The 115343-nt window shown below is 70.5% G+C and carries 98 protein-coding genes, 1 tRNA gene and 5 pseudogenes (2 of these 104 running past the window's edge); 59 read left to right on the top strand and 45 right to left on the bottom strand.

Annotated elements, in window-relative coordinates:
* A protein-coding gene (locus tag QM809_RS00970) for an MFS transporter (protein ID WP_415043980.1) crosses the window boundary here: on the bottom strand, window positions 1–1470 show its 5' portion. Its footprint begins 456 nt before the window's first position; the window shows 1470 of its 1926 coding nt (coding positions 1–1470); it begins with the start codon at window positions 1468–1470; its stop codon lies beyond the left edge, outside the window.
* 153 nt (window positions 1471–1623) lie between these two features.
* Between QM809_RS00970 and QM809_RS00965 the strand changes: the two genes are divergently transcribed.
* The 4 genes from QM809_RS00965 to QM809_RS00950 are packed head-to-tail and all read left to right on the top strand — an operon-like array spanning window position 1624 to window position 6982.
* The gene (locus QM809_RS00965) at window positions 1624–2400 is read left to right on the top strand and encodes a DUF3027 domain-containing protein (RefSeq protein WP_415043979.1); all 777 of its coding nucleotides are present in this window, start codon (window positions 1624–1626) and stop codon (window positions 2398–2400) included.
* A gap of 16 nt (window positions 2401–2416) precedes the next feature.
* Window positions 2417–5275: a sacsin N-terminal ATP-binding-like domain-containing protein gene (locus QM809_RS00960; RefSeq protein ID WP_415046979.1), complete on the top strand. Its 2859-nt coding sequence runs from the start codon at window positions 2417–2419 to the stop codon at window positions 5273–5275.
* Window positions 5265–6407 carry an acyl-CoA dehydrogenase family protein gene (locus QM809_RS00955; protein ID WP_415043978.1) on the top strand — a complete coding sequence of 381 codons (1143 nt, stop codon included), beginning with the start codon at window positions 5265–5267 and terminating at the stop codon, window positions 6405–6407. The genes QM809_RS00960 and QM809_RS00955 overlap by 11 nt, the downstream gene beginning before the upstream one ends.
* Before the next feature lie 11 nt (window positions 6408–6418).
* A complete protein-coding gene (locus QM809_RS00950; RefSeq protein WP_415043977.1) occupies window positions 6419–6982 on the top strand; it encodes a phosphatase PAP2 family protein in 564 nt (187 codons plus the stop codon).
* Window positions 6983–7121: 139 nt separating this feature from the next.
* Here QM809_RS00950 and QM809_RS00945 read toward each other — a convergent pair whose 3' ends face one another.
* Together QM809_RS00945 and QM809_RS00940 are read right to left on the bottom strand one after the other, a co-directional pair.
* Complete coding sequence (locus tag QM809_RS00945; RefSeq protein ID WP_415043976.1) at window positions 7122–7262, bottom strand: hypothetical protein; 141 nt, start codon at window positions 7260–7262, stop codon at window positions 7122–7124.
* Window positions 7259–7537, bottom strand: coding sequence for a DUF2530 domain-containing protein (locus tag QM809_RS00940; protein WP_415043975.1), 279 nt, complete (start codon window positions 7535–7537; stop codon window positions 7259–7261). Before QM809_RS00940 ends, QM809_RS00945 begins: the two co-directional genes overlap by 4 nt.
* Before the next feature lie 53 nt (window positions 7538–7590).
* On the opposite strand from QM809_RS00940, the gene QM809_RS00935 reads away from it, so the two are divergent.
* Complete coding sequence (locus QM809_RS00935; protein WP_415043974.1) at window positions 7591–9072, top strand: NCS2 family permease; 1482 nt, start codon at window positions 7591–7593, stop codon at window positions 9070–9072.
* 400 nt (window positions 9073–9472) lie between these two features.
* On the opposite strand, the gene QM809_RS00930 is transcribed toward QM809_RS00935, so the two are convergent.
* Window positions 9473–10684 (bottom strand): GNAT family N-acetyltransferase, encoded by a 1212-nt coding sequence (locus QM809_RS00930; RefSeq protein ID WP_415043973.1) that lies wholly within the window; start codon window positions 10682–10684, stop codon window positions 9473–9475.
* 67 nt (window positions 10685–10751) lie between these two features.
* Between QM809_RS00930 and QM809_RS00925 the strand changes: the two genes are divergently transcribed.
* A complete protein-coding gene (locus QM809_RS00925) occupies window positions 10752–11588 on the top strand; it encodes a TrmH family RNA methyltransferase (RefSeq protein ID WP_415046978.1) in 837 nt (278 codons plus the stop codon).
* A 344-nt stretch (window positions 11589–11932) separates the two neighbouring features.
* Here QM809_RS00925 and sepH read toward each other — a convergent pair whose 3' ends face one another.
* A complete protein-coding gene (sepH, locus tag QM809_RS00920; RefSeq protein WP_415043972.1) occupies window positions 11933–12916 on the bottom strand; it encodes a septation protein SepH in 984 nt (327 codons plus the stop codon).
* A 141-nt stretch (window positions 12917–13057) separates the two neighbouring features.
* Window positions 13058–14191: a phosphoserine transaminase gene (gene serC, locus QM809_RS00915; protein WP_415043971.1), complete on the bottom strand. Its 1134-nt coding sequence runs from the start codon at window positions 14189–14191 to the stop codon at window positions 13058–13060.
* Between the two features lie 117 nt (window positions 14192–14308).
* Between serC and QM809_RS00910 the strand changes: the two genes are divergently transcribed.
* From QM809_RS00910 to QM809_RS00900, 3 genes are read left to right on the top strand one after another with little or no spacing between them, the layout of a single operon-like run.
* Window positions 14309–14986, top strand: coding sequence for a TetR family transcriptional regulator (locus tag QM809_RS00910; RefSeq protein ID WP_415043970.1), 678 nt, complete (start codon window positions 14309–14311; stop codon window positions 14984–14986).
* Window positions 14983–15891, top strand: coding sequence for an ATP-binding cassette domain-containing protein (locus QM809_RS00905; protein WP_415043969.1), 909 nt, complete (start codon window positions 14983–14985; stop codon window positions 15889–15891). The genes QM809_RS00910 and QM809_RS00905 overlap by 4 nt, the downstream gene beginning before the upstream one ends.
* Window positions 15888–17516 (top strand): ABC transporter permease, encoded by a 1629-nt coding sequence (locus QM809_RS00900; RefSeq protein WP_415043968.1) that lies wholly within the window; start codon window positions 15888–15890, stop codon window positions 17514–17516. Before QM809_RS00905 ends, QM809_RS00900 begins: the two co-directional genes overlap by 4 nt.
* A 158-nt stretch (window positions 17517–17674) precedes the next feature.
* Here the strand turns inward: QM809_RS00900 and nhaA are convergent, their stop codons facing one another.
* The gene (nhaA, locus tag QM809_RS00895) at window positions 17675–18988 is read right to left on the bottom strand and encodes a Na+/H+ antiporter NhaA (RefSeq protein ID WP_415043967.1); all 1314 of its coding nucleotides are present in this window, start codon (window positions 18986–18988) and stop codon (window positions 17675–17677) included.
* 249 nt (window positions 18989–19237) lie between these two features.
* Entirely contained in the window at window positions 19238–20365 is a 1128-nt protein-coding gene (locus tag QM809_RS00890; protein WP_415043966.1) for a citrate synthase 2, read from the bottom strand.
* 170 nt (window positions 20366–20535) lie between these two features.
* On the opposite strand from QM809_RS00890, the gene pdxH reads away from it, so the two are divergent.
* Together pdxH and QM809_RS00880 are read left to right on the top strand one after the other, a co-directional pair.
* Window positions 20536–21204 carry a pyridoxamine 5'-phosphate oxidase gene (gene pdxH, locus QM809_RS00885; protein ID WP_415046977.1) on the top strand — a complete coding sequence of 223 codons (669 nt, stop codon included), beginning with the start codon at window positions 20536–20538 and terminating at the stop codon, window positions 21202–21204.
* Window positions 21205–21261: 57 nt separating this feature from the next.
* Window positions 21262–22548 carry an MFS transporter gene (locus QM809_RS00880; RefSeq protein ID WP_415043965.1) on the top strand — a complete coding sequence of 429 codons (1287 nt, stop codon included), beginning with the start codon at window positions 21262–21264 and terminating at the stop codon, window positions 22546–22548.
* Between the two features lie 207 nt (window positions 22549–22755).
* On the opposite strand, the gene QM809_RS00875 is transcribed toward QM809_RS00880, so the two are convergent.
* The 3 genes from QM809_RS00875 to QM809_RS00865 are packed head-to-tail and all read right to left on the bottom strand — an operon-like array spanning window position 22756 to window position 25355.
* Window positions 22756–23766 carry an oxygenase MpaB family protein gene (locus QM809_RS00875; RefSeq protein WP_415043964.1) on the bottom strand — a complete coding sequence of 337 codons (1011 nt, stop codon included), beginning with the start codon at window positions 23764–23766 and terminating at the stop codon, window positions 22756–22758.
* Between the two features lie 54 nt (window positions 23767–23820).
* Window positions 23821–24702, bottom strand: coding sequence for a biotin-dependent carboxyltransferase family protein (locus QM809_RS00870; RefSeq protein ID WP_415043963.1), 882 nt, complete (start codon window positions 24700–24702; stop codon window positions 23821–23823).
* Window positions 24690–25355 carry a 5-oxoprolinase subunit B family protein gene (locus QM809_RS00865; protein WP_415043962.1) on the bottom strand — a complete coding sequence of 222 codons (666 nt, stop codon included), beginning with the start codon at window positions 25353–25355 and terminating at the stop codon, window positions 24690–24692. The genes QM809_RS00870 and QM809_RS00865 overlap by 13 nt, the downstream gene beginning before the upstream one ends.
* Before the next feature lie 150 nt (window positions 25356–25505).
* Here QM809_RS00865 and QM809_RS00860 point away from each other — a divergent pair, with 150 nt between their 5' ends.
* On the top strand, window positions 25506–26804 hold the full coding sequence (locus tag QM809_RS00860) for a citrate synthase (protein WP_415043961.1): 1299 nt from the start codon (window positions 25506–25508) through the stop codon (window positions 26802–26804).
* A 4-nt stretch (window positions 26805–26808) separates the two neighbouring features.
* Window positions 26809–27165, top strand: a complete 357-nt coding sequence (locus tag QM809_RS00855; RefSeq protein WP_415043960.1) for an FKBP-type peptidyl-prolyl cis-trans isomerase — start codon at window positions 26809–26811, stop codon at window positions 27163–27165.
* A gap of 315 nt (window positions 27166–27480) precedes the next feature.
* Here the strand turns inward: QM809_RS00855 and QM809_RS00850 are convergent, their stop codons facing one another.
* From QM809_RS00850 to QM809_RS00835, 4 genes are read right to left on the bottom strand one after another with little or no spacing between them, the layout of a single operon-like run.
* A complete protein-coding gene (locus QM809_RS00850; protein WP_415043959.1) occupies window positions 27481–28668 on the bottom strand; it encodes an ABC transporter permease in 1188 nt (395 codons plus the stop codon).
* A gap of 1 nt (window position 28669) precedes the next feature.
* A complete protein-coding gene (locus QM809_RS00845) occupies window positions 28670–29581 on the bottom strand; it encodes an ABC transporter ATP-binding protein (RefSeq protein ID WP_415043958.1) in 912 nt (303 codons plus the stop codon).
* Window position 29582: 1 nt separating this feature from the next.
* Window positions 29583–30167: a hypothetical protein gene (locus tag QM809_RS00840; RefSeq protein WP_415043957.1), complete on the bottom strand. Its 585-nt coding sequence runs from the start codon at window positions 30165–30167 to the stop codon at window positions 29583–29585.
* Window positions 30160–30432, bottom strand: coding sequence for a helix-turn-helix transcriptional regulator (locus tag QM809_RS00835; protein WP_415043956.1), 273 nt, complete (start codon window positions 30430–30432; stop codon window positions 30160–30162). The genes QM809_RS00840 and QM809_RS00835 overlap by 8 nt, the downstream gene beginning before the upstream one ends.
* Window positions 30433–30586: 154 nt before the next feature.
* On the opposite strand from QM809_RS00835, the gene QM809_RS00830 reads away from it, so the two are divergent.
* Window positions 30587–31318, top strand: a complete 732-nt coding sequence (locus QM809_RS00830; protein ID WP_415043955.1) for an enoyl-CoA hydratase — start codon at window positions 30587–30589, stop codon at window positions 31316–31318.
* A 363-nt stretch (window positions 31319–31681) separates the two neighbouring features.
* Here the strand turns inward: QM809_RS00830 and QM809_RS00825 are convergent, their stop codons facing one another.
* Genes QM809_RS00825 through QM809_RS00815 form a run of 3 tightly spaced genes read right to left on the bottom strand, consistent with a single transcriptional unit; the run spans window position 31682 to window position 34954 of the window.
* Window positions 31682–32929: an arginine deiminase gene (locus QM809_RS00825; RefSeq protein WP_415043954.1), complete on the bottom strand. Its 1248-nt coding sequence runs from the start codon at window positions 32927–32929 to the stop codon at window positions 31682–31684.
* Window positions 32930–32956: 27 nt separating this feature from the next.
* Window positions 32957–33910 carry a citrulline utilization hydrolase CtlX gene (ctlX, locus tag QM809_RS00820; protein ID WP_415043953.1) on the bottom strand — a complete coding sequence of 318 codons (954 nt, stop codon included), beginning with the start codon at window positions 33908–33910 and terminating at the stop codon, window positions 32957–32959.
* Window positions 33911–33913: 3 nt separating this feature from the next.
* Window positions 33914–34954, bottom strand: a complete 1041-nt coding sequence (locus tag QM809_RS00815) for an ornithine cyclodeaminase (RefSeq protein ID WP_415043952.1) — start codon at window positions 34952–34954, stop codon at window positions 33914–33916.
* 130 nt (window positions 34955–35084) lie between these two features.
* On the opposite strand from QM809_RS00815, the gene QM809_RS00810 reads away from it, so the two are divergent.
* Complete coding sequence (locus QM809_RS00810) at window positions 35085–35519, top strand: Lrp/AsnC family transcriptional regulator (RefSeq protein ID WP_415043951.1); 435 nt, start codon at window positions 35085–35087, stop codon at window positions 35517–35519.
* A 246-nt stretch (window positions 35520–35765) separates the two neighbouring features.
* Here QM809_RS00810 and QM809_RS00805 read toward each other — a convergent pair whose 3' ends face one another.
* On the bottom strand, window positions 35766–36644 hold the full coding sequence (locus QM809_RS00805) for a universal stress protein (RefSeq protein WP_415043950.1): 879 nt from the start codon (window positions 36642–36644) through the stop codon (window positions 35766–35768).
* Window positions 36641–38161, bottom strand: a complete 1521-nt coding sequence (locus tag QM809_RS00800) for an APC family permease (protein WP_415043949.1) — start codon at window positions 38159–38161, stop codon at window positions 36641–36643. The genes QM809_RS00805 and QM809_RS00800 overlap by 4 nt, the downstream gene beginning before the upstream one ends.
* Before the next feature lie 293 nt (window positions 38162–38454).
* Here QM809_RS00800 and QM809_RS00795 point away from each other — a divergent pair, with 293 nt between their 5' ends.
* Complete coding sequence (locus QM809_RS00795; RefSeq protein ID WP_415043948.1) at window positions 38455–39327, top strand: EamA family transporter; 873 nt, start codon at window positions 38455–38457, stop codon at window positions 39325–39327.
* A 159-nt stretch (window positions 39328–39486) separates the two neighbouring features.
* Here QM809_RS00795 and QM809_RS00790 read toward each other — a convergent pair.
* Together QM809_RS00790 and QM809_RS00785 are read right to left on the bottom strand one after the other, a co-directional pair.
* Window positions 39487–40808: pseudogene (locus QM809_RS00790) on the bottom strand (D-arabinono-1,4-lactone oxidase).
* Window positions 40796–42040 (bottom strand): alanine racemase, encoded by a 1245-nt coding sequence (locus tag QM809_RS00785; protein WP_415043947.1) that lies wholly within the window; start codon window positions 42038–42040, stop codon window positions 40796–40798. Before QM809_RS00785 ends, QM809_RS00790 begins: the two are co-directional and overlap by 13 nt.
* Before the next feature lie 66 nt (window positions 42041–42106).
* Here QM809_RS00785 and QM809_RS00780 point away from each other — a divergent pair, with 66 nt between their 5' ends.
* The 3 genes and pseudogenes from QM809_RS00780 to QM809_RS00770 form a co-directional block, all read left to right on the top strand.
* Complete coding sequence (locus QM809_RS00780) at window positions 42107–43330, top strand: MBL fold metallo-hydrolase (protein ID WP_415043946.1); 1224 nt, start codon at window positions 42107–42109, stop codon at window positions 43328–43330.
* Complete coding sequence (locus tag QM809_RS00775; protein WP_415043945.1) at window positions 43327–45906, top strand: HAD-IC family P-type ATPase; 2580 nt, start codon at window positions 43327–43329, stop codon at window positions 45904–45906. Before QM809_RS00780 ends, QM809_RS00775 begins: the two co-directional genes overlap by 4 nt.
* Before the next feature lie 9 nt (window positions 45907–45915).
* Window positions 45916–46068 (top strand): annotated as a pseudogene (locus QM809_RS00770) (antitoxin); the annotation flags it as partial.
* A 74-nt stretch (window positions 46069–46142) separates the two neighbouring features.
* Here QM809_RS00770 and QM809_RS00765 read toward each other — a convergent pair.
* From QM809_RS00765 to QM809_RS00750, 4 genes are read right to left on the bottom strand one after another with little or no spacing between them, the layout of a single operon-like run.
* Window positions 46143–47654, bottom strand: a complete 1512-nt coding sequence (locus QM809_RS00765) for a sugar ABC transporter ATP-binding protein (protein WP_415043944.1) — start codon at window positions 47652–47654, stop codon at window positions 46143–46145.
* 1 nt (window position 47655) lies between these two features.
* Window positions 47656–50922, bottom strand: coding sequence for an ABC transporter permease subunit (locus QM809_RS00760; protein WP_415043943.1), 3267 nt, complete (start codon window positions 50920–50922; stop codon window positions 47656–47658).
* Window positions 50923–50949: 27 nt separating this feature from the next.
* Window positions 50950–52023 (bottom strand): sugar ABC transporter substrate-binding protein, encoded by a 1074-nt coding sequence (locus tag QM809_RS00755; RefSeq protein WP_415043942.1) that lies wholly within the window; start codon window positions 52021–52023, stop codon window positions 50950–50952.
* A gap of 38 nt (window positions 52024–52061) precedes the next feature.
* Window positions 52062–53072: an ABC transporter permease gene (locus QM809_RS00750; protein WP_415043941.1), complete on the bottom strand. Its 1011-nt coding sequence runs from the start codon at window positions 53070–53072 to the stop codon at window positions 52062–52064.
* Window positions 53073–53292: 220 nt separating this feature from the next.
* On the opposite strand from QM809_RS00750, the gene QM809_RS00745 reads away from it, so the two are divergent.
* Window positions 53293–54492, top strand: coding sequence for a LuxR C-terminal-related transcriptional regulator (locus tag QM809_RS00745; protein WP_415043940.1), 1200 nt, complete (start codon window positions 53293–53295; stop codon window positions 54490–54492).
* On the opposite strand, the gene QM809_RS00740 is transcribed toward QM809_RS00745, so the two are convergent.
* Window positions 54432–55055 (bottom strand): DNA-3-methyladenine glycosylase, encoded by a 624-nt coding sequence (locus tag QM809_RS00740; RefSeq protein WP_415043939.1) that lies wholly within the window; start codon window positions 55053–55055, stop codon window positions 54432–54434. The two genes, QM809_RS00745 and QM809_RS00740, sit on opposite strands and share 61 nt — an antisense overlap.
* Here QM809_RS00740 and QM809_RS00735 point away from each other — a divergent pair.
* The gene (locus tag QM809_RS00735) at window positions 55033–55467 is read left to right on the top strand and encodes an SRPBCC family protein (RefSeq protein WP_415043938.1); all 435 of its coding nucleotides are present in this window, start codon (window positions 55033–55035) and stop codon (window positions 55465–55467) included. The genes QM809_RS00740 and QM809_RS00735 overlap by 23 nt on opposite strands.
* A gap of 296 nt (window positions 55468–55763) precedes the next feature.
* A complete protein-coding gene (locus QM809_RS00730; RefSeq protein WP_415043937.1) occupies window positions 55764–56105 on the top strand; it encodes an HNH endonuclease in 342 nt (113 codons plus the stop codon).
* 212 nt (window positions 56106–56317) lie between these two features.
* Here QM809_RS00730 and aztC read toward each other — a convergent pair whose 3' ends face one another.
* Genes aztC through aztB form a run of 3 tightly spaced genes read right to left on the bottom strand, consistent with a single transcriptional unit; the run spans window position 56318 to window position 59263 of the window.
* A complete protein-coding gene (gene aztC, locus QM809_RS00725) occupies window positions 56318–57241 on the bottom strand; it encodes a zinc ABC transporter substrate-binding protein AztC (RefSeq protein ID WP_415043936.1) in 924 nt (307 codons plus the stop codon).
* Window positions 57238–58404, bottom strand: a complete 1167-nt coding sequence (locus tag QM809_RS00720; RefSeq protein ID WP_415043935.1) for a hypothetical protein — start codon at window positions 58402–58404, stop codon at window positions 57238–57240. The genes aztC and QM809_RS00720 overlap by 4 nt, the downstream gene beginning before the upstream one ends.
* The gene (gene aztB / locus QM809_RS00715; RefSeq protein WP_415043934.1) at window positions 58388–59263 is read right to left on the bottom strand and encodes a zinc ABC transporter permease AztB; all 876 of its coding nucleotides are present in this window, start codon (window positions 59261–59263) and stop codon (window positions 58388–58390) included. Before aztB ends, QM809_RS00720 begins: the two co-directional genes overlap by 17 nt.
* Window positions 59264–59315: 52 nt before the next feature.
* Between aztB and QM809_RS00710 the strand changes: the two genes are divergently transcribed.
* A complete protein-coding gene (locus QM809_RS00710; RefSeq protein ID WP_415043933.1) occupies window positions 59316–59972 on the top strand; it encodes a metal ABC transporter ATP-binding protein in 657 nt (218 codons plus the stop codon).
* 580 nt (window positions 59973–60552) lie between these two features.
* Here the strand turns inward: QM809_RS00710 and QM809_RS00705 are convergent.
* The 5 genes from QM809_RS00705 to QM809_RS00685 all read right to left on the bottom strand — a co-directional run bounded on the left by QM809_RS00705 (window position 60553) and on the right by QM809_RS00685 (window position 65393).
* The gene (locus tag QM809_RS00705; protein WP_415043932.1) at window positions 60553–60870 is read right to left on the bottom strand and encodes a hypothetical protein; all 318 of its coding nucleotides are present in this window, start codon (window positions 60868–60870) and stop codon (window positions 60553–60555) included.
* 115 nt (window positions 60871–60985) lie between these two features.
* Window positions 60986–62785 carry an RNA-binding domain-containing protein gene (locus QM809_RS00700; RefSeq protein WP_415043931.1) on the bottom strand — a complete coding sequence of 600 codons (1800 nt, stop codon included), beginning with the start codon at window positions 62783–62785 and terminating at the stop codon, window positions 60986–60988.
* A 616-nt stretch (window positions 62786–63401) separates the two neighbouring features.
* On the bottom strand, window positions 63402–63845 hold the full coding sequence (locus QM809_RS00695) for a hypothetical protein (RefSeq protein ID WP_415043930.1): 444 nt from the start codon (window positions 63843–63845) through the stop codon (window positions 63402–63404).
* Window positions 63842–65098: a nuclease-related domain-containing protein gene (locus QM809_RS00690; protein WP_415046976.1), complete on the bottom strand. Its 1257-nt coding sequence runs from the start codon at window positions 65096–65098 to the stop codon at window positions 63842–63844. Before QM809_RS00690 ends, QM809_RS00695 begins: the two co-directional genes overlap by 4 nt.
* Window positions 65099–65168: 70 nt before the next feature.
* Complete coding sequence (locus QM809_RS00685) at window positions 65169–65393, bottom strand: hypothetical protein (RefSeq protein ID WP_415043929.1); 225 nt, start codon at window positions 65391–65393, stop codon at window positions 65169–65171.
* 128 nt (window positions 65394–65521) lie between these two features.
* Here QM809_RS00685 and QM809_RS00680 point away from each other — a divergent pair, with 128 nt between their 5' ends.
* Entirely contained in the window at window positions 65522–65824 is a 303-nt protein-coding gene (locus tag QM809_RS00680) for a helix-turn-helix domain-containing protein (protein ID WP_415043928.1), read from the top strand.
* On the opposite strand, the gene QM809_RS00675 is transcribed toward QM809_RS00680, so the two are convergent.
* Window positions 65825–66214 (bottom strand): hypothetical protein, encoded by a 390-nt coding sequence (locus QM809_RS00675; RefSeq protein WP_415043927.1) that lies wholly within the window; start codon window positions 66212–66214, stop codon window positions 65825–65827.
* Between the two features lie 380 nt (window positions 66215–66594).
* On the bottom strand, window positions 66595–66927 hold the full coding sequence (locus QM809_RS00670; protein WP_415043926.1) for a helix-turn-helix domain-containing protein: 333 nt from the start codon (window positions 66925–66927) through the stop codon (window positions 66595–66597).
* Between the two features lie 101 nt (window positions 66928–67028).
* Here QM809_RS00670 and QM809_RS00665 point away from each other — a divergent pair, with 101 nt between their 5' ends.
* From QM809_RS00665 to cobF, 6 genes are all read left to right on the top strand, one after another.
* The gene (locus QM809_RS00665; protein WP_415043925.1) at window positions 67029–67949 is read left to right on the top strand and encodes a tyrosine-type recombinase/integrase; all 921 of its coding nucleotides are present in this window, start codon (window positions 67029–67031) and stop codon (window positions 67947–67949) included.
* A complete protein-coding gene (locus QM809_RS00660; RefSeq protein WP_415043924.1) occupies window positions 67946–69310 on the top strand; it encodes a hypothetical protein in 1365 nt (454 codons plus the stop codon). The genes QM809_RS00665 and QM809_RS00660 overlap by 4 nt, the downstream gene beginning before the upstream one ends.
* Before the next feature lie 222 nt (window positions 69311–69532).
* Window positions 69533–69605 (top strand) — tRNA-Arg (locus tag QM809_RS00655).
* Between the two features lie 115 nt (window positions 69606–69720).
* Window positions 69721–70311: a hypothetical protein gene (locus tag QM809_RS00650; protein ID WP_415043923.1), complete on the top strand. Its 591-nt coding sequence runs from the start codon at window positions 69721–69723 to the stop codon at window positions 70309–70311.
* A complete protein-coding gene (locus QM809_RS00645; protein WP_415043922.1) occupies window positions 70308–71129 on the top strand; it encodes an SDR family oxidoreductase in 822 nt (273 codons plus the stop codon). Before QM809_RS00650 ends, QM809_RS00645 begins: the two co-directional genes overlap by 4 nt.
* Window positions 71129–71908, top strand: a complete 780-nt coding sequence (gene cobF / locus QM809_RS00640; RefSeq protein WP_415043921.1) for a precorrin-6A synthase (deacetylating) — start codon at window positions 71129–71131, stop codon at window positions 71906–71908. The genes QM809_RS00645 and cobF overlap by 1 nt, the downstream gene beginning before the upstream one ends.
* Before the next feature lie 258 nt (window positions 71909–72166).
* Here cobF and QM809_RS00635 read toward each other — a convergent pair whose 3' ends face one another.
* Window positions 72167–72910, bottom strand: coding sequence for a 3'(2'),5'-bisphosphate nucleotidase CysQ (locus QM809_RS00635; RefSeq protein WP_415043920.1), 744 nt, complete (start codon window positions 72908–72910; stop codon window positions 72167–72169).
* 44 nt (window positions 72911–72954) lie between these two features.
* Between QM809_RS00635 and QM809_RS00630 the strand changes: the two genes are divergently transcribed.
* From QM809_RS00630 to QM809_RS00620, 3 genes are all read left to right on the top strand, one after another.
* Window positions 72955–73695 carry an SDR family oxidoreductase gene (locus tag QM809_RS00630; RefSeq protein WP_415043919.1) on the top strand — a complete coding sequence of 247 codons (741 nt, stop codon included), beginning with the start codon at window positions 72955–72957 and terminating at the stop codon, window positions 73693–73695.
* A 90-nt stretch (window positions 73696–73785) separates the two neighbouring features.
* Entirely contained in the window at window positions 73786–75465 is a 1680-nt protein-coding gene (gene pgi, locus QM809_RS00625; protein WP_415043918.1) for a glucose-6-phosphate isomerase, read from the top strand.
* A 61-nt stretch (window positions 75466–75526) separates the two neighbouring features.
* The gene (locus tag QM809_RS00620; RefSeq protein WP_415043917.1) at window positions 75527–75841 is read left to right on the top strand and encodes a DUF2853 family protein; all 315 of its coding nucleotides are present in this window, start codon (window positions 75527–75529) and stop codon (window positions 75839–75841) included.
* A 257-nt stretch (window positions 75842–76098) separates the two neighbouring features.
* Here QM809_RS00620 and QM809_RS00615 read toward each other — a convergent pair whose 3' ends face one another.
* The gene (locus tag QM809_RS00615) at window positions 76099–76428 is read right to left on the bottom strand and encodes a chorismate mutase (RefSeq protein ID WP_415043916.1); all 330 of its coding nucleotides are present in this window, start codon (window positions 76426–76428) and stop codon (window positions 76099–76101) included.
* Between the two features lie 112 nt (window positions 76429–76540).
* On the opposite strand from QM809_RS00615, the gene QM809_RS00610 reads away from it, so the two are divergent.
* Window positions 76541–79093 carry a UvrD-helicase domain-containing protein gene (locus tag QM809_RS00610; protein ID WP_415043915.1) on the top strand — a complete coding sequence of 851 codons (2553 nt, stop codon included), beginning with the start codon at window positions 76541–76543 and terminating at the stop codon, window positions 79091–79093.
* A gap of 247 nt (window positions 79094–79340) precedes the next feature.
* Here QM809_RS00610 and QM809_RS00605 read toward each other — a convergent pair whose 3' ends face one another.
* Window positions 79341–80441 (bottom strand): peptidoglycan DD-metalloendopeptidase family protein, encoded by a 1101-nt coding sequence (locus QM809_RS00605; RefSeq protein ID WP_415043914.1) that lies wholly within the window; start codon window positions 80439–80441, stop codon window positions 79341–79343.
* Window positions 80442–80761: 320 nt separating this feature from the next.
* On the opposite strand from QM809_RS00605, the gene sucC reads away from it, so the two are divergent.
* The 16 genes and pseudogenes from sucC to QM809_RS00525 all read left to right on the top strand — a co-directional run bounded on the left by sucC (window position 80762) and on the right by QM809_RS00525 (window position 100937).
* Window positions 80762–81925, top strand: coding sequence for an ADP-forming succinate--CoA ligase subunit beta (gene sucC, locus QM809_RS00600; protein ID WP_415043913.1), 1164 nt, complete (start codon window positions 80762–80764; stop codon window positions 81923–81925).
* A 15-nt stretch (window positions 81926–81940) separates the two neighbouring features.
* The gene (sucD, locus tag QM809_RS00595) at window positions 81941–82843 is read left to right on the top strand and encodes a succinate--CoA ligase subunit alpha (RefSeq protein WP_415043912.1); all 903 of its coding nucleotides are present in this window, start codon (window positions 81941–81943) and stop codon (window positions 82841–82843) included.
* A 176-nt stretch (window positions 82844–83019) separates the two neighbouring features.
* The gene (locus QM809_RS00590; RefSeq protein WP_415043911.1) at window positions 83020–83700 is read left to right on the top strand and encodes a DUF5336 domain-containing protein; all 681 of its coding nucleotides are present in this window, start codon (window positions 83020–83022) and stop codon (window positions 83698–83700) included.
* Window positions 83697–84305 carry a TetR/AcrR family transcriptional regulator gene (locus QM809_RS00585; RefSeq protein WP_415043910.1) on the top strand — a complete coding sequence of 203 codons (609 nt, stop codon included), beginning with the start codon at window positions 83697–83699 and terminating at the stop codon, window positions 84303–84305. The genes QM809_RS00590 and QM809_RS00585 overlap by 4 nt, the downstream gene beginning before the upstream one ends.
* A 91-nt stretch (window positions 84306–84396) precedes the next feature.
* The gene (locus QM809_RS00580; protein ID WP_415043909.1) at window positions 84397–85974 is read left to right on the top strand and encodes a carboxyl transferase domain-containing protein; all 1578 of its coding nucleotides are present in this window, start codon (window positions 84397–84399) and stop codon (window positions 85972–85974) included.
* 35 nt (window positions 85975–86009) lie between these two features.
* Complete coding sequence (locus QM809_RS00575; protein ID WP_415043908.1) at window positions 86010–88055, top strand: acetyl/propionyl/methylcrotonyl-CoA carboxylase subunit alpha; 2046 nt, start codon at window positions 86010–86012, stop codon at window positions 88053–88055.
* Window positions 88056–88072: 17 nt separating this feature from the next.
* Window positions 88073–89221, top strand: coding sequence for an acyl-CoA dehydrogenase family protein (locus QM809_RS00570; protein WP_415043907.1), 1149 nt, complete (start codon window positions 88073–88075; stop codon window positions 89219–89221).
* The gene (locus QM809_RS00565; protein WP_415043906.1) at window positions 89218–89742 is read left to right on the top strand and encodes a MaoC family dehydratase; all 525 of its coding nucleotides are present in this window, start codon (window positions 89218–89220) and stop codon (window positions 89740–89742) included. Before QM809_RS00570 ends, QM809_RS00565 begins: the two co-directional genes overlap by 4 nt.
* Entirely contained in the window at window positions 89739–90635 is an 897-nt protein-coding gene (locus tag QM809_RS00560; protein WP_415043905.1) for an HpcH/HpaI aldolase/citrate lyase family protein, read from the top strand. Before QM809_RS00565 ends, QM809_RS00560 begins: the two co-directional genes overlap by 4 nt.
* A 99-nt stretch (window positions 90636–90734) precedes the next feature.
* Window positions 90735–92366, top strand: coding sequence for an AMP-binding protein (locus tag QM809_RS00555; RefSeq protein ID WP_415043904.1), 1632 nt, complete (start codon window positions 90735–90737; stop codon window positions 92364–92366).
* A gap of 48 nt (window positions 92367–92414) precedes the next feature.
* Window positions 92415–94493 (top strand): acetoacetate--CoA ligase, encoded by a 2079-nt coding sequence (locus QM809_RS00550; RefSeq protein WP_415043903.1) that lies wholly within the window; start codon window positions 92415–92417, stop codon window positions 94491–94493.
* Window positions 94494–94580: 87 nt separating this feature from the next.
* On the top strand, window positions 94581–95945 hold the full coding sequence (locus tag QM809_RS00545; RefSeq protein ID WP_415043902.1) for a DUF5336 domain-containing protein: 1365 nt from the start codon (window positions 94581–94583) through the stop codon (window positions 95943–95945).
* A gap of 181 nt (window positions 95946–96126) precedes the next feature.
* On the top strand, window positions 96127–97647 hold the full coding sequence (locus QM809_RS00540; protein ID WP_415043901.1) for a DUF6350 family protein: 1521 nt from the start codon (window positions 96127–96129) through the stop codon (window positions 97645–97647).
* Between the two features lie 9 nt (window positions 97648–97656).
* On the top strand, window positions 97657–98277 hold the full coding sequence (gene purN, locus QM809_RS00535) for a phosphoribosylglycinamide formyltransferase (RefSeq protein WP_415043900.1): 621 nt from the start codon (window positions 97657–97659) through the stop codon (window positions 98275–98277).
* Window positions 98274–99836: a bifunctional phosphoribosylaminoimidazolecarboxamide formyltransferase/IMP cyclohydrolase gene (gene purH, locus QM809_RS00530; protein WP_415043899.1), complete on the top strand. Its 1563-nt coding sequence runs from the start codon at window positions 98274–98276 to the stop codon at window positions 99834–99836. Before purN ends, purH begins: the two co-directional genes overlap by 4 nt.
* A gap of 355 nt (window positions 99837–100191) precedes the next feature.
* Window positions 100192–100937: pseudogene (locus tag QM809_RS00525) on the top strand (sulfite exporter TauE/SafE family protein).
* A gap of 319 nt (window positions 100938–101256) precedes the next feature.
* Here QM809_RS00525 and QM809_RS00520 read toward each other — a convergent pair.
* From QM809_RS00520 to QM809_RS00510, 3 genes are read right to left on the bottom strand one after another with little or no spacing between them, the layout of a single operon-like run.
* Window positions 101257–101961, bottom strand: coding sequence for a hypothetical protein (locus QM809_RS00520; protein WP_415043898.1), 705 nt, complete (start codon window positions 101959–101961; stop codon window positions 101257–101259).
* The gene (locus tag QM809_RS00515; RefSeq protein ID WP_415043897.1) at window positions 101958–102890 is read right to left on the bottom strand and encodes an ATP-binding cassette domain-containing protein; all 933 of its coding nucleotides are present in this window, start codon (window positions 102888–102890) and stop codon (window positions 101958–101960) included. Before QM809_RS00515 ends, QM809_RS00520 begins: the two co-directional genes overlap by 4 nt.
* Window positions 102887–103273: a GntR family transcriptional regulator gene (locus QM809_RS00510; RefSeq protein ID WP_415043896.1), complete on the bottom strand. Its 387-nt coding sequence runs from the start codon at window positions 103271–103273 to the stop codon at window positions 102887–102889. Before QM809_RS00510 ends, QM809_RS00515 begins: the two co-directional genes overlap by 4 nt.
* Before the next feature lie 90 nt (window positions 103274–103363).
* Between QM809_RS00510 and QM809_RS00505 the strand changes: the two genes are divergently transcribed.
* Window positions 103364–103747, top strand: coding sequence for a YchJ family protein (locus tag QM809_RS00505; RefSeq protein WP_415043895.1), 384 nt, complete (start codon window positions 103364–103366; stop codon window positions 103745–103747).
* 16 nt (window positions 103748–103763) lie between these two features.
* Here QM809_RS00505 and QM809_RS00500 read toward each other — a convergent pair whose 3' ends face one another.
* Entirely contained in the window at window positions 103764–104285 is a 522-nt protein-coding gene (locus QM809_RS00500) for an NUDIX hydrolase (RefSeq protein ID WP_415043894.1), read from the bottom strand.
* Window positions 104286–104432: 147 nt separating this feature from the next.
* Between QM809_RS00500 and QM809_RS00495 the strand changes: the two genes are divergently transcribed.
* The 8 genes and pseudogenes from QM809_RS00495 (at window position 104433) to QM809_RS00460 (ending at window position 114516) form a co-directional block, all read left to right on the top strand.
* Window positions 104433–105314, top strand: a complete 882-nt coding sequence (locus QM809_RS00495) for an ABC transporter permease (RefSeq protein WP_415046975.1) — start codon at window positions 104433–104435, stop codon at window positions 105312–105314.
* Between the two features lie 5 nt (window positions 105315–105319).
* Window positions 105320–106408, top strand: a complete 1089-nt coding sequence (locus tag QM809_RS00490; RefSeq protein WP_415043893.1) for an ABC transporter substrate-binding protein — start codon at window positions 105320–105322, stop codon at window positions 106406–106408.
* Window positions 106386–106861: pseudogene (locus QM809_RS00485) on the top strand (ATP-binding cassette domain-containing protein); the annotation flags it as partial. The gene QM809_RS00490 and the pseudogene QM809_RS00485, both read left to right, overlap by 23 nt.
* 21 nt (window positions 106862–106882) lie before the next feature.
* Complete coding sequence (locus QM809_RS00480) at window positions 106883–107230, top strand: hypothetical protein (protein WP_415047138.1); 348 nt, start codon at window positions 106883–106885, stop codon at window positions 107228–107230.
* Window positions 107231–107432: 202 nt separating this feature from the next.
* On the top strand, window positions 107433–109829 hold the full coding sequence (locus tag QM809_RS00475) for a protein kinase domain-containing protein (RefSeq protein ID WP_415043892.1): 2397 nt from the start codon (window positions 107433–107435) through the stop codon (window positions 109827–109829).
* Window positions 109830–109982: 153 nt separating this feature from the next.
* Entirely contained in the window at window positions 109983–111422 is a 1440-nt protein-coding gene (locus tag QM809_RS00470) for a sigma 54-interacting transcriptional regulator (RefSeq protein WP_415043891.1), read from the top strand.
* Window positions 111422–113411 (top strand): annotated as a pseudogene (locus QM809_RS00465) (VWA domain-containing protein). The gene QM809_RS00470 and the pseudogene QM809_RS00465 overlap by 1 nt, the downstream one beginning before the upstream one ends.
* A 436-nt stretch (window positions 113412–113847) precedes the next feature.
* Window positions 113848–114516: a DUF1707 SHOCT-like domain-containing protein gene (locus QM809_RS00460; protein ID WP_415043890.1), complete on the top strand. Its 669-nt coding sequence runs from the start codon at window positions 113848–113850 to the stop codon at window positions 114514–114516.
* 571 nt (window positions 114517–115087) lie between these two features.
* On the opposite strand, the gene QM809_RS00455 is transcribed toward QM809_RS00460, so the two are convergent.
* A protein-coding gene (locus QM809_RS00455; RefSeq protein WP_415043889.1) for an AEC family transporter crosses the window boundary here: on the bottom strand, window positions 115088–115343 show its 3' portion. Its footprint extends 677 nt past the window's final position; the window shows 256 of its 933 coding nt (coding positions 678–933); the start codon falls outside the window, past its right edge — the gene reads right to left on this strand; the stop codon is at window positions 115088–115090.

The raw sequence follows: 115343 nt of genomic DNA, 5'->3' as shown, positions 1-115343 counted from the left end.
GCTGACCCCGGAGGCCACCACGGCGGCGACGATCACCATCGCCAGGCTGCCGAAGATCGCCGCGAGCGCGGCCGCGACGGTCGCCGCGATCGCACACATGACGATGATGCGCGGGGGCCGGGAGAGCTCGAGTCGGGTGCCGACGGCGTTGCCCGCGGCGTTCCCGACCCCGGCGCCGGCACCGACCGCACCGAGCATCAGCAGCTGGTCCATGGCGTCGCCGGTGCCCTGCTCGCGGGCGTAGAACGCCACGTAGATGGTGAGGAAACCGGTGAGGATGCGGATGGTGCCGTTGCCCCAGAGCCCGGTCACCACGGCGCGGCCGAGCGGCTGCCGGATGGACGAGGCGAGCTTGGCCGAGAGGGCGCGGGCGCCTCGTCGTCGATCGGCGGCCGCGGCCTGGGCGATGTCGTCGCGGTAGGTGATGGTGGTGGGGACCTCGCCCTCGGTCACCTCCACCCACGACGGGATCTTCATGCAGAAGTACGCGCCGGCGATCGCCAGCAGACACAGGAACGCCATGGCGCCGGGGAGGTGGAACGGCAGCAGACTGCCGAAGACCAGTTCGACCAGCGCCGCCAGGCCGCCGGCCACGACGGTGCCGAAGATCAGGCCGAACATGGTCAGCCGGGAATTGACCCGGACCAGGTCGATCGACGGCGGCAGCACCCGCGGCGCCACCGCCGACTTGAGCACGCCGAACGACTTGGACAGCACCAGCAGTCCGAGCGCGCACGGATACAGGATCCACGGTTTGTACTGCAGCTGATGGCTCACCGGATCCCACGACGAGTTCACGATGATCAGCAGCGCCAGCACGGCGCGCAGTCCGAAGGTGACGGCCATCGAGATCCGGCGGCCGTGCTGGAGCCTGTCCAGCAGCGGGCCGATCAGCGGCGCGATCACGGCGAACGGAGCGATGGTGAGCAGCAGATAGAGGCCGACGTTCACCTTGGAGTCGCCGGTCGCCGCCGCGAAGAAGAGGGTGTTCGCCAGGGCGACGGCCATGGCGGCGTCGACGGCGCTGTTGAGCACCACCGGCATGGTGAGCGCGGTGAGACCCGAGCGATCGGCGCCGTCGGCGGTGGCCGCGCGGTGCACCATGCTGACGCCGCGTCCGGCCAGATACTTCGAGCGGGTGGCCATCACCCGGACGACGGTCACCTTCTCCGGCGGCACGAATCCGTCGTCGCGGTCGTCGTCGCCGGCGGGGCGGGTCTCGGCGTCGGCGTCGAACACCTCGGTCTCGGCGGCCTCCAGCGGCGGCAGATGCGGATTGTGCGTCCGCGGCGGGAGGTAGGCGCCGCTGGCGGCGTCGCGCCTGCGGAGGCGGCCGGGCGGATCGGGGGGATAGTTGTCCTGCCCCGGGTGGGCCGGCCTGCGCGGGGCAGGCGGTGGCGGCGTCCGCGGAGGGCGCGCGGAACCGCTCGGCGGAACGCCGGAGTCGTCGCGGGGAGGTCGGGGAGCCACGACGACGATTCTTCCCTATCGGCCGGGCCGAACGGTGGATGGGCACGCGGGCGCGCGCGGAGGAGGAGCGGAGAGAGCCGAGGCGGGTTCCCGACGGAGTCGAGGGTGAAGGTGCAATCGGGCAGTGCACTGTTGCACACTAGGAGGGTGAGTGTGGAAGCCCAGACGGACCTGACGGCGGAGCCGTCGCTCTTGGTGCAGGCCGAGCAGATCGCGCGCGATGCTCTGGTGGCCGAGGGCGAGGACCCGGGAGCTCATCTGGGTTCGCAGGCCGAGGGCGACTGGGCGGTGGCCCACTACTTCGCCGCGCAGGTGCCCGGCTACGTCGGCTGGCACTGGTGCGTGGTGCTCGCCGGCGCCCCCGGGTCGGACGTGCCGACGGTCTCCGAGGTGGCGCTGCTGCCCGGCGACGACGCGCTGCTGGCACCCGCGTGGGTGCCGTGGTCGGATCGGATCGCCAAGGGCGACCTGGGCCCCGGCGACCTGCTCGCCACCCCGCCCGACGATCCGCGCCTGGTCCCCGGGCACGTCGACACGCTCGACGTCGACCCGATCGACCGCGATCAGGTGGGTCAGGTGTTCGGCGAGATCGGGCTGGGCCGGGACCGGTTGCTGTCGTACGAGGGGCGCGCCGAGGCCGCCCAGCGCTGGAACGACGGCGAGTACGGCCCCGACTCGGCGATGGCCCGGGGCGCCCGGCACACCTGCGGCAGCTGTGGCTACTACCTTCCGCTCGCCGGGGCGCTACACGGGTCGTTCGGCGTCTGCGCCAACGAGTTCGCCGCCGACGGCCACGTGGTCGCGGCCGGTCACGGCTGCGGTGCCCACGCCGACACCCCGATGCCGCCCGGCGGTGCGGGCAGCCCGGCCTTCGACGCCTACGACGACGGCGCGGTGGAGATCGTGAAGATCGACGCCCCGGTGTCTTGACGGTGAAGAGCCGCTTCTGACCTCCCCGGCCGCGGCGGATCCCCGCGATCCCGCCGACCCGTTCGGCACCGCCGCGCTGCGGGCCGCGACGCTCGCGGCCTGGCGCGACTCGCCGACGCGACTGGCCGAAGACCTCGCGGCCGAGTCGGATCTGCTGGCCGTCGGCTACCGCGCGCGATGGTTCACCGAACTCGCCGCCAACGCCGCCGATGCGGCCGCCGCAGCGGGTCTGCCGGGCGAGATCCGGGTGTGGGCCGAGGGGGACCGGGTCCACGTCGCCAACACCGGCGCCCCGCTCACCGTCGACGGCGTCCGCGCGCTCACCGCGCTGCGGGTCTCGCCCAAGGCGTCCACGTCCCCCTCCGCCTGCGCCGCCGACGATGCGGTCGGCCGGTTCGGCGTCGGGTTCCGGGCGACGTCGTTCGCCGGGCGCGTCGATCTGCTGTCCGAGTCGGGGTCGATCACCTTCGACCGGGCTCGGGCGGCCGCCGCGGCCGGTGCCGACGACGTCCCCGCGCAGCGTCTGGCCTGGCCGCTCGCCGCCCGCCCGACCGCGGGTTTCCACACCGAGGCGGTGCTCTGGTGCGGCTCTCCGGAATCGTCCGACGACGGCGCGGAGACCGCATCGCGCCTGGTGGCCGAGGCCCTCGCCGAGGCTCCGGATCTGCTGCTGGAACTGCCCGCGCTGCACCGGATCGGCGGCGTCGGGCAGACGCTGACCCGCATCGACCGGCCCGATCGGGTGGTGATCGCCGACGCGGACGGTCGCCCGGCGGCGACGTGGCTGCAGGCCGCGCGCGGCGTGCATCGCTGGCTGGTGCCGACGGACGGAGCACGGATCCGGCCGCTCGAGGCCGACGTGCTCCGCAGCCCCACCCCGACGCAGATCCCGCTGTCGCTGCCCGCCCGCCTGATCAGCCGGCTGCCGCTGACCCCGGACCGTCGGGAACTGCACCCCGACGCCGATCCGGCCGCCGCCGCGACCGCCTATCCCGCGCTGATGCTCCTGGCCCCCGACGACGAACGGCATCTCCTGGTCCCCGCACCGGCGTTCGCGGCCGGACCGGAGGACGCGGTCCTGCGGGCGGCGATCCTCGCCGAACTCGCCGCCGCGCCGTGGGTGCCCGCCGCGGACGGGAACCTGCTGACCCCGGCCCGCGGACGGGTGCTGCGCGGCCTGAACGACGCCCTCGCGGCGCTGCTGGGCGAGGTGATCGCGCCGCTCGTCGCCCCGGTGATGAGCGACGGCGCCCCCGCGCGCACCCTGCTCCGGCTCGGCGCGCAGGAACTGGGCCTCGCCGAACTGGCCGACCTCCTCGGCGGCATCGAGCGGGAACCGTCCTGGTGGGCGCGGCTCTACGCCGAACTCGACGCGCTCGCCCTCGGTCGGGACCTGCTCGGCGAGCTCGGCGCGGTGCCCGTGCCCCGGTCGGACGGGCGTCTGCACCGCGGGGCGCGGGGGCTCTTCGTCGTCGACGGTGCGGTGGAGCCGGACTCCGCTCCGGACGGGACGATCCGGACGGACTGGATCCCGGTGATCGATCCCGCGGCGTACCACCCGCTGCTCGATCGGCTGGGGCTGGAACACCTCGCGATCGAGCAGGTGCTGAATCATCCGGCGCTGGAGGCGGAACTGGCGCAGGCCCTCGACGACGGCGACTGCGAGGAGCTCGCCGACTCCGTGCTGCGCCTGCTCGCCGTCGCCCCGGACGCCTCCGCGCTGCCGAGCGGGCTCGGCGCCCTCGAGATCCCCGCGGTGGATCCGGTGACCGGAGAGAGCGACGGCGTCCGGCCGGTGGACGAGCTGCTGCTCCCGAGCGGCCCGCTGCGCGGCGTCCTGTACGACGACGCCCCGTTCGGCGTCGTGGACCCCGCCGTCGTCGAGGCGTACGGCGCCGAACCGCTGCGCCGACTCGGCGCGGGCTGGGGCTTCACCCTGGTGCACGACGACCTCCCGACCGCCCCCGAACACGACCTCGACCGCGAGCGGCAGTGGTGGGACTCGCTGGAGGTCCCGCCCGAACGGCTGGTCGCGGTCCGCGACCTGGACCTGGTGGATCCGGCGCGCTGGCCGGAGGCCCTCACCCTGCTGGTCGGCGACCCGGAGACCGCCGCCGCCCTGGCCGATCCGCTCGGCTACACCCGCTGGTGGCTGCGCCGGTTCGCCGCCCTCGACGACACCGCGCTGCGTCACCGGCGCGACCCCGACTCCGCCGACTGGCGCGGCCTCTTCGACCCGCTCGACCACCCCGCCGCCCCCGAACTGGCCGCCGCCGGGCTGCTCGCCGACACCCACCCCGACGACGCCGCCGACGCCGAACACTGGCTCACCGCGCTCGCCGACCCGGACCGGGAGATCGCGCCCGGCGTGGCCGTCCGCGCCCACGCCGCGCTGACGGAGGCGTATCGGACCGGACGGTTCACCCTCGACGAGGTGGCTCCGCCGGACCGGCTGCGCACGCTCGACGGCGGTGTCGCGGCGGAGGGCGTCGTCGTCGAACATCCGTGGTGGCTGGAGGTGCTGCCCGCGGAGACGATAGTCGCGGCCGCCCTGCCTCCGGAACCGCGGTCCGCCGCCGAACTGGCCGCGCTCCTCGACGTGCCGTCCGCATCGGAGCGGTACTCGGTGCGCGTGGTGTTGGAGGGGCGGACGGTGGATCCGGACTCGGCCGAGGCCGTCGCCTTCACGGGACGGACCGGATGGGCGCCGTCCGGGCCGCTGATCCTGCACGACGAACTGGTCGTCGCCCGATTCGACGGCACCGGGGAACGACGATTCCCGGTGACGCGATGGCAGGACGGATCGGGCGCCCTGCACGCGTCGGTACGGTGGATCCAGACCCCGAGGAGAAAGGCTGCCACGGATGACGGTTGACCGGCTGCTGCCGACCACCGAAGCGATGGACCTGATCGAGCTGACCCGCGAGGTGGGCGACCGTCTCCTGACACCGATCGTCGACGCGCACGAGAAGGCCGAGAGCTACCCGGAGGGGGTCTTCGCCGAGCTGGGCCGCGCCGGGCTGCTCGGCCTGCCGTATCCCGAGGAGTACGACGGCGGCGGCCAGCCGTACGAGGTGTACCTGCAGGTCCTCGAAGAACTGGCGGCGCGCTGGGCGTCGGTGGCGGTCGCGGTGAGCGTGCACGGACTCTCGTGTTTCCCGCTGCACGCCTACGGGACCGCCGCGCAGAAGGAGCGGTGGCTGCCGTCGCTGCTGCGCGGGGAGCTGATCGGCGCGTACAGCCTGTCGGAGGCCCAGGCCGGTTCGGACGCCGCGGCGCTGACGTGTCGTGCGGTTCCGTCGGCGGACGACGGCTATCGGATCACCGGGTCCAAGGCGTGGATCACTCACGGCGGCATCGCCGACGTCTACAACGTCTTCGCCCGCACCGGCGAGGGCTCCAAGGGCGTCTCGTGCTTCCTGGTGGACCGCGAGACGCCCGGCCTCGCCTTCGGCGCGCCGGAGGAGAAGATGGGACTGCACGCGGTGCCGACCGCGGCGGCGTCGTACGACGATGCGCCCGTCGACGCCGAGCGCCGTCTCGGCGACGAGGGCCAGGGACTGCAGATCGCCTTCTCCGCACTGGACTCGGGCCGCCTGGGCATCGCGGCGTGCGCCACCGGGCTGGCGCAGGCGGCGCTGGACGCCGCCGTCGAATACGCGAACGAGCGCACCGCGTTCGGCCGCACGATCATCGAACACCAGGGACTGGGATTCCTGCTCGCCGACATGTCCGCGGCCGTCGACACGGCCCGCGCCGCCTACCTCGACGCGGCCCGCCGCCGCGACGCCGGACGCGACTACTCGCGGGCCGCCGCCACCGCGAAGCTGGTGGCCACCGACGCCGCCATGAAGGTCACCACCGATGCCGTCCAGGTCTTCGGCGGCAACGGTTACACGCGCGACTTCCGAGTCGAGCGGTACATGCGCGAAGCCAAGATCATGCAGATCTTCGAGGGCACCAACCAGATCCAGCGGCTCGTGATCGCGCGCGGGCTGGTCCGCTGACGGGGACGACGATGAGCCTCGCACCGTTCGCCTTCGATCACGCGGTCACCGACTGGGTGGTGTCGATCCGCGCGGAACCGTGGAACTCGCTGTGGCAGCTGATCACGGTGCTCGGCGACAGCCTCACCCTGACGCTCGTGGTGATCGCGGTGTTCGTGCTCGCCTGGCTGGGCGACCGGATCGATCTCGCCGTGCTGATCGCGCTCGGCGGCGCCTCCGGGTACCTCGTGATGTTCCTGCTGAAGCAGATCTTCGGCCGCGGCAGACCGCCGATCGCCGACCGGCTGATCGACGTCGACTCCCTCTCGTTCCCCTCCGGGCACGCGATGATGTCGGCGGCGATCTACGGGCTCACCGCGGTGATCTGCTATCAGCTGTACCCGTGGGTGCGGGAGAACCCGCTGAGTCTGCTGATCCCGCCCGGACTGGCCGTCGTGATCGGTCTGTCCCGGGTGTATCTGGGCGTGCACTGGTCGTCGGACGTCATCGCCGGCTGGATCGCCGGGGTGATCTGGCTGGCGGTCTGCCTGGTGGCGCACCGGCAGATCGAGCACTGGGTCCAGGCCCGCACCTGAGCGGCCCGAGACGCCGGTTCCGATCCCCGGGGTGTCGGCGGGACCCTTCGACGCGCCGGCTCGCTGCGCTCGCAGGCGGCTCAGGGTTCGTCGTGGTGGCTCGTCGTGCTTCGGTTCGGGGACCGTCGTGGCGGTGTGGTCAGTCGTCGAACTCGAAGCCGGCCTCGTCCGCGGCGGCGGCGACGGCCTCGTCGGACGCCAGTCCGCCGGTCACCAGGATCAGCTGGGTGCCGGATTCGGCGTCGTCGAGCAGCTGGAACGGGTCGACGGGTGCGGTCACGAGTCCAACCCCTCCTGGGCGCCCTTGCTGCCACGGCGGACGCCCGCCCGCTGCACCAGCACGATCACCGTGCCGAGGACGCCGATGCCCAGGCCGACCAGGCAGACCGTCAGCGCCCGGTCCGGGCCGAGGTCGCCGAGCCACACCGCGAGGGTGGCGATCAGCCAGATCACCATGCCGACCACGATCACCGGCTCCGGGGCGCGCAGCCGCTCGGGGAGCGGCGGGATCTGCGCCTCCGGCGATGTGTCGGGGATTCCGCTCTGCTGGGCCATGGGCTCTACGGTAGCTTTCTCCGAGTAGACACGAGCAGCGAGGATCATCGTCGATGAGTGACAGCAATGAGCCGACCACGGCCGTCGAGACACCGGAGAAACCCGATGCGGGCCCGCTCGACCGGTTCTTCCAGATCGGCGCGCGCGGGTCGTCGTACGGCCGGGAGATCCGCGGCGGTCTGGTCACCTTCTTCACGATGGCCTACATCGTGGTGCTCAACCCGATCATCATCGGCGGCATCCCGGGCGTGGACCACAACGCCGACATCAACGGCGACGTACTGCCGACCGAACAGGTCGCCGCCGTCACCGCGCTGGTCGCCGGTGTGATGACCCTGCTGATGGGCCTGGTGGCGAACTTCCCGTTCGCGATCGCCGCCGGACTGGGCATCAACAGCCTGCTCGCGGTCACCATCGCGCCGCACATGAGCTGGCCCGCCGCGATGGGCCTGGTGGTGATCGACGGCATCATCATCGTGCTCCTCGGTGTGACCGGGTTCCGCACGGCGGTGTTCAACGCCGTGCCGCCGGAACTGAAATCGGCGATCTCCGCAGGTATCGGCGCGTTCATCGCGTTCATCGGTCTGGTCGACTCCGGATTCGTCAGCCGCACCGAGGGCGGTCCGCCCGTCCAGCTGGGCGTGGACGGTTCGATCGCCACCGTGCCGACGCTGATCTTCGCGCTCGGCGTGCTGCTGATGGGCGTGCTCACCATCCGGAAGGTGCCCGGTGCGCTGCTCATCGGCATCGTCGTGATGACGATCGTCGCGCTGATCGTGGAGAGCATCCTGCACCTGGGCAGCGCCCACGAGAAGCCCGGCGGCTGGGCGATGAACGTTCCCGGCGCACCGGACAGCTTCGGCAGCCTGCCCGATCTGAGTCTGGTCGGCGACGTCGACCTCTTCGGGGCGTTCACGTTCGCCGACGTCGGCGTGCTGATGGCCTCGGTGTTCGTCTTCACCCTGGTGCTCTCGAACTTCTTCGACGCCATGGGCACCATGACCGGTGTCGGCAAGGAGGCCGGTCTGCTCGACGAGGACGGCTCGCTGCCGGGCATTGGCAAGGGCCTGGTGGTGGAGGGCGCCGGCGCCATCGTCGGCGGCGGGGCCTCGGCATCGTCGAACACGGTGTTCGTGGAGTCGGCCGCCGGTGTGGCCGAGGGCGCGCGGACCGGTCTGGCGAACGTGGTGACCGGTCTGCTGTTCGTGGCGGCCATGTTCTTCACGCCGCTGTACCAGATCGTGCCGATGGAGGCGGTGACCCCGGCGCTGGTGGTGGTCGGTGCGCTGATGATGGCGCAGGTGCGCGACATCGACTTCAGCCGCTTCGAGTACGCGCTCCCGGCGTTCCTCACCATCATGGTGATGCCGTTCACCTACTCCATCGCCAACGGCATCGGCGTCGGCTTCGTCAGCTGGGTGGTGCTGGCCACGGCCCGCGGCAAGGGTCGCGCCGTGCACCCGCTGCTGTGGGTGGTGGCGCTGCTGTTCGTGCTGTACTTCGCGCGCGGTCCGATCTCGACGCTGATCAGCTGACCGCGGGCTCGCCGCCGCGGGTGCCGCTCCGCTCCCTGAGCCGCCTGCGAGTCGAAGGGGTTCGGCGGCCGCGGACCGGGGATCTCGACTCCGCTCGATCATCGAAGAGGTCTCCCTCGATCATCGGAGGGATCTCCCTCGGGTGTCGGAGGGGTCTTCCTCAAACATCGGAGGGGTCTCCCTCGGACGTCGTAGGGGTCTCCCTCGGTCGTCGATGGGAGTTCTCTCGGTGATCGAAGCGGTTTCGGGCGTCGGCGGGAGTCCCCTCGCTGGTCGAGCGGAGTCGAGACCACGACCGTCGGGCACGCTCCGCCGGACCGCCGACGGAGTCCTCTCGTCGGTCGAGTGGAGTTCCCTCGCTGGTCGAGCGGAGTCGAGACCTCGTCCGACGAGGCGGCTTCTAGAAGAAGGTCCCCGAGAACGGGGCCCGGCGGGTGGTGAAGAGCGCGTCCAGCAGGTCGAGGGTGCCCGGCGCGTCGACCGCGATCCGGCCCGCCGCGGCCAGCATCCGCGCGCGCACCCCGCCGCAGTACAGCGACGACAGCTCGGAGATCCCCAGGCCCACCGCCGGGACGCCGTCCGCGTCCGCCTCGGTGCGGCGCACCTCGGCGAGGCCGTCGGTCACGGTGAGCAGGTAGGTCCCGGCGCGGTCGGACCAGTCGTCGGTCACCGACAACGCCAGGACGCCGTCGACGTCGTAGGTCCGGCGGGCCAGCGCCTCGGGCACGTCCAGGATCGAGATCCAGAGTTCGTCGGTGCGCCCGGTGACCGTCACCGCGCGGGCGTTGCGGAGTCCGGCGGGCAGCGGATCGTCGGTCGGGAGCACGGCGGTGATCGAGCGGACCAGGTCCAGGCCGGTGAGCACCCGCCAGAGATCGGTGTGCGCCCGATCGGTCACCGCGACCAGTTCCTCCACCGTGGCGCTCATCGCATGGGCGTCGAGACGGTAGGCGGCGTACCCGTCGTCGTGCAGCAGATGGTGCAGGCCGGAGATCTGGGAGTCGCGGCGGAAATCGCGGTCGGCCAGGATCGACGGCCACCAGCTGTCGGGTCGGCCGAGCGCTCCGGGCCGGGTGCGGGCCCAGCGGTCGTGCAGGTCCGGCACCCGGGCGGCGATCTGCTCGGGCGTGCCGTAGCGGACCGCCGAGTCGGCGGGCGCCTCGGTGCGCCAGATCACCGCGCCGGGATCGATGGTCACCCGGTCGGCGAAGCAGGCCGGACCGAACCCGAAACGCTCGTAGATCCCGCCCTCGGAGGCGGTGAGCGCGGCCAGCGGGAGTCCGCGCCAGTCGGCGAACTGCTGCGCCATCATGCGCCGCAGCACCCCGCGACGACGATGCGTCGCGGCCACCGACACCCACGACAGCCCCGCCGCGGGCAGCACCGCGCCGCCCGGCACGGTCAGCGGCAGCAGATGGTGGAGCGAGGTGGCGACCAGGGCGTCGCGGTCGTGCACCACGTAGGCGCGTTCCACCTTGGCCTGGAACTCGGCGCGTTCGGCCTCCGGGAGCGTCGACGGGAGTGCGAAACTGCGGGCGTCGAGCGAGAAGATCCCCGGCCAGTCCTCCTCCCGGGCGCGACGCAGGGACAGGGACGACGGCGGGGTGCTCACCGCCTCGAGTCTGCCAAACCGTGTTGGCGCCGGTGCGCCGGATGTGCCACGGTGGTTGATCGTGGACATGGCCCTGCGCGTCGACGTGGTCGACATCACCGATCCCGGCGACCCCCGCGTCGACGACTTCCGCGACCTCAACTCGGTGGATCGCCGCCCGGATCTGCCCGCCCTGCCCGGCGGACGCAAGGGCAAGGGGCTGGTGATCGCCGAGGGCGTCACGGTGGCCCAGCGGATGATCGCGTCGCGGTTCGCGCCGCACGCCTTCCTGGGGGTGGACAAGCGCCTGCAGGAACTGGCCGGCGACCTCGTCGCGCCCGCGCTGGACGGCGTCCCGTTCTTCCGGGCCACCGCCGAGGTGATGGCCGAGATCGTCGGCTTCCACCTCAATCGCGGGGTGCTGGCGGCCGCACGACGCCCCGAACCGCTCACCGTGGCACAGGTGATCGAGCGGGCCTCGACGGTGGCGATCCTCGAAGGCGTCAACGACCACGAGAACATCGGCAGCATCTTCCGCAACGCCGCCGGGCTGGGAGTGGACGCGGTGGTCTTCGGCGCCGGATGCGCCGACCCGCTGTACCGCCGGAGCGTGCGGGTCTCGATGGGGCATGCGCTGCTGGTGCCCTTCGCGAAGTACGACGGCCGGTGGCCCGCCGACCTCGACCTGCTGAAGGACGCGGGTTTCTCCCTCGTCGCGCTGACCCCGGGGGAGGGTTCGGTGCCGCTGTCGGAGGCGGTCGCCGCGGAGAAGGTCGGCTTCCTGGTCGGGGCCGAGGGGCCGGGCCTGACCGAGCACACCATGCGGCAGTGCGATGTGCGCGCCCGCATCCCGATGAGCCGCGGCACCGACTCGCTCAACGTGGCCACGGCCGCCGCGATCGCCTTCTACGAGCGGGCGCGCTGACCTCTCCGCACACCGGAGCGGAGATCTCCTCCGATCCCTGAGCCGACTTCTCCGCATGTCGGAGAGGAGACCTCGTCCGATCCCTGAGTCGACTTCTTCGCGTGTCGGAGTGGAACTCTCCTCCGATCCCTGAGCCGACCGCGAGCGCAGCGAGCCGTCGTGTCGAAGGGGCTCCGGCGAGTAGTTCTCGGAGGCCCTTCGACACGCGGCCTCGTTCCTCGGCTGCGGCTCAGGGATCAGTGGCGGAGCAGGGATCGGTGGTGGGACAGGGTCGTCGCACTCGAGCGCAGGGATCGGTGGTGGGGCAGGGGCGCCGTACGGTGGGACGGCTCGTTCCCGGGGAGCTAATCGTCGTGCGCGCGGACGCCGAGCAGGACGTCCTCCCACGCCGGCACCACGGGCTTGCCGCGCTTGGCGCGATGCCGCGATCCGTTGCGGCCGTTCTTGCCGCCCTTCCCGCGTTTGGCCAGGTCGCCGGGGGTGGGGATGGGGCGCTTGGCCGGTGCGGCGGGTTCCGCGACGTCGTCGTCCTCGTCGGCCGGAAGCGGGTCCGGCTCGTCGATCTCGTCCTCGTCGTCTCCGGTGTCCTCGGGCCGGGAGTCGTCGCTCTCCTCGTCCGGGTCCGGGGCGGACTGCAGGTCGACCACCGCGGCCAGCGGGCTCGGACGGCCGTTCGGGCCGGAGTCGTCGTCCTCGTCGGCGCGGTCCGTGCGGGCGGTGGGCAGCGTGGAGATCCGGTTCCGTCGACTGGCGCGCGCGAGTTCCGGATCGGTCAGTTCGACGGCGAGCTCGTCGATCGGTTCGGTGGTGCCGCCGTGGCTGCCCGGGGTGTAGCGCCAGTGCGCGGTGTGCGGGGTGCAGCTCTCGTCGACCGACACCTGGACCACCCACTGGCCGTCCGGCGCCTTCCACGCATCCCATCTCGCGTCGGCGGGCGTCTCGCCGCGCAGCACCAGGCATTCGGCCACCAACTCGCCGAGGGTGGCCACCACGGGGCCGCCCATCTCCACCGGATGCGAGGCGCGGGCGAGTTCCGCGGCCCGGGCCCGTTCGAGCAGCACGGGGTGCGCGTATCGGTCGACCTTCGAATAGCTCACGCCGGCGATCTCGGCGAGCTCCTCCACCGAGGCGCCGGCCCGGATCCGAGCCTGGATCTCACGGGGGCGGAGCGCCGGGCCGTCGGCCGCCGGGGGCGGCTCGGGGGTCTCCCCGCGGACGACCCGGAGGGTGTCGGTGGTGCGGATCCGGAAGTGCTCGTCGGTGTCGCGGTCGATACAGATCACATACTGGCCGTCGGATTCGACGCGCAGCACTTCGAGGTCGCGCATTCGATCCTCCTAGCTCCGCCCGAAAGGCTCATCGACCACCCTAACCCAGACACCGAGTCGCTCCGGCCGGACACGCGACAAAAGCGCTGATCAGCCGCCCCGCGGGGCGGCTGATCAGCTGTGCGCTCGCTCGGCCGGACGTCAGAGACGTTCGACGATGTAGTCGATCGCCCGCGTCAGCGTGGTGACGTCCTCCGGCTCGATGGCCGGGAACATCCCGATCCGGAGCTGGTTGCGGCCGAGCTTTCGGTACGGCTCGGTGTCGACGACGCCGTTGGCCCGCAGGGTCTTCGCGATCGCGGCGGCGTCGACGTCGTCGTCGAAGTCGATGGTACCGACCACCTGGCTGCGGTGCGCCTCATCGGCGAACGGGCGGGCGAACGTGCTGGCCTCGGCCCAGCTGTACAGCCGCGAGCTGGAGTCCCCGGTCCGCTCGACGCACCAGTCCAGGCCGCCGTTGGCGTTCATCCAGTCGATCTGGTTCTTGAACAGCAGCAGCGAACCGACGGCCGGGGTGTTGTAGGTCTGGTTCTTCGGGCTGTTCTCCACCGCGGTCTTCAGCGACAGGAACTCCGGGATGTAACGGTCGGTCGCGGCGATCTCGGCGACGCGCTCGAGGGCGGCGGGGCTCATGATGGCGACCCGAATGCCGCCGTCGGCGGCGAAGCACTTCTGCGGCGCGAAGTAGTAGACGTCGGTGGCCGAGATGTCGACGGGCAGTCCGCCGGCGCCCGAGGTGGCGTCGATGGCGACCAGGGCGTCACCGGCGGCCTCCGGGCGCAGCACCGGCACGGCGACGCCGGTCGAGGTCTCGTTGTGCGCCCAGCCGATCAGGTCGGCGCCGGCGACGTCGTCGGCGGTGATCGCCGCGGGGTCGGGGGCGGTGCCCGGGTCGGTGGAGATCACGGTCGGGTCGGCCAGCCACGGGGCCTTCTTGGTGACGTTGGCGAACTTCGACGAGAACTCGCCGTAGGTCAGGTTCAGGGTCTTCTCGCGCACCAGGCCGAAGGCCGCGGCATCCCAGAAGGCGGTGGTGCCGCCGTTGGAGAGGACCACCTCGTAGCCGTCGGGCAGCGAGAAGAGCTCGGTGAGTCCGGCGCGGATGTCGCCGACGACGTTCTTCACCGGGGCCTGCCGGTGGCTGGTGCCGAAGACCGAAGCGCCGGTGTCGACCAGGAACTGCAGCTGTTCGGGGCGGACCTTGGACGGTCCGCAGCCGAAACGGCCGTCGGTGGGCAGGAGTTCGGCGGGCAGGGTGATCTGCGAATCGGTCATGGCGTCCAGTTTAAGGCGTGACGAAGACCGCGAGGGCTCCGGTCTGGCACCGGCCGGTGCGACGGCGACGGACTCGGCCTTGATCACCGCATTGAACTCGTGTTCAATTAATTGAACATGAGTTCAACACAGGGTCGTCACGACGACCGGTCCACCCGCGCACGGATCCGCGATGAAGCGATCCGGGTGTTCGCAACCCAGGGCTTCGGCGCCACCGTTCGCGGCATCGCGGAGGCCGCGGGGGTCAGTCCGGGCCTCGTCATCCACCACTTCGGTTCGAAGGCCGCACTGCGCGAGGAGTGCGACGGCGCAGTCCTCCGCGCCATCGCCGACGACAAGCAGGTCATCGTCGGACACGGCGCCGACTTCGAGGCCTACCTCGTCGCGCTGCAGGAGGATCCGCGCGCCCGAACGCAGATCGTCTACCTGCTCCGAGCCGTCGCCGAAGGCGGAGAGACCGCCCGGACCGTGATGGAACGCTCCATAGCCCTGGCCCGGGAGGGCCTTCGCGCCGGAGTCGAGGACGGCCGGTACCGCCCTTCCGTCGACGAGGACGCGCGCGCCCGCTACCTCGGGTACGTCTCGATCGGCACGCTGCTCGTCGACACCATGCTCCACCCGCCTGCCGACTGGTCCGATCCGGTCGAGATCTTGCGCGGATACATCGATCGGACGGCGCTGCCGGCGCTCGAGTACGCCGCCCACGGTCTCGGCGTGGGCCCGGCCGCGGTCGAATCCTTCATGAAACAGCGTGGCACCCGGCCACGCGACCCCACCCGAGGAGAATCCGCATGACACCCGTCATCGATGCGCACGGCCTGGTGAAACGGTACGGCAGGTTCACGGCCCTCGACGGACTCGACCTCACGGTCCACGCCGGCGAGACCGTCGGTTTCCTCGGCCCCAACGGAGCGGGCAAGTCGACCACCATCCGGGTCCTGCTCGGTCTGCTCCGCTACGACGGCGGATCGGTCACCGTGTTCGGCGCCGACCCGCACCGCGATGCCGTCGCCGTCCACCGTCGTCTCGCCTACGTCCCCGGTGACGTCACGCTGTGGCCGAATCTGACCGGCGGCGAATGCATCGACCTGCTGCTGTCGGCGCGCGGCGTCGCCGATCCGGCGGCCACCCGGCGGGACGAACTCGTCGAACGCTTCGATCTCGATCCCCGGAAGAAGTCCGACGCGTATTCGAAAGGCAACCGGCAGAAGGTCGCGATCATCGCGGCACTCGCGGCGCCCGCCGACCTGCTCATCCTCGACGAGCCGACCTCCGGACTGGACCCGCTGATGAACCGCGCCTTCATCGACTCGGTCCGCGAGCACGCCGAGCAGGGCGCGGCCGTCCTGATGTCGTCGCATTCGCTCGCCGACGTCGAACAGCTCTGCAGCACCGTCACCATCGTCAAGGCGGGCCGGACCGTCCGGTCCGGGAGCCTGTCGGATCTGCGGCATCTCCGCCGGTCGCGGGTGACCGCGACGGTGCCGAGCGACGCCGCCCCGACCCTCGAACGGCTCGCCGGCATCCACGACCTGACCGTGGAGGACGCCGGCGGTGCCGACGAGGTCTCGTTCACCGTGGAGGCCGAGCACCTCGGAGAACTCACCGCGGCGCTGGCCGCCGTCTCGCCGACCGCTCTGTCGATCGAGCCGCCCAGCCTGGAAGAACTGTTCCTGCACACCTACTCGGACGCGTCATGACGACGGTCCCGAGCCGCGCACCGCAGCGGACGCGGACCGTCGGCGGATCGATCACCGGCCACCGGAGGCTGCTGCGTCTCGGCCTGCGTCGAGACCGGTTCATCGCCCCGGTCACCCTGCTGTCCTTCTTCACGGTGGCCTTCGTCGGCGCCTACTCGGGAGAGGAGATGTTCGCGACCGGAGAGAACGGCCTGGTCCGGGGGCTGAGCGACAACGCGGTCTACCTGTTCTTCTGCGGCGCACCCCGCGACATCACCTCCGGCGCGGCCTTCGCGAACTGGGAGGCCATGCCCTTCATGGTGACCGCGGCGGCCGTCTGCCTGGCGATGACGGTGGTGCGGCTGACCCGGCGAGAAGAAGAGGCCGGACGCACCGAACTGCTCCTCGCCGCCGAGACCGGTGCGCACGCACCGATCTTCGCGACCGTGCTGCAAGGCGTCCTCGCCGCCGCCGGGATCGGCCTGGTGAGCGCGCTGCCACTGCTGACCGCGGGAGCCACCGGCGCCGAGGTGGCGATCGTCTTCGTCCAGTACCTGTTCGGCGGCCTCTTCGGTGTCGCCGTCGGACTCGTCTTCGCGGAGATCTCGTCGACAGCGCGGGCGGCGAACCTCACGGCCGCCTCCGTGGTGATCGGCTGCTACTTCCTGCGCGGTGTCGCCGACCTGCTCGGGGAGGAGTGGCTTCGATGGCTCTCGCCCATGGGATGGATCCAGAACATGGACTCCTTCGGCGCCGACGACGTCCGCCCCGGTCTGCCGGTGATCCTGCTGCTGCTCGCCGCCGTCGCCGGTGCGACGGCGATCCGCGATCGCCGGGACCTCGGCTCGGGTCTGCTGGCCCGCCGTCCCGGACCGGCCGCCGGACCCCGGCTGGGCGATCTGCCCGCCGTGGTCGCTCGTCTCACGGCGACCCCGATCCTCACCTACGCCGCCGTCGTCGCCGCCTACGGTCTCGTGGTCGGCGCGATCCTGCCGTCGATCGGCACCCTCGTCGCCGACAACCGGATCGTCAGCGAGATCGTGATCGGCGACGGACCCGAAGACCGGCTGACCCCCATGTTCGTCTCCCTGATGGTCTCGCTCATGGCGATGGCCGCCGCGGCCGGCGGCGTCAGCCTGGTGAATCGGATGAAGGCCGAGGAGGACGCCGATCGCGCCGAACTGCTTCTCGCGACGGCCGTCTCACGCACCCGCTACTACGTGGTCCACGGAATCGATGCCTTCGTCGGTGCGCTGGTCGCGCTCGGTCTGGCCTGCGGTGCGATGTATCTCGCGGGTGCGGCGGCGGGCTCCGGCTGGGGCGACACCGCCCGCTGGACCTTCCCGGCGATGCTCGCCCAGATTCCGCCGGTGCTGCTGATGACCGCCCTGGCACTCGCTCTGTACGGGGTGGACCGGAGACTGGTGAGCGTCGGGTGGGGCCTGGTGGCCCTCGCCTTCGTGTGCGGACCGTTCTTCGCCGGATTCCTCGGCATCCCCGACTGGGCGCAGCAGCTCTCGCCCTTCGGTCACGTCCCGGCGGTCCCCGTCGAACCGATGGACTGGACCGCCGCGATCGTCATGATCGCGCTGTCCGCGGTGCTGTTCGTCGTCGGTCTGCGGGCCTGGAACCGCCGCGACGTCTGAACGAGTGCTTCCATGGGAAGACCGCCCCCCTGGTCGGGGTGCCGGGCACCTTCTGCCTCGATCGAGCACCCTCGGCCGAAGGTGCTCGATCGAGGTCGGGATGCCGGGCACCCTCGGCGTGATCCGCGGAGACGACGACCCCGGCGTCGCCGATCCGGTCACCGCGCCGGTGCGGGTTTCTGCAGCCTGCCGACCACGTACAGGACCACCCCGGCCAGGATCGCGGCGAGCGTGGACGCGGTGAGGATCGCGATCTTCGCGTGGTCGAGGGCGAGTTCGCCGCCGGTCTGGTCGAACGACAACTCCGCGACCAGCAGAGACACGGTGAAACCGATGCCCGCCAGGATCGAGACGCCGAACAGGTCGGACCAGCGCACGCTCGGATCGAGGCGGCTGCGGGTGAGCCGGGTGGTGAGCCAGGTGGCGCCCATGATCCCGATCGGTTTGCCCAGCAGCAGGCCCGCGGCGATGCCGATCGCGACGGGGTCGGTCACCGCGGTCCGGATCGAGTCGAACCCGCCGACGGTCACCCCGGCCGAGAAGAACGCGAACACCGGGACCGCGATGCCCGTCGAGAGCGGCCGGAAGCGATGCTCGAACTGGCCGGCCAGACCGTCGTCGTCCCGCCGGTACGCACCCCGGTGCACCGGCACCGCGAAACCGAGGAGCACGCCGGCGATGGTCGCGTGGATCCCGGAGGCGTGCACCAGCACCCAGGTGGCGATGCCGAGCGGAAGCAGGATCGCCCAGGCGGCCCAGCGGCTGCGGGCGAACCGGTCCGCGTACCGGTGGGCGAGGAAGGCGTAGACGGCGAGCGGGATCAGCGCCAGCAGCAGCGGCGACCAGCTCAGCTCACCGGTGTACACGACGGCGATGATGACGATCGCGATCAGGTCGTCGACCACGGCGAGGGTCAGCAGGAACAGTCGGAGCGCGGCGGGCAGCCGGGATCCGACGACGGCCAGCACCGCCACCGCGAACGCGATGTCGGTGGCGGTCGGCACGGCCCAGCCGTGCGCGCCCGGACCGTCGTGGTTGACGGCGAGATAGATCAGGGCCGGAACCACGACGCCGCCGACCGCGGCGGTCACCGGCACCATCGCGGTGCGGAGCGAGCGGAGTTCGCCTGCGACGATCTCGCGTTTGAGTTCCAGTCCGACCAGGAAGAAGAAGATCGCGAGCAGGCCGTCGGCGGCCCAGTGCGCGATGGAGAGGTCCAGGTGCCACGGCGCATAGCCCACGACCGTGTGGCTGATGTCTTCGTAGCGGTCTCGGAGAGGGGTGTTCGCGGCGATGAGGGCGAGGACGGCGGCTCCGACCAGCAGGAATCCACCGACCGTCTCCTTGCGGAGGATCTCGAGGATGCGCCACGTCTCGGCGGTCGATCGTCTGGCGAACGCGGTGTCGCCGGTGCTCGGACCTCCGGTGTCCGGGTCGGGGTTCCGGGTGTCGGGGCGCGGGGTGTCCGTCATTCGGTGCTGTCCTGTCTGCGGGCATGAGGGAGTACTCGCCGACCAGACTTCCCGGCACACCTGATCGTCAGGCTACCCGTGCGCGCGGGGACCCTTCGACTCGGCTCGTCGCTGCGCTCCGACCCGGCTCAGGGATCGGTGGTGGCTCGCCGGGCTGGGAGTCCGGTTCAGGGGGGGCGCCTCGTTCGCCGGCTGAGCCGGTCGAGGAACGCAGTGACGAGGGCGTGTCGAAGCCCCGCCCGGACCGGATCAGACGGCCGCGGCCGGGACCACGTCCGACCATCCCGGCACGTCCTCGGGGGTGCGCGGGGCGGGTCCGGTGTAGAGCGCGGCCGGGCGGACCAGGCGGCCCAGGTGCTTCTGCTCCAGGATGTGCGCACTCCAGCCCGCGGTGCGGCCGCAGGTGAACATGGCGGGCATCATCGGGGCGGGAACCCGGGCGAAGTCGAGCATGACGGCCGCCCAGAACTCGACGTTGGTCTCGATCGCGCGGTCGGGACGACGCTCCCGGAGCTCGGCGAGGGCGGCCTGCTCCAGCGCGGCGGCCACCTCGTAGCGCGGGACGTCGAGCTCGGCGGCGGTGCGGCGCAGCACCCGGGCGCGGGGATCCTCGGCGCGGTAGACGCGGTGGCCGAAGCCCATCAGCTTCTCCTTGCGGTCCAGGATGCCCTTGACCAGGCCGCGGGCGTCGCCGGTGCGCTCGACCTCCTCGATCATCGGCAGCACGCGCGCCGGGGCCCCGCCGTGCAGCGGACCCGACATCGCACCGACCGCACCGGACAGTGCGGCGGCCGCATCCGCGCCGGTCGAGGCGATCACCCGCGCGGTGAAGGTGGAGGCGTTCATCCCGTGTTCGGCGGCGCTCACCCAGTACGCGTCGATCGCGCGGACGTGCCGCGGATCGGGTTCGCCCTGCCAGCGGGTCATGAAGCGTTCGGTGAGGGTGGCGCACTCGTCGATCCGCGACTGCGGCACCGGCGTGAGCTCGCCGCGCGCGGACTGGGCGACGTAGCTGAGGGCCTGCGCGGTGGCGTGGGCGAGGTCGTCGCGGACCCGGGCGGCGTCGACGTCGAGCATGGGCGCGAAACCGCGGCTCGGGGCCAGCATCGCCAGACCGGCCTGGACGTCGACCCGCACGTCGCCGGTGCGGATCGGCAGTTCGACGGGGCCGGCGGGCGCCAGGCCGTCGCCGAAACGGCCGTCGACCAGCAGCGCCCAGACGTCGCCGAAGCTGACCCGGTTCTCCACCAGGTCCTCGATGTCGACGCCGCGGTAGCGCAGGTTGCCGCCGTCCTTGTCCGGTTCGGCGATCTCGGTGGTGAAGGCGACGACGCCTTCCAGTCCCGGGGTGAAGTCGGCTGGCACGGTCTGCGACATCGTCGTCTCCTCATCGGTGCGGCTGGACCCGAATGTCGGGATGAAGGGTAACCCGGCGGCGCCGAATCCACCGGGCGAGCCCGGACGGTGCCCCTGACCTGCGGAGATCGGGGCTGTCGGAGGTGCGCAGTACGATTCGTCGGGTGAGCGACGATCTGCACCTCCCCAGCATGCGCGTCGGCTACGGCCGGGGTTCGACGGCGGGCGCCGACGGCGTCGCCGAACACCTCGATCCCGCGTGGCTGACCGGCGATCCGCCCTGGCTGGAGTTGTTTCAGCGGTGGCTGCGCGAGGCCGTGGCGGCACGGATCCCCGAACCGAACGCGATGGTGCTCGGCACCGTCGACGAGCAGGGGCTCCCCGGCACCCGGACGGTGCTGTGCAAGGGCGCCGACGCCGCGGGCATCACCTTCTTCACCGGCTACACCTCCGGCAAGGGGCGGGCGCTCGCGGCGAACCCCGTCGCCTCGGTGACCTTCCCGTGGATCGCGCTGGAACGCCAGGTGCACTTCCGCGGTCGCGTGGTGAAGGTGTCGCGTGCCGAGACCGAGGAGTACTGGAACGCCCGGCCGCGCGGTTCGCAGCTCTCGGCCCGCGCCTCGCAGCAGTCCGAGCCGATCGCCTCGCGCGCCGCGCTCGAAGCCGAGGCCGCACTGACGGCCGCCGAGTTCGGCGGCGTGGACGGCGCCGAGCCGGTCCCGGCGCCGGAGCAGTGGGGCGGATACCGCCTGGAACCGGTGCGCGTGGAGTTCTGGCAGGGCCGCGCCGACCGGCTGCACAACCGCGCCGTCGCCGAATTCGAGGACGACCGGTGGGTCACCCGCCGTCTGCAGCCGTGACGTCGTGACCGGCGGCGCCCGGCGTCGTCGTACCCGCGTGCCGGGGCGGAGCCGACGGTGAGGATCTTCGCCGACACCCGGCCGCTGCGGAACCGCAGTTTCGCGCGGCTGTGGTGGGCCAACATCGTCACCGTGATCGGCGCGCAGCTGACCGTGGTCGCGGTGCCCGCGCAGATCTACGCGATCACCGAGAGCTCGGCGTACGTGGGTCTGACCGGCCTGTTCGGGCTGGTGCCGCTGGTGGTGTTCGGGCTGTGGGGCGGGTCGCTGGCCGACGTCTTCGATCGCCGCCGGATCCTGATCGTCACCACGTGCGGACTGATCGGGACGGCGGTGCTGTTCTGGACGCAGGCGTTCTTCGGATGGAACGACGTGTGGCTGTTGCTCGGGGTGTTCGCGGTGCAGCAGGCGTTCTTCGCGGTGAACCAGCCGACCCGGACCGCCGTGCTCCCGCGGATCCTCGACGACGAGCTGCTGCCCGCCGCGAACTCGTTGAACATGACGGTGATGCAGGCCGGGGCGATCGCGGGCCCGCTGGTGGGCGCCTCGCTGATCCCGGTGCTCGGTTTCTCGCTGCTCTATCTGGTCGACGCGGTCTTCCTGCTGGCGACGCTGTGGGCGGTGCTGGCGCTGCCCGCGCTGGTCCCCGAGCGCGCCGACGGCGCGAAGCCCTCGACGCCGGGCCTGCGCTCGGTGATCGACGGTCTCGCCTACCTGCGGCACCATCCGGTGCTGCTCGCGTCGTTCGTGGTGGACCTGATCGCGATGATCTTCGGCATGCCGCGGGCGCTGTTCCCGCAGATGGCGCACGAGAGCTTCGGCGGCCCGGGGGAGGGCGGTGTCGCGTTCGCGCTGCTGTTCATCGCGATCCCGCTGGGCGCGGTGCTCGGCGGCGTGTTCTCCGGGTGGGTGTCGCGGGTGGAACGCCAGGGCCGGGCGGTGGTCGTCGCGATCGTGATCTGGGGGCTGTCGATCGTCGTCGCCGGCGGTGCGCTGTTCTTCGCGCACGGGACCGCGCTGCCGGTGCTGCCGATCGTGGTCGTGGCGCTGGCGATCGGCGGCGCCGCCGACATGGCCTCGTCCGCGTTCCGGCAGACCATGCTCCAGGCCGCGGCGACCGACGACGTGCGCGGGCGCCTGCAGGGGGTGTTCATCGTGGTGGTGGCCGGCGGGCCCCGGATCGCCGACGTGGCGCACGGCGCGTCGGCGGCGACGGTCGGCACGGCGGTCACGGTGGCCGGCGGCGGTGTGCTCACGGTGGTGTTCACCGTGGTCGCGGCGCTCGCGTTCCCGCTGTTCTGGCGCTATCGGGTCGCTCGGAAGGACGATCCCGTCGATCCCTGAGCCGGTCCGCGGTGCGCGTCGGAGGGGATTCCGGAGCACGATCGCCGGGGTCTCGACTCCGCTCGACCAGTGAGGAGGGCTCGACCAGTGAGGAGGGCTCGACCGGCGAGGAGGGCTCGACCGGCGAGACCGGGGTCTCGACTCCGCTCGACCAACGGGAAGGGCTCGACCGGCGGGAAGGGCTCGACGAACTCGTCTCGCGCGGGGTCAGTCGTCGACGTCGTCGCTCTGCCAGGGCAGCTGCGCACGACGTCGGGCGTGGACCGGGCAGTAGTGGATCGGGTTCGCCTGCTCGGCGCCGCGCGGGAGGTTGCGCGCGGGGGTCTCCAGGCGCGGGGCGTCGACGGGCACCCGGCCGTCGAGCCGGTCGAAGGCATCGCGTGCCCGGGGGTGCAGGCGGTAGCGCGCCGGGACCAGCCGGAACGCCCGATCCACGGCGCGGCCGAACCGGCGGAATCGTCGTTCGTCCCGCTCGGACCAGGCCAGACCCATCATCTCGCGGACGGGTTCGTCGTACAGGCCGGTGGTGATCCAGGTGAACAGGCGCTGGACCAGACCGATCTGGCGGCGCCACGCCCACGACGGCATCCAGGGCTTCATCCACGGCGGAGGCGGCAGCTGCGTGATGTCGAGGACGGTGCGCACGGCGTCGTGGTCGCGCAGCACGTGGCGGCACATGTGATCCCAGTAGTCGAGGAACTCCTCGTAGGTGTCCGGGCAGGGCCGCGTGCTGACCCCGTACCTCGCGTACCAGGCGCGGGACTCGGCGAACAGCGCGCGTTTGTCGGCCTCGGTGATCGGCGGCCCGAACACCTCCGCGCCCCGCACGTTGCCGTACCAGAAGGTGGCGTGCGCCCAGTAGAAGACGTCGGGGTCGAGGGCGTGGTAGCGCTCGCCGTCGGCCGTGGTGCCCTTGATGGTCCGGTGGTAGTCGCGGACCGCGTGGCCGGTGGCCGGGTCGAGGTCGAAGGGGACCCCGATGATCGGGTACAGCGAGCGCATCAGGCGTTCCCAGCGTTCGGTGAAGAAGTCCGAGTGGTCCCAGACGCCCGCGGCGAGTTTGGGGTGCATGTTCTGCATGGATCCCGACCAGAGTCCCATCAGCATGCCGCGCCATCCGCCGAAGAAGCGCCAGGTGACCGAGTCCGGTCCGAGCATGTCGTCGAGCGGGACCGGAGCGGTGCCGGTGGTGTCACGATCCGGGGCGACCTGCGTCATGAAACAAAACTATACATACGTTCCAACTGGGCGGGAAGACGCTGGTCGCGGCGCTCAACGCAGGTGGAGGCGTACGACGTCCCCGGCCACCAGCTGTGCGGCCCGGTCCACCGATCCGGCGGTGAGGACCGCCGTCACCGGATAGCCGCCCGTCACCGGGTGGTCGGCGAGGAACAGCACCGGTCGGCCGCTCGGCGGGATCTGCACCGCGCCGCGCGGGACGCCCTCGGACGGGCGCTCGACGAAGCCGTCGCGGTAGCGCAGCGGATCGCCGGGGTCGTCGTCGGAGGAGACGGCCGGATCCAGTCGCACCCCGATCCGGTTGCTCGCGGCGTTCACCGTGAAGGCGATCCGGGAGAGCGCCTCGGGGGCGGCGAGGTCGTCGTGGCGGGGGCCGCGCCGCACGATCAGGTCGTGGACGCGCCCCGGCGCCGGCGGACCCGGCGCGAAGGTCGCCGACGGCCACGCCAGAGCGGCGTCACCGATGTGCAATTGGTCACTCGGGCGTAACGGATCGGGCCCCAGCCCCGACAGAGTGTCCGTCGACGACGACCCCAATGTGAGCGGCGCGACGAACCCTCCGCGCACCGCCACGTAGTTGCGGCATCCGCGGGTCGGCGGGAGCACCTCGACGAGTGATCCGTCCCGCACCGAGACCGTCGCGTGACTGCCGACACCGCGACCGTCCACGAGCACCGTCGTGGCGGGGCCGGTCACCGCCAGCACCACGAGGCCGTGCGCTCGTGCGGACCATCCGCCGAACGTGGTCTCGACGGCGGTCGCCGACTCCGGATTGCCGACCAGACGGTTGGCCTGACGCAGCGCGCCGAGGTCCGCGGCGCCCGAGCGAGGCACCCCGAGATGCGCGTATCCGGGCCGCCCCAGATCCTGGAGGGTGGCCAGCGGTCCGGGGGTGACGACGGTCAGTCCGCGCATGTGAACCGCACCCTCGTCCCGGCACTGAGCAATGCGGGCGGATCGGCGCCGAGATCCCACATCTCCCGGTCCGTACGACCCAGCAGAAACCACCCTCCGGGGCTGGTCCGGGGGTAGATCGCGCTGTATCCCGCAGCCACCGCGACCGACCCCGCGGGCACCGCGGGCCGGGGCTGGTCGCGGCGCGTCAGGGGCGCGAAGACAGCGCGCGCATCGGCGGGGGAGTCGGCGTCGGGGACCAGGTAGCCGAAGCCCGGTGCGAAGCCCATGAACTGCACCCGCCAGCGCACCGCGCAGTGCGCCCGGACCACCGCGAGGGGCGACACCCCGGCGCGCGCGGCGACGTCGTGGAGGTCGGCGCCGTCGTAGATCGCCGGGATCACGATCCCGGCCGGATCGGCGACGGCGGGGCTCGTCTCACCGGGCACGGCGGAGCGCAGGACGCGCCGCACGCCGAGGACGTCGATGCCGTGTCCCGGACGCCCCTGCACCAGCACCCCGTAGGCGCTCGGAACCGCGTCGGCGATGTCCGGTCCGCCGGCCGCCGCGGCCTCCCGGAGCACGCGCGCGCAGTGCGCCGCGGCGGCCGCCGGATCGTCGTCGTCGGAGAAATCGAGCAGGACCGCGTCGTCGCCGGCGGGGAGCTCTCGCATGACATCAACCTACCGCCTGTGGGTAAGCTGAGCGCACGGCGAGAACAGCCTGCGAAGCAGCCGAGTAGACCCTCGGTTGCACGGCATGCGCGTCCGCCGACTAGCTTGTAACCAACAATCTGGTCAGACCGCGAGTTTTAAGGGGTTTGTGTGTCCGCGGAGAATTCAACGACCGGTACCTTCACCTATCCCGGCGGGTCAATCGACCTGCCGATTCTGAAGGCCACCGACGGAAGCGACTCGGTCGCGCTGGGTCCCTTCCTCTCGAAGACGGGACTGACGACGTTCGACGGCGGTTTCGTCAACACCGCGGCGACCAAGTCGGAGATCACCTACATCGACGGCGACGCGGGCATCCTGCGCTACCGGGGCATCCCGATCGATCAGCTGGCGGCGAAGTCCACCTTCATCGAGGTGAGCTACCTGCTGATCTACGGCGAGCTGCCGACCACCGATCAGCTCGAGGTCTTCACCGACAAGATCCGTCGGCACACGCTGCTGCACGAGGATCTGAAGCGCTTCTTCGACGGCTTCCCGCGCAACGCGCACCCGATGCCGGTGGTCTCCAGCGCGGCCAACGCGCTCTCCGCGTACTACCCGGACTCGCTCGACCCCAAGGACGAGGCTCAGGTCGAGCTCTCGACCATCCGCCTGCTGGCCAAGCTCCCGACCATCGCGGCGTACGCCTACAAGAAGTCGGTCGGCCAGCCGTTCCTCTACCCGGACAACTCGCTCGGCCTGGTGGAGAACTTCCTGCGCCTGACCTTCGGCTTCCCGGCCGAGCCGTACGAGGTGAACCCCGAGGTCGCCAAGGCCCTGGACATGCTGTTCATCCTGCACGCCGACCACGAGCAGAACTGCTCGACGTCGACGGTGCGCCTGGTGGGCTCGTCGCAGGCCAACCTCTTCACCTCGGTCTCGGCCGGCATCAACGCGCTGTGGGGCCCGCTGCACGGCGGCGCCAACCAGGCCGTCCTGGAGATGCTCGAGGGCATCCGGGACTCCGGCGGCGACACCGCGGCCTTCATGAACAAGGTGAAGAACAAGGAAGACGGCGTGAAGCTCATGGGCTTCGGGCACCGCGTCTACAAGAACTACGATCCGCGCGCGGCCATCGTCAAGAAGACCGCAGACCAGATTCTCGAGTCGCTGGGCGTGCAGGACGAGCTCCTCGACATCGCCAAGGGCCTGGAGGACGTCGCCCTCAACGACGACTACTTCATCGAGCGCAAGCTCTACCCGAACGTCGACTTCTACACCGGCGTCATCTACCGGGCGATGGGCTTCCCGACCCGCATGTTCACCGTCCTGTTCGCGCTCGGCCGCCTGCCCGGCTGGATCGCGCACTGGCGTGAGATGCACGCGGACCCGGCCACCAAGATCGGCCGCCCGCGCCAGCTGTACACCGGTTACACCGAGCGGGACTACGTCCCGATGGAGGATCGCTGAACCCATGAGCAAGCCTGAAGTCGAATTCCCCGAGGGCCCGGCCCCGACCGCGCTGCAGATCACCGATCTGATCGTCGGCGAGGGCGCCGAGGCTCAGCCCGGCGGCATGGTCGACGTCCACTACGTCGGCGTCGAGTACGAGACCGGCGAGGAGTTCGACTCCTCGTGGGATCGCGGCCAGAGCGCGAACTTCCCGCTGGGCGCCCTGATCCCCGGCTGGCAGGAGGGCATCCCGGGCATGAAGGTCGGCGGTCGCCGTCGCCTCGTGGTCCCGCCGGAGCTGGCCTACGGTCCGGCCGGTGGCGGCCACCGCCTCTCGGGCAAGACCCTGATCTTCGTGATCGACCTGCTCGGCGCATAAGACGTACGACGAAGGGCGGCGCACTCCTCGCGAGTGCGCCGCCCTTCGTCGTCTCTCTGATCCCTGAGCGTCCTCCTCCGACTGCCCCGGAACACGGTCCTTCTCCGATCCCTGAGCCGCGACCGAGGAACGAGGTCGTGTGTCGAAGGGTCTCCCGAGAACGATCGCCGGGTCCCTTCGACTCGCAGGCTCGCTGCGCTCGCGGGCGGCTCAGGGGGCGGTGGCGGTCTCCTCCTCGCAGGGCGTGATCTCGACTCCGCTCGATCAGCGAGGGAGGGCTCGATCGGCGGGAGGGCGATGGTCGTCGGGAAGAGCTCAGCTCCGGCCGACGAGCATGCCCGCCACCTCCGACCAGCTGGTCCTGCTGCCGGTGCGCAGCACCGAGTGGCGGTAGATCCGCGAACTGACCCAGATCGCTGCGGCGCACACCGCGATCATCACCGCGAACGTGCCGACCACCTGCAGCGGATCGGTGTCGCCGGTGGCGATGCGGATCGGCATGAGCACCGCGCTGAACGGCGGGATCCAGCTGAGCACCTGCATCCAGACCGAGTCGAGGGCCTGGATCCCGAACATGCCCGCGTACAGCACGCCGACGGTGAGGAAGGTGAGCGGGCTGGAGGCGCCGCTGAGCTCCTCCTGCCTGCTGACCATCGCGCCGACCGCCGCGTACAGGGCTGCGAAGAAGAGATAACCGAGGACGAACCAGGCGATCACCGCGGCGAACATCGTGACGGCCGTGCCGGTGACGGTGAGCAGCCCCGTCGCGAGTCCGGCGATCAGCGCGGTGACGCCCAGCAGCACCACCTGGCCCAGCGCGATGGCGCCGATGCCGAGGATCTTGCCCCAGAGCAGCTGCAGCGGACGCACCGACGAGAGCAGGATCTCCACGATCCGCGAGGTCTTCTCCTCCACCACGCCGACCGAGATCATCATGCCGCCGGTCATGATCGCCATCATCAGCAGGACCGAGCCGATCAGGGCGATCGAGATGCGCTGCCCCAGATCGTCCTGCTCGGGTTCGAGCTGTTCGTCGACGACGACGGGCGGCGGCAGATCGGCGACGGCGATGCCGCGCCGCTCCAGCGCGGTGGCCAGCTGGTACCGGGCCAGCCCGCCGCGCAGCACGCTGTCGAGCGAGCCGTCGATCCGCGACTGGGACAGCACCGTGTAGCGGTTCTCCGGTCCCACCAGCACGACGGCCTCCAGGCCTCCGTCGGCGATCCGGGCGCGGGCGGCGGCCTCGTCGTCGAGCACCGTGACGCGCAGGTCGGTGCCGGCGGCCTCGCCGCTGCGTTCGAGCACCTGGGCCAGGGCGGGCTGCCCGCCGACGACGCCGATCTCCTCGGTGCTCTCCCGGCCGGCGAAGTACGACCAGATCACCGCGCCGATCACGATGGCGGCCATCGTCACGGCCGTGCTGATCACGAACGACCGTTCCCGGACGCGGGTGGAGATCTCGCGTCCGGCGATGATCGCGACGTTGTGCAGGTTCGAGTTCATGTCACACCAGCTCTCGGAAGAGGTCGGTCAGCGACGGCGCGGTGGCGGCGAAGCGGTGTACCGGGCCGTGCCGCAGGGCGGCGGTCAGGATCAGCTGATCGTCGACGTCGGGCGTGACGCGCAGCCGCGTGACGCCGGTGTCGACGGAGTAGTCGGCGTCGAGCACCCCGGGCAGGTCGTCGGCCCAGTGCGACGCCGGGTCGGGCCCGGTCACCTCCAGGAACGTCCCGTCGGCGGCGCGGAGTTCGTCGACGGTGCCCAGCGCGGTGATCCGGCCGCCGGAGATGATTCCGACGCGATCGCACAGGCGTTCCACCAGCTCCAGCTGGTGCGAGGAGAAGAGGATCGGCACGTCCTGGGCGGCCTTGTCCTTCAGGACCTCGCTCATCACGTCGACGGCCACCGGATCCAGTCCGGAGAAGGGCTCGTCGAGCACCAGCACCGCCGGATCGTGCACCAGGGCGGCGGCGAGCTGCACGCGCTGCTGATTGCCCAGGGAGAGGTCGGCGACGTCGTCGTCGTACCGCTGCGCGATGCCCAGGCGTTCGGTCCACGCGCGGGCGGCGGCCTCGGCGTCGTCGCGGGTCAGACCGTGGAGTCGGGCGAGGTAGGCCAGTTGCGGGCCCACCTTCATCTTGGGGTACAGGCCGCGTTCTTCGGGCATGTAGCCGATCCGGCGGCGGCGTTCGAAGTCGATCGGCTCGTCGCCGAGCAGCACGTCGCCGGCATCGGCGGCCAGCACACCGAGGATGATCCGCATGGTGGTGGACTTGCCCGCGCCGTTGCTGCCGACGAAGCCGAAGATCTCGCCGGGGCCGACGGTGAACGAGACGTCGTCGAGGGCGCGGACCTCGCCGTAGGCCTTGCGGAGCCCGCGGACCTCGAGCGCCTGCGGACTGGGGGATCGGGTCATGTCAGACCTCTCTTCCGGTGGGGGCGGCGGCGTCGACGTCGTCGTCGGGACGCCACCAGGTGAGGAGCATGTCGGGCAGGCAGGTCACCGCCAGGGTGCCGGAGATGAGCAGCCAGGCGAGGGCGCCGAGGGTCGGTCCGGCCACGTACTCGCGGAGACTCAGCGTGATGGCGACGGCGTAGACCACGAGCATGACCGGGACGAACAGGGTGTAGGCCAGCGACCGGGCCGCGTTGCGCTGGGCCAGTTGGAGTTCGTCGAGCGCATCGGCGGGAGCGTCGACCGGGGAGTCCGAGGTGATCCGCAGCAGGACGAACGCGACGACGGCGATCGTCAGGCCCGCGGTGAACGGGGCGGCCATCACGGCCGTGTGCCAGAACGCGGCGATCGCGGAGCCGACGGCGACCGCGAGACAGCCGGCGAGCACCGCGACCAGGATGCGGCGGGCCCGCCGGTTGCGCAGGCCGGGCAGCATCGTCGACGCCTTCTCCATGCGGTCGGTGTAGCGCCGGGCGCGCCAGTCGGTGTAGCGCAGCACCCAGGCGGGCGTCGCGCCCGCCGGGATGGTCAGGTTCGGATCAGGCATCGGCGTTCCTTCCGTAGAGCTCGGTGGACATCGCGGCGAACGGGGTGCGCGAGAAGACGGCTTCGACGGGAAGCTCGAAGACGGCGCAGAGCCGGAAGGCCAGATCCAGGCTGGGGTAGTAGTCGCCGCGTTCCAGGGCGCCGACGGACTGGACGTTGACCTCGACGAGTTTCGCGAGCTGCGCGCGGGACAGACCCCGCTCGGCGCGCAGCACGGCGAGCCTGTTGTAGATGGGCTGCTTCTCGCCCTGACGTACTGGACTCACAGGACGAAGTGTTGTGAAAACACAACGATCTGTCAAGTGTTCCTTCTGGTGGTCTCGACGTCGCTCGACCGGCGAAGGGGCGCTCGCCTTCCGCGGGAGGTGCTTTCGGGAGTCCTCGGGAAGTGCTTTCGGGAGTCCTAGTACGCTGCTGAGAATGATCGTGAGTAGCACCACAGGGTCCGTGGTCACGATTGAGCTGGCGCGTCCGGAGAAGCGGAACGCCCTCAATCACCAGATGGTGGAAGATCTTTCGGCGGCGTTCACCGCCGCGGTCGACGGCGGGGCGCGCGTCATCGTGTTCACCGGCCGGGGGTCGGTCTTCAGCGCGGGCGCGGACCTGTCCGGCCCGGTGTACGAGAAGGGCTTCCTGGACAAGCTGATCGCGCTGAACGAGCAGATCGAGGCGACCCCGGTGCCGGTGATCGCCGCGCTCAACGGCGGCGCCCTCGGGGCGGGCCTGCAGCTGGCGATGGCCGCCGATCTGCGCGTGATGGCGTCCAGTGCGCTCGTCGGGATCCCGGCGGCCAAGATCGGCGTCGCCGTGGACGAGTGGACCATCCGCCGGCTGACCTCGCTGGTCGGCGCCGGTCAGGCCGCGGGCATGCTGATCGGCTGCGAGCCGTTGAGCGCCGACCGCGCCCACGCCCTGGGCTTCGCCAACCGCATCGGCGACCTCGCCGACGCCCAGCACTGGGCCGCGCAGATCGCGGATCTGGCCCCGCTGACCCTGCAGCACTACAAGCTGGTGCTCAACGGCGACGGCGCGCGTGACGAGGCGCCGGAGGAACGTGTGCGGGCCATGATGGCGGCGTGGCAGAGCGAGGACGTGCAGGAGGCCCGGGCGGCCCGCGCGGAGAAGCGCCCGCCCGTGTTCACCGGTCGCTGAGTCCCCTCCCCGTAGACCCCTGTAGCGGTTCTCGCCGGTATCCGGCGAGGACCGCTACATCCGTCTGGGGCCTCAGGCGGGAACCGCGACGCCGGTGGTCTCGACTCCGCTCGACCGTCGAAGAGGACTCGACCGTCGAAGGGGACTCGACGATCGAAAGGGGCTCGACGATCGAAAGGAGTCTCGATCGGCGAGGGCCCCTCGCTGGTCGAGCGGAGTCGAGACCCGGGGGGAGCGCTCGACCGTCGAACTTGGTTCGGAGCGTCGCCCCTCACCGGTAGCGGAGTCGAGACCGGGGGAGTGCTCGACCGTCGGGGCTCGCTGTCCCTCGCCGGTCGAGCGGAGTCGAGACCCCGGGGCGGTTCAGAAGTCGACGGCGTCGCGCAGCAGCGGGCCGGTCATGCAGTGGCCGCCGCCGCGGCCGCGGCCGAGTTCGGCGCCGGCGATGGTGTGCACCGTGATCCCGGCGGCCGCGAGCAGATCGTTGGTGACGGTGTTGCGGTCGTAGGCGTACACCTCGCCGGGCCGCAGCGCGACGACGTTGTTGCCGCTGTCCCACTGCTGGCGTTCGGCGGAGTAGTTGTCGCCGCCGGTCTCCACCACGCGCAACCGGTCCAGGCCCAGGGCCCGCGGGATCACGTCGAGCAGCGGATCGGTCTCGGCGGTCACGTGCAGTCCGCCGCCGGTGCCGGGTCGCAGGGTGAACGGCCGGATCTCGTCGACGATCGACCGGTACGCCGTCACCACGTCGCGGTCGGCGAAGGTGAGGATCGTGTCGAGGTGCATGGTCGCACGCTGCCGGGGCATGCCGGCGACGATCACCTGTTCGGCGGCGCCCGCCTCGAACAGCTTCGCCGCCACCTGGGTGACCGCCTGCTGCGAGGTCCGCTCGCTCATGCCGATCACCACCACGCCGCCGCCGACCACCAGGACGTCGCCGCCCTCGACCGTCGCCGACCCCCACTCCCGCTCCGGGTCGCCCCACACGATCTGCGAGGCGGCCGCGGAGAACTCGGGATGGAAGGTGTAGATCGCCTTCATCAGCAGCGGCTCGTCGTGCCGCGCCGGCCAGTACAGCGGATTGAGGGTGAGGGCGTCGTTCACCCAGGTGGTGGTGTCGCGGGTGTAGAGCATGTTCGGCAGCGGCGGCAGGATGTACGACGACGAGGGCTCCCGCGAGAGCGTCGACGTCACGTCCAGGTCCGGAAGGTCCCGCACGGCCAGCCCGCCGATCAGGTAGCGGGCCAGCTCCCGCTCGGGCAGCGCCTCCAGGAAGGCGCGGGCGCGGTCGACGAGCAGGAGCCCCACCTCGTTCGGGGTCACCGTGCGGTCGAGGACCCAGTCCCGTACGCCCGGCACCGCCAGCGTCTCGGTCAGGACGTCGTGCAGCTCGTGCACCCGGACGCCCTCGGACTCCAGGTGCGCCACGAACGCCCGATGATCCTCCCGGGCGCGCTCCACCCAGAGCACGTCGTCGAACAGCAGTCGGTGGTTGTTGCCCGGGGTCAGGCGGTGGTGGGCGAGACCGGGTTCGCACACCAGCACGCGGCGCAGCTGCCCGACCTCGGAGTACACGCCGAAGCCGTCGGCGGTGGATTCGTGGGAAGTCATGGATCTCGTCTCTTCTCGTGGTGCGGATCAGGCGGGGAGTCGTTCGACGTCGACCGTCGTCGACGTCGCGGCGGTGCGCCGGGAATCGAGATGGATGCCGGCGATCATACAGCGGACCGACCCGCCGGCCGGCTCGATCGGAGTGACGTCCAGCGGGAGCAGATCGCAGGAGTCCTCGATCACTTCCCGCTGCGCCGGGGCGAGGCTCGCCGCCGCCGTCGTCGAGAGCGCCAGCAGCCGGCGCGCGGACGATCCGCGCAGTTCGATCGCGTTCCCGGCGAACGACCGGATCTGCGCGTGGGTCAGCGGGACGACGGTCCGTCCGCTGTCGGTCAGCCGATCGGCCACCTCGGCGCGCTGCGCGGGGTCGATCGCGTCGAGGCAGACGAGGGCGAACTCGGTGGCCACGCTCATCATCACGTTGGTGTGATAGATCGGGGCGCCGTCGTCGTCGTACGCATCGAACAGCAGCGGCTCGTAGCCGAAGGTGGTGCAGAAGCGTTCGAGGAGCCGCGGGTCGGCCCGTCGGGAGCGGGCCGTGTAGGCGATGCGCGTGGTGTGGTCGAGCACCATCGCGCCGGTGCCCTCGAGGTACACGTCGTCGTGTTCGAGTCCGGAGTAGTCGATCACCTCGTGGACGCGGTAGGTGCGTTTGAGGAATTCGATGACGTCCGCGCGCCGCTCCCCGCGCCGGTTCGCGGCGTACATCGGATACACCGCGACGCGGCCGCCGCTGTGCGTCGAGAACCAGTTGTTGGGGAACACGCTGTCCGGGTGCAGACCGGACTCGTCGTCGAAGAGATGCACGACGACGCCGGCCTCCCGCAGTCGTTCGGCGGCGGTGGTGGAGGCGGTGTAGGCCGCCGAGGCGACGTCGAGCGGGGCGGCGCTCTGGAACCGGTTGTCCATCGCGGTGAGCGGATTGGGGCGGAAGCGCGTGGACCGGACCAGCACCACGGCGCGCGGAGCCTGCGACGACACGTCTCAGCCGACCTTCACCGCGGCGGCGGCGCCGGCGGCCACCAGGGAGAAGAGGTCCTTCGGGTCGGCCGGATCGGCGATCAGATCCACCTCGGCCACATCGCCCTCGGCGAGCAGGCAGCGGTCCAGGTAGCGCAGCGCGGAGAAGTCCTCGAGGGCGATGCCGACGGAGTCGAAGACGGTGATCTGCCGGTCCGAGGTGCGACCGGGCGCGTCGCCGGTGAGGACCCGCCACAGCTCGGTCACCGGGTGGTCGGGGTCGAGCTGCTGGATCTCGCCCTCGATGCGGGTCTGCTCGGGGAGTTCGACGAAGACGTCCGAGCGGTGCAGGATCGCCGGATCCAGCTCGGTCTTGCCCGGGCAGTCGCCGCCGATCGCGTTGAGGTGCATGCCCGGTTCGACCATCTCGTCGGTCACGATCGTGGCGTAGGCCTTGTCCGCGGTGCAGGTGGTGACGACGTCGACGCCGGCGCACGCCTCGGCGGCGCCGGACGCGCGGTGGATCTCGAAGCCGAGCGGCGCCATGTTGCGTTCGAAGGTGTCCAGGGCGGCCGGATCGGTGTCCCAGATCCGCAGCCGGTCGATGCCCAGGATCGCGCGGAACGCGAGCGCCTGGAACTCGGCCTGGCTGCCGGTGCCGAGGAGCGCCATGCTCGACGAGTCGGGGCGCGCGAGGGCCCGGGCGGCCATCGCGGAGGTGGCGGCGGTGCGCAGTGCGGTGAGGACGGTCATCTCGCTCCACATCACCGGGTAGCCGCTGGCGACGTCGGCGAGGACGCCGAAGGCGGTGACCGTCTGCATGCCGACCGCCGGGTTGGCGGGGTGGCCGTTGACGAACTTGAAGGCGTAGATCTGCTCGTCGCTCACCGGCATCAACTCGATCACGCCGGTGGGCGAGTGGGTGGCCACGCGCGGGGACAGGTCGAACTCGGGCCAGCGGCGGAAGTCCGCCTCGATCTCGGCGACCAGGCCTTCCAGGATCGGTTCGATCCCGGTCTCGATGACCCAGCGGCGCATCCGGGGGACGTCGACGAAACGCACCATTTCACTTTCCTTCCAAGACGATTCGGTCCCTCAACGCTATGAGCGGCGCGAGTGCACAAACAAGAAGCAGCAAGGGCTCATTTATGGCAGTAGGTGAGCAGATTGTTCTCCTCGGATGTACGGTTTGCTGATGTCTCCCTCCATCGACGATCTCGACCGGCAACTCATCTCCCTGCTCCGGGCCAACGGCCGGGAGTCGGTGGTCAACCTCGCGAGCCGGCTGGGCGTCACCCGCGCGACGGTCAACGCGCGCCTGGACCGGCTGATCGAGAACGGGGTGATCGTCGGTTTCTCCGTGCGGGTGCGCGACCCCGCGGAGGTCTCGGCGTTGCGGGCGATCATGCTCCTGGCGGTGGAGGGCCGGAACACCCGCGAGGTGATCCGCAGCCTGCGCGGCGTCCCGGAGATCGCGGCTCTGCACACGACGAACGGTCGCTGGGATCTGGTCGCCGAGATGAGCTGCGAGAGCCTGGCCGCGTTCGACCAGGCCCTCGGCGTGATCCGCGGCATCGAGGGAATCCGGTACAGCGAAACCAGCATCCTGCTCAGCTCGGCGACCGCCTGAGCGACGCGCGCGGCGTGGTCTCGACTCCGCTCGACCAGCGAGGAGGCATGCCTCGTTCAGCGAGGAGATCCACTCCTTCACCGATCGAGTTTCCCCTTCGACGGTCGAGGTTCCCCTCGCTGGTCGAGCGGAGTCGAGACCACCCGCGAAAAGGCGGCGCGCTCGTGATGAGCTCACCGTCTCCTCGGGGGTCTCGACTCCGCTCGACCATCGAAGGGAGGGGCCGTCCGCCGGTTCGGCGAGGAGCTACGCCGGGAGCACGATCACCGGCACCGGGGAGTGCCGCACGATCTTGGTGGCGTTCGAGCCCAGGAACACCCGGGTGAGGACGTCGGTGGGGTGCGAACCGATCACCAGCAGTTCGTCCTCGGTCCAGTCGAGCGACCCCATGGCGGCCCGCCATCCGCGGCCCATGCCGACGAGGGTCTCCACGTCGTCGCCGATCAGGCCGCTCCTCCGCAGTCCGGCGAAGAACTCCCGACTCTGATCGCGTGCGGCCTCCGCGACCTCGTCCTCCGCGTCGAAACCGACGTTCGACGTGTACACGGTGTCGAGCCGGACGGCGAAGGTGACCAGCCGGAGCGGGATGCCCGCGGCCTTCGCCAGGGTGTCGGACACGGTGATGACCGCATCGTCGTTCTCCCCGGCCACCGAGCAGGTGATGCGGTCGAAGCCGGCGGTCGGGCGCGTGTAGCCGCGCGGGGCGAGGGCCACCGGTATCCGCGCCGAGTGCAGCAGCCGCATGCCCGTCGAGCCGACCTCGACGTGACCGCGTTTGCCGTCCTCGGACGAGCCGATCACCACGACGCTCGCGCCGACCTCCTCCGCGACGGCGAGCAGGGCGGTGCCCGCCGACTTGTGGTCGACCCGGCGGTACGACGTCGGCGCGATGCAGCCCAGGTCGTCGAGGATCGTCTTGGCCTGCTCCAACGCGTTGGTCCCCTGGGCGGCCGCCCAGTCGGCGAACTCGCCGTCGACCTGCCGGGCCAGCGACGGGAAGTTCCAGCGGGGCGGCACCACGGTGACCACGAGGAGTTGCTCGCGGCGGGCCTCGGCGATCGCCGAAGCCAGTTCCAGGGCTCCGGACAGACGGTGGTCCGGGGTGTATCCGACGACGACGGTCACTGATCGGATCCTTCCTTGACGAGTGAGACGTCTCCGTCGTCGTTCGGGCCGTCCTCGACGGGGCCGTCGCTCGGGTCGTCTCCGTCGGGGCCGTCCGGGCTCGGATCGGTGTCGCCGGGGGCGTCGTTGAGTTTGGAGTTGCGTCGACCCCAGAGGAAGTAGAAGGCCAGCACCAGGGCGAGCCAGCCGGCGAACCAGGCGTACGTGGTCCAGTGCAGGCCGGTCAGGATGTAGACGCACGCGGCGATCGAGAGGATCGGGGTGACCGGGTAGCCGGGCACCTTGAATCCGCGTTCGAGGTTCGGTTCGCGCACGCGCAGCACGATGACGGCGAGGGCGACGACGATGAAGGCCACCAGCGTGCCGATCGAGACCAGGTCCCACAGGCTCGACAGCGGGATGAATCCGGCGAGCAGGGCGACGACCGTGGCGACCACGACGGTGTTGAAGACCGGGGTGTGCGTGCGCGGGCTGACGCGGGCGAACGCCGACGGCAGCAGCCCGTCGCGGCCGATGGCGAACAGGATGCGGGTCTGGCCGTAGAGGACGACGAGGGTGACCGAGAAGATCGAGATCACCGCGCCGAGCGCCAGGATGATCGACGGCCAGGTCTGCCCGGTGATGTTCTCCAGGATCACGGCCAGGCCCGCCTTGCTCTGCTCCGGGTCCTCGAACTTCTGCCAGGGCTGGGTGCCGAGCGCCGAGACGGCCACGAAGAGGTAGATGGAGATCACCGCGACCAGGGCGATCAGGATCGCGCGCGGCAGGGTCTTCTGGGGTTCCTTCACCTCGTCGCCCGCGGTGGAGACCGCGTCGAGACCGATGAAGGTGAAGAAGATGGTGCCCGCGGCGGCGGTGACGCCCGCCGCGCCCATCGGGGCGAAGTCGGCGAAGTAGTCGGTGTCGAACGCGGTGAAGGCGATCGCGCCGAACAGGATCAGGACGCCGATCTTGACGCAGACCATGATCGCGTTGACCGTGGCCGATTCGCTGGTGCCGCGGATCAGCAGCAGCGCGCAGAGCGCCACCAGGACCATGGCGGGCACGTTGGCGATGCCGCCCTCGAACGGGCCCGCGGTGATCAGCTCGGGGAGCTGCCAGCCGAAGACGTCCATGAGCAGCCGGTTGAGGTAGTCGGACCAGCCGACGGAGACCGCGGCGCTGGAGACCCCGTATTCGAGGAGGAGACAGGCCGCGACGCCCATCGCGACGATCTCGCCGAGGGTCGCGTACGAGTACGAGTAGGTCGACCCCGACACCGGGACCGCCGAGGCCATCTCCGCGTAGCAGACCGCCGACAGGCCCGCGGCCACACCGGCGAGGATGAAGGCGAGGATCACCGAGGGGCCGGCGAGCGGCGCGGCCTCGTGCATGACGAAGAAGACGCCGGTGCCGACGGTGGCGCCGACGCCGAACAGCGCGAGTTGGAAGGTGCCGATCCGGCGTTCCAGGCCACCCGGCGCATCGGCCGGCGGAGTGATCGGCTTACGCCTGAACAGTTGTTGAGCGAGGGTCATTTCTGGCATTCTCCTGTGGCGGTTCCGGGGAGGATTCCGAGTGTTCGGTGGGTGAGTGGATACCGGCCAGAGGCAGCGCTGACTCTGTTGAGGAAAGCGTATTGATGTGCCGACAGTACTCACAATGGGCGGAGTGTGCTGCTTTCGTCCGGCTCGGGACCGGACTGGGCAGCCGTAGTGCGCATTATGTTGAACCGGCGGCCGTCGGGATGCGAAACGGCCTCGACCGGATGAACTCCCGGTGGCCTCGATCGAGGCGGTCCCGGTGAGCGGAGAGATGAGGGAAGAGGACTGTGGAAGACCGTTCGACGGCGGTGCCGCCCTGGTCGATGGCGGTGTCGGCGATGCTGCTGATCCAACTGGGAAACGGTTTCTCGGTGTCGGTGATCGATCAGGTCGGACCGGGCGGGACGGCCTGGCTCCGGATGTGCTTCGGCGCGGTGCTGCTGCTGGTCGTCTTCCGGCCGGACCGTCGTGCGCTGCACCGGAGCGACGTCCCCACGCTGCTGGTGCTCGGTCTGGTCACCGGTGCCATGACCACGCTCTTCCTGTTCGCGATCGAGCGGATCCCGCTGGGCACCGCGGTCGCCGTCGAATTCCTCGGTCCGCTCACGGTGGCGGCGCTGGCGAGCCCGCGGCGCAGCGCGATGGTCTGGCCGCTGCTGGCGCTGGCCGGCGTCGTGCTGCTGACCGAGCCGTGGGAGGGGTCGATCGACGTCGTCGGGGTGGCCTTCGCGCTCGGGGCCGGCGCCTCCTGGGGGCTGTACAACGTCTTCACCCAGCGGGTCGGCGACCGCTTCGCCGGAGTCAGCGGCCTGGCCTGGACCATCCCGATCGCGGCGCTCTTCACCGCGCCGGTCGGGCTGCCGCAGGTGCTCGGCGGCGACCTCGTCTGGTGGGTGCTGCCCGCCGCCGCGGGGATCGCGCTGCTCTCCCCGGTGATCTCGTTCGGGCTGGAGATGCTGGCGCTGCGCCGGATGACGCACACCGCGTTCGGGACGCTGCTGGCGATCGAGCCGGCGTTCGGCGTCGTCGTCGGGCTGGTGCTGCTCGCGCAGGCGCCCGCGCCGCTGCAGATCCTCGGGGTCGGGCTCGTCGTCGCCGCCGGTGCGGCCGCGCAGCGCGGCGGTTCCCGGTCGACGCCGGCGACCCCCGAACCCGTCTGACCTCGCACTCCTCTGCCCCCGTGTTCGGGTCGGTGTCGCGGTTCTCGCCGCTCCCCGGCAAGAACCGCGACCGCCGATGCGAGCCCGGCGAGAACCGCGACGGATCGGCCGTGCACGACCCGGGCGCCCGCCCCGATGAGGTACGACGACGGACGCGCGCTACTCGCCGAGCACCCGGCGCAGGTACGGGTTGGCGAAGGTTCGCTGCGGGTCCAGCGCGTCGCGGACGGCCAGGAAGTCGTCGAACCGCGGGTAGACGCCGCGCAGGTACTCGGCGTCGCGCGTGTGCATCTTGCCCCAGTGCGGGCGGCCGCCGTGCGCGGTCATGACGTCCTCGACGTCGCGGAAATACGCTTCGCTGGCCGCGGGGTCGTCGCGGTGGTAGCGGTGCACGGCGATGTAGCCGGACTCGCGGCCGGCGGCGGTCGAGAGCATCAGATCGTCGGCCGCGGCGGCGCGCACCTCGACGGGGAAGCTCACCCGGTGGCGGCGCCGGTCGATCACCGCCCGCAGTTCGCGCAGCGCGTCGGGCACGGCCTCCAGCGGAAGGGCGTACTCCATCTCGCGGAAGCGCACGGTGCGCGAGGAGACGAACACCTTGTCCGAGCGGTCGGTGTAGGTGCGCGCCGACAGCACGCGCCCGGACACCTGGTTGATGCTCGGGACCACGGCCGGGGCCTTGGCGCTCAGTGCGCAGAGGACGCGGTAGACGCCGTTGGAGAGCAGCTCGTCGTCGAGGTAGCGGCGGACCCTGCCCGGCCCCTCCGTCGGGGTCTGCGCGGGCAGCCGGGTGTTGGTCTTGGTCAGTGCGCAGTCGGTGTGCGGGAACCAGTAGAACTCGTAGTGGTCGTGCTCGCGGCACCGGTCCAGGAAGGTCTCGACGGTCTCGTCCGCCGAGGCCGGGGCCTCGTCCGCGCGGATCGCGAAGGCGTCCACGCACTGCAGGGTGAGGCGGGTGAGCACGCCGAGCGCGCCGAGGCCGAGGGCGACGGCCTTCAGGTCGGGGTGGTGCTCGTCGTACTCGTGGATCGTGCCGGTGCCGTCGACCAGCTGTGCGCCGACGATCTGAGTGCTGATCCCGCCGAAGGCGAGCCCGGTGCCGTGGGTGCCGGTGGAGGTCGCCCCGGTGACGGTCTGCCGGTCCACGTCGCCCAGGTTGGGCATGGCCAGGCCGTGCGGTGCCAGGAGCCCGGGGATCTGGTGCAGGTGGGTGCCCGCGCCGAGGGTCACGCGGCGGCGGGCCGCGTCGACGTCGTGCAGGCCCTGCAGCCCGGTCATCGAGAGCTGGATCTGCGGGGCCACCGCGATCTCGGAGAAGCTGTGTCCGGCGCCGACCGGTTTCACGGTCTCCCCGCGGGCGGCGGCCGCGGCGACGTCGGCGGCCAGCTCGTCGACCGACCGCGGCGCGATCAGGCGGGTGGGCCGGCAGGTGGCCGTGCGCCCCAGTTGCTCCATGTCGCGTTCGTGGTCACAGGAAACACTGCCCTTCGCCTCGGTAGGTGGGGACGACGTCGACCACTTCGGCCGTGCCGGTCGCATCGCGGGAGATCAGTGCGACGCGTCGGGCGCGCTCGCTGACCTCCCCCGACTTAGTGTGTCGGAACCACACGCGATTTCCGATACGCAAACGTATCGTACCGGGTCCGCGCAGCGGTGTCTGGACTTCGCCCGCGGCCTCGGCCGGCAGGTACTCCAGGCCCTCCGGCCAGACGGGCTTCGGCAGCCGGTCGACCCCGGGCGGCCCCGACGCGATCCATCCGCCGCCGGCGCACGTGAGATGGTCCGGGCTCGGCCGACGGACCACGTCGAGCCCGAACGCCAGCGCCGGCGCGGGCCGGAAGCGGCGGTAGGTGTCGAAGAGGTGCCCGCCCAGCAGACCGCTGCCCACCGCGATGTCGGTGACCGAGGCGTCCCGCGCCGTCGTCTCCAGCGAACCGGTGCCGCCGGCGTTCACGAACTCCAGATCCGCGTACCGCCGGACCAGGGCGATCGCCCGGCCGCGGCGGCGGCGCAGTTCGGCCATGGACAGCGCCTGCATGCCGCGGATCGCGGTGTTCATCAGCGCCCGCCCGGGGACGTCGTCGCCCACGCCCGCCACCTGCGCCTCGTACGACATCACGCCCACCAGGTCGAAGCCCGGTCGTTCGCTCAGGGCGCGGGCCAGCGTCTCCACCTGGTCGAGGTCGTGCACGGGGGAGCGGCGCACCCCCAGGTGCAGTCGTCCGCCGAGTCCGCGGAGGGAGGCGTCGAGGTCGATCGCGACGCGGACCGACGGGCGCCGGTCGGGCGCGGCGATCGCGTCGACCACGTCGAGCTGGGCGGGATCGTCGATCAGCAGGGTGACCCGGGCCAGGGCCGTGTCGTCGGCCAGGAGCTCGGCGAGCGCCCCGGTGCGGACGCTCGGATAGCCCAGCAGCACGTCGGTGACACCGGATTCGACGGCCAGCCAGCGGGCCTCGGCGACGTCGTAGGCGAGGACGCCGGCGAAACCCTCGCGGGACAGGACGTCGTCGATCACCGACCGGATGCGCACAGATTTGGAGGCGACCCGGATCGGCACCCCGGCGGCCCGGCGCCGCAGGTCGGCGATGTTGTATTCGAGTGCGCCCAGGTCGAGGGCGAGGACGGGGGAGTCGAGCCCGGCGGCGGCCACGGCATCGTCGATACCGCCCCAGTAGTCGGCCGGATCGGTGACGAACGGGCTGGTGGACATCGTGGTGAGGCTCCCGGGGTCGCAGGTCGCGGCGGCGCCGCGGAATGACGATTACGCTAGTCAAGCGTGACATCGATCCGAACCATCCTGCTCGACGGCCTCGTCGAACCACTCGGCGACACCGTGGCGCGCAGTCGTCGTGCCACCGCCCGCCTGGCCGCCGCGGGCGGCGCCCGCACCGAGGCGGTGTTCACCGGCGCGGTGGGCGCCCTCGCCGAGCGCGGCGTCGCCCCCGCGCGGGCGCTGGGCGCCGACCGCGCGGAGATCGCCGTGCGGACCGCGCGGTCGGAGCACGCCGTCGACGGCGTCTTCGCCAACCGCGAGGCCGCGTTCACCGGCGCGGGCCCCGACGCGTCGACCTTCGTGCAGATGGCCGCGCGCCCGGGCCGTCCCGCCGCGCCGATCCCCGTCCTGGCCCCGAGGTTCGACGACGAGCCCGCCGACCTCTCGGTCACCTGGCTCGGCCATGCGACCAACCTGGTGGAGATCGACGGCGTGCGGGTGCTCACCGATCCGGTGCTCAGCGCGCGCTGCTCGCCGTCGCAGCTGGTGGGCCCGAAACGGCTGCACGCCGCACCGCTCACCGTCGGCGCGATGCCCGCGATCGACGTCGTGCTGATCAGCCACGACCACTACGACCACCTCGACACCGAGACCGTCGACGCGCTCGCGGCGCTGCACCCGCAGGCCCGGTTCGTGGTGCCGATCGGCGTCGACGCCCACCTGATCTCGTGGGGGGTGGCCCCGGAGCGGATCTCGGTGGCCGACTGGTACGAGCACGTGACCCTGGACGTCCGCGGTACGGCGCTGCGCTTCCACGCCACCCCGGCGCGGCACTTCTCCGGGCGCGGGCTGGTGCGGAACCTGACGCAGTGGGTCAGCTGGGCGGTGGTCGGTCCGCGGCACCGGGTGTTCTTCTCCGGCGACACCGGCTTCACCGAGCGCTACGCCGAGACCGGTGAACTGCTGGGCCCGTTCGATCTGACGCTCCTCGCGGTCGGGGCGTACGGCGACCAGTGGCCGGACATCCACGTGAACCCGGAGGAGGCGCTGTCGATACACCACCTCCTCAACCCGGGCGCGGCGCGCGATTCGCTGCTGCTCCCGATCCACTGGGGCACGTTCAACCTGGCCCTGCACAGCTGGGGCGAGCCGATCCAGCGGCTGCTGGCGGCGGCCGGCACCGCGGGGGTGCCGGTGGTGGTCCCGCGTCCCGGCGGCACCGCCGACGTCGAGAAGCGGAACGGCACGGCCTACGACGACCTCACCTGGTGGGAGCATTGCGCATGACGTCTTCGGAGACAGGGACAGCGGGACCGGGAACACCGGGAACGGGGGCAGCGGGCCCGGGGACCCGGGGCGAGGCGCGGCCGACCGGACTGACGGCGGCCGAGGTGGCCGACCGGGTCGCGAAGGGGCAGGTCAACACGCAGCCGGACAAGTCCGGCCGCAGCGTGCGGGACATCGTGCGCGCCAACGTCTTCACCCGCATCAACGCGATCCTGGGCGTGCTGTTCGCGATCGTCGCGTACACCGGTTCGTTCATCAACGGGCTGTTCGGTCTGCTGATCATCGCGAACTCCGGGATCGGCATCATCCAGGAGATCCGGGCCAAGCGGACGCTCGACAAGCTGTCCATCGTCGGGCAGGCCACGCCGACGGTGATCCGCGACGGCGTCCGGCAGTCGGTGACCCCGGGCGAGATCGTGCTCGACGACCTGATCGAACTCGCCCCCGGCGACCAGATCGTCGTCGACGGCGAGACCGTCCTCTCCGAGGCGCTCGACGTCGACGAGTCGCTGCTGACCGGTGAGGCCGACGCCGTCGACAAGACACCGGGCGATCCGATCATGTCGGGCAGTTTCGTGGTGTCCGGCTCGGGCGCCTACCGCGCCACCAAGGTGGGCGCCGACGCCTACGCCGCACAACTCGCCGCCGAGGCCTCCAAGTTCACCCTCGTCGACTCGGAGCTGCGCAGCGGCATCGACCGGATCCTCGCGGTGATAACCGCGATCCTGATCCCGGCCGGTGTCCTGACGATCTTCAACCAGCTGGTGATCAGCCGGGAGGAGCTGAACGACGCCCTCCTGGGCATGGTCGCGGCGCTGGTGCCGATGGTCCCCGAGGGACTGGTGCTGATGACGTCGATCGCCTTCGCCGTCGGCGTCATCCGGCTCGGCCGCCGCCAGTGCCTGGTGAACGAGCTGCCCGCGATCGAGGGACTCGCGCGCGTCGACGTCGTCTGCACCGACAAGACGGGCACGCTCACCGAGAACGGCATGCGCCTGTCCGAGGTGCGGGTGCTCGACGACCGCTTCACCGCAGACGGGCTCACCCGGGCGCTCGCCGCGATCGCCGCCAGCGACCCGCACCCCAACGCCAGCATCCAGGCGATCTGCGAGGCCTACCCGGACGCCCCGGACTGGACCGCCTCGGCGATCCTCCCGTTCGCCTCGGCCAACAAGTTCAGCGGCGTCTCGCTGGTCGACGCCGACGGCGCCGACCGCGGCAACTGGCTGATCGGCGCGCCCGACGTGCTGCTCGACCCGGAGTCGGACGCGGCCACGCTCGCCTCCGAACTGGGCGCCACCGGCCTGCGCATCCTGCTGGTGGGGGCCACCGACGTGCCGGTCGACACCGCGTCGACCGACGGGAGCAACGTCCCGGGCACCCTGGTCCCGGCCGGACTGATCGTCCTGGAACAGCGGGTCCGCCCGGACGCGGGCGACACCCTGAAGTATTTCGAGTCGCAGGGCGTCGAGGTGAAGGTGATCTCCGGCGACAACGCGCTCTCCGTCGGCGCCGTCGCCGAGTCGCTGGGTCTCGGCGACGCGACCACCTCGGTGGATGCGCGCACCCTGGCCGCCGACGGCACCCCGGAACTGGTGCAGCAGGTGGAGGACGGCGTCACGTTCGGACGCGTCCGCCCCGACCAGAAACGGGCCATGGTGCACGCGCTGCAGTCGCGTCGGCACACCGTCGCGATGACCGGCGACGGCGTGAACGACGTCCTCGCGCTCAAGGACTCCGACATCGGCGTCGCGATGGGCTCGGGGTCGTCGGCCGCGCGCTCGGTGGCCCAGATCGTGCTGCTGGACAACAGGTTCGCGACGCTGCCGTACGTCGTCGGCGAGGGGCGGCGCGTGATCGGCAACATCGAGCGCGTCGCCAACCTGTTCCTCACCAAGACCGTGTACGCGGTGCTGCTCGCGCTGGCGGTGGGGATCGCCGGGCTGATCGCGCACGCGGTGGGCGGCGCCCCCATCAGCTACCCGTTCCAGCCGATCCACGTCACCATCTCGGCGTGGTTCACCATCGGCATCCCGGCGTTCGTCCTCTCGCTGGCGCCGAACAACGAGCGCGCCGAGACCGGTTTCGTCCGGCGGGTGCTCACCAAGGCGGTGCCCAACGGTCTCATCGTGGGTTCGCTCACCTTCGTCTGCTTCCTGCTGGTCAATCCCGGCGGCGAGGGCGCCGCGCTGGGCGGCGGCGAGACGGCGCTGAACACCGCGCAGGTCCAGGCCGCCACCGCGACGCTCGCGACCATGATCGCGATCGCCTGGTGGGTGCTCGTGGTGGTCGCGCGGCCGATGAACTGGTGGAAGATCGTCCTGGTCGGCGTGGCCTTCGTGGCCTACGTGATCATCTTCACGTGGTCGTTCACCGCGGACGTGTTCGAGCTCGACGTCTGGAACGGACGGAACATGACCGTCGCGCTGATCTGCGCGGCGACCGGCATCGCGCTGGTCGAGGTCTCGTCCCGGGTCCTCGGCGCGCGGCTGGCTCGTCGTGCCGCCGCGGAGCAGGCCGCGCTGCTCGCCGGACAGGGGCACCCGACTGCTGCATCCCGGGCGAAAGAGGCATAGACTCGGCCCATGGATCTCAAAGGACTGGTCAACAAGGCCAAGGACGAGCTCGCGAAGAACCCGGAACTGATCGAGAAGGGCGGCGACGCCATCGACAAGGCCACCGGCGGCAAGTACGCAGGCCAGGTCGACAAGGCTCAGGACGCGGCCCGCAAGGTCGTCGACAAGTAACCACGTATCCGAGGGCGGGACGACGAGACGTCGTCCCGCCCCCGAGTCGTCGGTGCCCCGAGTCGTCAGTGGACGGCGGCGAACATGAGGCTCTCCTCGTCCGCCTCCTCGGGGGAGAACTCGGCGGCGATCGTGCCGCCGCGGGCCACCAGGATCCGATCGGAGAGCGCCTGGATCTCCGGCAGATACGACGAGATGACGATCACGGCCACGCCGTCGTCGGCGAGGGCGCGGATCATCGCGTGGATCTCCGGGATGGTGCCCAGGTCGACGCCGCGAGTCGGTTCGTCGATGATGGCGACCTTCGGCTTGCGGGTGAGGCCCTTGGCCAGCACCACCTTCTGCTGGTTGCCGCCCGAGAGCTCCTCCACCACGGCTTCGCCGGGGTCGAGGGTGCGGACCTCGAACCGGTCGACGAACTCCTGGGCCAGCGCGTCGCGCCGACGCTTCCGGTAGCCGAACGGCAGCCGCAGCGCCGAGCACAGATGACCGAGGTAGATGTTGTCGGTGATCGACAGGTGCCCGAAGAATCCGGCGGCCTTGCGATCCTCGGTGATGTAGACGATCCCGGCCTTGCGGGCGTGCCGCGGCGTCCGGAAGCGCACCGGCTCACCGTCGAGCAGGATGGTGCCGCCGCGCATGCGCCGCCGTTTGCGCACTCCCGCGATGATCTGCGACACCTCGCTGCGGCCCGCGCCGACTAGGCCGTACAGACCGAGGATCTCGCCCGGATACGCCGAGAACGACATCGCCCGCACCACCGGCAGCAGCGTCACGTCCTCCACCCGGAGCGCGGGTAGGGCGTCGGGGGCGCGGGCGGGCTCCACCCGGCCCATCTCGACGGTGCGGCCGACCATCAGCCGGACGACGCGATCACGGTCGAACTCCGCACGGTCCAGGCCGCCCTGGACCGTGCCGTCACGGAGCACCGTGATCCGGTCGGCCTGCTCGAAGGCCTCGTCGAGCATATGCGTGATGAACACGACGCCGATCCCGCGCGACCGCAGGTGCTGCATCGACATGAACAGCTGAAGGCGTTCCTCGGGCGTCACCGAGGCGGTCGGCTCGTCCAGGATCACCACCTTCGCGTTGCGGTGCACCGCGCGGGCGATCTCGACCATCTGCTTCTGGCCGATGCCGAGGGCGCCGGCCTCCGCATCGGGACGGATGTGGAAGTTGTGTGATTCGAGCAGTTCGCGGGCGGCGATGTTCAGCGCCCCGAGATCGTTGAACGGCTTCTCCTCGCCGAGGAACAGGTTCTGCGCGACGGTCATCGACTCGACGAGCGACCCCTCCTGATACACCATGGCGATCCCGGCCTCGGTGGACTCGCGCGGATCGGCGAACTCGTGCACCTCGCCGTCCACCTCGAGCGTTCCGGCGTCGGCCGAGACGGCCCCGGAGATCACCTTCATCATCGTCGACTTGCCGGCGCCGTTCTCGCCGAGGAGCGCGTGGATCTCGCCCGGGCGGACGTCGAAGTCGATGCCGTCGAGCGCGTAGGTGCTGCCGTACCTCTTGCTGATCCCCGAGAGCCGGATGACCGGGGTCGTCTCGGTGGGGGTGGTCTCGGACATGTCAGTTCTCCTCCAGTTCCAGCAGGCTTCCGTGGCCGGCGAGTGCGACGATCAGCCGGTCGCCGATCGCGACGACGCCGGTGGCGCCGTGCCGGTCGCTGTCGACGCGGGCGTGCGCGCTCTCGACGATGCGTCCGGCCCGGTCGAGCCGGAAGACGACGCCTCCCGAGCGAGGCGGCGCCCACGACTTCACGACGCCGTGCACCCGCAGCTGACCCATCTGCATGGCTTCGCCGAACAGATCGCCCGGGCGCAGTCGCGGGACGAACCAGTTCTCGGCGGGGACGGTCTCTCGCATGTCGGCCAGGATCTCGGGTTCGTCCAGCAGCAGCTCGGTGATGCGGTTGCGCGGGTAGGGGGCGGCCACCCAGTGGCCTTCGGCGTCGCCGCTGATCCGGCCCGGGTAGACCGGCAGATTGGCCGACACCGGCTGCCCGGCCGCGTCGAGGGCGTCCACCGCGCGCAGCTCGAGGCGGTGGTCCAGGCTCAGCGCCACGATCACGTGGCCGTCGGCGGCCGGGGCGATCCCCGACGGCCAGGCCAGTCCGTCGGCGGCGACGTGCGCCGCGGTGCCGTCGACCCGGACGATCCGTCCGGAACGGTCCCCGGCGACGAGCGCCCGCGTCCACTCGTCGGGGCCGACGACGGTGGAGCCCACGGTCGCCAGCACCGTCCCGTCCGGCAGCACGGCCAGGTCGGTGACGCATTCGGCGACGGACCGGTCGGTGCAGCGCCCGGAGACCTCTCCCGTCGGTGAGACGTCGACCAGACCGGACCCCGCGACGGCGGCGATCAGCGTCTCGCCGTCGGCGGCCAGCGCGGTGACCGGACCGTCGAGCCGTGCCAGGACCGCGGTCCCGGCGTCGCGCACGCCGATCACGGTGCGGCCGTCGGCGAACGCCACGGTGCCCGCGGCGGTGGCGACGAGGGCGCCGGGCGTGTGGACGCCCGGTTCGGTGATCTCCCGGGCCTCGTCGAGCCGCAGATTCGGCCGGAGACCGGCCTCCATCGGCGGGACCGACGGGTGCGCCGCCCAGTCCGGGTTGACGAATTCCTTGAGGAGGGAGCGGAATGCGGTCATCGGAGTGCCTCCGCGGATCGGTGTGCCGCGGCGGTGCCGGGCACGGCGACGGTGTCGATGGGGCCGACCTCGCTCGGGTCGAGCTCGAGGCGGCCGATGCGGTTGTTCGAGACGCCGGCGAAGTAGAGATAGCCGTCGCGCTCGGTGGCGGCGGTGACCATCGGGTAGTTCTCCAGGGTCTCGTCCCACTTGACGTCGACGATCTCGCCGTCGTCGCTGAACTTGACGATGCAGGAGACGTTGAGCTGCGGGACCGCCCAGTCGTCCACCGAGACCTCGCGGGTCATCCGGCGGCGGACGTCCGGGTAGCGGTTCAGCAGATCCGACATCGGGGTGCGCAGAGCCACCAGCGGCATCCAGTAGTTGCCGTCGGAGGCGCGGTGGATGTTGTCCGGGTAGCCGGGCAGGTTCTCCAGCACCGGTTCGAGCCGCCCCCTCCTTGGGGCCCGAGACCCACAGTCGGTCGACGCGGCACAGGCCCGTGCTGGAGACCAGGATCGACTCGCCGTCGTGCGCGGTGCAGACACCGTTGGGGAAGACCATGTTCGAGGCGACGATCTCGGTTCTGCCGTCGGGGTGCACCTTCACCAGGCGCCCGTTCGGCCGGAACTCGACCAGTTCCAGGAGGAAGTCGGTGGAGTTGTTCCGGGTCGAGAAGTCGGAGGCGTAGACGGAGCCGTCCGGGGTCACGTCCAGGTCGTCGACGGCCCGCAGACCGGAGTCGTCGATCAGCGAGAACGGGCTGCGCGTGACCTTGTTGGCGAGCATCTCGGGCTCGCCGTCGTCGCCGATCCGGTAGATGCCCATGCCGCCGACGGCGACCAGCAGCTTGCCGTCCCGGTCCCAGGCGTGGCCGCACGGGAAACCGCCGGTGCGGGAGAAGACCTCGCCCTCGGTGTCCTCGATGCCGCGGAAGCGCCACACCCAGCCGCGCTGGTCGCCGGCGTACACGTTGCCGTCGGCGTCCACCGCGCAGGCCTCGGCGCCGCGGATCCTGCCCAGACCCACCGGCGGTGCGTCGGTCAGGTCGCGGTCGGGGGTCCAGACCGTGCCGGGCTCGGTCACGTCGATCAGCGGACCGAGCTCCACCCGGGCCGGGTCGATCTTCAGTTTCTCCACCGCGCGCCGACGGTACTTGCCCCACTGCAGGTCGAGCAGGGTGAAGGCGAGCAGCGCCGCGGCCAGGATCACCGTGTAGTGGTCGTTGTCGAGTCCGGCGGTGATGGTCGCCTGCCGGATCACGGCCACGACCACCACGCCGACGGCGGCGCGCAGCACCGAACCGCGGCCGCCCTGGAGGCTCACGCCGCCGAGTACCACCGCGGTGAGGGCGATCAGCTCCCACCCGTTGCCGATGGACGAGTCGGTGCGGCCCAGCCGGGCGGTGGTCAGGATCGCGGCGGAGCCGGCGAGCGCGCCGGAGGCGACGTACGCCCAGAAGGTCACCGCGGTGACGGGGATGCCGTTGCGGCGGGCCGAACGGCGGTCGGAACCGGTCGCGGTGACCCACCAGCCCCAGCGCGACCGGGTGAGGAACGAATGCGCGACGACGAGCACGGCCAGGAAGGTGAACCACGCGGTCGGGATCCCGATGATCTCGCCGTAGGGGATGGCGTCCCAGACCAGTGCCGGGCGTGCGACGCCGATCCGGGCGGTGTTCGCGTTCTGCAGGGCCACGGCCGCGCCGCCGAACGTGATCAGCGTGACCAGGGTGGTGATGAACGGGCGCATGCGCACCACCGCGATCAGGTAGCCGTTGATCGAGCCGAGCAGGGCGCCGAACAGGACGGCCGCCGGGAGCACCAGGCCGGGCGGCCACAGCCACACGCGGTCGGCGACCAGGGCGGAGATCGCGACCAAGCCCACGATCGAGCCGATCGACAGGTCGATGCCGCCGGCCACCAGGACGACGGTCAGGCCGACCGCGAGCAGACCCCATTCGGCGACGTCGTCGAGGATCAGCGGGATGTTGGCGGCGCCGATGTCGGTGGTGCCGATCACCACAAGGCAGAGGGTGAGGGCGAGGATCAGCGGGACGGCGCCTTCCATCCAGCGCTTCTCGAAGAGTTCGGAGACGGTCCGGAACGGGGCGATGCGCTCGGAGGCGCGGCCGCCTCCCATGCCGAAGGCATCGACGCCGCGGCGGAACGGATTCCGGCCGGGTGTCAGGGTGGGTGAGGTAGTCATCGGTGTGGTCCTTCTCGGTCCCTGTGATCAGCTGGACTGGTAGCAGGCGATGGTGGTGGTGCCGGCGTTCTCGCCGTCGACCACGTGGTAGGGCACGAACCCGACCTGGTGGCCGCTGCCGGCGGGCCGGCCGTCGATCAACAGGTTCTGGACGGCCACGGCGCCGGCGGTGCCGATGCCCTGGACGTCGTAGGCGGCGGTGGCGGTGACCGTGCCGCGCTCGAGTTCGGCGCAGGTGGCGGCGTTGGCGTCGAGCGTGTAGACGCCGATCGAGCCGGGCCGCACCTGGCCGCGGCGTTCGGCGGCCTGCACGGACTGTCCGACGGTGACGGCGTTGAGGTCGAAGGTGACCATGAAGCCGCACATGTTCCCGCCGGCCTGCTGCATGGCGGCCTCGGCGGCGGACTGGGCCTGGGCGTTGTCGTACTGGGAGTGGCTGACGGTGACCTGGTAGCCGTGGGCGTCGGCGACCTTCTCGATCCCGGCGTTCCACAGCAGCGACGCCGGGTCGTTGCCCATGCCGTCGACGACCGTCAGCTTCTTCGTGGCGCCGCGGGCGTCGCAGTCGGCCACCGCGCGCTCGGTCACCGCCTCCGCGGCGCCCATCACGTCGGTGCCGACGAACGCGTCGCCGAGCCGGGTGGACATCTGGTTCAGCACCACGGTGTAGATGCCGGCCTGGGCGGCGCGTTCGATCGCGTTGTCGAGCAGGCCCTGGGCCGCGTTCTGCATCACCATCACGTCGGCGCTCTTGCGGGCGATGACGTCGTTGATGATCGCGAGCATGCGGTCGTTGTCGAAGTTCGGGTCGTGGATCGCGACCTCGGCGCCCAGCGGCTCCAGGGTGCGCTTGAGCGACGTGCCCCAGTTCTCGGTGAGCATGTAGCCCTTGTAGAGCATCGGGATGTAGGCGATCTTCTTGCCGGTCATCGCCTCGATGACCTCGTCGCGGGCGGGGATGAGTTCGACGGCGGCGCCGAAGCCCTCGCCGGTGCCGGCGCCGGGCCCGCGGCCCTCGCCGTAGTTCACGCTGCAGCCGGCGACGGTGGCGGCGGTGAGCAGCGCGACCGCTGCCGTCATGGCCTTCTCGATGATTCGCATGGTGGTTCTCCTGGTGGGGTGAGGTGGGTGTGGGCGGCTCAGAGCTCGCCGGACTTCTCGGTCTCGGCGTCGCGCGGATGGAGCCACGCGTCGAAGGCGATCGCGGCGAGCAGGACGGCGCCGCGGATCAGGTCCTGGATCGCCGTCGAGAGACCGTGCATCATCAGCAGGCTGTTCAGGACGCCGACGAAGAGGGCGCCGGCCAGCACGCCGAGGACGGTGCCGCGGCCGCCGGACAGCGAGATGCCGCCGATCACCACCACCGTCAGCGCGGTGAACAGGATCGGGGCGAACGACGTCGAGGTGGTCTGGACGCTGCCCTGGATCGCGACGGTGACGAAGCCGGCGATCGCGGCCAGCAGCGCCGAGATCACGTAGGTGAGCACCTGCAGGGGGCGGACCGGGGCGCCGCTGGTGCGGGCGGTGGCGAAGTTGTCGCCCATCGCCCGGATCAGCCGGCCCGGGACGGTGTGAGCGATGAACAGCCATGCCAGCACGAACACCGCGGCGGCCAGGATCACCGGGCGCGGGATCCCCGCGGTGTTGCCGTTGAGGGAGGCCAGCACGCTGCCCGGCGGGACGTTGTAGACGTTCTGCGTCAGCACCAGGAGACCGATGCCGCCGATGGCGAGCATGCCGGTCGCCAGCGTGACGAAGAGTGCGGGCAGTTCGAAGATCGCGATCAGCAGGCCGTTGGTCAGGCCGATGAGCCCGGCGACGATCACCATCGTGACGATCGCCGACCCCGTCGACCATCCGGTGTTCATCAGCGCCAGGGTGGTCTGCGCGCAGCCGAGTCCGATACCGGCGATCGAGAGGTCGAGGCCCTTGCCGAGTACGACGATCGCCTGCCCGATCGCCATGATGCCGAACGCCGACGAGAGGTTCAGGATGGTGGTCAGGTTGCCGGTCGTCAGGAAGTTTCCGGTGGTGGCACCGCCGACGAGCGCGAGCACGACGGTCACGGCGAAGACCAGATAGGCCTGGTCGGAGTCGCCGAGCCGAGTTCGAAGCGCCGTGCGGGTGGGCGGGGCGATGGTGGTGGTCATGAGACTCCTCGTCCGTACTCGAGGTGCACCGCGAATGTGAGGTGGTGCACAGAGTGCTCCCAGCGTGACGTAGAAGACATCCGGGCCACATCTGTCGATCGGGGGATTCCCGCTACGACTTTCGGGGGACGGTCGACGGCGGAGGCGCGTCGGATCGGGTTTACGCATAGTGCACGATGTGACTACTATGTGACCGGCGTCTCATGGAGAGGGTGATGTCGTGGCCGAATCGGTTCTCCCGACGGACGCCGTTCTGGCCGGTGTCTCAGAACCCCGATCCCCGCATGCGCGCGACCGCGGGCCGAACGAATGCGACGCCGCCACCGCGGGACTCGTCCGCGAGATCCTCGTCGACGCCGCCGCGGCCTGGGGGGACGATCCCTCCGCGATCGTGGTCGGCGCCGATCATCAGACGGTGCGCGGTCAGTTGAGTCGGCTGTGGAGCCGGGCGGTCGAGGCGCTGGGCGATGCCCCGGACCCGGGCCGGGCCGCGGTGCTCGCCGCTCTGCTGGCACGGATCCGCGAGGTGGAGCAGCACATCGCCGACCTCCGCGTGTCACACGGCGTGCGGGTGGTGCGCGACCTGCGCTCGGCCTTCGCCCGGCTGCAGCGCTCGTCGTCGGTGGAGGAGCTGTTCTCCGCGACCGTGTCGGAGATGACCGGTCTGGACTTCGACCGCTGCATGATCTCCACCGTCGAGGACCGCATCTGGCACGTCTACGACATGCACATCCCGCAGGATCCGCACATGGCCGCGGAGTTCGTCGCGATCGGGCACGAGGATCCGCCGCTGCTCGACGATCGGCTGATCGAGTCCGACGTCGTGGTGCGCGGCGAGGCCCTGGTGGTCTCCGACGTGCAGCACCACCCGCGGGTCAACCGGGCGATGACCGCGATGTCCGGGTGCGACTCCTACGTGATCGCGCCGTTCTCCGCCCGTGGCCGCACCGTCGGGATCCTGCACGCGGACTCGTACTTCCGCCGTCGAACCATGACCGCCGCCGACCGCGAGGTGCTCGGCCTCTTCGCCGTCGGACTGGGGCAGATGTTCGAGCGGGTCTCGGTGATGGAGGGATTGGGTGAACTGACCCGCGGACTGACGGGACTGGTCGACGGCCCCGTCGTGCCGGTCCCGCGGACACCGGGACCGGAGCGGGCGGAACCCGTCCCGCGACCTGCGGAGCCGCGGCTGGAGAGTCCGCTGTCGGCGCGCGAGACCGAGGTGATCGAGCTGATGTGCGCCGGTGAGTCCAATCGCGGCATCGCGCGGAGGCTGTTCATCTCGGAGGGCACGGTCAAGACCCACGTGTCCCATGTGCTCCGCAAGCTCGAGGTGAGCAATCGTGCGGAGGCGGTGGCCTACTGGATCCGTCTCCGAGGGGGCGAGGTCGACTCGCCGGCCCGGGCATGTCTGCGGTAGGCGGAGACCGTCGGATCCCCGGACACCCAGTATCTCCACGGCCGGTCCGCGGCCAGGCGCACGCCGACCCGCGGGCCGGCCGTGATCGTCTCCGCGGGCAGGGGCGGCGACCGTCGTACGACGACGCCGGGCCCGGTCCGCACGTCGGTGCCCCGGTCGGCCATGGTGATGCCGAGCGCCTTCGCGAGATTGCCGGGGCCGCGGCCGAGGAGGTGGTCGACGACGTCGCCGCGCCGGGCGCGGGCCGCGTCGTGCCCGTCGAGGATCTCGCCCGCGCGCAGCAGCACCGCCGAACCCCGGCCTTCGGCGCTGGTGACGACGTTCGCGCAGTGGTGGCCGTGGATCCGGTACACGTACAGGCGTTCGGGCGGGCCGTACATGATCTCCGACCGCGGGGTGCGCGTGTACGCGTGGGAGGCCGGATCGTCGGGACCGTCGTACGCCTCCACCTCGGTGATGCGGGCGGCCACGCCGTCGTGCCCGAACACGACGGCGCCGAGCAGTGCCCGTGCGGCGGCGCAGACGCTAGGCTCTTCAACCATGGCCAAGACCAGTGACTCCATCTTCGTAGAACTCAGCCCGGAGGATACCTTCGCCGCGGCTTCCGACCTGGCTCGCTTCGACGAGTGGTTGGTGCTGCACGACGGTTGGCGCCGGGACGTCCCCACCGAGCTGGGCGTGGGCACCGAGGCCTCCTCGGTGGTCAAGGCCAAGGGCACCCGGGTGCGCTTCGACTGGAAGATCGACACCTACGACCCGCCGCGCCGCGTCCGCTTCTCCGGCAACGGCAAGGGCGGCATCAAGGCCAAGATCGACCTGACGGTGAAGCCGAAGGATGGCGGCTCCGAGGTGACCTTCCTGATCGACCTCGGCGGTCTGCCGCTGATGGGCCCGGTCGGCAAGGCCGCCGCCAAGGCGGTGCACGGCGACGTGCAGAAGTCGCTGGTGAAGTTCAAGGCGCTCTTCGTCGCCTGAGGAGAAAATCGATTGAGCGACGTCGTCGTCGCTCAGTAGCCTCCCCGGTGTCCCTTCGCGCGGACGCGTCCCTCGCGGCGCGTTCGCGCGATGGACATCCCTGCGCGGCCGAGTCGATGCCGTGTATTCCCTGGTGAGAAAGGCTCTTCGGGGTACCGTCCAGGGAGGAGGCGGCGACATGGCGACACTGGACATCGACCGAATACCCGTGGTGGTGCGCAACGCGGACAACGCGGTGCTGCACAGCAGACCGTTCCGCGAGGTGGTGGGGCAGCTGCTCGAAGGAGAAGGTCTGGGTGCTGTCCGGGTACGACCCGCCGATCATCGCGCACGCCCCGTCGCTGGAGATCGAGGTGCCGCGCGAGGTGATCCTGCGCGAGTACGTGTACCGCCCGTACGTGGAGCAGGACCGCACCACCCGCGACAAGATCCTGCGCCGCGACCGGCACCTGTGCGCCTACTGCGGCGAGCGCGCCGACACCTGGGATCACGTGATGCCGCAGTCCCGCGGTGGCGGCAACACCTGGTTCAACTGCGTCGCCGCCTGCGGTCCCTGCAACTGGGACAAGGGCGACCGGACCCCGGAGGAGGCGCGCATGCGCCTGCTGTGGGAGCCCTACCGTCCGATCTGGGCCTGAGCCCCTTCGACGCGGTCCGTCACTTCGTTCCGGACCGGCTCAGGGAGCGGAGATCTCCGTCATCTCCTTCTGCACCGGCTCGGGGAGCGGGGAACTCCGTCATCTCGTTCCGGACCGGCTCGGGGAGCGGGGCGCCGGTCCGCCGGCTGAGCCGAGCGGCGGAACGAAGTGACGACGGTCGTGTCGAAGCCTCCCGCTCTCGGGATCGTCGGCTAGGTCAACCCGTCGGTGATCCGCCGGGTGTTCACCCTCATCATCCCCAGGTAGGTGCCGGCCTCGGTGCCCGGTGCGTCGAGCGACTCCGAGTACAGCGGCACGATCTCGACGTCGCGCCCGGTCTCCTTCGCGAGGGCGGCCGCGAGCTTGTCCGGGTGCGAGGTGTCGACGAAGACCGCCGGGACGTCGTACTTCTCGATGGCGCCGGTGAGCGAGGCGAGGTCGGAGCTGCTCGGCGAGGCGAGGGTGGTGCCGCCCGGGATGATCGCGCCGATCACCTCGAAACCGAACCGCTGGGCCAGGTAGCCGAACACGTGATGGTTGGTCACCAGTTTCCGGCGCGGGGTCGGGATCGTGCCGAACCGGGCGGTCATCTCGGTGGCGAGCTCGGCGAGCTTCCCCCGGTACGCCTCGGAGCTCGCGGTCAGCGCCGCCGCATCGATGCCGGTCACGTTCTCCGCGAGGACCGGGGTGAGCGCGGTGACCACCTTCGCCATGCGGTCGGGGTCGGTCCAGAAGTGCGGGTCCCGGGTGCCCGCGGAATCGCCGGACGAGTACTCGATCGGGTCGGCGTGCGCGCCCGCCTCGAACACCGTGACGCCGGATTTCTCCGCGGCCTCGATGTGCTGGGCGATGCCCTCCTCCAGGCCGAGTCCGCTGTAGACGACGAGGTCGGCGGTGCGCATCTGATTCGCTTCGCGCGCGGAGATCCCGAAGGAGTGCGGGTCGGCGTTCGGTTTCATCAGGACCGTCACCGCGGCCTGGTCGCCGATCAACTCGGTCACGATGTCGCCGAGGACGTTGGTGGTCACCACGATCCGCGGGCGACCGTCGGCGGCGTCGCCGCAGGCGGTGAGGCCCAGGGCGGCCAGGACCGCCACCAGGACGGCGGCGAGCAGGGCGAGGGGGCGGCGGCTCATCGTCCCACCTCGACCAGGAGGTCCGGGGCGGCCTTCGCGGTGAGCGTGCGGGCCACGCGCACGGCGTCGGCGTAGTCGATCTCGGTGATCTTCTTCTCGCCGGGCGAGTTCACGTACGCGCGGGCGGTGTCGGCGACGAGTGCGGTGCCGGCGCGGGGGATCGCGGTGTCGGCGATCGGTGCGCCCGCCGGGGCGCGCAGCGATCGGAGGGCGCCGTCGGCGCCCAGGACCAGCACGACGTCGTCGCGCCCGGTGTCGAACGCGGCGCGGACCTCGCCGGGGGCGGGCATCCAGGTGAGGGTGCGCGCGGAGGAGTCGACCAGCCAGGCGCCGCCCTGCGCGGGTGCGGCGGCGGCGTTGCTGCGCGGGCGGTAGCCGAATCCGGCGGCGCGCGGGTGGCCGGGGGCGTAGGGGAGGAGCTGTCCGGTCACCGTCTCGCCGTCGAGGGCGAAGAGGAGCACGCCGTCGGCGCAGCTGATCGCGACCTTGTTCTTGAGCAGCGCCGAGCCGCCCGGTTCACGGCAGGTCTCGCGGGCGCCCTGCGCCGCGCCCCGGGCGTCGGTGTACTCGATGTTCCCGTCTCGGGCCAGCAGGAGGCCGTCGGAGAACGGGACGGCGAAACCGGCGGCGTCGTTCGTCTGCAGGGTGCCGACTTCGGAGATCGTGCCGTTCTCGAGCATCTTGCGGTCGAGGATCCGGACGTCGCCGTCGTCGGTGCCGAGGGCGACGAAGCCGCGTTGCGCGGCGACCGAGGTGAGCTTCCCGCCGAGCTTCACCGAGCCGAGGTTCTTCGGTTCGGCCTGGTAGAAGTGCTTGTGGTCGCCGTGGTCGACGGTCCAGCAGCCGGCGTCGACGATCTCGACGCCGGTGCCGCCGTCGGAGACGTAGACGAAGCGGTCGTCCTCGTAGAGGCGGGCCGCGCCGAGCGAGAGCGGGAACTCGCGGGTCTTCTCCGAGACCGGGTCGAGCAGATACAGGGTGCGGCCCTTCGCCGGGGCGTAGGCCAGCGCGGGCAGCGGTTCGGCCTGCTCCTGGGCGCCCTCGACGTAGCCGTGCGGGGCGGTCTCGGCGTCGTCGTTCCCGCCGGTATCGGAACCGCAGCCGGTCAGGGCGAGGAGGGCGGCGGCGGACAGGGCCGCCAGGGTTCTAGTGCGCGAACGCATCGGGGACCTCTTTCGGGGACGGGTCGGCGGGCGAACGGCGCAGACTGCCGAGCGCCGACCGGAGGATCAGGGCGAGGAAGAAGAAGCCGACGGCGACGACGGCGATGGTCGCGCCCGCCGCGGTGGAGGCGTGCCAGGAGACCAGCAGACCGATCACGGTGGCCACGACGCCGAGGACGAAGGCGGTCGCCATCGCGACGGGGACGCGCCGGACGAAGAGCATGGCGGTGGCCGACGGCGCCACCAGCATGCCGAAGGCCAGCAGCGTGCCGACCACGCTGAACGCGCCGGCCATGGTGACGGCCAGGAGCACCACCATCACCAGGTCGGCGGTCTTCGGGTGCAGGCCGAGGGTGTGCGCCTTGCGCTCGTCGAAGGTCACCGCGAGGAACGCGCGATAACAGACCAGGGTCACCGCCGCGACGATCACGCCGAGGACCGCGAGCCGGACCAGGTCGGCGTCGTCGACGGCGAGGACGTCGCCGAACAGGAACGCGGTGAGGTCGGTGGCGAACGACGCCGAGTACGACACGACGATCACGCCGATCGCGAGCAGTCCGACGAAGAGCAGTCCGATCGAGGTGTCGCGGCCGAAGTCGCGGCTGGTGCGCATGGCCTCCAGGCCGAGCACCAGCACGATCGAGCTGAGCGCCGCGCCGATCACCAGGTCGATCCCGAGGAGCGCGGCGATCGCGACGCCGGGGAGCATCGCGTGGCTCATGGCCTCGCCGAGGAAGGCCATGCCGCGTGCGATCACCCACACGCCGACCAGCGCGGTGACCGCCGACAGCAGGATGCCGCCGACCAGCGCCCGCGACACGAAGCCGACGGTGAGCGGTTCGAAGAGGAGACTCAACACGCTGTTAGGATAATGGTTGTCATTAGCAATAACTGAGAGGGGTGCCGGCTCCGTGAACGGCTACGCGGTCCGAGGACTGGAGTTCGGTTACACCGGCGAGAAGATCTTCGACGGCTACGACGTCGACCTCCCCGCCGGCGCGATCACCGCGCTGATCGGCGCGAACGGCTCCGGGAAGAGCACCCTGATCAGCCTGCTGATCGGGCTGCTCACCCCGTCCGGCGGGGGAGTGGAGCCGCGTCCGGTGCGCCCGGCGCTGCTGGCCCAGCGCACCGAGCACATCGACGGGCTGCCGCTCACCGTGGACGACTGCGTCAGGATGGGGCGCTTCGGCTCGGTGCCGTTCTGGCGGCCGCTGCCGCGGTCGGACAAGGCCCTGATCGGCGAGACGATCGACCGCGTCGGCATGAGCGCGCACCGCGGCCGACGGCTCCGCGACCTGTCCGGCGGACAGCGTCAACGGGTGATGATCGCCCAGACCATGGTCCAGGACGCCGACCTCTACCTGCTCGACGAACCGTCCACCGCGCTCGACGTCGCCGGCCGCGAGATGCTCTTCGAACTGCTGCGGGAGAAGGCCGCCGGCGGCGCGGCGGTCGTGATCGCCACGCACGACGCCGAGGAGGTGGCCGCCGCCGACCGGGTCGTGGACCTGGGCGGCGGCGCGGAGACCCTCCGGGCCGCACGCCCGGCGCGCTCGACGTCGTAGCGGGCGCGGTGTCGTAGCCGGGCTGTGTGACGAGCGCGATCACACGGCGTCCGGGGCGACCCCCTCGATCAGGTCCGCGAGGGCCCGCCCCAGGGCTTCGACCTGGGCGACGACCGCACGGCCGGTCCGATCGATCCGGTGGGTGACCCGGTCGGCGGTGACGGCGGCGATGAGATCGGTGGGCTGGAGTACGGCGACGAGGGGACCGAGCGAAGGGCGCGGTCGTGCTCTCGGGCGTGAGGCTCACACCGATCCGTCTCGGAGGCGTGACCAGGAGGCCGTCGTCAGTCCGCCGCATGCGGCCTGACCTCGGCGACACTCTCCGGAAGATCGCTGCTGACGCCCTGGTCCGGCGATACCTCACGCCCCGCGCGGATTGCGGGACATGAGGCAGATGGTCCTGTTCGAGAAACCCTCACGTAGACTCACCTCACGCGGGCCGTCGACCCCTACGAGCACGGCCCGCGATGGACTGAACCCGGTCGCACGGGCGGAACCCGCAACTTCCGCCACGACTTCCGTCGGTCCCCGCTCTCGTGGGACTGGCGGAAGTTCGTGTCGCTGCAGGTCGGGGTATCGGCTAGTGAGGGTGAAAAACGCGATCAGGCATGATTTGTAACACACTGGTGGGTATTGCGGCCGTTGAGGCTACTGAAGCAGGGGACACGATGAAGAAGCTGCTCGGTGTGGGCGTCATGGCTGCAATGATCGCGCTGGTCTTGGCTGGCTGCTCCTCAACCGAGGACGGCACGGCGCATTCGTTTGAGAGCGCGGCGCGAACCGATACTCCGAGTCTTTCGTCCTCGACATCGAGATGTTTCGTGGCGATGTAATTACGATCCACTCTGACGATTACCTTGGACTTCACAAAATGTTCAACGGAGGCGTTGGAATTCATGAATTCAGACGTACATGTTCCTTCAAATTGGTATCGGTGTAGCGTGCTGTCTAAGGATGAATGATGAGTGATATCGGCCCACCTTCAGCGGTATCGATACCTCGCTCTCGTTATTTCAGAACAGTGTTTCTTGATCGTCTGGTTTTGGCTGTTCGACTGGAAATCGCTTGGCTGGTTTCTTCACTTCTTTTCGGACATTGGCGCGGGTCTTCTTGGAGGGGAACTTTGCCCCGGGTCCGTAGCGAACTTTCGTGCCCCGGGTCTGCTCTGACGTTCGTGTCAGGATTTCTCGTCCCACAATGTTCTTGAGAATATCTCGAGCAGCATACACATCGACGTCAAATAGGCGTTGGACGGTACTATTGTTTATAGTACCGTACTCTTTTACGTGCTCTATGATTTTTGCGTCCGATGTCGTTAGATCTCGGCGATGGTAGCTCACGGCCGAACCGAGTGCTGCCAGTGAATGGCCTCGTAGTCGGTAGTTGGGATGAGTTCTCATGACAGTTCCAGGCGTGACTTCAAGGAGTTCAGCGTCTCCGTGGGCCAGTCGACGCAAGACCTGCTCGGATTGATTCAGGTCGCGCTGGATTACGGGAGACACGGTTTTCGCGTTTACAGTCTTTCGGGAGCAGAGGAGGAGCGTTATCAAGAGGGCATCTGTATCCGTTTGCTCCGAAGCGGGGAGTTCGGTAATGAACTTGACAAGTCTAACGTTCGGTGGGCCGCCGGTAAAGTTAACTATCGTTCGCGCCTGTTCGTCGCCTTCGACTCGGAGATTCGGTGTTGACTGTCCACTGCGAATTGTTTCCCGGTACATTCGGTCGACACCCTGTCCGAGTTCTTCGGCGAGCCCAAGCGTTGACATTGTCTTTGCTAGTAGCCGAAAGCGTGGCCGAGAACCGTGGGTCAGAATGTTATCCAGGGTTATTCCGGCAACGAGTGGTCCAGGGGATGAGATGGTCAACTGGGCAGGGGAGTGTTCGACCTGAACTGGCCGGCCCTCGCGAAGGTCGCCGTGGATGAGGGCGTTTACAAGGGCTTCGCGAACCGCAAGGGTTGGATAGTCTTCAATTTGAGACTGTTGGCCCTGCGCTGTTGTGACAGGTGTCGAGTCAACACGCGCACGGATAACCTCCATCGCTTTGAGGAATGCTGGCAGCATTGGCTGCGCCCATCTGGCGACGAAGTCGGCCTCGCCAGACGGTGTTCGACGGTGCTGATACACCAGGATGTCATTTGTTGTGTTCGCACTCTCGCAGAGGAGGATCTCGGCGGCTTTGGTCAACGTGCGGTCATTGTGAAGGAGTGAAAGTTCCTCTACTAGAGATTCGAGATCGAGCTTCGACAGGCGTTCCTGGGTAGTCTTACCGGAAGACTTCAGGAGTGAGTAGAGTGCAATTGCGGCGTCGGCGTCGATGGAGTCGATTCCACGGCCGCTTGAGGTGGCGCTCCAATCGCTTTCTGCACGTTCCTCAGCTAAGCGGGCGACATGTACTGGGCGCATGGGATGGCATTGGTCATTGATGCGTTGGTAGTAGACGCCTTTTGATGTGCTGTAGACCTCTAAGCCCTGAGGGACATCGATCACAATCAGTCGTTGTCCACATGCGGTGAGTTCTCTTACGTCGAGGGGTAGCGGAGGGTTTGTTAATCCGTAGAGACGCTTTCTCAGTTCCTCGGGATCAATGCTGGTACCGACGAATGCAGCTGGACCGTTTCCTGTGTCGCTCACACCTACGACGAGAGTGCCTCCGACTCCGTTCGCGAAGCATACGACGGCATCTGCTAAGTCGGAGTATGTTTCCTTCGCGGTTGACTTCTGGGTTTTGAACTCAAGTCGTTCGTGCTCGCAGGACTGCGCAGAAGCTCGTTGTCGCTCGATCAGCGAAAGTGCTTCGTGTACGTCCATCATGATGGCGCCCTCCTTGGAGTGGATTTTGCGTGTGTCTGGGAGGCTTGCGGTCACTGCCTGGCACAGCTCTGGCTCTGGAGAGGCGGTTTGAGACAGCTTTGGGGTGGGTGACAGTCTGTCACTCGCCCCAAAGCTGCGTCAATGCTCGTCCTTGCGAGGGCCTTCGTTTCGGGTCTGGGGGCGGCCATGCGGCCTTTGGGGCCACTTTGGGGCCAGTGACAGCCTGTCACTGGCCCCAAAGTTGGGAAGTCGCGTTCTGCCGCGGATGGCCGTAGTCTGGTTGCCGCCAGCTCTCCCCGGAGCTTCTTGAACAGGTACTTTGCTCCCGCTACTGGGGCCTGCCGTATTTCGCTACAGGGCTCAGAAGTAGTGGTCGACGGAGATGAGGATCTCCGGAGTCGTACCCGATGCCCAGCAGTCCGGAACCGATGTGCTGCGCTGGCGCTAAACGACCGGCTTGCCGCCGCGCGGACCGACCTTGATCGGCTTGGACCAGTTCGTGCCCGGAGGCATACAGCCCCAGTCGGACCAGATGCGGACCGTGCACGACCAACGGAGCCGCCGAGGATGACCCAGAGCGTGAGAGCGAGGACTAGAGCGGCCGCCGTGATCGGGGCTATGGAACGACGAAGTAGTGCACGACGGGGGTCTGGGGTCCGCCGGTGCCGTGCTGCAGGCCCAGGAGCCCGGAGCCGATGAACTGCTTGCGGGCCAGGGGTTGGCCGCCGCGTGGTCCGACGCGTAAGGGTTTGGACCAGTTGGTGCCTTGGGGCATCCAGCCCCAGTTCGACCAGACCCGCACTGAGCAGGAGCGGGTGAACTGGCCCGGGTAGTAGGTGGTTTCGACCCAGCCGCGTTTGCGGGGGTCGGTGCGGTCGACGACGCGGATCGTTCCGGCGCATCGGCCGGTGTTGACGTGTAGGACGTCGCCGTAGAGGCTCGCGTGCGGTGGTGTGGTGTAGCGGGCGTGTGCTTCACCGGCGCCCAGGGTGGTGGTCGCACCGAGCAGTGTGGTTGCAGTGGCGAGGACGGCGAGGAGAGGGGTGCGGGCGCGGTTCACGGTTGGCTTTCGGTTTTCGGGGAGGTCGGGGCGGGGCCGCTGCAGGCGGGTTCGAGTTTGCGGAGGAGGACTTCGGCGTGGGTGATGAAGGTCGTGTTGTCCCAGATGGGGGTGTCGGCGTTCTCGGTGAGCAGGGTGATGAGGCCTCGCGGGTTGACGACGGTGACGGGCCGGTTCGATGAGGTCGTGTATGTGATGCGGTCGGTTTCGGTGCCTCGGTTGTCGCAGACGCGGCCGGAGTGGATGACGATGATCGCGGCGGCAGTATCGGCTAGGAGGGGGACGGTGCCGGCGGCTTGGTCGATCTCCCACCACAGGGTGCCGCCGGGGTCGTCGCGATCGTTCTTCTTACTGGTCAGCGAGGTGAGTTTGTTGTTGCGGATCCCGTAGCGTCCGGACCAGTTCTTGGTGTCGATGACGAACAGGCCGTGTGGGGTGAGGACGATGTGGTCGAGGTTGGTTTTGCTGCCGGGGACGGCGACGTCGTGCAGGACGATCGCCGGGCCGGGGAGTGATTCGGCGAGCAGTCCGTGGGTGTCGAGTTCCCCGGCCGCCCCGAGCGCCCAGTTCTGGACGTCTTTCCCGAACGCGGCGACGGCGTCGGCGTCGAGGGGGGTGCGGGTGCCGTCACGGCATTGGTCGAGCAGCGTGGTCATCCGGGTGGCTTCGGCCATCAGTTCGTTGACCTTCTTGCGTGCTTCTTCCCGGCGGACCGCCGTGGCCTGGTGCGCGTGAGTCAGCTGGTTGATGTGCTGCTGGTAGCAGCCTTGCAGGTAGGCGACCTGCTGGTGGTAGGTGCGATGCGTGTTAGCGAATGCGCTTTTGCGGGACTGGTTGACCAGTGCCCAGACTCCGACGCCGAATAGGGAGGTCATCGTGGTGAAGATGCCTGACCAGATGACGGCGCGGACGGCGGTCTCGACGGGGTTCACCGTGCCGTTCCCGCCGAGGTAGACGTGAGTGATTCCCAGGAGCGGGCCGATGAGCACGAAGATGGTGATCCACCAGGCGCTCATCAGTGTCGGTGGGGTGTTCGACGGCGCCGGGGGCAGGACCGGCGGCGGGGGCAGGACGAGTTCTTCCTGCTTCAGGGGGAGGTGTTTGCCGGTGCGGCCGATCTCGATTTGTATCTCGGAGATCTTCTCCGTGGCCTTCTCGCGCCACATGCGTCGCGCGGACACGCCGCCGATACCGTAGATCAGCTGTTGACCGGTCGGGCCGCCCTTGATCGCGGGAACGTCTTTGAAACGCATCACGGTCGGCGGAGGCTCCTCTCTCACTGTTTGACGGCGTGGACAGCGATCTTCCGGGCCCGGTCGAGGGTCACTTCTGCACCACTTTCTGCGCGATGAAAGTCACCACGGCGAGGACGGCGATGATCGGGAAACCGACGAAGAGCGCGATCATCATTCCCTTGAAGCTGGTGAGCGCGACACCAGCAAAAACTAGGAAAACTACCAGGGTCAGCGCGGTTCCGGCGATGGTGATCTGCTTGGCGCGCTGCACCCCGGTCGAGGTGGGCTGGGTGGTGTTCTGCGGCTGCGTCATGGTGGGGGTTCCTCCCGGTGAAGATCGAATCGTTTTCCGCCGGTAGTTGACTCACACGCCGACTTAGGCGGTAGTTGTATCACATTTGATACTGCTCTGAGGTCGGCGCGTGCCCGATGTTGGGCGATGTGCCGACGCCTGATCCGGATACTTCCCAAGCTGAGCGAGATCGTCGACGCGCACACCGTCTTGCGTTCGGGGACATCCTGCGTTCGGCCCGCGCCGACGTCGGACTGAGTCAGGAGGGCCTCGCCGAGCTGGCCGAGGTCTCGCGGCCGACGATCGCCCGGATCGAGACTGGGACGCATAGTGTCAGCATCGACCGGCTCTGGGCGCTGGCCGCCGGGCTCGGAGTTCCGGCGCACATTCTCATCGCCCGCACGGAGGATCGTGCCGCCGAGCTGCGCGATCGGTTGTGGTATCCGCGCTGATTAGTCGGTCAGGGGCACGATCTTCGCTGCCGACTCCGTCGGTTGCAGGGCTGTCTGCACCCAGCTGCGGGCGTCGATCGCGGCGGTAAACGTCGGTCCGAGTGTCTTGCACAGCACGGCGAGTTCGGTGAATCGAATCTGTTTGTGGCCGCCGAGGATCTGGGAGAGCCGGTTCGGCGTCATCTGCGCGATCCGCGCGTAGTCGTCCTGCAGTTGATCGCATTCGGCGATCTGTTGACGAAGGAGGATCGCTAGCCGGTGCTGCACGACCGCAGCGGTCAGTGCCGGTGTGATCTGCCGACCGTCCCCGTCGCCGGTGCGGAACCGTGCGTTCGGGCTACGCCCGAACGCCGTTTGTGGGACGCACAGCTGTCGAGGTGTCGTCGTCACACTCGTCAGGCTAGTCGGAAGGAAATCTTCTTTCCTGATCTGGAGAAACTTCGAGTTGCTGAGTCCTGGTAGGGAGGAAGTTTCCCTGTTGGGAAGATCTGGTCACGAAGAGATTCCGGCGGGTGTGGTGATGATGACTGCGCACGACGCGTATCGGTCGCGGCCGGCGCCTCCTCCAGGGGGTGTCGGACGCGACGAAGGCCCTCCGCCTGGCAGGGCGGAGGGCCTTCAAGATCGGTCCCAGTTACCAGCTGGGGCCACCAACACACCCCGCTTCTCCAAAGCTAGGAAGTGCATTTGCAATGGTAGGGCCGCAAGGCCCGTGCACACCAGACTACCCGGTCAGCCTCGCTGCGCCGGTGATCGGTGCACGGCATCAATCAGTCGACAACGTCTCCGGCGTGACCGGAGGGCTGCCGGTAGGGCGGCCACAACGGTGTCCCGAGTCCGGCCTCGAGTTTGGCCAGGGTCGCGATATCGCAGTAGCGGCGTCCGGCGATCACGCGGCTGATCGTCGCGTGATCGACCCCGACCCGGACCGCGAGCGCCCGCAGGCTCACGGTCTGCTCGTCGAGGGCTCGCCGCAGGTTCTGTGCGAGGCGTCGGGCGGCGACCGCCGGAGCGGGGGCGTGGTCGACGAGGTCGCCGCCGGGCCAGTCGTCGGGGTCGACGGCGAACATTCTGGGTTCGGGCGGCAGATCACGAGCAGCCATGCCGCCACGCTATCTCTCGCTCACCCGTTCGATATTTCTGTCGTACCCCCACGACACAATGGTGCGTATGAGCACCGTTTTGAGGGTTGGGTGGGTCTGCGATGATCGCCTGGCAGATACCGCTGCGTCTGGTGTGGCCGGTCATGGGCGATGAGAGCCTGGCCGCGCTCGTCGACGTCGTCGCCGGGGCATGGCGCGAGAGCAGCATGTCCGAGCAGTCGATCGTGAAGTTCGTCGACCTCGCACGCCGATTCACGGCGTTTGCGCAGGCGAACGGGGTCGAGGAGGCTGCCGATGTCGACCCAGCGTTGTGCCGGGAGTTCATCGATGCTCCCGGGCGTAGCCGCTGCGGGCAGGTGGGCCCGCCCGCCGTCGCTACCCGGCACCAGCGTCGCGCGGTGTTGAGGATGTTGTTCCGGACGGCCAGGGCCGCCGGGATCGGGCTGACCGATCCGACCGGTGACCTCGATCTGCCGCTGCGCGGCCCGCGTGGCGCCGTCCGGCCACTCGATCCCGACGAGGTCGACAGCATCAGGTTCTTCGCCGACCGGGGCGCCGAGCATCGGCACGCCACCACGGTGGCGCTGCTGCTGGCCGGGGCGCGGACCGCCGAGATCGGCTGGCTCACGGTTGCTGATCTCGACCTCGACGCAGGCGCGGTGCGGGTGCACGGCTCGATGAAGTACGACCAACGCACCGTGACTCTGGAAGCCGCTGATCTGCCCGCGTTGCGGGCCCGTGTCGAGTATCTCGACGACCCGGACGCACTCCTGTGCGCCCCGATCGGCGGGGACGCCGCTCGCCGCCAGTCCCTGATCGGCATGACGGTCGGGAAGATCCTGCAGTCGGCCGGACTCGGCGACGACGAGACGGTCACCCCGACGTCGCTGACCGCGACCGCCGGGCATCGCGCCTTCACCAGGACCGGTCGGATCGAGGACGCCGCCCGGGGCACAGGCTGCCGCTCCCTCGACTCGGCCGCCACTCTGATCGGCTACCGCTGGCAGGAGGCGGCGTCGTGAAACACCCCGATCGCGGTCCGGCCCTGGAACTCGATCACGTCGAGGCCCTGGCCACCTCCGCCGAAGCGCACGAGCTCGCCGCCCTGATCCCGAGGAAGCCCGAAGACAGCCCGGGACCGGCGCGGAAGTACCACGAGGTGCTTCTCGTCTACTACCTCGACCTCGCCGGAAACATCGGCTCGCACCGTCGTGCCGCCCGTGTCCTCGGCAAACGCGCCCATTGGCGACGGCTACGCAAGGGCGCTCGCAAGTTCGGCATCGAACTGCCGAAGCGGCCGCCGACCCGCGACAACTGCGAGGACGCTCGCCGCCGACTAACCGAGGTCGCCGGGGACGACCCGAACACCGGAATCTGCGAGAAGATCCGCGCCCTATTCGCCAGCGGCGCAAGGAACATGGCCCACCGACACGGAGCACTCGACGACACCGGACGGGTGTCGATCACCGACCCTCCGCGCGGGAACACGCTCTTCGCCGACGGCAAGGTCATCACCTCCCTGTTCGGAGAGAAGGCCCGTGCCGCCCGCCGTGAACGTGGACAGCACGTCGACGGCGCCCTCCACGTCCAGGGCGGGGACTCCGGAACCAAAACCTATGGCATGAAGTACTGGCACGTCTCCGTGCGTCCCAACGACTTCGTGAACAGCCGAATCTTCTTGGACGTCCGGTACGTGCCCGACACCGGGTACGGCGGAGAGGCCGGAGTCGGCACCAATGCGCTCCTGGACCTTCGCCGGGCCGAGCCGGGTGCGACGACACTCTGCTACGACGGCGCCCTACGCGGCACGCACCTGCACAAACTCGCGACGGCCGGGTACCTCGTGGTCTCGCCGCCGCACGGCACGACCGCGAAATCTCGTCCACTCGAAGAGGTCGCCGACTGTACGTGCGGCCGCAAACACCGCTTGGTCACCGTCGACGGCTGCGTCGCCGTCCGCCGGATCAGCGACAGCGGTAAACCCCTCGACATCAGGGCGAAAGGGCGACTGGCCGCGATCCGCCGCACCACCGGGCACACCGACTGGTACACGACCATCGAACTGCCCTGCGGCAACACCCGCCGAGTGAAGATCAACGCCGAAGAACCGTCCGGGCAGTACCGGATCGAGCGCCTACGGCAAGCCGCCAAGGACGACAGAGATCCGAACGCGCTCTACGACCGAATCTACGGGCGCCGCGAGGACGCCGAATCGGCCAACAACATCATCGAACGCACCCTGCACGGCGGCCGCGCGATCTCCCACACCGCCGCCGGACAGTTCCTGGTCATGCTCGGTCACGCACTCGGGCGCAACGCCTACGCCGACCTGCTCTGGCGACGTGAACGACACGCCGACACCGGACCACCTCACGCGGCCTGAACCCGGCACACCCTCCCGGAAGGACCCCCGCAGACATCTCGTCTGGCGATACCTGCTGCCCTCGCGGCCCATGGGACGCGAGGCACTGGCCCCTGCCCGGAAACGACTGACGTAGACTCACCTCACGCGGGCCGTCGACCCCTACGAGCACGGCCCGCGATGGACTGGACCCGGTCGCAACGACGGAAGCCCTAACTTCCGCCACGACTTCCGCCAGTCCCCGCTCTCGTAGCTCAGGGGATAGAGCACCGCTCTCCTAAAGCGGGTGTCGCAGGTTCGAATCCTGCCGGGAGCACGAAGGCATCGCCGGTCTCCGGTCGGCGTGCGCGTTGTCGTTCCGCGTGAAACGGCGGTGCGCACGATGACATCGCCGGCTTGCGCCTGATGTCCCGACGACGACTGGAGACGTGATGACGACGTCGATGGAAAGCCGGGTTCTGCACCTGGCCGAAGGAGGCGGCGGATCCGGGCCCTCGGCCTGGTGGCTGCTGCTTCTCCTGCTGCTGCTCATCCCCGCGGGCTATGCGGGGTGGCGTTACGCGAGGCGGGACCGGAACGGCGGCCGTCTGACGGCAGGCCAGGTCGCGGCCGGGGCGGACTACGCGAGGGTGTCCGCGCATGACGAGTTCGGTGCGGACGACGAGTACTTCGAGACCGGTACGACGGGAACGGCGGGCTCGGCCGAGGGCGCGTACGGCGTCGTGCCCGCGGCCGCTCCGACGCCGCGGCGTCATCCGATCGGTGACGGGGTCGGGTCGTACCTGAACGCCGAGGGGGAGCGTGTCCCGGTGCCGATCGGCGGACACCTCCCGCTGTCGTCGGATGCGCAGCAGGCCCCGGACGGATACCCCATCAAGGGCGACGCGGACACCGGGCTCTACCACCTGCCGACCGACCCCTGGTTCCACGACGTGATCGCCGCGGTGTGGCTGGCCAGCGAGCCCGCCGCCCGCGCGGCCGGATTCCGGCGCGGAGCCGGAGTGGGAGGAGACGACCTGTGAACGCTCCCGCCGCCCCTCGGACGGTGCTCGTCACCGGTGCCACCAGCGGTATCGGCGCCGAAGTGGCCCGACAGTTCGTCGCCGCGGGCCACCGCGTGTACGGGACCGGCCGCAACCCGGACGGCGTCGCGGACCCGATCCCGGGCGTCACCTACGTGCGCCTGGACAACGCCGACCTGGCCACCGCGCAGACCTGCGCCGACGAGGTGGGCCCGGTCGACATCCTGATCAACAACGCCGGGGAGAGCCACGCCGGCGCCTTCGAGGACACCCCGATGGACGAGATCGAGCGGATCTTCGCGGTGAACGTCTTCGGGCCCGTCACGCTCACCAAGGCGGTGCTCCCTGGGATGCGGGAGCGGCGCCGCGGCACCGTCGTCATGGTCGGCTCGATGCTGTCGAGCTTCCCGATCGCGTTCCGCTCCACCTACGCCGCCACCAAGTCCGCGGTGAAGGCCTACGCGTTCGCGCTGCGCCGCGAGGTGGCGCCCTACGGGATCCGGGTGATCTCGGTGGAACCGGGCACCATCGCCACCGGGATCGGGACCCGCCGCACCGTGCACATCGGCGACGACTCGCCGTACGCCGACGAGTACGCGATCGTCGCGAAGACCACCGCCGAGAACGAGACCAGGGGGATCTCCGCCGAGGCGATGGCCGAGCAGATCGTGAGCGCGGCACTCGCGGAGAAGCCGAAACCGTTCTACGCCCGCGGCAACCGCGCGCCGGTGGTGTTCCTCCTGCGCCGGCTGGTCCCGCGCCAGGTGGTGCTGGACCTGAGTTCCCGGGTGCACGGATTGACCAAGGTGCGCGGCTGATGGCCGACCGCGCAGCCGATCTCGCGATCACGCTGCGCGTCATCGGGATCGGGCCGGGCGGGCCCCGGCAGATCACCCTCGAAGCGGTCGACGCGATCGCCGCGACGGACGTGTTCTTCCTGCTCGACAAGGGCTCGCGCGTCGCGCAGCTCACCGATGCGCGCCAGGACCTCCTGGACCGGTATGCGCGGGCGGGCCACCGCGTGGTGACCGTCGTCGATCCGCCGCGCGACCGGAACCCGGACGACTACCGGGCCGAGGTCCTCCGCTGGCACACCGCGCGGGTCGACGCGCTCGAAGCCGCGATCGGCGAGCACCTGCGGGACGGTGGGTCGGGCGCCTTCCTCGTCTGGGGCGACCCCGCGCTCTACGACTCGACGCTGCGCCTGACCGGCCAGCTGGCCGCGCGTATCGGGCCGGGCCTGACCGTCGAGGTGATCCCCGGGGTCACCAGTCCGTCGGCGCTCACCGCGGCGCACGGGATCGTCGCGCACGACGTCGGTGAGCCGGTCCTGATCACCACGGGACGACGACTCGCCGAGACCCCGCCCGGGGCCGACCGGAACCAGATCGTGATGCTCGACTCGCACCTGGCGTTCACCGAGACCGCGGCCCCCGACGACCAGGTCTACTGGGGGGCGAACCTCGGGACGCCCGAGCAGGTGCTGATCAGCGGACGCGTCGGCGACGTCGCCGACGAGATCACCCGGGTGCGGGTGGAACTCCGCGAGCGCACCGGCTGGGTGATGGACGTGTACCTGCTGCGTCGAGCGCGCTGAGTCCCTTCGACACGCTCCGTCACTTCGTTCCGTACCGGCTCAGGGAGCGGTGGTCGGCGCGGCCCCTGCGACACGACGGCTCGCCGCACCCGCGGTCGGCTCAGGGAGCGGTGGGACGTCTCGTCGGTGGGGTGGCTCAGAGGCGGCGACAGGCGGGTCGTTGTGCTCACTCAGCACCGCTCCCTGAGCCGGGGAGGAGCGCAGCGACGAGCCGAGTCGAAGGGGTTCCGCGCGCCTCCTCGAAATGTGGACGAGAGGTCACCGGGGACGCGCGACGGCGTCGAGCAGATCGTCGGCGATCTCCGGCCGGCAGATCACGAAGTCGGGCATGTACGGATTCGGGTTGTTGTAGACGATCTCGGTGCCGTCGAGCCGCGAGCAGTGCAGGCCGGCCGCCAGCGCGACGCCGACGGGTGCGCAGTTGTCCCATTCGAACTGCCCGCCGTCGTGCACGTACGCGTCGGCCCGGCCGCTCACCACCGCCATCGCCTTGGCCCCGGCGGAACCGATGTGGACCGCCCGCAGGCCGAGCCGGCCGGCGGCGGCCGCGCTCGCGTACGAGTGCCCGTACCGGGACACCGCCATCAGCCCGGTGAGGTCGCCGCCGGTGCGCGGGACCTCGTCGGCCCGGAAGAGCAGCCCTTGGGCGGGCAACGAGACCGCCGACTCGACCGGGGCGCCGTCGACCGTCAACGCGATGTGCACGGCCCAGTGCGAGGTGCCCGTCGAGAACTCGGAGGTGCCGTCGAGCGGGTCGATGATCCAGACGCGGTCGGCGTCCAGGCGGGCGGGGTCGTCGTCGGCCTCCTCGGACAGCACGGCGTCGTGCGGCCGGTGCCGGTGCAGCACCCGGGCGATCCAGGCCTGCGCCATGGCGTCGCCGAGGTCGCCCATCTCCCGCCGGTCGAACAGCCCGCCGTGCCGGACGCCGAGCAGCACCTGCCCCGCGCCCTCGGCGAGGAGCGCCGCGAGTTCGGCGTCGGAGAGCGTGGACCGAGGCATGGCTCCAGCCAAGCACATCCGGTCGCCGGGTACATTCACCGACCATGACGCGCGAGAAGATCCTCATCACCGGTGCCAGCTCCGGACTCGGCGAGGGCATGGCCCGCCGGTTCGCCGCGCAGGGCCGCTCCCTCGGCCTCGCGGCCCGCAGGCTCGACCGCCTGGAGGCCCTGGCCGCCGAGCTCTCCGGACAGGCGAAGCAGGTCGCCGTCGCCCCGCTCGACGTCACCGACGTCGCGGCCGTCCCGCGGGTGTTCGGCGAACTCGCCGAGACCCTCGGCGGCGTGGACCGGGTGATCGTCAACGCCGGGCTGGGCAAGGGCGCCCCGATCGGCACCGGTCATGCCGCGGCCAACATCGAGACGATCCAGACCAACCTGGTCGGCGCGCTCGCGCAGGCCGAGGCGGCGATGGAGATCTTCCGCGCCCAGAACCACGGTCACCTGGTGCTCGTCAGCTCCATCAGCGCGATCCGCGGACTCCCGAAGGCGCAGGCCGCGTACTCGGCGTCGAAGGCCGGCGTCTCCGCACTCGGGCAGGGGCTGCAGGCCGAACTCGCCGGCAGCCCGATCACGGTGACCGTGCTCCTGCCCGGATACATCGAGACCGACATCAACCGGGGCGTCAAGACCACGATGATGACCGACACCGACGCGGGCGTCGACGCGATGGTGAAGGCGATCGAGGCCGAGCCGCGTCGTGCCGAGGTGCCCGCCTGGCCGTGGAAGCCGATCGCGGCCGCGCTGCACCACCTCCCGGACGCGCTGTCGGCCAAGCTGGTCTGACGACGCCGCAGGATTCCCGTCGCCGGACGCCCGCGGGCGTCCACCGGATGAACACTGCCGACCCCGCCGATCCGCACTAGGGTTGTGACCATGGCAGGCGACGGGCAGGGCAACGGCAACGACGGCTTCGACATCACCGCCACCGCGTCGTGGCGGGCGCTGGGCGCACACCGCGACGAACTCGCCGACGTCCGGATCGGCGAACTCTTCGACGTCGAACCCGAGCGCGGCCGGACGATGGTGCTCGACGCCGCCGACCTGCACATCGACTACTCCAAGAACCTGGCGACGGAGCGGACCCTCGCGCTGCTCGCCGACCTGGCCCGCGAGGCGCGGATCGAAGAACGACGAGACGCCATGCTGAACGGCGCCCACCTCAACGGCACCGAGGACCGCGCCGCCCTGCACACCGCGCTGCGCCTGCCCGCCGAGGCGGAGCTGACCGTCGACGGTCAGGACGTGGTCGCCGACGTGCACGAGGTGCTGACCGCGATGGGGCGCTTCGCCGACAGCGTGCGCGACGGCGAGTGGACCGGCTTCACCGGCCGGGCGATCACCGACGTCGTCAACATCGGCATCGGCGGCAGCGACCTCGGCCCGGCGATGGGATACCGCGCGCTCCGCCACTACCGGCACCCGCGGATCCGCTGCCACTACGTCTCCAACGTCGACCCGTCCGACCTCGTCGGCGCCCTCGCCGGACTCGACCCGGCCACCACCCTCTTCGTGGTCGCCTCCAAGACCTTCACGACGCTGGAGACGCTCACCAACGCCCGCGCCGCCCGCGCCTGGCTGCTCGACGCGTTCGACGATCCGGCCGCCGTCGCCAGACATTTCGTGGCCGTCAGCACCAACGGCGACGAGGTGGCCGCCTTCGGCATCGACACCGCGCACATGTTCGGGTTCTGGAACTGGGTGGGCGGCCGCTACTCGATGGATTCGGCGATCGGGCTGAGCCTGATGATCGCGATCGGCCGGGAGCACTTCGCCGACCTGCTCGACGGCTTCCACGCCATGGACCGCCACTTCGCCGAGGCACCGATCGAGTCCAACGCGCCGGTGCTGCTGGGGCTGCTCGGTCTCTGGTACTCGGACTTCTGGGACGCGCAGAGCCACGCGGTGCTGCCCTACAGCAACGACCTCGCCCGGTTCCCGGCGTACCTGCAGCAACTCGTCATGGAGTCCAACGGCAAATCGGTGCGGGCCGACGGCTCACCGGTCACCACCGGGACCGCGACCGTGGTGTGGGGGGAGCCCGGCACCAACGGTCAGCACGCCTTCTTCCAGCTGCTGCACCAGGGCACCTGGCTGATCCCGGCCGACTTCATCGGCTTCGCCGAACCGCTCGACGACCTCCCGACCGCCGACGGCGGATCCATGCACGACCTGCTGATGAGCAACTTCTTCGCCCAGTCGGCGGTGCTCGCCTTCGGCAAGTCGGCCGACCAGCTGGCCGCCGAAGGCGTGGACCCGGCACTGATCCCGCACAAGGTGATGCCCGGGAACCGGCCGAGCACCACCGTCGTCGCACCGCGGCTCACCCCGTCGGTGCTGGGGCAGCTGATCGCGCTCTACGAGCATCAGGTGTTCGTGCAGGCGATGGTCTGGGGGATCAATCCGTTCGACCAGTGGGGTGTGCAGCTGGGCAAGAAGGTGGCCGATCAGATGGTCGGCGAGATCAGCGAGACCGCGCCGCCGGAGCCGCTCGGCGACTCGTCGTCGGACGCGTTGGTCCGGTGGTACCGGGCTGCACGCGGACGGGCCCGGTGAGCGGTAGGGTTCACCCCTAGGGGGATCCGGGGGAACGAATCCTTTTGATGGAGGAACTGAGATGAGTGACGCTCGCGAGACCGTCCTGGCCTACGTGCCCGACGCCGACCTGGACATCGTCGACAAGATGGCCAAGACGTACCGCCTGGTCCTGAGCAACCGTGACGCCTCGCTGGTCTCGGCCAGCGATCCGGCCGAGCTCAAGACCGTTCGTGAGAACTTTCTCAAGAAGAAGCTGGGTCTGACCGAGGACGACGCCACCCTCGACGCCGCGATCAAGGAAGTCCTCGCGGAGATGAAGGACGGCAAGGCCAACCCGCGTCTGGCGGTCTACTACAAGCTGGCCGCCAAGTACGGCAAGCTCGACGTCTTCTGACAGGTCGTCCGGCGCCCGGCCCCGAGCGGGGCGGGGCAGGACGACGATCGCAGACCCCCGCGGGTGGTCTCGACTCCGCTCGACCGGCGGGGGCTCGCTCCCTCGGTCGAGCGGAGTCTCTCTTCTGTCGAGCGGACGTATCCATCTGTCGAGCGGACGTCTCCGTCTGACCAGTGGACGTCCTCCTTCTGGCGGGTGGACATCTCCGTCGGTCGAGCCTTCTTCGCTGGTCGAGCGGAGTCGAGACCCCCGGAGGGTCAGCGGCCGAGGGGGCCGCGTCCCAGACGCAGCAGCAGCATCGCCAGGGTGTGGCCCTCCGGGCCCAGGTCGGAGAAGCGCTCGAGCACCTTCACCTCGCGGCTGTGCACCAGGCGCGGACCGCCCGCGGCCATCCGCGCCGCACCGATCTTCTTGGAGACGGCCGATCGTCGCTGGACCGCGGCCAGGATCATCGCGTCCATCCGGTCGATCTCCAGGCGCAGTTCGTCGATGTCGTCGGGCAGGTCGGCGACATCGGAGCCGAGGCGGTACGCGGACAGGTCGATCGGCTGGGCTGCCTGGGCCGGTCGGGAATCGGAGTCACTCACGACAACCGATTTTGCCATGCGGATTCTGTGACCGAGGCCTCGCCGTGCTCCGGGCCGTCGCACCGCGCCCCGGACCGGTTCTGTCGGTGGGCGCCGGTACGCTGGACAGGCCATGATGACCTCTTCTGACCAGCTCCTCGACGGCCTCAACCCCCAGCAGCGGGCGGCGGTGCTCCACACCGGATCCCCGCTGCTCATCGTGGCCGGCGCCGGCTCCGGCAAGACCGCCGTGCTCACCCGCCGGATCGCCTACCTGCTGGCCGAACGCGATGTGACGCCGGGCCAGATCCTGGCGATCACCTTCACCAACAAGGCCGCCGCCGAGATGCGCGAGCGCGTCATGGAACTGGTCGGTCCGCAGGCCGCCCGCATGTGGGTCTCGACGTTCCACTCCACCTGCGTCCGGATCCTGCGCGCGCAGTCGTCGTTGCTGGTCGGCCGCAACTCGAACTTCTCCATCTACGACTCCGACGACCAGCGGCGCCTGCTCGGCATGGTGGTCCGCGACCTGGACCTGGACCCCAAGAAGTACAGTCCGCGCGGGCTCTCGACGGTGATCTCCAACTTCAAGAACGAGCTCAAGTCGCCCGAGGAGGCGGCCGCGACGCTCGACGAGATCCGGCCGCAGCAGGGGCAGACCGCCGAGGCGATCGTGCGCGTGTACGACGAGTACCAGCGTCGCCTGGCCGCGGCCAACGCCTTCGACTTCGACGACCTGATCGGCGAGACCGTCGAACTGCTCAAGAACCATCCGGAGGTGGCCGAGTACTACCGGCGGCGCTTCCGGCACATCATGATCGACGAGTACCAGGACACCAACCACGCGCAGTACACCTTCGTGCGGGAACTGGTCGGGGAGCCCGGGCAGCGCGGCACGGCGCCGTCCGAGCTGTGCGTCGTCGGCGACGCGGACCAGTCGATCTACGCCTTCCGCGGGGCGACGATCCGCAACATCGAGGAGTTCGAGCGCGACTACCCGGACGCCGAGACCATCCTGCTGGAGCAGAACTACCGGTCCACCCAGACCATCCTGTCGGCCGCCAACGCGGTGATCTCGCAGAACCCGAACCGGCGTGAGAAGAAGCTGTGGACCGACTCGGGAGAGGGCGACCTCATCGTCGGCTACGTCGCCGACTCCGACCGCGACGAGGCGCAGTTCATCGCCAGGGAGGTGGACGAGCTGTGCGATCACTCGATCGGCGGATCCACCTCGGCGAACTACTCCGACATCGCCGTCTTCTACCGGACCAACACCGGATCGCGGCCCATCGAGGAGTCGTTCATCCGGCACGGCATCCCGTACAAGGTGGTCGGCGGCACGCGGTTCTACGAACGCAAAGAGGTGCGCGACGTCGTCGCCTATCTGCGCGTGGTGGCCAACCCCGACGACTCGGTGAGCGTGCGGCGCATCCTCAACACCCCGCGGCGCGGGATCGGCGCGCGGGCCGAGGCGTGCGTCGCGGTGCACTCGGAGAACCTGGGGCTCAGCTTCTACCGGGCGCTCGTGGACGCCGCCGAGGGCCGGGTCTCGCTGTTGAACACCCGTGCGGTGAAGCAGATCGCCGGGTTCGTCGATCTGATCGAGGGCCTGCGACGGGAGTTCCTGACCGCCTTCCAGAGCGATGCCGATCAGGACGAGACTGCCGAGGCCGTCGCCGACGCCTCGGCCGAGGGCGCCGACATCGGCGATCTGGTCGAGGCGATCATCGACCGCACCGGCTACCGGGCCGAACTGGAGGCGTCCAACGACCCGCAGGACGGGGCGCGTCTGGACAACCTGAACGAGCTCGTCGCCGTCGCCCGAGATTTCAGCATGGAGGCGGCACAGGCGGCGGAGCTCGCCGCGGAACTCGCGGACGATCCCGGTGTCTTCGACGGGAGCGACCCCGACGCCTTCGGAAGAAGTGACCTCAATGCCTTCGGCGGGAGCGATTTCGTGCCGCCCCCTGAGCTCGTCGAAGGGGAACCCGAACCCGGGTCGCTCGCGGCCTTCCTGGAGAAGGTCTCGCTGGTCGCCGACGCCGACCAGATCCCCGAGGACGGGGAGGGCGTGGTGACGCTGATGACCCTGCACACCGCGAAGGGCCTGGAGTTCCCGGTGGTGTTCGTGACCGGGTGGGAGGACGGCCAGTTCCCGCACGCCCGCGCGCTCGGCGACGCCTCGGAACTGAGCGAGGAACGACGCCTCGCCTACGTCGGCATCACACGCGCCCGGCAGAAGCTGTACCTCACGCGCGCGATCATGCGTGCGGCGTGGGGGCAGCCGGTGGAGAACCCGGAGTCGCGTTTCCTGCAGGAGATCCCGACGCATCTGGTCGACTGGCGTCGGACCGCCCCGCGCCGCGAACGCGGCGGATTCGGTTCCGGCGGCGGGGACCGCCCGGGTGCGGGCAAGCCCTTCGGGTACGCCTCGGCGGGATCGTCGTACGGGGGGAGCGGTTCCGGCGGCGGTGGCCTGCGCGGTCGGACGGATCCGACGCGGAGCAAGAACAAGTACATCGCCTGGGAGATCGGCGATCGGATCAATCACGCCAAATACGGTCTCGGCCGCGCGGTGGAGAAGAGCGGGAGCGGTCCCACCGAGCAGACGGTGTTCGACTTCGGCGGCACCGTGGGCAAGGTACGGCTGATGACCGGTTTCGGGGTTCCCGGCGAGAAGCTGTAGAGCGACACCCCTCGTGCTCGTCGATCCGTCGTGCAGTCGGCCGAGCCGGGGCGGAACGCCGCGACGAACCGTGGCGACTGCCTGGACCCCGGTGGGAGGGCGCGGATCGAGACGGGGGCTTCGACACCGGGCACTCACTGCGTTCGCGGCCGGGCTCAGCCGGCGGAGAGGGGAGGAGTGTCGTCGGTGTGCGGCGGCCGACCCGCAGGTGTGGTCGTCGGCTTCGGCGCCGACACGGGGAGCGGTCTCAGCCGGTGAACGGGTTGAGTCGGATCCCGTTCTTCGCCAGCCACGGGGCCGGATCGATCTTGGTGGTGCCGTTCTTCCACACCTCGAGGTGCAGGTGCGGTCCGGTCGAGAAGCCCTCGGAACCCACCAGGCCGATCACGTCGCCCGCGGTCACGTGCTGGCCTTCGCGGACCAGGACGCCCGACGAGGCCATGTGGCCGTACATGGTGATGGTGCCGTCGGAGTGCTTGACCTGAATCCAGTTGCCGTAGCCGGAGGCGGGTCCGGCCTTCTTCACGATGCCGTCGGCGACCGCGTGGATCGGGGTGCCCAGGGGCGCGGCGAGGTCGAGACCGCCGTGCAGGGTGCCCCAACGCTGGCCGTAGCCGGAGGTGAACGAGTACTTGGCCGTGATGGGTGCGGCGAACAGCGGCTTGCGTTTGGCGGCCTCGGCGGCCTTGGTCGACGCGGCGAGCTGCTTGCCGACGGCGAGCTGATCGAAGTAGTCGGTCATGTCGGCGCTGCTCGCCGCGGGCACCACGCCACCGGGTTCGTCGGGCGATGCCGCCGCGGCCAGGGTCATCGCGCCCGGAGGGGACGGCGGAACGTCGGACGTGATCGGCGTGCCCTCGGGGGTGGGACCCGACCCGGCGACCGCGGCGGCGGCCGCTCCCGCGGCGACGGCGAACAGGGCGGCGCGGGCCTTGAGCGCGGCGGGCGGGCCGGCGCGATGGCGTCCCGCCCGAGGACTCCCCGGATCGGTCGGCACCGGCGGTTCGGCGACCTCGCGTGCGGGGGCGGGCCGACGAGAAGAGGTGCGTTCGGCCGGGCGCGACGACTCGGTGCGGGAGCGGGCCTGCTTCGGTGCGGTGGATCCGCTGCGGGTCGCGGGAGCCGTGGCGGGGACCGGTCGGGGAGCGACGACCAGCGGAGGCAACTGCGCGTCGTCGTTCGGCATCGGAGCGGCCGGGCCGGGGGCGTCGCCGAGTCCGATCCGGAGCGCTCGCGGCGGCAACGGGATGTCGCGGGTCATCAGGGACTCGACGGTGACGACCGATTCGCCGTCGGTGCGGCGTCGCTCGGCGACGGTGCTCGCGCCGGACTGGCTCTGTGGGGTCAAGTCGGTCACCTCGATTCCTGGTCCGGTTGTAACCATCCCGTTATCAACCCCTTGAACGGTAGCCGTGTCGGAGGTCCTAAGTCCACTCTTGCGCGCGTTTTCCCTGGTGGCGTGCGTCCCATCAGGTATCGTGCGCGTGTCAGAATCACAGGTCGGAACTACTCGCGAGTAGCGCTCGGTACGCCTACCGGCGGGTAAGTGATTCTTTGCACTTTGGACGACGGTCGGCCCCCGGCCGTGCGCGTCACAGGACTAAGGTTCTCTGTGGCCCGCGTTACCCGAGTGGGCCATTCGACAACACACTCCGAATGGTGAGCTGAATGGATCTCTTCGAGTATCAGGCGAAGGAACTGTTCGCCAAGCATGGGGTACCGACCACACCCGGACGGGTGACCGACACCGCCGCAGACGCGCGGGCTATCGCCGAGGAGATCGGCAAGCCCGTCATGGTCAAAGCGCAGGTGAAGGTCGGTGGCCGCGGTAAGGCCGGTGGCGTGAAGTACGCCGCAACCCCCGATGACGCGCAGACGCACGCTGACAACATCCTCGGCCTCGACATCAAGGGCCACATCGTCAAGAAGCTGCTGGTCGCCGAGGCCAGTGACATCGCGGAGGAGTACTACATCTCCTTCCTGCTCGATCGTGCCAACCGCACCTACCTGGCCATGTGCTCGGTGGAGGGCGGCATGGAGATCGAGGAGGTCGCCGCGACCAAGCCCGATCGTCTCGCCCGGATCGCCGTCGACGCGACCAAGGGCGTCGACGTCGCCACGGCCCGCGAGATCGCCGCGGCCGGACATCTGCCGGAGGAGGTGCTCGACGCCGCGGCCGTGACCATCGCCAAGCTGTGGGAGGTCTTCGTCGCCGAAGACGCTCTCCTGGTGGAGGTCAACCCGCTGGTCCGCACCCCGGACGATCAGATCCTGGCCCTCGACGGCAAGGTGACCCTGGACGGCAACGCCGACTTCCGGCAGCCCGGCCACACCGAGTTCGAGGACAAGGACGCGACCGACCCCCTCGAACTCAAGGCCAAGGAGAACGACCTCAACTACGTCAAGCTCGACGGCCAGGTGGGCGTCATCGGCAACGGCGCGGGTCTGGTCATGTCGACCCTGGACGTGGTCGCCTACGCCGGTGAGAACCACGGCGGCGTGAAGCCGGCCAACTTCCTGGACATCGGCGGCGGCGCCTCGGCCGACGTGATGGCCGCGGGCCTCGACGTGATCCTGGGCGACGAGCAGGTCAAGAGCGTCTTCGTGAACGTGTTCGGCGGGATCACCGCGTGCGACGCGGTCGCCAACGGCATCGTCGGCGCCCTGTCCCAGCTGGGCGACTCGGCCACCAAGCCGCTGGTCGTCCGCCTGGACGGCAACAAGGTCGACGAGGGCCGGAAGATCCTGGCCGAGGCGAACCACCCGCTGGTGACGCTCGCCGAGTCGATGGACGAAGGCGCCGACAAGGCCGCCGAACTGGCGAACAAGTAAGGGGCCCGGAGAACAATGTCGATCTACCTCAACAAAGACAGCAAGGTCATCGTCCAGGGCATCACCGGCGGCGAGGGCACCAAGCACACCGCACTGATGCTCAAGGCGGGCACCGACGTCGTCGGCGGCGTCAACGCCCGCAAGGCCGGCACCACCGTCTCGCACGTCGACGCCGAGGGCAACGCCGTGGAACTGCCGGTCTTCGGCAGCGTCGCCGAGGCCATCGAGAAGACCGGGGCCGACACCTCGATCGCCTTCGTGCCGCCGGCCTTCTCGAAGGACGCCATCATCGAGGCCATCGACGCGGAGATCCCGCTGCTCGTGGTCATCACCGAGGGCATCCCGGTCCAGGACACCGCGTACGCGTGGGCCTACAACAAGGACAAGGGCGAGAAGACGCGCATCATCGGCCCGAACTGCCCCGGCGTCATCACCCCGGGCGAGTCGCTGGTGGGCATCACCCCGAACAACATCACCGGCAAGGGCCCGATCGGACTGGTCTCCAAGTCCGGCACCCTGACCTACCAGATGATGTACGAGCTGCGTGACCTCGGCTTCTCCACCGCCATCGGCATCGGCGGCGACCCGGTCATCGGCACCACGCACATCGACGCGATCGCCGAGTTCGAGAAGGACCCGGAGACCAAGGTCATCGTGATGATCGGCGAGATCGGCGGCGACGCCGAGGAGCGTGCGGCCGACTACATCAAGGCCAACGTCACCAAGCCGGTCGTCGGCTACGTCGCGGGCTTCACCGCGCCGGAGGGCAAGACCATGGGTCACGCCGGCGCCATCGTCTCGGGCAGCTCCGGCACCGCCCAGGCGAAGAAGGAGGCCCTGGAGGCCGCGGGCGTCAAGGTCGGCAAGACGCCGAGCGAGACCGCCCGCCTGGCTCGCGAGATCTTCGAGGCCCTGTAGGTCCTCGTCGAAGAACCTCGACACCGCACTCGCGCCCCGGAACGCCTCGACGTCGTTCCGGGGCGCGAGTGCATCGGCGACCTCGTGCACCCGACCCGGGTCGGGTGCGCCCGCGACGGGCTCCCCGGTCCGTCGGCGGACCACCCCGCCGAGCACCGAGGTGGTTGAATACCGTCATGAACGAGAATCCGAACAGTGGCCAGAACTGGGGGCCGGTGCCGCAGCAGTCGGGGCCTCGCCCGACCGGACCCCATCCGACGGGGCCGCAACCGACCGGACCCCAGCCGACGGGCCCGCAGCCGCCGATGGGCGGGCCGTACCCGGGTTACGGGCAGCCTGGTCCGGGGCAGCAGTTCCCGGCGGGGCCGACCAATCAGTACGCCGCCCCCGGCGGGCAGGCCTCGCCGTCGTTCCTCGGGACGCTCCCGCTGCCGGTCAAGCTCGCGCTGGGTTCGGCGGTCCTCGGTCTGATCGCCTTCTTCATGGGATTCCTCGCCTGGGTCACCGTCGGCTCGGGCATCGAACGCGACCTGGACCAGTGGGCCGAGAGCGAAGGGCCCAACGTGGGCATCCCGGCGTTCCTCACCATGGTCTTCACCCCGGGCTGGTTCCTGCTGGGGCTGGGGGCCGCCGGGGTCTTCTCGTTCGGCTTCGTCGCGGTGAAGCTGCGCCGCTTCCTGCCGCACGTCGCGGCGTTGGCCGTGGTCTGCTGGCTGGGTCTGCTCGCCTGCGCCGTCGCGCTGCCGGGCTTCCTGAGTCTGGGCGCCGGGGCGATCGTCGCACTGATCCTGGGCGTGTTCCAGACGGCCCTGATCGGCGGCGCGGCCGTGCTGGACGGGATGAACGACGAGCGGTGACCGCCGATTCCGAAACGCTCCCGACCACGCGGCGCGGCCAGGCCAAGGCCGCCCGTCGCGCGGAGCTGATCGCCGCCGCGGCGCGCCTGATGGCGCGCCGCGGTTTCGTGGCGGTGCGCCTGGAGGACATCGCCGCCGAGGTCGGGATCAGCGGCCCGGCGATGTACCGGCACTTCGCCTCCAAGAACGAGCTCCTCGACGAGCTGCTGCTCGACATCTCCGAACGGCTGTACGACGGCGGACGGGCCGTGGTCGAACGGGGTGGCGCACCGGGGGAGGTGCTCCGTCGTCTCGTCGAGTTCCACATCGACGTCCTTGTCACCAAGCCCGATCTCATCGCGATCCAGGACCGGGACCTAGATTCGCTCACCCCCGAGGCCCGGCATCGGGTGCGGTCGCTGCAGCGCCGGTACGTGGAGACCTGGGTCGACGTGCTGGTCGACGATGCGGCCGCCGCCGGCCGCGACACCTCCTCCGGCGAGGCCCGGGTCCGGGCGCACGCCGTGTTCGGTCTGCTCAACTCCTCGCCGCGGCTCCCGGACCATCCGGAGGACCGGGTGCGTTCGCTGCTCACCGCGATGGCGCTGGCCGCTCTCGCGGCCTGACTTCCGGCGGATTCGCGAAAACGCCGCATCGGCGTGAACGCGATCACGTACGCTCATATTCAGTTAATCATTAGTAACTGAAAGGTGGGCGATGACGACCGCGGAACAGTCGACGTCGGCGCAGCATCGCGCGAACGTGACGGTGCTCCGGGAACGCCTGGCCGCGGCCGCCGAGGGCGGCGGAGCGAAGGCGCGCGAGCGGCACCTCTCCCGGGGGAAGCTGCTGCCGCGGGAGAGGGTCGACGGACTCCTGGACCCCGGTTCGCCGTTCCTGGAGGTCGCCCCGCTGGCCGCCCACGACATGTACGACGGCAAGGCGCCCGCCGCGGGCGTGGTCGCCGGGATCGGACGGATCCACGGCCGCGAGTGCATGATCGTCGCCAACGACGCCACCGTGTCGGGCGGCACCTACTACCCGATCACCGTCAAGAAGCATCTGCGGGCGCAGGAGATCGCCGCGGCCAACCGGCTGCCGTGCATCTACCTGGTCGATTCGGGCGGCGCCATGCTGCTCAACCAGGACGAGGTCTTCCCCGACCGCGACCACTTCGGGCGGATCTTCTTCAACCAGGCGAACATGAGCGCGGCCGGGATCCCGCAGATCTCGGCGGTGCTCGGCTCGTCCACCGCGGGCGGCGCGTACGTGCCCGCCATGAGCGACGAGAACGTGATCGTCCGCGAGCAGGGCACCATCTTCCTGGCCGGTCCGCCGCTGGTGAAGGCCGCCACCGGCGAGGACGTGACCGCCGAGGACCTCGGCGGCGGAACCATGCATTCGTCGGTCTCCGGCGTCACCGACCACCTCGTCGACGACGACGAGCAGGCCCTCGCCACGGTGCGCGAGATCGTCGCCACCTTCGGCCCGCGCGAGCCCGCGCAGTGGGAGACCGTCCCCACCCGGCCCGCCGCCCGACCGCAGACCGACCTGTACGACGTCGTGCCGACCGATCCGCGGATCCCGTACGACGTCCGGGAGGTGATCGGGACCCTCGTCGACGGCGGGGAGTACACCGAGTTCAAGGCCGGGTACGGGACCTCGCTGGTCACCGCGTTCGCCCGCCTGCACGGCCATCCGGTCGGCATCGTCGCCAACAACGGGGTGCTGTTCTCCGAGTCCGCGCTCAAGGGCGCGCACTTCGTCGAATTGTGCGACCGCCGCCGGATCCCGCTGGTGTTCCTGCAGAACATCACCGGATTCATGGTCGGCCGCCGGTACGAGGAGGGCGGCATCGCCAAGAACGGAGCCAAGATGGTCACCGCCGTCGCGTGCGCCCGGGTGCCCAAGCTGACGGTGATGATCGGCGGCTCGTTCGGCGCGGGCAACTACTCGATGTGCGGTCGGGCCTACTCGCCGCGCTTCCTGTGGATGTGGCCCAACGCTCGGATCTCGGTGATGGGCGGCCCGCAGGCCGCCGACACCCTGGCCACGGTGCGCCGCGCCCGGTACGAGCGCTCCGGCCAGACCTGGCCCGCCGCCGACGAAGAGGCCTTCAAGGAGCCGATCCGCAAGCAGTTCGAGGAACAGTCCGACGCCTACTACTCCACCGCCCGGCTGTGGGACGACGGGATCATCGACCCCGCCGACACCCGCACCGTGCTCGGCCTGGCCCTCGAGGCCTGCCGCTACGCGCCGCTCGGCGATCCCGGCTACGGCGTCTTCCGGATGTGACGACGATGACCTTTCGACGAACTCAAGGAGCGGCGATGGAGCGAGCTCAAGGAACTGCGACGGAGCGAGCTCGAGGAGCGGTGATCCGCACCGTCCTGGTGGCCAACCGCGGGGAGATCGCCTGCCGGGTGATCGCCACGCTGCACGACATGGGGCTGCGCGCCGTCGCGGTGTACTCCGACGCCGATGCGCGGGCCCCGCACGTCCGCGCCGCCGACGCGGCCGTCCGGCTCGGTCCGGCACCGGCCGCGCAGAGCTATCTCGACATCGAGAAGGTGGTGGCCGCCGCCCGCGCGACGGGCGCCGACGCGGTGCATCCCGGCTACGGCTTCCTCTCGGAGAATCAGGAGTTCGCCGCGGCGCTGGCGCGGGCGGGCATCGTCTTCATCGGTCCGCCCGCGGAGGCCATCGCGACGATGGGCGACAAGATCACCGCGCGGGCGGCCGTCACCGCCCGCGGCGTCCCGGTGGTGCCGGGTCTGTCCCGGCCCGGTCTCACCGACGCCGAACTGATCGAGGCGGCGCCGGAGGTCGGGTTCCCGGTGCTGATCAAACCGAGCGCGGGCGGCGGCGGCAAGGGCATGCACCGCGTGGAGGATCCGGCCGGGCTGCCCGCGGCGCTGGTGACGGCCCGCCGGGAGGCCGCGTCGGCGTTCGGCGACGACACGCTGTTCCTCGAACACTTCGTCGACACCCCGCGGCACATCGAGGTGCAGGTGCTCGCCGACACGCACGGCGCCGTGATCCATCTCGGCGAGCGCGAGTGCTCGTTGCAGCGCCGCCACCAGAAGGTGATCGAGGAGGCGCCGTCGGCGCTGCTCACACCCGAGACCCGGGCCCGGATCGGGCAGGCGGCCTGCGATGCCGCGCGCAGCGTCGGCTACACCGGCGCGGGCACGGTCGAGTTCATCGTGTCGGCGCACGCGCCCGACCAGTTCTTCTTCATGGAGATGAACACCCGGCTCCAGGTGGAGCACCCGGTCACCGAGATGGTGACCGGCGTGGACCTGGTGGAGCAGCAGGTCCGCATCGCCCGGGGCGAGGAACTGGCGTCGACGCAGGACGACGTGGTGCTGCGCGGACACGCGGTGGAGGCGCGCGTCTACGCCGAGGACCCGGCACAGGGCTTCCTGCCGACCGGCGGGACGGTGGGGACGCTCGTCTGGTCGAGATCGGATCGGGACTGCGTCCGCATCGACTCCGGGATCGCCGAGGGGGCGGTGATCGGCAGCGACTACGACCCCATGCTGGCCAAGGTGATCTGTTGCGGCGCCGACCGCGAGGAGGCGCTGGACCGCCTCGACGAGGCCCTGGCGACGACGGTGCTGACCGGCGTGGGCACCAACGTCGACTTCTGCCGGCACGTGCTGGCGCAGCCGCGGGTGCGTTCGGCCGAACTCGACACCGGGCTGCTCGACCGGCTGGTGGAGGACTACGCCGCCCCGGCGCCGACGACGGCGGCCCTCGTCGCCGGTGCGCTCGGCCCGCTCGACCTGGGCGGGCCCGACGACCTGTGGAGCAGCGCGATCGGCTTCCGGATCGGACCGCCGTCGCCGATCGTCACCCGGCTGATCTGCGGCGCCGACCGTTTCGAGGTGACCGCGCGGGTGACCGGGAACGACACCCGGACGCTGCAGGCGGAGGCGACCGTCACCGGCACCGACGGGCGCGATCGGTGGACCGGTGAGGTGTACCTGGAGCATCACGACGGCCGTTCGCTCACCGTGCGATGCGGCGGGGTGGCCGAGCCCTGGGTCGTCGACCGGGACGGGGACCGGCGCTGGGTGGCCGGCGAGGACGGCACCTGGGTGATGCGCCCGGCGCGCACGCTGGCCGAGTCCGGCGGCACTGAGGCGGCCGGGGACGTGCGCAGCCCGATGCCGGGCACCGTCGTCGCGGTGCCCGCCGCCGACGGCGACACCGTGGCGAGTGGGGAGCCGCTCGTCGTCGTCGAGGCGATGAAGATGGAGCACACCCTGCGGGCGCCGGTCGACGGCACCGCGCGGATCGTCGTACGAGCGGGACAGAAAGTGGATGCGCAGCAGGTGCTGGCCCACGTCGAGACCACCGAGAACGAGTGAGAGAGACACGAACCGAGATGGAACTGACCCAGGAGTACACCGACCTGATCGCGTCGGTCCGCGACTTCGCCCAGCAGGTCGTGGCACCGGTCTCGTACCGGCACGACGTCGAGAAGAGCTTCCCGTACGAGGTCGTGGCGCAGATGGGCGAGATGGGCCTGTTCGGCCTGCCCTTCCCCGAGGAATACGGCGGCATGGGCGGGGACTACTTCGCGCTCGCGCTGGCCCTGGAGGAGCTGGCCAAGGTGGACCAGTCGGTCGCGATGACGGTGGAGGCCGGCGTCGGACTCGGCGCCATGCCGATCTACCGGTTCGGCGACGCCGCGCAGAAGGAGCGCTGGCTGCCGGATCTGGTGGCCGGGCGGCGGATCGCCGGTTTCGGGCTCACCGAGCCGGGCGCGGGCAGCGACGCCGGGGCCACCGCGACCACCGCCGTCGAGGACGGACCGGAGTGGGTGATCAACGGCGCCAAGCAGTTCATCACCAACTCGGGCACCGACATCACCTCGCTGGTCACGGTGACCGCGGTGACCGGCACCCGAGTGGACGGCAAGAAGGAGATCTCGACGATCATCGTGCCGTCGGACACGCCCGGCTTCGTCGCCGAACCCGCCTACGACAAGGTCGGCTGGCACGCCTCGGACACCCACCCGCTGAGCTTCACCGATGCCCGCGTCCCCCGGGAGAACCTGCTGGGTGACCGGGGCCGCGGCTACGCGAACTTCCTCTCGATCCTCGACGAGGGGCGGATCGCGATCGCCGGTGTGGCGACCGGGGTGGCGCAGGGCTGCGTGGACGAGTGCATCAAGTACGCCGCCGAACGGCAGTCGTTCGGCAAGCCGATCAACTCCTACCAGTCGATCTCGTTCGCCATCGCGCGGATGGAGGCACGGGCGCACGTCGCCCGGACCGCGTACTACGACGCGGCCGCGCGGATGCTCGCCGGCAAACCGTTCAAGAAGGAGGCCGCGATCGCGAAGATGATCTCCTCCGAGGCGGCGATGGACAACGCCCGCATGGCGACGCAGATCCACGGAGGCTACGGCTTCATGAACGAGTACACCGTGTCCCGGCACTACCGGGACTCGAAGATCCTGGAGATCGGCGAGGGCACCACCGAGGTGCAGCTGATGCTGATCGCGCGGTCGCTGGGGCTGCCGTCATGAGCGAGCAGAACACGAGCGGGCAGAACACGGCGGGGGAGCCCCGGCGCATCGTCCAGCGCGGCCTGTGGTTCGAGGAGTTCGAGATCGGCGCGGTGTACGAGCACCGTCCGGGCCGGACGTTCAGCGAGGCCGACAACACGCTGTTCACCACCCTCACCATGAACACCCAGGCGCTGCATCTGGACGCCGCGTGGTCGGCGGCGCAGCCCGGATTCGGCGGGCAGCGGCCGATCAACTCGATGATGACCCTCTCGACCATCGTCGGGCTCTCGGTGGCGCAGCTGACCCAGGGCACCCTGGTGGCCAACCTCGGGTTCTCCGACATCGCCTTCCCGGCCCCCATGTTCGCCGGGGACACGCTGTACGCGGAGACCGAGTGCACCGGCAAACGGATCTCCAGGTCCCGGCCCGGCGAGGGCGTGGTGCAGCTGACCCACCTCGGCCGCAACCAGGACGGCACGGTGGTGGCCCGGGCCGCGCGCTCGACGCTGGTCCGCCTGCGGCCGGAGGAACCGGCGTGAGTCCCTCCTCCGACACGGCGGCATCGGGCACAGCGGCATCGGGGACGGCGGCATCGGGAACGACGACGCACTGGCGCCCGGCCGGTCCGGCGCTCCTGTTCTGCCCCGCGGACCGGCCCGAGCGGTACGCGAAAGCCCTCGACCGCGCGGACACGGTGATCCTCGATCTGGAGGACGCCGTCGCACCGGAGCGCCGGCCGGCCGCGCGACGGGCCCTGATCGACACCCCGCTCGATCCGGAGCGGGTGATCGTGCGCCTGAACCCGGCGGGCACCGACGACCACGCGGCCGATCTGGCGGCGCTCGCCCGGACCCGCTACCGGGTCGTCATGCTCGCCAAGACCGAGGACGCCGCCTCCGTGCGGGCGCTCGACGCCGCGGTGATCGCCCTGATCGAGACCCCGCTGGGCGCGGTGCGCTGCGAGGAGATCGCGGCCGTCGACCGGTGCGTCGGACTGATGTGGGGCGCCGAGGACCTGGTGGCCGGACTGGGCGGGACGGCGAGCCGGTTCGGCGCCGACGAACCCGGCGCGGGCGGCTACCGCGACGTGCCGCGCCTCGCCCGGGCCCGCGTGCGGCTGGCCGCCGGCGCCTTCGGCAAGGCCGCGATCGACGCCGTGCACCTGGACATCCCCGACGTCGACGGGCTGGCCCGGGAGGTGCGCGATGCCGTCGCCCTCGGCTACGACGCCACCGCGTGCATCCATCCCTCGCAGGTCGCGACGGTCCGGGACGGCTATGCGCCGTCGCCGGCGGAACTGGCGTGGGCGCGCCGGGTCCTGGCGGCGGCGGACGACCACGACGGCGGCGTCTTCCGGCTCGACGGCCGGATGGTGGACGCCCCGGTCTTCGACCAGGCGCAGTCGATGCTGCGCCGGTCCGGCGGCCGATAGACCCGAGACCGTCGCCCCGGACACACCGGCTCGGACACGTTCGGACCCGGAAGACCCCATCGACCCGGAAGAAGCAGTACCGCTCAAGGAGGATCGGTCATGACTGAATCGGCATACGCGAAGGGCGAGGACACGCCTCCGCTGCTGGAAGGCACCATCGGACAGACGCTCGCGGCCACCGCGGCCGAGCACCCGGACGCGATCGCGCTGATCGACGCCGTCTCCGACCGGCAGTGGACGTACCGGGAGTTCCGTCAGCAGGTGCGGGCGCTGGCCTGCGGGCTCCGGCGACTGGGCCTGCAGCCGGGCGACCGGCTCGCGCTGTGGTCGCCCAACCGGTGGGAGTGGGTGATGGTGCAGTTCGCCGCCGCCGAGGCCGGACTGATCCTGGTGGTGCTCAACCCGGCGTACCGCAGGCACGAGGTGAAGTACGCGCTCGATCTGTCGGGCAGCACGGTGGCGATCGCGGCGACGTCGTTCCGCACCTCGGAGTACGAGCGGATGCTCGACGACGTGCAGCCCGACGTGCCGTCGCTGCGCGAGAGCATCGTCTTCGAGTCGCCGCGCTACGCGGAGCTGACCGGCCCTCCGACGGAGGAGGAGCTGGCCGAACTCGATGCGGTGGCGGCGACGCTGCACCCGGACGACCCGATCAACATCCAGTTCACCTCGGGCACCACCGGCCACCCGAAGGGCGTCACCCTCTCGCACACCAACATCGGCAACAACGGCTACACCATCGGGCACCTGCTCGAATACACCGAGAACGACCGCATCTGCACGCCGGTGCCGTACTACCACTGCTTCGGCATGGTGATCGCGAACCTCGCGGCCGTCGCCTACGGCAGCGCGATGGTGATCCCGGGTCCGGCCTTCGATCCGGCGGCGAGCCTGGCCGCGGTGGAGAGGTACCGCTGCACCAGCCTCTACGGCGTGCCGACGATGTTCATCGCCGAACTCGGTCTGCTGGATTCGGGCGGACGGTACGACCTGAGCTCCCTGCGCACCGGCGTGATGGCCGGTTCGCCGTGCCCGGAGGCCGTGATGCGCCGGGTGATCGACGAGATGCACATGAGCCAGGTGTCGATCTGCTACGGCATGACCGAGACCAGCCCGGTCTCCACGCAGACCCGGATGGACGATCCGCTGGACCTGCGGGTGAGCACCGTCGGACGCGTCGGCCCGCACCTGGAGATCAAGGTGATCGACCCGGTCGGCGGTCAGACGCTGGCGCGCGGGGAGACCGGCGAGTTCTGCACGCGCGGCTACTCGGTGATGGCCGGCTACTGGAACGACCCGGACAAGACCGCCGAGGTGCTCAGCGAGGACGGCTGGATGCGCACCGGCGACCTGGCGGTGATGCGCGAGGACGGCTACGTGCAGATCACCGGACGCATCAAGGACCTGGTGATCCGCGGCGGCGAGAACGTCTACCCGCGCGAGGTGGAGGAGTTCTTCTACACGCACCCGGACATCGTCGACGTCCAGGTGATCGGTGTGCCCGACGCGAAGTACGGTGAGGAGTTGATGGCGTGGATCCGGGTGCGCGAGGGCGCCCCCGAGCCGACCGCCGACGATCTGCGGGCGTTCGCGGAAGGACAGATCTCCCGGCACAAGATCCCGAAGTACGTGCACGTGGTGGAGAGCTTCCCGATGACCGTCACCGGCAAGGTCCGCAAGGTCGCCATGCGCGAGGAGGCCCTCGGTCTGCTCGGGCTCGACGAGGCGTGACGAGAGGTCCGCGATGCAGAGGTTCACGATGTGGAGAGAAGGATCCCGGTGAGTGCTGAACAGAGTCGATTCGAGCGGTTCGCCGAGTTCCTGAGCGGGCGCACCGGGCGGGAGTACCCGTCGTACGACGACGTCTACGCCTACTCGGTGACCGACCTGGCCGGGTTCTGGCGCGCGGTGTGGGACTTCTTCGAGCTCGACGACGTGGCCGCCGCCCCGCTCGGGGCCGGTGACCGGGCGGTGCTCGCGGACGCGACGATGCCCGGGGCGCGCTGGTTCCCGGACGTCCGGCTGAACTACGCCGCCGTGGTGCTCCGGCAGTGCGCGCGACGGGCCGCCGCCGGGGACGGCGCGGCGATCGTCGGGCTCGACGAGTCCGGGAACCGGACCGAGATCGCCTGGAGCGAGATCCCGGGCCTGGTCGCCGCGGTGGCGGCGGCCCTGACCGAGGCCGGGGTGGGCGAGGGCGACGTGGTCGCGGGCTTCCTCCCGGACGTCCCGGAGGCGGTGATCGCGTTCCTGGCGACGGCCTCGCTCGGCGCGATCTGGTCGGGGTGCGGCCAGGACTACGCGGCCGAGGGCGCGGCGAGCCGACTCGCGCAGCTGCGTCCGAAGGCGCTGTTCTCGTGCGCCGGGTACCGGTGGAACGGCAAGGACGTCGACAAGCGCGCCGACAGCGCGGAACTCGCGTCGCTCCTCGGCGACCCGGCGCTGCACGTGCGGATCGGCGGTTCGGCCGACGAGACGGCGGACGGGACGACGTCGTGGGCCGCGCTCACCGCGGACACCTCGCGCATCCCGGAACCCGTCGAGGTGCCCGCCGACCATCCCCTGTGGGTGCTCTTCTCCTCGGGCACCACCGGGCGGCCGAAGGGGATCGTGCACGGGCACGCCGGCGTCGTCGTCGAACATCTGAAGCAGACGGCGCTGCACGCCGACCTCGGACCCGGTTCGGTGTTCTTCTGGCAGACCGCGCTGAGCTGGATGATGTGGAACTTCCAGGCCGCCGGACTGCTGGTGGGCGCGCGGATCGTCACCTACAGCGGGTCGCCGCTGTCCCCGGACGCCGACCGGCTGTGGCAGATCGTGGCCGACGAGGGCGTGACCTACTTCGGCACCAGTCCGGGACAGCTCAACGCCTCGCGCAAGGCGGGGCTGGTGCCCGGGCGCGACCACGACCTGTCGGCCCTGCGGACGCTGGGCAGCACCGGGTCGACGCTGCCCGCCGACCTGTTCGCCTGGGTCGACGAGAACGTGGCCGCGGGACTGCCGATCTCGTCGATCAGCGGCGGCACCGACATCGTGAGCGCCTTCGCCGGGGGCAGCACCGGGGTGCCGGTGGTGGCGGGCGAGCTCTCGGTGCGGCACCTGGGCGTGGCGCTGGAGAGCTGGTCGCCGGACGCGCGGCCGCTGATCGGCGAGGTGGGCGAGCTGGTCGTCACCGCGCCGATGCCGTCGATGCCGGTGAGCTTCTGGAACGACGACGACGGCTCCCGCTACCGGAGCGCGTATTTCGATCACGTCTGGGACGTCCCGCCGCCCGCGGAGTCCGCCGCCTCGCCCGCGGAGCGGCCTGTGTCCTCGCTCTCCGAGAGGCCGGGATCCTCGCTCCCCGAACGGTCGGGGTCCTCGCTCCCTGAGCCCGTCGAAGGGGCGGTCTGGCGGCACGGCGACTGGGTGACCGTCACCGACCGCGGTTCCCTGATGTTCCACGGGCGCAGCGATGCGACACTCAACCGCCACGGCATCCGGATGGGATCGGCCGACGTCTACGAGGTGGTCGAGGGGATCGAGCAGATCGCCGAGGCGTTCGTCCTCGGCGTCGACGGTCCCGACGGCGCGTACTGGATGCCGATGTTCGTGACGCTGGTCCCGGGCGCCGAGCTCACCGACGCGCTGGTGAGCGAGGTGGCGGCGCAGGTCCGGACGCGACTGTCGCCACGGCACGTGCCGGATGAGATCGTCGTCGCACCCGGGATCCCGCACACCCGGACGGGAAAGAAGCTGGAGGTGCCGGTCACGGCGATTCTGGCCGGCCGGGACAACGTGAACGTGGACCCGGACGCGATCGACGATCCGGCGCTGATCGAGTGGTACCGCGCACAGGGCGCCGCGCACGTCTGGTGACGCCGATCGCTCGCTGTACTAGCGTGGACAGCGTTCGTCGGGTGGCCGATCCTCCGGCCGCCCGTGATGTCGACCAGGAGATTCTTGATGACGTATCCGCCGTCGGGCCCCAACTACGGGCAGGGCGACTCCGGCCAGGGCCAACCGCAGTACGGGGCGGGCCAGTACGGCCAGCCGCAGTACGGCGCCGGTGCTCAGTACGGCGCGGGCTCGCAGTACGGGGCAGGCCAGCAGTACGGCCAGCCGCAATACGGGGCCCAGTACGGCGCGGGTCAGCAGGCCGGCGACCCGGGCGCCGCGCAGCAGTACGGGCAGCCGCAGTACGGGGCTCCGCAGCAGGCGCCGAAACCGCCGTCGCAGGGGCTCCCGGCCAACACCGGCCAGCTCCTCTCGTTCGTGATCGGCGGACTCGGCGTCCTCACGCTGCTCTGCGGTTTCCTCACCACGGCCGAGTTCACCATCACCGGGCAGTCGCTGTTCGGCAACCCCCGCGAGATCAGCTACACGGCGGGCAAGATCCTCGAATCCGCGTACGCGGTGCCGTGGGCGCTGCTGGCCGTCGCCGGTGTGCTGGCGCTGTCGACGCTCGTCCTCGGCCGGGAGAAGTGGGCGGTGGGCGGCGTGTTCGCGCTGAGCACCGTCGGGGCGGTCGCCACCGTCTTCACCTTCGCGACCGGTCACGGCGAGGAGGCCGGCACCGCGCTGTTCGGTGACGAGGTGACCATCGAGGTCAGCGCCGGCATGGGTGCGATCCTCCTGCTGGTCGTCGCGATCCTCTCGGCGCTCGCGTCGATCCTGTGGCTGCTGATCGAGGGCGGCAGGATCAAGGTGGCTCCGGGCGCCGATGCCACGGCGTCGACGGCCGAGCAGGCCGTGGCGGGTGCGGCGGCGCCCGGCGCTTCGGCCGCCGCGGCTCCGGCGACCACCGGGTACTCCTACGGCGATCCGTCCTCGACCGGTGCCCAGGCGACCGGAGCGCAGGGGATGGGAGCCCAGGGGACGGGATCCCATTCGGTCGCGCCGGGTTACGGCCAGTCCGCGGGTGCGCATGCGGCGCCGTCGTACGGCGATCCGTCGTCTCCGTCCACCCCGTCGCCGTTCGGTGACGCGTCGTCGTCCGCCTCGTCGCCCACCACCTCGTCGCCGTCGGTTCCCTCGCCGTTCGGCGAGGCGTCCTCGTCTCCGTCGACCCCGTCGCCGTTCGGTGATCCCTCGGCGGCCACGTCGTCCTACGGCGCCTCGCCCTCGTACGGGTCGTCGCCGTACGGGACCGCGGGCGGCACCGGCGCGGGTGCGGATCCCGCCGCCTTCGGCGGCGCCTCCGGCGCGCCGGCCGAGGGCTCGGAGACCAGCATCATCGACACCACGAACATGGGCGACGGCTCGGAGACCACGGTCTTCGGGGCGTCCCACCGTGCCGAGAACGCCGACGGCCGGCGCGACGACAAGTAGTCGCTGAGCCGGGGCTCCCCGGCAGTGAGATCTCTGCGGCGCCGCCGCTCCGGTTCCGACGCCGGGGCGGCGGCGCCGTCTCTCGTGCGGCCGGGAGTCCCGGGGCCGCGGCGAGGTCTCCGGCCGACCCTCCGGGCGTGCCGGTGGCGAGGCGGCCGCCTCTCGTGTCACTCTCGAAGGGATGTCTTCCACCACCGATTCGCTCGTCACCCGCCTCCGACAGGGGCGGATGTCGCAGCGCGACGACGAGCACCACCGCGCGGCCACCTGGGGCCTGCTGAAAGTCGCGGCGCTGGTGCCCGCGGTGACCACCGCGATCCTGACGGTGGTCGTGGCGCTCACCAAGGCGCTGGCCGGGGGCGCCTTCGGCGGCCTCGCGGCACAGGTCGGCGCGGCGTGGCTGGTGGTGAATCAGGTGCCGCTCACCGTCGGCGGCGTGACCGTCGGAGTGCTGCCGCTGCTGCCGACGCTCGCCGTGATGTGGGCGGTCGCGGTGGTCACCGCGCGCGCCACCCGCGAGGTGGACCACCTGCAGGAGGTCGCCACCATCGCCGGTGCCGCGCTGGCCGGTCCGCTGCTGTGGACCGCACTCGCACTGGCCGTGGTGGCCGACGGATCGGCGGTCTCCTCGATCGGTCAGACCGCGCCGCTCCCGGCCTTCGGCTACACCCTGCTGGTGCAGGGGATCGGCGTGGGGATCGGGGTGGGGCGCCGCTGCCTGCAGCCGGTGTTCGACACCTACGAGTTCCCGGTCACCGACCGGGTCGGTGCCCGGGCCGGCGGTCTCGCGTTCCTCGGGCTGGCCGCCGGCGGGGCGGTGCTGGTGGCCGTCGGACTGGTCGCCAAGTGGGCGCGCGTCGGCGAGCTCATCGCCGGCGGGAACGCGTTCGACGGGTACCTCGGTCTCACCGCGCTCTCCGTCTTCTACCTGCCGAACACGGTGCTCGGTGCGCTCGGGATCTCGGTCGGCGCCACGGCCCAGGCCGGGACCGCCACGGTCGACGCCTTCGCGGTGCACGCCGGCACGGTGCCGCCGCTGCCGATCCTGGGGGTGCTTCCGGAGACGGGCCTCGGCGGCATCGGCGGGCTCGTCTTCGTGTTCCCGGTCGCGGTCGGTGTGCTGGTCGGCTGGTACTGCCGCAGCGTCGACGTCGTGAACCATCTGCGGGCTGTCGCCGTCGCCGCCGCGACGTGCGCGGCGCTCGTGGTGCTCGCGTGCGCGATGGCGGGCGGACCCGCGGGCGAACTCGGCCGGGTGGGCGTCAACGCGCCGCTCGCCGGGGTGTACGGCTTCACCTGGATCCTGGTGACCGGCGCGCTGGTCGCCGGGATCTACCAGCTCACCCCGGCGGTGCGGCGCCTGCACCACGAACCCGACGTCGGTTTCGACCTGGACGAGCTGCTGGAACAGGACGAGGAGTCCGCCGGCCCGGAGACCGTCGATCCCGACGCCGACGACGCCCTCGACCCGGACGACGCCCTCGACCCGGACGACGACCCCGATGCCGACGCAGACCCGGATCCGGCGGCGGACCTCGACGTCGAACCCGAGTCCTCCGACGATCCCGACACCGTCGACCGGGCGTCCGCCGGCCTCGATGCCGACACGGAGGCGACCACCGAGCTCCCCGTCGTGCGCGACGGCGACCCGGACTTCCCGGCGGCGGGCCCCGGCCGCGGGTCGCCGACCGGCCCGAACTAATCTCTTGGTGTGAGCAGCCCCGCCGGAACCCGTACGCCCGTCGTCGTGCTCGCCTCCGGGACCGGGTCGCTGCTGGCCTCGATCCTGGCGGTTTCCGTGGCCGACACATCGTCGTACGACGTCGTGGCGGTGGCCGTCGATCGCGACTGCCGGGCCGCCGAGATCGCCCGTGAACAGGGGATTCCGGTGATCGTCTGCGCGCTGTCGGAGTACGCGGACCGGGCCGAGTGGGATCGTGCGCTCACCGATCGGGTGTCGGCGCACGCGCCGGCCTGGGTGGTGACCGCGGGCTTCATGAAGATCCTCGGACCGGCCTTCCTCGACGCCTTCGCCGAGCGGGTGATCAACTCGCATCCGGCGCTGCTGCCCGCGTTCCCCGGTGCGCACGGCGTGGCCGATGCGCTCGACTACGGCGTCAAGGTGACCGGGTGCACCGTCCACCTGGTGGACGGCGGCGTCGACACCGGGCCGATCCTGGCGCAGGGCGTGGTCGAGGTCCTGCCCGACGACACCGTCGAATCCCTGCACGAACGAATCAAGATCACCGAACGCGACCTCCTCCCGAGTGTGGTGGAGGCCGTGGTGGCCCGCGGTGTGGTCACCGATGGACGAAAGGCATACATCCCGTGAACGCACCCGCCGATCGCCGGCCCATCCGGCGTGCCCTGATCAGTGTCTACGACAAGACCGGCCTGACCGAACTCGCCACCGCGCTGCACGCGGCCGGGGTGGAGATCACCTCGACCGGTTCCACCGCCAAGACCATCGCCGCCGCGGGCGTGCCGGTGACCGAGGTCAGCGAACTGACCGGGTTCCCCGAATGCCTGGAGGGCCGCGTCAAGACGCTGCACCCGCGCGTGCACGCCGGCGTGCTCGCCGACACCCGCAAGGACGATCACCTGCGCCAGCTCGACGAGCTGGAGATCAAGCCCTTCGAGCTGGTGTGCGTGAACCTGTACCCGTTCACCCAGACCGTCGCCTCGGGCGCCTCGCCCGACGAGTGCGTCGAGCAGATCGACATCGGCGGCCCCTCGATGGTGCGCGCCGCCGCCAAGAACCACCCGTCGGTGGCCGTCGTCGTGGACCCGTCCGACTACGGCGCCGTCGCCGAAGCCGTCGCCGGGGGAGGCTTCGACCTCGCCGAGCGCAAGGCCCTCGCGGCCAAGGCCTTCCGGCACACCGCCGACTACGACGTCGCCGTCGCCTCGTGGATGACCGGCGTCGTCGCCCCGTCCGACGACGCCTTCCCGGTCTGGGCCGGGGCCACCTGGCAGCGTTCGGCGGTGCTCCGCTACGGCGAGAACCCGCACCAGCCCGCCGCCCTGTACGTGAACGACGCGGGCGCTCCGGGGCTGGCGCAGGCCGAGCAGCTGGGCGGCAAGGAGATGTCGTTCAACAACTACACCGACGGCGACGCCGCGTGGCGTGCCGCGTACGACTTCGCCGAACCCGCCGTCGCGATCATCAAGCACGCCAACCCGTGCGGCATCGCGGTGGGCGCGGACATCGCCGAGGCGCACCGCAAGGCGCACGCCTGCGATCCGGTCTCCGCGTACGGCGGCGTGATCGCGGCCAACCGCGAGATCAGCGTCGAGATGGCCGAGCAGGTCGCCGAGATCTTCACCGAGGTGATCATCGCCCCGGGCTTCGCCGACGGCGCGCTCGAGGTGCTCACCCGCAAGAAGAACCTGCGTCTGCTGGTCGCGGCACCGCCCGCCGAGGCCGCGCAGGAGCTGCGCCCGGTGTCCGGGGGCGTGCTGATCCAGGCCCGCGACGTGATCGACGCCGAGGGCGACGACCCCGCCAACTGGACTCTGGCCTCCGGTGAGGCGGCCGACGAGGCCACTCTCGCCGACCTGGAGTTCGCGTGGCGGGCGGGCCGATCGGTCAAGTCCAACGCGATCCTGCTCGCGCACGACGGCGCCTCGGTCGGCGTCGGCATGGGCCAGGTGAACCGGGTCGACTCGGCGCACCTCGCCGTCCAGCGCGCCGGTGTCCGCGCCGCGGGCTCGGTGGCGTCGTCGGACGCGTTCTTCCCGTTCCCGGACGGTCTCCAGGTGCTGATCGACGCCGGTGTGCGCGCCGTGGTCCAGCCCGGCGGCTCCGTGCGCGACAACGAGGTGATCGAGGCCGCCCAGGCCGCGGGCATCACGATGTACTTCACCGGCGCCCGCCACTTCGCGCACTGACCTTCCTCCCGCAGGACTCCGCAGCGGATCGGCTCGCCCAGCGCGCCGATCCGCTGCGCGCATCCGGTCCGGCGGTCTCCGATGGTCGGTGATCTCGACTTCGCTCGATCAGCGAGGATGAGTGCTCGATCTCCGAGGAAGAGTGCTCGATCTCCGAGGGTGAGTGCTTGATCTCCGAGGAAGAGCGCTCGGCCGTCGAGGAGAAGGGCTCGAGCATCGAGGAGGAGGGGTCTCTCGTCGGTCGAGTCCTTTCCTCGCTGATCGAGCGAAGTCGAGATCACCCCTCTCGACCGGCCGAGACCGCCCGCTTCGCCGTGCCCGTATCCGACCGACCCGCCCGAATCGAGGTGCCCGCATGACGCTCGCCGACTACGCGCTCCTGCTCGTCGCGGGTTTCGGTGCGGGGCTGGCCGGTTACGTGACCGGGTTGGCGTCGGTCGTCAGCTATCCGGCGCTGCTCGCGGTGGGCCTGCCGCCGGTGACGGCGAACGTCACCAACACCGTCGCGATGGTCGCGGTCGGCATGGGCAGCTTCGCCAAGTCGGGCCGGGTGCTGCTTCACGACGACGAGGGTCGCTCGCTGGGCCGGTCGGCGGCGGTCGCCGCGCTCGGCGGCGCGGCGGGCGCCGCGATCCTGCTGCTCACGCCCGACGAGGTGTTCGCCTCGGTGGTGCCGTTCCTGGTGGTGCTCGCCTCGCTCGCCCTGCTGCTGCAGCCGACGCTGCAGAGCGCGTCGGCGACCACGCGAACCATCCGGCCTGGTGGCTGGTCGGGGTGTTCGCGGTGTCGGTCTACAGCGGTTATTTCGGGGCGGGCGCCGGCGTGATGTTCATGGCCCTCGCGATGATCCTCTCGACCATCCCGCTGTGGAAGGCGGCGCTGCTCAAGTCGGCGCTGTTCGGTGTCGCGAACCTCGTCTCGGCGATCGCCTTCGTGGTCTTCTCCGACGTGCACTGGGGTGCGGCGCTCGCGATGGGGGTCGGCTGCTTCGTCGGCGGTGTCGCGGGCCCGCCGACCGTGGCGCGGCTGCCGGCGACCCCGCTCCGGATCGGCATCGCCCTGGGCGGTCTCGGCATGGCCGGGTGGCTCGCGTTCGGTTGAGCGCCGCCGGTGCCGAACACCGGGAGTCGTCCTCCGGCCGCTCCAGGGGAAGACCGCCCCCTGGTCGGGGTGCCGGGCACCCTTCGCCTCGATCGAGCACCCTCAGCCGAGGATGCTCGATCGAGGTCGGGATGCCGGGCACCCTGGGCCCGGAGGGGCGGTTCTTCGCGCTGATCGGGGATCTCGACTCCGCTCGATCACCGAGAGGACCTCGATCACCGAGAGGACTTCGATCACCGGGGGAGCTTCGATCACCGGGGGGAGCCTCGATCATCGAGGAGTCTCCACGCCCTGAGCGCGCACACCGGGAATCGATCGTCTAGGGGATGGCGCGGCGCAGTGCCAGGTAGCTCAGTCCCGCGGCCACGGCCCCGACGCCCAGGGCGATCAGCGCCACGAAGGGGGCTTCGGCGTCGAGCAGCAGCCGCCCGACGGACGACCACGCGTGGGTCGCCGAGATCACGAAGGCCGCGATCACCAGGAGCACCAGCAGACCGATGATCGCCACCAGCACCCAGAGCAGGCCGAAACGCTTGTAGATCACCGAGCCGAGGAACCCCAGGAGGAACGCCAGCAGGGCGGTCGAGAAGTAGAGGAGCGCGGCGGCGGCCGGCCCGTGCTCCCAGATCCACGGCAGCCGGAAGAAGTAGCCGTCGAACCCCCAGCCGTCGGTCGCCTGCTCGATCAGGCCGCCGACCAGGACGGTGACGGCGAGGATCAGCGACGTCCCGACGGCGGTCAGCACGGTGCCCTGGAAGAACTCGCGGCGGGTGACGCTCATGGCCTGGGAGAACGGGAACGTGAGGCTCATCGCCTGGATTCCGACCACGAGGAAGTACCAGAGCGGGGCCTGGACGCCGCCGCTGTACATCGGTTCGTCGATCGCGCCGTCCGCGGAGAAGAGGATGATCCCGTAGACCGCGAGCGTGATCGCGAACGACGACCCCAGGATGATCAGCGGCAGCCAGAGGAACGTCTGCCGGTTCACCAGCTGCATGCGGACGACGTTGGCGGTGCGGTTCATCGGAGTGCTCCGTTCTCGAGGCTCGAAGAGGCGGCGGAGTGCTGGGTCAGGCGCACGATCAGCTCCTGCAGCGAGACCGGCGCGGTGGACAGGCCCGCGGCGGCGAGGCGGCGCTCGTCGTCGTCGTCGGACAGGGTGCCGAGCACGGTGACCGAGGCGACCGGCCCGAGGCGTTCGCGGTGCAGTTCCTCCCGCCCGGCGACGAACTCGTCGACGGCGGTCGCGGCGCCGACGACGCTGAACGCCCGACCGCGCAGCTCGTCGACGGACTCGTCGATCACGATGTGCTCGTCGTCGACCACCAGGACCCGTTCGATGAGGTTCGAGACCTCGTCGATCAGGTGGCTGGAGAGGACGACGGTGCGGGGGTGCTCGGCGTAGTCGGCGAGCAGGCGGTCGTAGAAGATCTGCCGCGCGACGGCGTCCAGACCCAGGTAGGGCTCGTCGAAGAAGGTCACCTCGGCGCGGGCGGCCAGGCCGATGATCACGCCGACCGCCGAGAGCTGGCCGCGCGAGAGCTTCTTGATCCGGGTGTTCACCGGGAGCCGGAAATCGTCGATCAGGCGTTCGGCCAGGGCGTCGTCCCAGTTCGGGTGGAAGAGCTTGGCGATGGCGAAGGCGTGCCGGGGCTTGGCGTCGTCGGGGTACTTCTGACTCTCCCGGACGAAGCACATCCGCTGCAGCACCCCGGGGTTCTCGTACGGCTGTTCGCCGAACACCTCGACGCGGCCGGAGTCGGCGAAGTTCTGCGCGGTGACGATCGACATGATGGTGGTCTTGCCCGAGCCGTTGCGGCCGAACAGGCCGCAGATCACGTTCCGCGGGACGTCGAAGTCGACGGCGTCGAGCACCGTCTTGTCGCCGTAGCGTTTGGTCAGCTGCCGGACCCGGACGGCCGGTTCGGCGGGGGCGGGGTTCGGTGCGGTCATGACTGCTCCTCTGCGGTGGAGTCGCCGTCGGGGCGGCGGCGGTGGATCAGGTCGATCACGTCCTGCGGGCCCAGTCCGAGGCGGGCGGCCTCGGCGAGCAGGGGATCGAGGTAGCGGACGGCGAAGGTCTCCCGGCGTTCGCGGCGCAGCAGATCGCGGGCTCCGGCGGCGACGAACATCCCAATGCCGCGGCGTTTGTAGAGCACGCCCCTGTCGACCAGCTGGTTGACGCCCTTGGCGGCGGTCGCCGGGTTGACCCGGTAGAACGCGGCGAGCTCGTTGGTCGACGGTGCGCGGGTCTCCTCGCCGAGCGTGCCGTCGACGATCGAGTCGGCCACGTGGTCGGCGATCTGCTGGAAGAGGGCCCGTCCTTCGTCGAGCATGTCGGCCCCTTTGGTTAGTTACTTGACTAATTAACCATTGCACTCGGAGGGCGGCGTGTCAACGGTCGGCGGGCTCGGTACGGTGACGAGATGACCTCGGACCAGCGATGCCCGTGTCGCAGTGGCGAGACCCTGGCGCAATGCTGCGGCCGCCATCTCGACGGTGCGGCGGCGCCCACCGCGCAGGCGCTGATGCGCAGCCGCTACACGGCCTTCGCGCTCGGTGATCCGGAGTACCTCTCCGACACCTGGCACCCGAGCACGCGGCCGTCGTCGATCGAACTGGACCCGGAGCAGCGGTGGCTGCACCTGACCGTCGAATCAGCCTCCGGCGGAGGGCCGTTCGACACCGACGGCATCGTTGAGTTCACCGCCGTCTACCGCACGCCGGCCGGGCGGGGAGAGCTGCGTGAACGGAGTCGTTTCGTCCGGGAGGACGGTCGCTGGTACTACGTCGACGGCGACGTGTCCTGACCCGCGCACCCGAGGTTCAGGGGCGGACGAAGTACGGTCCCGCGCCCGGATCGGCACGGAAGTCGAGGGCCCGACCCAGGCGTTCGACGGTCGAGGTGCAGAGCGGGGACGGGAGCGCGTCGAGCGGGAACCAGCCCACGGCCAGGGACTCGTCGTCGCCGACGCGGGCCGCGGCGACCGGATCGGGGTCGGCCGCCAGGTCGGGGACACAGAGGAAGGTCAGGTCCAGGTACTGCGCCCGGTCTCCGTTGGGATAGACCACCACGTCCCGGCCCGAGGTCACCGAGGCCAGTCCGACGATCCGGGCCCGGACGCCGGTCTCCTCGACCACCTCGCGGAGCGCGGCGACGGCGGGCTGTTCGCCGGGTTCCAGGATGCCGTACACGGCCGCCCATTCGCCGGTGTCGGCGCGGCGGCCGAGCAGGAGGTGTTCGCGTCCGTCCACCTCGTGCAGCACGATCGCCGTGACGCCGGTCAGCCACAGCAGATCCGTGCCGACCCGGGAGCGGAGGGCGGTGATGAACTCGGGAATCGGCACGTCGCCACCGTAACCCGCGCATCGCTCGTACGCGCGATCATGCCCGGTTCCGGGCGGCTCGGCGAATCCGGAACCGGGTTGGAAGCACGCTGAGCGCAAGCCTGGGCCCGACGACTGCGGACCCGTAGAAATCACCGGGTGACCTCACTGATCAACACCTCGGCTCTCGGCCGTGCCGCGTCGACCGGCGCCACGCGGTACGACGACGGGGGCGCGCCTCCCCGTGGACGACGACCCCGGTGGCGCCGGGCCGGCCGGGCCGTGGCGCTGCCGCTGCTGTCGGTGCTGGTGTTCCTCGGACTCTGGCAGTCGGCGGCGGTCTCCGGCATCTGGTCGGAGACCTTCGTGCCCCCGCTCGGCAAGATCTGGGCGGCCTTCGTGGACATGTCCACCACGCACGACGGCGTCCGCGGCTACGGCGACTACCTGCTGTGGGAGCACCTCTACATGACGCTCCGCCGGGTCTTCCTCGGTGTGACGGTCGGCGTGCTCGCCGGGGTGGCGCTGGGGGTGGCGATGGGGTCGGTCCCGTGGGTGCGCCGGGTGCTGGAACCCTGGCTCACCTTCCTCCGGGCGCTCCCGCCGCTGGCCTACTTCTTCCTGCTGGTGATCTGGCTCGGCATCGACGAGGCCCCGAAGATCACGCTGCTGGCGCTCGCGGCGCTGCCGCCCGCCGCGGTGGCCACCACGGCGGCGGTCGCGTCGACGCCGGTGCCGCTGGTGGAGGCCGCGCGGGCGCTGGGCGGTTCACGCTGGGACGTGCTGCGCGACGTCGTGTTCCCGGCGGCGCTGCCGGAGACCTTCACCGGTGTCCGGCTGTCGGTGGGCATCGCCTATTCGTCGGTGGTCGCGGCCGAGCTCTTCAACGGCATCCCCGGTATCGGCGGCGTGGTGAAGGACGCCTCGAACTACAACAACACTCCGGCCGTGCTCGTCGGCATCGTCGCCATCGGGCTGTCCGGACTGATCATCGATGCCGTGCTCCGCGCGGCCGAGACACGCGCCGTCCCCTGGCGCGGAAAGGCCTGATCCCCATGTCCCCACGCACGACGTCCCCGCGGACGACGCACACCCGCCGCGGTCTCCGCAGATCGGTGGCATCGACACTCCTGGCCCTGGTCGGCGTCCTGGCGGTCGCCACCGGCTGCTCGGTGGGCGCCGCCGAGGACTCGTCCAAGCCGACGATCCGGATCGCCTACCAGACCCTGGTCAGCGGCGACCTGATCGTCAAGAACGACCGATGGCTCGAGGATGCGCTGCCCGGCTACAACATCAAGTGGACCAAGTTCGACTCCGGCGCCGACGTCAACACCGCCTTCGTGGCGAAGGAACTCGACTTCGGCACGCTCGGATCGAGCCCGGTGGCGCGCGGTCTGTCCGATCCGCTCCGGATCCCGTATCAGGTGGCCTTCCCGCTCACCGTGCTCGGCGACAACGAGGCGCTCGTCGCCCGGCCGGGCACCGGGATCGAGACCCTCGCCGATCTGCGGGGCAAGCGGATCGCCACGGCCTTCGCCTCCACCGCGCACTACAGCCTGCTCGCCGCACTCGGCGACGTCGGCCTCGATGCATCGTCGGTGAAGCTGGTGGACCTGCAGCCGCAGGCCTCGCTCGCGGCCTGGCAGCGCGGCGACGTCGACGCGGTCTACACCTGGCTCCCGACCCTCGCCGAGCTGCGCGCCGCCGGCGGCAAGCAGCTGATCTCCAGCCGTGCGCTGGCCGAACGCGGCAAGGCGACGGCCGATCTCGCCGTCGTCTCGACGGAGTTCGCGCGGCAGCACCCGGACGCGGTCGACGCCTGGCGCAAGGCACAGGCCCGCGCGGTGAATCTGATCAGGTCCGATCCCGACGCCGCGGCCGCCGCGATCGCCGGTCAGGCGGGCGTCTCGAAGGAGGAGGCCGCCGACCAGTTGAAGCAGGCGGTGTTCCTGACCCCCGCGGAGATCGCCTCGCCTCGGTGGCTCGGCACGCAGGACGCTCCGGGCGATCTGGCGCGCATCCTGGCGTCCACCGCCGAGTTCCTGCGGGCCCAGAACCAGATCCCGTCCGTCCCGGACGCCCGGGTCTTCGCCGACGGGCTCTACACGAAGGGACTGCCCGGTGTCTTCGCCGACGTCGACTGACCGCGCGGCGGCCGGACCGGCCGCGAAGGCCGGGGCCCTGACGATCACCGGGGCGGTGCGCGAGTACGGTGCGGGCGCCGGGCGGGTCGCCGCTCTCGGACCCGTCGACCTGCAGGTCCCGGCGGGGGAGTTCGTGGTCCTCGCGGGCCCGTCGGGCTGCGGCAAGTCAACGCTGCTGCGGTTGATCGCGGGATTCGAGCCGCCCACCGCGGGAACGGTCACCGTCGACGACGCCGCGCCGGTCCCCGGCCGCAGCTCGGGCGTGGTGTTCCAGCAGCCGAGACTCTTCCCCTGGCAGACGGTGCGCGGGAACGTCGTACTCGCCCTGAAGTACGCGGGGGTGCCGCGTGCCGAGCGGACCGAGCGGGCCGACGAGCTGCTGGAACGGGTCGGACTGCACGGCATCGGGGACCGGCGCATTGGGAGGTCTCCGGCGGGCAGCAGCAGCGCGTCGCGATCGCCCGGGCGCTGGCGGTGCCCACCTCCCTGCTGCTGATGGACGAGCCCTTCGCGGCCCTCGACGCCCTCACCCGGGAGCGGTTGCAGGACGACGTGCGGCAGGTGAGCGCCGAATCCGGACGGACGACGGTGTTCGTCACGCACAGTCCCGAGGAGGCGGCCTATCTCGGTTCGCGGATCGTGGTGCTCAGCGGGCGTCCGGGCCGGATCGCCGCGGATCTGCGGTCGCCGCTGCCCCGCACCGGGGTCGGACCGGACGAGCTGCGCGCGGCACCGGAGTTCCTGCGCCTGCGCACCGAGGTGTCCGCCGTCGTGAAGGCGGAGGCGGCCGGTGCCGAACGGGCGGCGACGGCGTCGTCCTGACCCCGGCGGCCCGGTCGGCGGATCGCGGGAACGGACGAAACGGACCTGCGGCGATGTGGAGACGGGTGCTCTCGACGCGGCCGTACGACGGTGGGCGACGGGGCGATGCGTATGATCAGTGACGCTTCGCACACACATTACGGGGACGTCTGGGGGAATCTTGCCTGCTGCACCTGGCACTGAGATCGCAGGGTATGAAGTCGTGGCGCTGGTCGGCAGCGGCGGGATGGGCGAGGTGTACCTCGTGGAGAACCCGCATGTGCATCGTCGTGAGGCGATGAAGGTGGTGTCGGTCGGCGGGTCGTCGAATCGGGAGTTCGCCGAGCGGTTCTCGAACGAGGCGCGGACGGCGGCGTCGTTGGACCATCCGAGCATCATCACGATCTTCGCGCACGGGATCGATGACGATCGGCCGTGGTTCACGATGTCGTATCTGCAGGGGTCGGATCTGTCGTCGACGCAGTTGACTCCGGCCGATGTGGGCGGGGTGCTCACGCAGGTGGGCGACGCCCTCGATTACGCGCACGCCCGCGGTGTGGTGCACCGGGACATCAAACCGGGCAACATCGTCGTCGCACGGAACGACGACGGTTCGTTGGGACGTGCGACGGTGTTGGATTTCGGCATCGCCAAGCTGGCCGACTCGCCGCAGTTGACGGCGGCGAACTCGCTGGTGGGCACGATGGCGTACACCGCGCCCGAGGTGATCGGCGGCAAGCCCGCCGACGCCCGCAGCGACCAGTACTCGCTGGCGTGCACGGTGTTTCAGCTGCTGACGGGTAAGGCGCCGTATCCGGGGGACACCTCGTCGGCGGTGATGATGGCGCATGTCCAGCAGCCGGTGCCCTCGATCGCGGCATCGGTGCCGTCGTTGGGGCCGGTGGCGCAGGTGCTCGAACGGGCGATGGCCAAGGATCCGGCGGCGCGTTATCCGAGCTGTTCGGCTTTCGCCGCGGAGTTCGATCGGGCGTTGCGGCAGACGCCGGCGGGGACCGCGACGACGATCGCCCGGATACCGGCCGGTCCGCCGCCGTCCGATCCGAGTCAGCCCGGGTTCGGATCCGAGCCGGGTCGCCCGTCGAACCCGGGCCATCCCTCGAACCCGGGCCATCCGTCGAACCCGAGTCAGCCGGGGACCCCGGTGTTCGGGTCGGGACCGGCATCGATGCCGAACGTGCCGCCGCCGTACGGGCAGCCCCAGTTCGGTCCGCCGAGCGGCGGATTCGGTCAGCCGCAGTTCGGTCCGCCGAGCGGGCAGTTCGGGCCGCCGACCGGTCCGCAGCCGGGCACCATGCCGTACACGCAGGGCGGTGTGCCCGCCCAGTTCGGCGCGATTCCGCCGCAGCAGGCGCCGCCGAAGAAGTCGTCGAAGGTCAAGTGGATCGTGCTCGCGGCGGTGCTGGCCGTGCTCGCGCTGGTCGGCGGCACCGCGCCGCTGTGGTGGCCGTCGGGTGCCGAGCCGGTGGACCCGGCCCTCGCGCAGCCGTCGTTGCAGATCGACCGCACGGGTGCGACCACCTGTGTGATCGCGGAGAAGAAGCTCTACTGCTGGGGTGTCAACAACACCGGCCAGCTGGGTCTGGGCAACACGTCGCCGGTCCGCACCCCGACGGAGGTACCCGGACTGGAGAACGTCACGTCGGTGAGCGTCGGCGGCTACACCAGAGACACCGATCAGAACTACGTGACCAGCACCTGTGCGACGGCATCCGGTCACGTCTACTGCTGGGGCGCCAACGCCTTCGGCCAGGTCGGCGACAGCGGCGACTCGAACCGGTACTCGCCGTTCCAGGTGCCCGGCCTGACCGACGCGGTCGCGGTGGCGAACGATTTCGGCGTCACCTGCGCCATCGCGAAGAAGGACGGCGATGCCGAGCGCGGCGTCTACTGCTGGGGCTACGGACGGCACGGTGCGCTCGGCGGCGCACCCGTCGATCCGCAGAAGACTCCGGTGAAGGTGAACCTGCCCGCCGTGCCGAAGACTCTCAGCACCGCCGGCGGCACGGTCTGCGCGATCGTCGAGGGCGGTGAACTGTACTGCTGGGGTAACAGCGGCTCCGGGCAGATCGGCAACGGCAGCAAGGAGCGGCCGAACGCTCCGGTCAAGGTGAGCGCGTTGAAGAACGTCACCGCGGTGAGCGTCGGACAGAGCAACGTCGGAAGTGCGGATCGTCGGCCGAGCGAACTCGACAACGAGATCACCACCTGTGCCGTCGCCGACGGCAAGGCCTACTGCTGGGGCTACGCCGTCGACGGGTCGTCGAACTCGGACGTCCCGCAGCTGGTGAGCGGCGCCAAGGATCCGGTCGACATCGCCACCGACGTCACCACCGCCTGCATCACCGACAAGGTCGGCGACGTCTACTGCTGGGGCTACAACGGCAGCGGTCAGACCGGCAACGGCACCAAGAGCGATCGCGATCCGGTGAAGGAGCCGACCAAGGTGACCGGGGTGGCGAACGTGGTCGCGATGAAGCAGGGACGCAGCGGTGCCTGCGTGCTGCAGAAGGACGGTGAACTGTTCTGCTGGGGCTCGCTCAGCTCCCAGGAGAACAGCGTGGGCGAGACCACTCCGCAGCGGACGATCCTGCCCGACTGATCGTCGTTCCCGGATCCCCCCCGGTCGACCGTCGCCCCGCCGCACTCCGCTCCCCGGCGACGGTCGCGACTGGCACGACGGCCGCGACTGGACGACGGCCGGGCGCGACCTCGACGTCGGCCCCGATCGTCACGAGGCGAGTAGCGTGGCCGTGTGGCATCCGAGACTGCGCAGAACACCGAGAAGACCACCGCCCCGAGCCCCGCGACCGTCGGCGCGCTGCGTGCCTCCGGGCACGTGCGACGTGACGTCCGTGACGAGATCCGACACAACCTGCTGACCGCACTGCGAGCGGGCGACGACCCGTGGCGGGGGATCGTCGGCTTCGACGAGACGGTGATCCCGCAATTCGAACGCGCCCTGATCGCCGGGCACGACGTGGTGCTGCTCGGTGAGCGCGGACAGGGCAAGACCCGGCTGCTGCGCACCCTGGCGAACCTCCTCGACGAGTGGACCCCGGTGATCGCGGGCTCCGAACTCGACGAGCACCCGTACGCGCCGATCCTCCCCGAATCGCTCCGCCGGGCCGCCGAACTCGGCGACGACCTGCCCGTCGCCTGGCGGCACCGCAGCGAGCGGTACAGCGAGAAACTCGCCACCCCCGACACCTCGGTGGCCGACCTGGTCGGCGACGTCGACCCGATGAAGGTGGCCCAGGGCCGCAGCCTCGGCGACCCGGAGACCATCCACTTCGGTCTCATCCCGCGGGCGCACCGCGGCCTCATCGTCATCAACGAGCTGCCCGACCTGGCCGAACGCATCCAGGTCGCGATGCTCAACGTGATGGAGGAGCGCGACATCCAGGTCCGCGGCTACAACCTCCGGCTCCCGCTGGACGTGCTGGTCATGGCCAGCGCAAACCCGGAGGACTACACCAACCGCGGCCGCATCATCACCCCGCTCAAGGACCGCTTCGGCGCCGAGATCCGCACCCACTATCCGCTCGACCTCGACGACGAGGTGGGCGTCATCGAGCAGGAGGCCGACCTGGTCGCGACCGTCCCGACCTTCCTCGTCGAGGTGCTGGCCCGCTTCACCCGCTACCTGCGCGAGCATCCGTCGATCGACCAGCGTTCGGGCGTCTCCGCCCGGTTCTCCATCGCCGGCGCCGAGACCGTCGCCGCCGCGGCGCTGCACCGGGCCGCGGTGACCGGCGAGGAGATCGCCGTCGCCCGGCCCGTCGACCTGGAATCGGTGGTGGAGGTGCTGCGCGGCAAGGTCGAGTTCGAATCCGGTGAGGAGGGACGCGAACTGGAGATCCTCGAATACCTGCTGCGCAAGGCGACCGCCGACGCCGTCCGCGAACATCTCGGCGGGCTCGATCTGCGTCCGCTGGTGGCGCGGCTGGAAGAGGGCGAGGTGCTCACCGGCGACCGCGTCCCCGCCGCCGAGGTGATCGCCGCACTGGGCGACGACACGGCGATCACCGAGACGCTCGACGCTCTCGCCGCGCAGCTCGACGTCGCCGAGGCCGAGCGCGCCAGCGCTCTCGAATTCGCGCTGGAAGGCCTGTTCCTGGCGCGCCGGATCGGGAAGGAACCCGACGAGCGCGGACGCACCGTCTACCGCGCCGAGAGCCCGGACGCGGACTGATGACCGCCCGCCACCATCGCTCCCGGTACCGCCGGTACTCCGGCGGACCCGATCCGCTGGCCCCGCCGGTGGATCTGCGGGAGGCGTTGAGCGCCATCGGCGACGACGTGATGTCGGGGGTCTCACCCGAACGCGCCCTCCGGGAGTTCCTGCGGACCGGAGGGCGCGGCACCCGCGGCCTCGACCGGCTCGCCGAGGCGGCCAACCGCAGACGCCGGGAACTGCTGACCTCACGCAACCTCGACGGCACGTTCGCCGAGATCCGGAAGCTGCTCGACGACGCCGTCCTGGCCGAACGCAAACAGCTCGCCCGGGACCTCGATGACGACGCCCGCTTCGCCGAACTCCGGATCGGCAACCTGCCCTCGTCCACCGGGCAGGCCGTCCGCGAACTGGCCGACTACGACTGGCGCAGCGCCGCCGCGCGCGAGAAGTACCGGCAGATCTCCGACCTGCTCGGCCGCGAGGTCCTGGACCAGCGGTTCGCCGGCATGAAGCAGGCGCTCGAAGGGGGCCTCCGAGCAGGATCGCGAGCGGATCGCGCGGATGCTCGCCGACCTCAACGACCTCCTCGCCGCCCACAACCGCGGCGACGACACCGCCGAGCGGTTCGCCGAGTTCATGGACGCCCACGGTGAACACTTCCCGGAGGACCCGCAGGACGTCGACGAGCTGATCGACGCGCTGGCCCGGCGGTCGGCCGCGGCCCAGCAGTTCTTCAACTCCCTCACCCCGGAGCAGCAGGCCGAACTGGCCGAGCTCTCGCAGCAGGCGTTCGGCTCGCCCGAACTGATGGACCAGCTCGCGCAGATGGACGCGGCGCTGCGCGCGGCCCGGCCCGACCTCGACTGGGACGGCGGACAGCGGTTCTCCGGCGACCGGCCGATGGGCCTGGGGGAGGGCGCCGCGGCCCTCCGCGACATCGGTGAGCTGGAAGAACTCGCCGAACAGCTGTCCCAGGGTTATGCGGGCGCGCAACTGGAGGACATCGACCTGGACGCCCTGGCCCGGCAACTCGGCGACGAGGCCGCCGCCGATGCGCGCACCCTCGCCGAACTCGACCGCGTGCTCCGCGACCAGGGTTTCTTCCAGCGTCGACCCGACGGTTCACTCGGGCTCTCGCCCAAGGCCATGCGCCGGCTGGGGCAGTCGATCCTGCGCGACATCGCCGGGCAGCTCTCCGGCCGCGCCGGTGAACGACGCTCCGACGTCGCGGGGCGACTCGGGGAACCGACGGGCGCCACCCGCGAGTGGTCGTACGGGGACACCGAGCCGTGGGACGTGACGCGGACCGTCACCAACTCGGTCCTGCGCACCGTCGCCGCGGCGTCGAGCGGTTCCGCGGCCGTCGCCGACATGGCCGCCCGCGGGGTCCGCATCGAGATGGACGACGTCGAGGTGACCGACACCGAGGCGCGCGACGCCTCCGCCGTCGTGCTGCTGGTGGACACGTCGTTCTCGATGGTGATGGAGGGGCGCTGGACCCCGATGAAGCGCACCGCGCTGGCGCTCAACCAGCTGATCTCGACGCGTTTCCGGTCCGACGAGCTGCACCTGATCGAGTTCGGCCGGCACGCCCGCGACACCACCGTCGCCGAGTTGACCGGCCTGGAACCGCGGATGGAGCAGGGCACCAACCTGCACCACGCGCTGCTGCTGGCGCAGCGGCATCTGCGTCGTTTCCCGAACGCACAGCCGGTGCTGCTGGTGGTGACCGACGGCGAGCCCACGGCGCACCTGGAACCCGACGGCGAGGCGTTCTTCTTCTATCCGCCGCACCCGCAGACCCTCGGCCTCACCGTCCGCGAACTCGACCACCTGGCACGGATGGGCACCCAGATCACGTTCTTCCAGCTGGGCGACGACCCCGGGCTGGTCCGGTTCGTCGACCGGATCGCCCGCCGGGTCGGCGGCCGCGTGGTGAGCCCGGATCTCGACGGCCTCGGCGCCGCGGTGGTGAGCGACTACCTGCGCACCCGTCGAGGCTGACGCGCCCGGCTCCGTGCGGGTCGGGCGGCTCCGCTCCTCGCCACGCGACCGTCTGCTGCCTCCTCGCCGGTCGAGCCTCCCTGTGCCGGTCGAGCCCCCTTCGTTCGTCGAGTTCCTCCTCAATGGTCGAGCTCCTCCTCGATGGTCGAGTTCCTCTTCGATGGTCGAGCGAAGTCGAGACCACACTCCCGTCTCGACCGGAGATCTCGACTCCGCTCGATCAGCGAAAGCGAGCGATCCCCCGGCGGCCACCACTCTCCCCGGTCGCGTGGTCTCCCTCGCTGGTCGAGCTCCCTTGCCGGTCGAGTACTCCCTCCCCGGTCGAGTACTCCTTCGCCGGTTGAGTACTCTCTCCCCGGTCGAGCGCTCCCTCCCCGGTCGAGTACCCCTCGCTGGTCGAGCGGAGTCGAGACCACATCCCGCCTACACTGGCCGAGTGACCTCCTCCGAACCGCAGCACGGCAAGTACTACCCGGCGCCGATCGGAAACGAGCAGCGCGCCGCGATCCGCGCCTCGAACGCCGACCGCGAGGAGGCCCACGCCTTCCTGTCCGCGGCGATGAGCGTCGGCGCGCTGACCCCGGAGGAGTACACCGACCGGGCGGGGACCGCGCTCGCCGCCGTCACCCTGGCCGAGCTCGACGCCCTCTGCGTCGACCTCCCGATGGACCGTCTCACCGGTGCCGTCGCGGAGGTGGCGCTCAACGAGACCCGGGTCAGCGTGAGCGGTGCCGCCCCGGTGACTCGCGCGGTCGCGATCCTCTCCGGCAGCGAGATCAGCGGCGGTGCCGTGGTGGGCAGCAGTCTGCGCGCGTTCGCGTTCATGGGCGGGGTGGAGATCGACCTCCGCGAGGTGGAGTTCACCGCGCCGGTGCTGGAGATCTCGTGCACGGCGATCATGGGCGGGATCAGGATCGTCGTGCCGTCCGACGTGACCGTCGAGGCGCACGGTTCGGGCATCATGGGCGGGTTCTCCGGGCGGGCCGCGGGCCCGGGGCGCGCGGGTGCCCCGCGCATCGTCATCCGGGGTTTCGCGCTGATGGGCGGCGTGGACACCGAGCGCAAGGCGCGAGGCGAGCACGACGGTCCCCGTCTCCCCAACTGACAGTCTCCTCAATTGATCGTCTCCCCGACTGGCCGTCTCCTCGACTGATCGTCAGCCCGCCGGCGTCGGGTCGGCGGCTCGGACCGGTGCGCCGGCGGCGATCCGGTCGTGGCGTGTCGCGTGCCGTCTTCCATGTCGCGTGCCATGGAGGAGCCGCGACATGGAAGAGGAGCCGCGACACGCGGGGCGGGGGACGCCGCGCGTGTCGGTGTCCGGATCGGTCCGTGCTCTCTGGCCGGTCCTGTCCGTCGGCTGAGCCGGGGCGCGAACGGAGTGAGCGGCACGTGTCGAAGCCTCGCCGGGGCGGGCTTCGACCCCGGCGTCGTCGCGTCGTGCCTCTGCCGGGTTCAGCCGCCGGGGCGGCGTCTGCCGGCGGGTTCGATGGTGCGGCGTGTCGCGTGTCCTCCTCCATGTCGCGCGTCATGGAGGGGCCGCGACACGGAAGACGATACGCGACACGCCCGGCAGGGGTGCCACCGTCACCGCCGGGCCAGGGAAGCGACGCCGCCGGGTTGGGGCGGTGTCACCGGGCTGGGGCGGTGACTCGGCGTCAGCGGGCCGACGCCCGCCGCTACGTCAGTACCAGCGCCAGGACCGCGATCACCGGGATCGACGCCACCGTCGTGATCAGCGCGGAGTCGCGCGCGAGCACCTCGCCTCGCCCGTACCGCGTCGCGTACACCAGCACGTTCTGCGCGGTCGGGAGCGCCGCGATCACCACCTGCGCGAACAGCGCCTCCCCGGACATGCCGAAGCCGAAGCGCGCCAGGAGGTACGAGAGCGCGGGCATCAGCGTCATCTTGAGCACCGAGGCCAGCGCGATGTCG

It is taken from the genome of Gordonia sp. (in: high G+C Gram-positive bacteria) (genome assembly GCF_047600385.1).
Classification (GTDB): Bacteria; Actinomycetota; Actinomycetes; order Mycobacteriales; family Mycobacteriaceae; genus Gordonia.
This window is presented reverse-complemented; position numbering and strand designations above follow the sequence as displayed.

Excerpts from the sequence above, each read along its gene's own strand:
- QM809_RS00955 (WP_415043978.1), top strand. The coding sequence starts at position 5,265 with ATGACGGTTGACCGGCTGCTGCCGACCACCGAAGCGATGGACCTGATC.
- QM809_RS00950 (WP_415043977.1), top strand. The coding sequence starts at position 6,419 with ATGAGCCTCGCACCGTTCGCCTTCGATCACGCGGTCACCGACTGGGTG.
- QM809_RS00940 (WP_415043975.1), bottom strand. The coding sequence starts at position 7,537 with ATGGCCCAGCAGAGCGGAATCCCCGACACATCGCCGGAGGCGCAGATC.
- QM809_RS00935 (WP_415043974.1), top strand. The coding sequence starts at position 7,591 with ATGAGTGACAGCAATGAGCCGACCACGGCCGTCGAGACACCGGAGAAA.
- QM809_RS00925 (WP_415046978.1), top strand. The coding sequence starts at position 10,752 with ATGGCCCTGCGCGTCGACGTGGTCGACATCACCGATCCCGGCGACCCC.
- sepH (WP_415043972.1), bottom strand. The coding sequence starts at position 12,916 with ATGCGCGACCTCGAAGTGCTGCGCGTCGAATCCGACGGCCAGTATGTG.
- serC (WP_415043971.1), bottom strand. The coding sequence starts at position 14,191 with ATGACCGATTCGCAGATCACCCTGCCCGCCGAACTCCTGCCCACCGAC.
- QM809_RS00910 (WP_415043970.1), top strand. The coding sequence starts at position 14,309 with ATGAGTTCAACACAGGGTCGTCACGACGACCGGTCCACCCGCGCACGG.
- QM809_RS00905 (WP_415043969.1), top strand. The coding sequence starts at position 14,983 with ATGACACCCGTCATCGATGCGCACGGCCTGGTGAAACGGTACGGCAGG.
- QM809_RS00900 (WP_415043968.1), top strand. The coding sequence starts at position 15,888 with ATGACGACGGTCCCGAGCCGCGCACCGCAGCGGACGCGGACCGTCGGC.
- nhaA (WP_415043967.1), bottom strand. The coding sequence starts at position 18,988 with ATGACGGACACCCCGCGCCCCGACACCCGGAACCCCGACCCGGACACC.
- QM809_RS00890 (WP_415043966.1), bottom strand. The coding sequence starts at position 20,365 with ATGTCGCAGACCGTGCCAGCCGACTTCACCCCGGGACTGGAAGGCGTC.
- pdxH (WP_415046977.1), top strand. The coding sequence starts at position 20,536 with ATGCGCGTCGGCTACGGCCGGGGTTCGACGGCGGGCGCCGACGGCGTC.
- QM809_RS00875 (WP_415043964.1), bottom strand. The coding sequence starts at position 23,766 with ATGACGCAGGTCGCCCCGGATCGTGACACCACCGGCACCGCTCCGGTC.
- QM809_RS00870 (WP_415043963.1), bottom strand. The coding sequence starts at position 24,702 with ATGCGCGGACTGACCGTCGTCACCCCCGGACCGCTGGCCACCCTCCAG.
- QM809_RS00865 (WP_415043962.1), bottom strand. The coding sequence starts at position 25,355 with ATGCGAGAGCTCCCCGCCGGCGACGACGCGGTCCTGCTCGATTTCTCC.
- QM809_RS00855 (WP_415043960.1), top strand. The coding sequence starts at position 26,809 with ATGAGCAAGCCTGAAGTCGAATTCCCCGAGGGCCCGGCCCCGACCGCG.
- QM809_RS00850 (WP_415043959.1), bottom strand. The coding sequence starts at position 28,668 with ATGAACTCGAACCTGCACAACGTCGCGATCATCGCCGGACGCGAGATC.
- QM809_RS00845 (WP_415043958.1), bottom strand. The coding sequence starts at position 29,581 with ATGACCCGATCCCCCAGTCCGCAGGCGCTCGAGGTCCGCGGGCTCCGC.
- QM809_RS00840 (WP_415043957.1), bottom strand. The coding sequence starts at position 30,167 with ATGCCTGATCCGAACCTGACCATCCCGGCGGGCGCGACGCCCGCCTGG.
- QM809_RS00830 (WP_415043955.1), top strand. The coding sequence starts at position 30,587 with ATGATCGTGAGTAGCACCACAGGGTCCGTGGTCACGATTGAGCTGGCG.
- QM809_RS00825 (WP_415043954.1), bottom strand. The coding sequence starts at position 32,929 with ATGACTTCCCACGAATCCACCGCCGACGGCTTCGGCGTGTACTCCGAG.
- QM809_RS00815 (WP_415043952.1), bottom strand. The coding sequence starts at position 34,954 with ATGGTGCGTTTCGTCGACGTCCCCCGGATGCGCCGCTGGGTCATCGAG.
- QM809_RS00810 (WP_415043951.1), top strand. The coding sequence starts at position 35,085 with ATGTCTCCCTCCATCGACGATCTCGACCGGCAACTCATCTCCCTGCTC.
- QM809_RS00800 (WP_415043949.1), bottom strand. The coding sequence starts at position 38,161 with ATGACCCTCGCTCAACAACTGTTCAGGCGTAAGCCGATCACTCCGCCG.
- QM809_RS00785 (WP_415043947.1), bottom strand. The coding sequence starts at position 42,040 with ATGTCCACCAGCCCGTTCGTCACCGATCCGGCCGACTACTGGGGCGGT.
- QM809_RS00775 (WP_415043945.1), top strand. The coding sequence starts at position 43,327 with ATGACGTCTTCGGAGACAGGGACAGCGGGACCGGGAACACCGGGAACG.
- QM809_RS00765 (WP_415043944.1), bottom strand. The coding sequence starts at position 47,654 with ATGTCCGAGACCACCCCCACCGAGACGACCCCGGTCATCCGGCTCTCG.
- QM809_RS00760 (WP_415043943.1), bottom strand. The coding sequence starts at position 50,922 with ATGACTACCTCACCCACCCTGACACCCGGCCGGAATCCGTTCCGCCGC.
- QM809_RS00755 (WP_415043942.1), bottom strand. The coding sequence starts at position 52,023 with ATGCGAATCATCGAGAAGGCCATGACGGCAGCGGTCGCGCTGCTCACC.
- QM809_RS00750 (WP_415043941.1), bottom strand. The coding sequence starts at position 53,072 with ATGACCACCACCATCGCCCCGCCCACCCGCACGGCGCTTCGAACTCGG.
- QM809_RS00735 (WP_415043938.1), top strand. The coding sequence starts at position 55,033 with ATGGCCAAGACCAGTGACTCCATCTTCGTAGAACTCAGCCCGGAGGAT.
- QM809_RS00740 (WP_415043939.1), bottom strand. The coding sequence starts at position 55,055 with ATGGAGTCACTGGTCTTGGCCATGGTTGAAGAGCCTAGCGTCTGCGCC.
- aztC (WP_415043936.1), bottom strand. The coding sequence starts at position 57,241 with ATGAGCCGCCGCCCCCTCGCCCTGCTCGCCGCCGTCCTGGTGGCGGTC.
- QM809_RS00720 (WP_415043935.1), bottom strand. The coding sequence starts at position 58,404 with ATGCGTTCGCGCACTAGAACCCTGGCGGCCCTGTCCGCCGCCGCCCTC.
- QM809_RS00705 (WP_415043932.1), bottom strand. The coding sequence starts at position 60,870 with ATGAATTCCAACGCCTCCGTTGAACATTTTGTGAAGTCCAAGGTAATC.
- QM809_RS00700 (WP_415043931.1), bottom strand. The coding sequence starts at position 62,785 with ATGATGGACGTACACGAAGCACTTTCGCTGATCGAGCGACAACGAGCT.
- QM809_RS00690 (WP_415046976.1), bottom strand. The coding sequence starts at position 65,098 with ATGCGTTTCAAAGACGTTCCCGCGATCAAGGGCGGCCCGACCGGTCAA.
- QM809_RS00685 (WP_415043929.1), bottom strand. The coding sequence starts at position 65,393 with ATGACGCAGCCGCAGAACACCACCCAGCCCACCTCGACCGGGGTGCAG.
- QM809_RS00670 (WP_415043926.1), bottom strand. The coding sequence starts at position 66,927 with ATGGCTGCTCGTGATCTGCCGCCCGAACCCAGAATGTTCGCCGTCGAC.
- QM809_RS00665 (WP_415043925.1), top strand. The coding sequence starts at position 67,029 with ATGATCGCCTGGCAGATACCGCTGCGTCTGGTGTGGCCGGTCATGGGC.
- QM809_RS00650 (WP_415043923.1), top strand. The coding sequence starts at position 69,721 with ATGACGACGTCGATGGAAAGCCGGGTTCTGCACCTGGCCGAAGGAGGC.
- cobF (WP_415043921.1), top strand. The coding sequence starts at position 71,129 with ATGGCCGACCGCGCAGCCGATCTCGCGATCACGCTGCGCGTCATCGGG.
- QM809_RS00635 (WP_415043920.1), bottom strand. The coding sequence starts at position 72,910 with ATGCCTCGGTCCACGCTCTCCGACGCCGAACTCGCGGCGCTCCTCGCC.
- QM809_RS00630 (WP_415043919.1), top strand. The coding sequence starts at position 72,955 with ATGACGCGCGAGAAGATCCTCATCACCGGTGCCAGCTCCGGACTCGGC.
- pgi (WP_415043918.1), top strand. The coding sequence starts at position 73,786 with ATGGCAGGCGACGGGCAGGGCAACGGCAACGACGGCTTCGACATCACC.
- QM809_RS00620 (WP_415043917.1), top strand. The coding sequence starts at position 75,527 with ATGAGTGACGCTCGCGAGACCGTCCTGGCCTACGTGCCCGACGCCGAC.
- QM809_RS00610 (WP_415043915.1), top strand. The coding sequence starts at position 76,541 with ATGATGACCTCTTCTGACCAGCTCCTCGACGGCCTCAACCCCCAGCAG.
- sucC (WP_415043913.1), top strand. The coding sequence starts at position 80,762 with ATGGATCTCTTCGAGTATCAGGCGAAGGAACTGTTCGCCAAGCATGGG.
- sucD (WP_415043912.1), top strand. The coding sequence starts at position 81,941 with ATGTCGATCTACCTCAACAAAGACAGCAAGGTCATCGTCCAGGGCATC.
- QM809_RS00590 (WP_415043911.1), top strand. The coding sequence starts at position 83,020 with ATGAACGAGAATCCGAACAGTGGCCAGAACTGGGGGCCGGTGCCGCAG.
- QM809_RS00580 (WP_415043909.1), top strand. The coding sequence starts at position 84,397 with ATGACGACCGCGGAACAGTCGACGTCGGCGCAGCATCGCGCGAACGTG.
- QM809_RS00575 (WP_415043908.1), top strand. The coding sequence starts at position 86,010 with ATGGAGCGAGCTCAAGGAACTGCGACGGAGCGAGCTCGAGGAGCGGTG.
- QM809_RS00570 (WP_415043907.1), top strand. The coding sequence starts at position 88,073 with ATGGAACTGACCCAGGAGTACACCGACCTGATCGCGTCGGTCCGCGAC.
- QM809_RS00565 (WP_415043906.1), top strand. The coding sequence starts at position 89,218 with ATGAGCGAGCAGAACACGAGCGGGCAGAACACGGCGGGGGAGCCCCGG.
- QM809_RS00555 (WP_415043904.1), top strand. The coding sequence starts at position 90,735 with ATGACTGAATCGGCATACGCGAAGGGCGAGGACACGCCTCCGCTGCTG.
- QM809_RS00545 (WP_415043902.1), top strand. The coding sequence starts at position 94,581 with ATGACGTATCCGCCGTCGGGCCCCAACTACGGGCAGGGCGACTCCGGC.
- QM809_RS00540 (WP_415043901.1), top strand. The coding sequence starts at position 96,127 with ATGTCTTCCACCACCGATTCGCTCGTCACCCGCCTCCGACAGGGGCGG.
- QM809_RS00520 (WP_415043898.1), bottom strand. The coding sequence starts at position 101,961 with ATGAACCGCACCGCCAACGTCGTCCGCATGCAGCTGGTGAACCGGCAG.
- QM809_RS00515 (WP_415043897.1), bottom strand. The coding sequence starts at position 102,890 with ATGACCGCACCGAACCCCGCCCCCGCCGAACCGGCCGTCCGGGTCCGG.
- QM809_RS00510 (WP_415043896.1), bottom strand. The coding sequence starts at position 103,273 with ATGCTCGACGAAGGACGGGCCCTCTTCCAGCAGATCGCCGACCACGTG.
- QM809_RS00505 (WP_415043895.1), top strand. The coding sequence starts at position 103,364 with ATGACCTCGGACCAGCGATGCCCGTGTCGCAGTGGCGAGACCCTGGCG.
- QM809_RS00490 (WP_415043893.1), top strand. The coding sequence starts at position 105,320 with ATGTCCCCACGCACGACGTCCCCGCGGACGACGCACACCCGCCGCGGT.